General features: G+C 72.7%; 82 protein-coding genes and 1 riboswitch (2 of these 83 cut by a window edge). Of the genes, 51 read left to right on the plus strand and 31 right to left on the minus strand.

The window, feature by feature from the left end:
• Window positions 1–21 carry the 3' portion of a GTPase HflX gene (gene hflX / locus ABT112_RS03230; RefSeq protein ID WP_351504965.1) on the plus strand. Its footprint begins 1,476 nt before the window's first position, so only the last 21 of its 1,497 coding nucleotides appear in the window; the start codon falls outside the window, past its left edge; its stop codon occupies window positions 19–21.
• Between the two features lie 168 nt (window positions 22–189).
• Here hflX and ABT112_RS03235 read toward each other — a convergent pair whose 3' ends face one another.
• Entirely contained in the window at window positions 190–1,368 is a 1,179-nt protein-coding gene (locus ABT112_RS03235) for a trypsin-like serine peptidase (protein WP_351504967.1), read from the minus strand.
• A 319-nt stretch (window positions 1,369–1,687) separates the two neighbouring features.
• Here ABT112_RS03235 and ABT112_RS03240 point away from each other — a divergent pair, with 319 nt between their 5' ends.
• The 3 genes from ABT112_RS03240 (at window position 1,688) to ABT112_RS03250 (ending at window position 6,563) form a co-directional block, all read left to right on the plus strand.
• Entirely contained in the window at window positions 1,688–3,517 is a 1,830-nt protein-coding gene (locus tag ABT112_RS03240) for a diaminobutyrate--2-oxoglutarate transaminase family protein (protein ID WP_351505161.1), read from the plus strand.
• Window positions 3,518–3,766: 249 nt separating this feature from the next.
• Window positions 3,767–5,764: an IucA/IucC family protein gene (locus ABT112_RS03245; protein WP_351505163.1), complete on the plus strand. Its 1,998-nt coding sequence runs from the start codon at window positions 3,767–3,769 to the stop codon at window positions 5,762–5,764.
• 70 nt (window positions 5,765–5,834) lie between these two features.
• On the plus strand, window positions 5,835–6,563 hold the full coding sequence (locus tag ABT112_RS03250) for a GNAT family N-acetyltransferase (RefSeq protein WP_351504969.1): 729 nt from the start codon (window positions 5,835–5,837) through the stop codon (window positions 6,561–6,563).
• Window positions 6,564–6,680: 117 nt separating this feature from the next.
• Here ABT112_RS03250 and tnpA read toward each other — a convergent pair whose 3' ends face one another.
• Window positions 6,681–7,097, minus strand: a complete 417-nt coding sequence (gene tnpA, locus ABT112_RS03255; RefSeq protein ID WP_351504971.1) for an IS200/IS605 family transposase — start codon at window positions 7,095–7,097, stop codon at window positions 6,681–6,683.
• A gap of 27 nt (window positions 7,098–7,124) precedes the next feature.
• On the opposite strand from tnpA, the gene ABT112_RS03260 reads away from it, so the two are divergent.
• The 3 genes from ABT112_RS03260 to ABT112_RS03270 are packed head-to-tail and all read left to right on the plus strand — an operon-like array spanning window position 7,125 to window position 11,592.
• Complete coding sequence (locus ABT112_RS03260; RefSeq protein ID WP_351504973.1) at window positions 7,125–7,925, plus strand: RNA-guided endonuclease InsQ/TnpB family protein; 801 nt, start codon at window positions 7,125–7,127, stop codon at window positions 7,923–7,925.
• Window positions 7,895–9,592: an IucA/IucC family protein gene (locus ABT112_RS03265; protein ID WP_351504976.1), complete on the plus strand. Its 1,698-nt coding sequence runs from the start codon at window positions 7,895–7,897 to the stop codon at window positions 9,590–9,592. Before ABT112_RS03260 ends, ABT112_RS03265 begins: the two co-directional genes overlap by 31 nt.
• Window positions 9,593–9,633: 41 nt before the next feature.
• On the plus strand, window positions 9,634–11,592 hold the full coding sequence (locus ABT112_RS03270; protein WP_351504978.1) for an ATP-dependent DNA helicase: 1,959 nt from the start codon (window positions 9,634–9,636) through the stop codon (window positions 11,590–11,592).
• Window positions 11,593–11,963: 371 nt separating this feature from the next.
• Here the strand turns inward: ABT112_RS03270 and lexA are convergent, their stop codons facing one another.
• Window positions 11,964–12,746 (minus strand): transcriptional repressor LexA, encoded by a 783-nt coding sequence (gene lexA / locus ABT112_RS03275; protein ID WP_351504980.1) that lies wholly within the window; start codon window positions 12,744–12,746, stop codon window positions 11,964–11,966.
• 490 nt (window positions 12,747–13,236) lie between these two features.
• On the opposite strand from lexA, the gene nrdR reads away from it, so the two are divergent.
• Window positions 13,237–13,749, plus strand: a complete 513-nt coding sequence (gene nrdR / locus ABT112_RS03280) for a transcriptional regulator NrdR (protein WP_351504982.1) — start codon at window positions 13,237–13,239, stop codon at window positions 13,747–13,749.
• Window positions 13,750–13,863: 114 nt separating this feature from the next.
• Window positions 13,864–16,734 carry a vitamin B12-dependent ribonucleotide reductase gene (locus tag ABT112_RS03285; protein WP_351504984.1) on the plus strand — a complete coding sequence of 957 codons (2,871 nt, stop codon included), beginning with the start codon at window positions 13,864–13,866 and terminating at the stop codon, window positions 16,732–16,734.
• 252 nt (window positions 16,735–16,986) lie between these two features.
• On the opposite strand, the gene ABT112_RS03290 is transcribed toward ABT112_RS03285, so the two are convergent.
• From ABT112_RS03290 to ABT112_RS03300, 3 genes are all read right to left on the minus strand, one after another.
• A complete protein-coding gene (locus ABT112_RS03290) occupies window positions 16,987–18,147 on the minus strand; it encodes an FAD-dependent monooxygenase (protein ID WP_351504986.1) in 1,161 nt (386 codons plus the stop codon).
• A gap of 4 nt (window positions 18,148–18,151) precedes the next feature.
• The gene (locus ABT112_RS03295; protein WP_351504988.1) at window positions 18,152–25,345 is read right to left on the minus strand and encodes a non-ribosomal peptide synthetase; all 7,194 of its coding nucleotides are present in this window, start codon (window positions 25,343–25,345) and stop codon (window positions 18,152–18,154) included.
• Window positions 25,346–25,626: 281 nt separating this feature from the next.
• A complete protein-coding gene (locus tag ABT112_RS03300; RefSeq protein ID WP_351504990.1) occupies window positions 25,627–26,157 on the minus strand; it encodes a TerD family protein in 531 nt (176 codons plus the stop codon).
• 353 nt (window positions 26,158–26,510) lie between these two features.
• Here ABT112_RS03300 and ABT112_RS03305 point away from each other — a divergent pair, with 353 nt between their 5' ends.
• From ABT112_RS03305 to ABT112_RS03325, 5 genes are all read left to right on the plus strand, one after another.
• Complete coding sequence (locus ABT112_RS03305) at window positions 26,511–27,116, plus strand: YdbC family protein (protein WP_351504992.1); 606 nt, start codon at window positions 26,511–26,513, stop codon at window positions 27,114–27,116.
• Window positions 27,117–27,494: 378 nt separating this feature from the next.
• Window positions 27,495–28,154, plus strand: coding sequence for a histidine phosphatase family protein (locus ABT112_RS03310; RefSeq protein ID WP_351504994.1), 660 nt, complete (start codon window positions 27,495–27,497; stop codon window positions 28,152–28,154).
• A gap of 12 nt (window positions 28,155–28,166) precedes the next feature.
• A complete protein-coding gene (locus tag ABT112_RS03315) occupies window positions 28,167–29,075 on the plus strand; it encodes an ADP-ribosylglycohydrolase family protein (RefSeq protein ID WP_351504996.1) in 909 nt (302 codons plus the stop codon).
• A gap of 945 nt (window positions 29,076–30,020) precedes the next feature.
• A complete protein-coding gene (gene rnhB, locus ABT112_RS03320; protein WP_351504998.1) occupies window positions 30,021–30,722 on the plus strand; it encodes a ribonuclease HII in 702 nt (233 codons plus the stop codon).
• A gap of 63 nt (window positions 30,723–30,785) precedes the next feature.
• Complete coding sequence (locus tag ABT112_RS03325; protein ID WP_351505000.1) at window positions 30,786–31,400, plus strand: hypothetical protein; 615 nt, start codon at window positions 30,786–30,788, stop codon at window positions 31,398–31,400.
• A 255-nt stretch (window positions 31,401–31,655) separates the two neighbouring features.
• On the opposite strand, the gene ABT112_RS03330 is transcribed toward ABT112_RS03325, so the two are convergent.
• The gene (locus tag ABT112_RS03330) at window positions 31,656–32,315 is read right to left on the minus strand and encodes a hypothetical protein (RefSeq protein ID WP_351505002.1); all 660 of its coding nucleotides are present in this window, start codon (window positions 32,313–32,315) and stop codon (window positions 31,656–31,658) included.
• A gap of 245 nt (window positions 32,316–32,560) precedes the next feature.
• Window positions 32,561–34,726, minus strand: a complete 2,166-nt coding sequence (locus tag ABT112_RS03335) for a RecQ family ATP-dependent DNA helicase (protein WP_351505004.1) — start codon at window positions 34,724–34,726, stop codon at window positions 32,561–32,563.
• 145 nt (window positions 34,727–34,871) lie between these two features.
• On the opposite strand from ABT112_RS03335, the gene ABT112_RS03340 reads away from it, so the two are divergent.
• From ABT112_RS03340 to ABT112_RS03365, 6 genes are all read left to right on the plus strand, one after another.
• A complete protein-coding gene (locus ABT112_RS03340) occupies window positions 34,872–36,173 on the plus strand; it encodes a DUF4192 domain-containing protein (protein WP_351505005.1) in 1,302 nt (433 codons plus the stop codon).
• A gap of 128 nt (window positions 36,174–36,301) precedes the next feature.
• Window positions 36,302–37,066 (plus strand): NUDIX hydrolase, encoded by a 765-nt coding sequence (locus ABT112_RS03345; RefSeq protein WP_351505006.1) that lies wholly within the window; start codon window positions 36,302–36,304, stop codon window positions 37,064–37,066.
• A gap of 156 nt (window positions 37,067–37,222) precedes the next feature.
• Window positions 37,223–38,971, plus strand: a complete 1,749-nt coding sequence (locus ABT112_RS03350; protein ID WP_351505008.1) for an ABC transporter ATP-binding protein — start codon at window positions 37,223–37,225, stop codon at window positions 38,969–38,971.
• 156 nt (window positions 38,972–39,127) lie between these two features.
• Entirely contained in the window at window positions 39,128–40,015 is an 888-nt protein-coding gene (locus ABT112_RS03355) for a FadR/GntR family transcriptional regulator (protein WP_351505010.1), read from the plus strand.
• A 357-nt stretch (window positions 40,016–40,372) separates the two neighbouring features.
• Window positions 40,373–41,935, plus strand: a complete 1,563-nt coding sequence (locus ABT112_RS03360) for an RNA polymerase sigma factor (RefSeq protein WP_351505012.1) — start codon at window positions 40,373–40,375, stop codon at window positions 41,933–41,935.
• 143 nt (window positions 41,936–42,078) lie between these two features.
• Window positions 42,079–42,906: a S1 family peptidase gene (locus ABT112_RS03365; protein WP_351505014.1), complete on the plus strand. Its 828-nt coding sequence runs from the start codon at window positions 42,079–42,081 to the stop codon at window positions 42,904–42,906.
• 147 nt (window positions 42,907–43,053) lie between these two features.
• On the opposite strand, the gene ABT112_RS03370 is transcribed toward ABT112_RS03365, so the two are convergent.
• Window positions 43,054–43,281, minus strand: coding sequence for a DUF7455 domain-containing protein (locus tag ABT112_RS03370; RefSeq protein ID WP_046925631.1), 228 nt, complete (start codon window positions 43,279–43,281; stop codon window positions 43,054–43,056).
• A gap of 433 nt (window positions 43,282–43,714) precedes the next feature.
• On the opposite strand from ABT112_RS03370, the gene ABT112_RS03375 reads away from it, so the two are divergent.
• The 3 genes from ABT112_RS03375 (at window position 43,715) to ABT112_RS03385 (ending at window position 48,448) form a co-directional block, all read left to right on the plus strand.
• A complete protein-coding gene (locus ABT112_RS03375; RefSeq protein WP_351505016.1) occupies window positions 43,715–45,847 on the plus strand; it encodes a DNA gyrase/topoisomerase IV subunit B in 2,133 nt (710 codons plus the stop codon).
• 406 nt (window positions 45,848–46,253) lie between these two features.
• The gene (locus ABT112_RS03380) at window positions 46,254–46,799 is read left to right on the plus strand and encodes a DUF485 domain-containing protein (RefSeq protein WP_351505018.1); all 546 of its coding nucleotides are present in this window, start codon (window positions 46,254–46,256) and stop codon (window positions 46,797–46,799) included.
• Window positions 46,800–46,855: 56 nt separating this feature from the next.
• Complete coding sequence (locus ABT112_RS03385) at window positions 46,856–48,448, plus strand: monocarboxylic acid transporter (protein ID WP_351505164.1); 1,593 nt, start codon at window positions 46,856–46,858, stop codon at window positions 48,446–48,448.
• A gap of 153 nt (window positions 48,449–48,601) precedes the next feature.
• Here the strand turns inward: ABT112_RS03385 and ABT112_RS03390 are convergent, their stop codons facing one another.
• The 3 genes from ABT112_RS03390 to ABT112_RS03400 form a co-directional block, all read right to left on the minus strand.
• Complete coding sequence (locus ABT112_RS03390; RefSeq protein WP_351505020.1) at window positions 48,602–49,285, minus strand: DUF7342 family protein; 684 nt, start codon at window positions 49,283–49,285, stop codon at window positions 48,602–48,604.
• A complete protein-coding gene (locus ABT112_RS03395; RefSeq protein ID WP_351505022.1) occupies window positions 49,282–50,922 on the minus strand; it encodes a sensor histidine kinase in 1,641 nt (546 codons plus the stop codon). The genes ABT112_RS03390 and ABT112_RS03395 overlap by 4 nt, the downstream gene beginning before the upstream one ends.
• Before the next feature lie 202 nt (window positions 50,923–51,124).
• Complete coding sequence (locus ABT112_RS03400; RefSeq protein WP_351505024.1) at window positions 51,125–52,072, minus strand: ferredoxin family protein; 948 nt, start codon at window positions 52,070–52,072, stop codon at window positions 51,125–51,127.
• Between the two features lie 244 nt (window positions 52,073–52,316).
• Here ABT112_RS03400 and ABT112_RS03405 point away from each other — a divergent pair, with 244 nt between their 5' ends.
• Window positions 52,317–53,429, plus strand: coding sequence for a CobW family GTP-binding protein (locus tag ABT112_RS03405; protein WP_351505026.1), 1,113 nt, complete (start codon window positions 52,317–52,319; stop codon window positions 53,427–53,429).
• A 179-nt stretch (window positions 53,430–53,608) separates the two neighbouring features.
• Here the strand turns inward: ABT112_RS03405 and ABT112_RS03410 are convergent, their stop codons facing one another.
• Window positions 53,609–56,059, minus strand: a complete 2,451-nt coding sequence (locus tag ABT112_RS03410; RefSeq protein WP_351505028.1) for a DNA gyrase/topoisomerase IV subunit A — start codon at window positions 56,057–56,059, stop codon at window positions 53,609–53,611.
• Window positions 56,060–56,397: 338 nt separating this feature from the next.
• Between ABT112_RS03410 and ABT112_RS03415 the strand changes: the two genes are divergently transcribed.
• The 4 genes from ABT112_RS03415 to ABT112_RS03430 all read left to right on the plus strand — a co-directional run bounded on the left by ABT112_RS03415 (window position 56,398) and on the right by ABT112_RS03430 (window position 61,320).
• Complete coding sequence (locus ABT112_RS03415) at window positions 56,398–57,768, plus strand: M16 family metallopeptidase (RefSeq protein WP_351505030.1); 1,371 nt, start codon at window positions 56,398–56,400, stop codon at window positions 57,766–57,768.
• Between the two features lie 11 nt (window positions 57,769–57,779).
• The gene (locus ABT112_RS03420) at window positions 57,780–59,147 is read left to right on the plus strand and encodes a M16 family metallopeptidase (protein WP_388856954.1); all 1,368 of its coding nucleotides are present in this window, start codon (window positions 57,780–57,782) and stop codon (window positions 59,145–59,147) included.
• A 320-nt stretch (window positions 59,148–59,467) separates the two neighbouring features.
• A riboswitch (cyclic di-AMP (ydaO/yuaA leader) is annotated at window positions 59,468–59,626 on the plus strand.
• A 13-nt stretch (window positions 59,627–59,639) separates the two neighbouring features.
• The gene (locus ABT112_RS03425; protein WP_351505034.1) at window positions 59,640–60,431 is read left to right on the plus strand and encodes a M23 family metallopeptidase; all 792 of its coding nucleotides are present in this window, start codon (window positions 59,640–59,642) and stop codon (window positions 60,429–60,431) included.
• A 181-nt stretch (window positions 60,432–60,612) separates the two neighbouring features.
• The gene (locus tag ABT112_RS03430; RefSeq protein WP_351505036.1) at window positions 60,613–61,320 is read left to right on the plus strand and encodes a GntR family transcriptional regulator; all 708 of its coding nucleotides are present in this window, start codon (window positions 60,613–60,615) and stop codon (window positions 61,318–61,320) included.
• 329 nt (window positions 61,321–61,649) lie between these two features.
• Here ABT112_RS03430 and ABT112_RS03435 read toward each other — a convergent pair whose 3' ends face one another.
• The gene (locus tag ABT112_RS03435) at window positions 61,650–61,931 is read right to left on the minus strand and encodes an HPr family phosphocarrier protein (RefSeq protein WP_351505038.1); all 282 of its coding nucleotides are present in this window, start codon (window positions 61,929–61,931) and stop codon (window positions 61,650–61,652) included.
• Between the two features lie 118 nt (window positions 61,932–62,049).
• Here ABT112_RS03435 and ABT112_RS03440 point away from each other — a divergent pair, with 118 nt between their 5' ends.
• The 4 genes from ABT112_RS03440 to ABT112_RS03455 all read left to right on the plus strand — a co-directional run bounded on the left by ABT112_RS03440 (window position 62,050) and on the right by ABT112_RS03455 (window position 67,578).
• Complete coding sequence (locus tag ABT112_RS03440) at window positions 62,050–64,857, plus strand: bifunctional acetate--CoA ligase family protein/GNAT family N-acetyltransferase (RefSeq protein ID WP_351505040.1); 2,808 nt, start codon at window positions 62,050–62,052, stop codon at window positions 64,855–64,857.
• Window positions 64,858–65,040: 183 nt separating this feature from the next.
• Entirely contained in the window at window positions 65,041–65,628 is a 588-nt protein-coding gene (locus ABT112_RS03445) for a DUF5998 family protein (RefSeq protein WP_351505042.1), read from the plus strand.
• On the plus strand, window positions 65,628–66,827 hold the full coding sequence (locus ABT112_RS03450; protein WP_351505044.1) for an alkaline phosphatase family protein: 1,200 nt from the start codon (window positions 65,628–65,630) through the stop codon (window positions 66,825–66,827). Before ABT112_RS03445 ends, ABT112_RS03450 begins: the two co-directional genes overlap by 1 nt.
• A 67-nt stretch (window positions 66,828–66,894) precedes the next feature.
• Window positions 66,895–67,578: a thymidine kinase gene (locus ABT112_RS03455; protein ID WP_351505046.1), complete on the plus strand. Its 684-nt coding sequence runs from the start codon at window positions 66,895–66,897 to the stop codon at window positions 67,576–67,578.
• A 117-nt stretch (window positions 67,579–67,695) separates the two neighbouring features.
• On the opposite strand, the gene ABT112_RS03460 is transcribed toward ABT112_RS03455, so the two are convergent.
• Window positions 67,696–68,187: a MarR family winged helix-turn-helix transcriptional regulator gene (locus ABT112_RS03460; RefSeq protein ID WP_351505048.1), complete on the minus strand. Its 492-nt coding sequence runs from the start codon at window positions 68,185–68,187 to the stop codon at window positions 67,696–67,698.
• A 36-nt stretch (window positions 68,188–68,223) separates the two neighbouring features.
• Here ABT112_RS03460 and ABT112_RS03465 point away from each other — a divergent pair, with 36 nt between their 5' ends.
• The gene (locus tag ABT112_RS03465) at window positions 68,224–69,378 is read left to right on the plus strand and encodes a questin oxidase family protein (protein WP_351505050.1); all 1,155 of its coding nucleotides are present in this window, start codon (window positions 68,224–68,226) and stop codon (window positions 69,376–69,378) included.
• Between the two features lie 127 nt (window positions 69,379–69,505).
• On the opposite strand, the gene ABT112_RS03470 is transcribed toward ABT112_RS03465, so the two are convergent.
• A complete protein-coding gene (locus tag ABT112_RS03470; RefSeq protein ID WP_351505052.1) occupies window positions 69,506–70,270 on the minus strand; it encodes a GNAT family N-acetyltransferase in 765 nt (254 codons plus the stop codon).
• 451 nt (window positions 70,271–70,721) lie between these two features.
• Between ABT112_RS03470 and ABT112_RS03475 the strand changes: the two genes are divergently transcribed.
• Window positions 70,722–73,424 (plus strand): type 1 periplasmic-binding domain-containing protein, encoded by a 2,703-nt coding sequence (locus tag ABT112_RS03475; RefSeq protein ID WP_351505054.1) that lies wholly within the window; start codon window positions 70,722–70,724, stop codon window positions 73,422–73,424.
• Window positions 73,425–73,473: 49 nt separating this feature from the next.
• Here the strand turns inward: ABT112_RS03475 and ABT112_RS03480 are convergent, their stop codons facing one another.
• Complete coding sequence (locus tag ABT112_RS03480) at window positions 73,474–74,241, minus strand: VOC family protein (RefSeq protein WP_351505056.1); 768 nt, start codon at window positions 74,239–74,241, stop codon at window positions 73,474–73,476.
• Between the two features lie 260 nt (window positions 74,242–74,501).
• On the opposite strand from ABT112_RS03480, the gene ABT112_RS03485 reads away from it, so the two are divergent.
• Entirely contained in the window at window positions 74,502–75,338 is an 837-nt protein-coding gene (locus ABT112_RS03485) for a sulfurtransferase (protein ID WP_351505058.1), read from the plus strand.
• Between the two features lie 77 nt (window positions 75,339–75,415).
• Here the strand turns inward: ABT112_RS03485 and sepH are convergent, their stop codons facing one another.
• The 3 genes from sepH to ABT112_RS03500 all read right to left on the minus strand — a co-directional run bounded on the left by sepH (window position 75,416) and on the right by ABT112_RS03500 (window position 79,491).
• A complete protein-coding gene (gene sepH / locus ABT112_RS03490) occupies window positions 75,416–76,459 on the minus strand; it encodes a septation protein SepH (protein WP_351505060.1) in 1,044 nt (347 codons plus the stop codon).
• A gap of 487 nt (window positions 76,460–76,946) precedes the next feature.
• Complete coding sequence (locus tag ABT112_RS03495) at window positions 76,947–78,266, minus strand: D-arabinono-1,4-lactone oxidase (protein ID WP_351505062.1); 1,320 nt, start codon at window positions 78,264–78,266, stop codon at window positions 76,947–76,949.
• Window positions 78,226–79,491: an MFS transporter gene (locus ABT112_RS03500; protein WP_351505064.1), complete on the minus strand. Its 1,266-nt coding sequence runs from the start codon at window positions 79,489–79,491 to the stop codon at window positions 78,226–78,228. The genes ABT112_RS03495 and ABT112_RS03500 overlap by 41 nt, the downstream gene beginning before the upstream one ends.
• Window positions 79,492–79,600: 109 nt before the next feature.
• On the opposite strand from ABT112_RS03500, the gene ABT112_RS03505 reads away from it, so the two are divergent.
• Window positions 79,601–80,746, plus strand: coding sequence for a ferrochelatase (locus ABT112_RS03505; protein ID WP_351505066.1), 1,146 nt, complete (start codon window positions 79,601–79,603; stop codon window positions 80,744–80,746).
• Entirely contained in the window at window positions 80,743–81,543 is an 801-nt protein-coding gene (locus tag ABT112_RS03510) for an inositol monophosphatase family protein (RefSeq protein ID WP_351505068.1), read from the plus strand. The genes ABT112_RS03505 and ABT112_RS03510 overlap by 4 nt, the downstream gene beginning before the upstream one ends.
• A 253-nt stretch (window positions 81,544–81,796) precedes the next feature.
• Here the strand turns inward: ABT112_RS03510 and ABT112_RS03515 are convergent, their stop codons facing one another.
• Entirely contained in the window at window positions 81,797–81,970 is a 174-nt protein-coding gene (locus tag ABT112_RS03515) for a hypothetical protein (RefSeq protein ID WP_351505070.1), read from the minus strand.
• Window positions 81,971–82,346: 376 nt separating this feature from the next.
• Between ABT112_RS03515 and ABT112_RS03520 the strand changes: the two genes are divergently transcribed.
• The 4 genes from ABT112_RS03520 to ABT112_RS03535 all read left to right on the plus strand — a co-directional run bounded on the left by ABT112_RS03520 (window position 82,347) and on the right by ABT112_RS03535 (window position 85,773).
• Window positions 82,347–83,000, plus strand: a complete 654-nt coding sequence (locus tag ABT112_RS03520; protein ID WP_351505072.1) for a response regulator transcription factor — start codon at window positions 82,347–82,349, stop codon at window positions 82,998–83,000.
• A gap of 3 nt (window positions 83,001–83,003) precedes the next feature.
• Window positions 83,004–84,248 carry a sensor histidine kinase gene (locus ABT112_RS03525; protein ID WP_351505074.1) on the plus strand — a complete coding sequence of 415 codons (1,245 nt, stop codon included), beginning with the start codon at window positions 83,004–83,006 and terminating at the stop codon, window positions 84,246–84,248.
• Window positions 84,249–84,628: 380 nt separating this feature from the next.
• Entirely contained in the window at window positions 84,629–84,928 is a 300-nt protein-coding gene (locus ABT112_RS03530; RefSeq protein WP_098754027.1) for a DUF4193 domain-containing protein, read from the plus strand.
• Complete coding sequence (locus tag ABT112_RS03535) at window positions 84,850–85,773, plus strand: hypothetical protein (RefSeq protein WP_502975237.1); 924 nt, start codon at window positions 84,850–84,852, stop codon at window positions 85,771–85,773. Before ABT112_RS03530 ends, ABT112_RS03535 begins: the two co-directional genes overlap by 79 nt.
• 104 nt (window positions 85,774–85,877) lie before the next feature.
• Here the strand turns inward: ABT112_RS03535 and ABT112_RS03540 are convergent, their stop codons facing one another.
• Window positions 85,878–86,321 carry a DUF3093 domain-containing protein gene (locus tag ABT112_RS03540; protein ID WP_351505078.1) on the minus strand — a complete coding sequence of 148 codons (444 nt, stop codon included), beginning with the start codon at window positions 86,319–86,321 and terminating at the stop codon, window positions 85,878–85,880.
• A gap of 59 nt (window positions 86,322–86,380) precedes the next feature.
• Here ABT112_RS03540 and ABT112_RS03545 point away from each other — a divergent pair, with 59 nt between their 5' ends.
• The 4 genes from ABT112_RS03545 to hemC all read left to right on the plus strand — a co-directional run bounded on the left by ABT112_RS03545 (window position 86,381) and on the right by hemC (window position 89,735).
• The gene (locus ABT112_RS03545; RefSeq protein ID WP_351505080.1) at window positions 86,381–86,965 is read left to right on the plus strand and encodes a PaaI family thioesterase; all 585 of its coding nucleotides are present in this window, start codon (window positions 86,381–86,383) and stop codon (window positions 86,963–86,965) included.
• Window positions 86,962–87,477: a dUTP diphosphatase gene (gene dut / locus ABT112_RS03550; protein WP_351505082.1), complete on the plus strand. Its 516-nt coding sequence runs from the start codon at window positions 86,962–86,964 to the stop codon at window positions 87,475–87,477. The genes ABT112_RS03545 and dut overlap by 4 nt, the downstream gene beginning before the upstream one ends.
• 1 nt (window position 87,478) lies before the next feature.
• Entirely contained in the window at window positions 87,479–88,267 is a 789-nt protein-coding gene (locus tag ABT112_RS03555) for a DUF3710 domain-containing protein (RefSeq protein ID WP_351505084.1), read from the plus strand.
• A gap of 532 nt (window positions 88,268–88,799) precedes the next feature.
• Entirely contained in the window at window positions 88,800–89,735 is a 936-nt protein-coding gene (gene hemC / locus ABT112_RS03560) for a hydroxymethylbilane synthase (protein WP_351505086.1), read from the plus strand.
• A 145-nt stretch (window positions 89,736–89,880) separates the two neighbouring features.
• Here hemC and ABT112_RS03565 read toward each other — a convergent pair whose 3' ends face one another.
• Entirely contained in the window at window positions 89,881–90,423 is a 543-nt protein-coding gene (locus ABT112_RS03565) for a GNAT family N-acetyltransferase (protein ID WP_502975235.1), read from the minus strand.
• 190 nt (window positions 90,424–90,613) lie between these two features.
• Between ABT112_RS03565 and ABT112_RS03570 the strand changes: the two genes are divergently transcribed.
• The 4 genes from ABT112_RS03570 to ABT112_RS03585 all read left to right on the plus strand — a co-directional run bounded on the left by ABT112_RS03570 (window position 90,614) and on the right by ABT112_RS03585 (window position 92,882).
• A complete protein-coding gene (locus ABT112_RS03570) occupies window positions 90,614–90,883 on the plus strand; it encodes a histidine kinase (RefSeq protein ID WP_351505168.1) in 270 nt (89 codons plus the stop codon).
• Between the two features lie 110 nt (window positions 90,884–90,993).
• Entirely contained in the window at window positions 90,994–91,734 is a 741-nt protein-coding gene (locus tag ABT112_RS03575; RefSeq protein WP_351505090.1) for a response regulator, read from the plus strand.
• A 32-nt stretch (window positions 91,735–91,766) separates the two neighbouring features.
• Window positions 91,767–92,165: an OB-fold nucleic acid binding domain-containing protein gene (locus ABT112_RS03580; protein WP_351505092.1), complete on the plus strand. Its 399-nt coding sequence runs from the start codon at window positions 91,767–91,769 to the stop codon at window positions 92,163–92,165.
• A 3-nt stretch (window positions 92,166–92,168) separates the two neighbouring features.
• Window positions 92,169–92,882, plus strand: coding sequence for a DUF3159 domain-containing protein (locus ABT112_RS03585; protein WP_351505094.1), 714 nt, complete (start codon window positions 92,169–92,171; stop codon window positions 92,880–92,882).
• Between the two features lie 162 nt (window positions 92,883–93,044).
• Here the strand turns inward: ABT112_RS03585 and ABT112_RS03590 are convergent, their stop codons facing one another.
• The 3 genes from ABT112_RS03590 to ABT112_RS03600 form a co-directional block, all read right to left on the minus strand.
• Window positions 93,045–93,722, minus strand: coding sequence for a potassium channel family protein (locus ABT112_RS03590; protein WP_351505096.1), 678 nt, complete (start codon window positions 93,720–93,722; stop codon window positions 93,045–93,047).
• Complete coding sequence (locus tag ABT112_RS03595; protein ID WP_351505098.1) at window positions 93,719–94,387, minus strand: potassium channel family protein; 669 nt, start codon at window positions 94,385–94,387, stop codon at window positions 93,719–93,721. The genes ABT112_RS03590 and ABT112_RS03595 overlap by 4 nt, the downstream gene beginning before the upstream one ends.
• A 113-nt stretch (window positions 94,388–94,500) precedes the next feature.
• The gene (locus ABT112_RS03600; protein ID WP_351505100.1) at window positions 94,501–96,156 is read right to left on the minus strand and encodes an SDR family oxidoreductase; all 1,656 of its coding nucleotides are present in this window, start codon (window positions 96,154–96,156) and stop codon (window positions 94,501–94,503) included.
• 434 nt (window positions 96,157–96,590) lie between these two features.
• Here ABT112_RS03600 and ABT112_RS03605 point away from each other — a divergent pair, with 434 nt between their 5' ends.
• Complete coding sequence (locus ABT112_RS03605) at window positions 96,591–98,642, plus strand: APC family permease (protein WP_351505102.1); 2,052 nt, start codon at window positions 96,591–96,593, stop codon at window positions 98,640–98,642.
• Window positions 98,643–98,909: 267 nt separating this feature from the next.
• Window positions 98,910–100,238 (plus strand): class I SAM-dependent RNA methyltransferase, encoded by a 1,329-nt coding sequence (locus ABT112_RS03610; RefSeq protein ID WP_351505104.1) that lies wholly within the window; start codon window positions 98,910–98,912, stop codon window positions 100,236–100,238.
• Window positions 100,239–100,289: 51 nt separating this feature from the next.
• Here the strand turns inward: ABT112_RS03610 and ABT112_RS03615 are convergent, their stop codons facing one another.
• The 5 genes in view from ABT112_RS03615 to ABT112_RS03635 are tightly spaced (at most 55 nt apart) and all read right to left on the minus strand, a layout consistent with a single transcriptional unit that may run on beyond the window.
• A complete protein-coding gene (locus tag ABT112_RS03615; RefSeq protein WP_351505106.1) occupies window positions 100,290–101,618 on the minus strand; it encodes a cation:proton antiporter in 1,329 nt (442 codons plus the stop codon).
• Complete coding sequence (locus ABT112_RS03620) at window positions 101,615–102,421, minus strand: alpha/beta hydrolase (protein WP_351505108.1); 807 nt, start codon at window positions 102,419–102,421, stop codon at window positions 101,615–101,617. The genes ABT112_RS03615 and ABT112_RS03620 overlap by 4 nt, the downstream gene beginning before the upstream one ends.
• An 11-nt stretch (window positions 102,422–102,432) precedes the next feature.
• Window positions 102,433–103,224, minus strand: coding sequence for an alpha/beta fold hydrolase (locus ABT112_RS03625; protein ID WP_351505110.1), 792 nt, complete (start codon window positions 103,222–103,224; stop codon window positions 102,433–102,435).
• Window positions 103,225–103,279: 55 nt separating this feature from the next.
• Window positions 103,280–104,623 carry a hypothetical protein gene (locus ABT112_RS03630; RefSeq protein WP_351505112.1) on the minus strand — a complete coding sequence of 448 codons (1,344 nt, stop codon included), beginning with the start codon at window positions 104,621–104,623 and terminating at the stop codon, window positions 103,280–103,282.
• Window positions 104,620–115,343, minus strand: partial view of an amino acid adenylation domain-containing protein gene (locus ABT112_RS03635; RefSeq protein WP_351505114.1) — the 3' portion only. The gene runs 1,582 nt beyond the window's last position; only the last 10,724 of its 12,306 coding nucleotides appear in the window; its start codon lies off the right edge, out of view; its stop codon occupies window positions 104,620–104,622. The genes ABT112_RS03630 and ABT112_RS03635 overlap by 4 nt, the downstream gene beginning before the upstream one ends.

A 115,343-nucleotide genomic window follows, 5' to 3' on the forward strand; every position in this document is an offset into this window, starting at 1 on the left:
CCGGCGGCCGGGCGCGCCTGACGCCGTGGTCTGCACGGCGGATCGGGCAGGGCCCGGCTGACGGATGCGTTCGTATGGCGCGTCGGCCAAGGTCAAGTGCACCGCTCACAGCGCATGACGAAGGGCCTGTTCCCACCGGCCGGTGGGAACAGGCCCTTCGTCATGCGTGGCTCAGTGGCCGCGACCGGGTCAGCGGTTCGCGAACTTCCGGCTGACCGCGTCGTACATGCTCTTCGCCTCGGGGCCCAGGTGCGGTCCCGCCAGCCAAGTGGCGGGGGCGGGGCCGATGGAGGTGTTGGACACCAGAGCCGGCTTGCCGTCGGCCCCGTTGGCGAACCATCCGCCGCCGGAGGAACCGCCCGTCATGGTGCAGCCGATCCGGTACATCGTCGGCTGGGACGAGGACGTGGAGAGACGCCCGGGCTTGTCGACACAGGAGAACATCTTGCTGCCGTCGAACGGCGGGGCGGCCGGGTAACCCCAGGCGCCCATGTCGGAGATATCCTTCACCGCGGGGGCGTTGAACTCGACCGGCAGGGCCGCACCGACGGTCTCCTCCAGGGACTTGCCCTCGCTGCCCGCCTCCGGCTTCACATGCAGCACGGCGAAGTCGTACGGCGCGCCGCTGCCGCCCGATTCCTCACCCTCCTTGATCCACTGCTGGGAGGTGGACGCCCAGTCCGCCCACCAGGTGCCGTACGGGGCGACCTGCTCGCGGGGCGAGCTGTTCAGCTGTGCCGCGGGAGCGCCCTTGTCGTTGAAGGAGGGGACGAAGGCGATGTTGCGGTACCAGCCGCCCGTCTTGCCCGCGTGCACACAGTGGCCCGCCGTCCAGACCATGTTGGACTTGCCCGGGTGGGCCGGGTCCTTCACGACCGTGGCGGAGCAGACCATCGAGCCGTCGGGACCGTCGAAGAAGACCTTGCCGACCGGGGCCGCGTTGTCGTGGTACGGCGTCCGGACCTGACTCGCCTCGACGGGCGCCGGCTCGGGGTCGGTGACGCCTTGGTCGTCCGAGAGGTCCGCGGGGACCGTCTTCTGCGGGTCCTCCGCGCCCTTCATCCGCTCCGGCTTCCAGAGGTCCTCGATGATCGGGTTGACGAAGTCACCGGCCTCGCGGAGCCAGTCGTCCTTGTTCCAGTTCTTCTTCCACTCCCCGTTCTTCCACTTGTCCAGGTCGATCCCCAGCTCCTTCAGGCGCTGGTCGATGTCCTTCGGAGGGGTGACGGCGCCCTGCCCCTGCTGCCCCGCGGAGGCCCCCGGCTGGTCGCTCGCGTCGTTGTCCGTCGGGCCGCACGCGGTCGCGGTCACCGCGAGCACAGCGGCGAGCGCGACTGCGGCGAGGGCGGGCCGTCGTATGGAAGGCATGGGTGGAACTCCCCCTGGGTGTGTACGAACCCTGCAGATGAACTTGTCATGCACCCCGACCGAGGCGCAGAGCCCCACTATGCCGGTGCCGTTGGGGACGGCCGCGGCCGGGTCCGTGGTTCCCGGGCCGACGGCGCCGAGGCGCCAAGGATCTTCCGGTTGCCCGTGATCCGCCGCTCGCGGCGTCGTTGGTACGTACGGCGGACAGCCAACCAGCGTTCATCCAGAGGACAGGAGAACCGTGGCCGTGACCGAGTCCCCGCCGACGGCGCCGCACGCTCCCGACTCCGCGGCCGCGCAGGACGCCGCGCAGGATGCCGTGCCGGACAGGGCGGGGACCGCGGACGCGGCCCAGGAGGGGATCCTCCGGCGGCAGTCGCTCCGCGAGTCGGCCGCGCGGACGTACGCGCGCGCACTCCCCATCGTCCCGGTGCGGGCCCGGGGGATGACGATCGAGGGGGCCGACGGCCGGCGGTACCTCGACTGCCTGTCCGGCGCCGGGTCGCTGGCCCTCGGCCACAACCATCCGGTGGTGCTGGAAGCCATCCGCTCCGTCCTCGACTCCGGGGCGCCGCTGCACGCGCTCGACCTCGCGACCCCGGTCAAGGACGCCTTCACCACCGAGCTGTTCCGGACCCTGCCGGGAGACCTGGCCGACCGGGCGCGCGTGCAGTTCTGCGGCCCCGCGGGAAGCGACGCGGTCGAGGCGGCGATCAAACTCGTCCGCACCGCGACCGGACGTTCCGGGCTCCTCGCCTTCTCCGGGGCGTATCACGGGATGACCGCGGGGGCACTCGAAGCATCGGGGGGCGCACAGGACGTCAGGGTGGCGCGACTGCCCTACCCGTACGACTACCGCTGCCCGTTCGGGGTCGGCGGCGCACGGGGTGCGGAACTCTCCGCACGGTGGACCGAGCAGCTGCTGGACGACCCCAAGAGCGGAGTCCCGCTCCCGGCCGCCATGCTCGTCGAACCGGTGCAGGGGGAGGGCGGAGTGATCCCGGCCCCCGGCCCCTGGCTGCGCCGGATGCGGGAACTGACCGCCGCACGCGGCATTCCGCTCATCGCGGACGAGGTGCAGACAGGCGTCGGCCGCACCGGAGCCTTCTGGGCCGTCGAGCACAGCGGGGTGGTGCCGGACGTCATGGTGCTGTCGAAGGCCATCGGCGGCAGCCTGCCGCTCGCCGTCGTGGTCTACCGCGACGGCCTCGACCTCTGGCAGCCCGGCGCGCACGCCGGAACCTTCCGCGGCAACCAGCTCGCGATGGCCGCGGGAGCGGCGACGCTGGCGTATGTGCGGGAGAACGGACTCGCCGAGCGGGCGGCCGTGCTCGGCGGCCGGATGCTGGAGCGGCTGCGCCGCTTCGCCGCGGAGCAGCCGTGCGTCGGTGACGTCCGCGGCAGGGGCCTCATGATCGGCCTGGAGCTGGTGGCCGCCGAGGCAGGCGAGGCACCGTTCAGCCGTGCGGCCGGCCCGGACGGCAACAGCCGGGCGCGCGACGGCCGGGGCCGCGGTGACCGCTCCGGAAGCACCGATCCCCTCGGCTCCGGCGAACCCGGTGGGACCAGCGGTGGCAGCGGCGCCGGAGGCACCGTCCACGCGAGCCGGAACGGCACCGGCGGCGAGTGCGACCACCGGGGCAACGGCCCTGCGGACGGCCGTCGCCACAACAACGGCGGCCAGGAGCAGCAGAGTTGCCGCAAGGCCGGAAGCCCCGGTCGTGACGGCACCCACCGCGGCAACGGCCGGAACCGCGGCCATGGCAGCACCGACGCGTACCTCGACGGCCCCGGCCACAGCGGCGGCGCGGTGGCGGAGAGCGGCGCGGTACCCGGACCCGGGGTGTTCGACGTGCGGGCGGCCGGTGGCACGTCGTTCGGCGGCGGGCCGCCGGCCGCCCCACTGCTGGCAGCCGAGGTCCAGCAGGAGTGTCTGCGGCGTGGACTGATCGTCGAACTCGGCGGCCGGTACTCCAGCGTGGTGCGTCTCCTTCCGCCGCTGACCATCACCGACGAGCAGGCCGAAGCGGTCCTCGACCGGCTGACCGACGCGATCTCCAGCGCCGTCCGGAACGGTGGTGGCGTCCGTGACGCGTACCCGTCCGTACCCCGGCCGCCGCGCCTCGCGCCGCCGGGCACCTCCCGGTGAGGACGGCCCGGCGGGGCACGGCGCCGCCGTTGCCGCCTTCCGCCCCGGCACCTCCGCCCGACAGGGTGGGCCGGATATCCACCGGCGCTCCCCGCCCGCATCCCCGGTCGCCCGGCGCCCTGCCGCGCCGGGCGCCCGGGAGCCGGGAGCGCTCCGGCTCCGGCAGGCATCTCCAGCCCAGCCAACCGACGAAGGAGGGTGGCGCCCCGTTCCCGGCTCCACCGCCGGGGACACCGCGCCGACCAGACCATGGACGTATGCTCCGGCCGCGAGGCCACAGCGACCACCGACCGGCACGCCGTACCCCGCCAGGCCGGCGCCAACGGCGCCCGCCCGGCAGGACAGGACCCGCTGGACCACCCCGACCCGCGCGTCGTGGCCGAGGCGGCGGCACGGGAGAACCTGCTGCGCTGCTGGACGCGGGAGACGGGCACCCGCCCGCCGGGCGGTGACACTCTGCGGATCCCGCTGCCCGCCAGCGGCACCGCGCTCCTGGTCCCCGTCCGCTACTGGTCGGCCACCGGCTGGCACCGTTTCGGCGACCCCGTCCTGGAGACCGCCCCCGACGGCGCACCCGCCGTCGACGCCGTCACCCTCGCCGCCCTGCTCGGCCGGGAGGCGGCCCACGCCGCCCCCGGCGCAGGAGTGCCCGGTGCGGGGGTGCCCGGTGCGGGGGTGCCCGGAGGCCCCGGCCCCGGCGACAGCGCCACCGGCGAGGCCACCACCCGCGAAGCCGGCACTGGCGAAGGCGGCACCCGCGAAGCCGGCACCGGCGAAGGCGGCACCGAACTCGTCGGCCGGGTCGCCGACTCCGTCCGGCGCACCGCGGAGTTCATCGCCGACCGGCGGGCCCACCCCGGCGTACCCCTCGCCGGGGACCAGTTTCTCGACGCCGAGCAGTCGCTCGTCCTCGGTCATCCGCTGCACCCCACTCCCAAGAGCCGCGAAGGGCTCTCCGACGCCGAATCCCGCGCCTACTCACCCGAGCTGCGCGGCTCCTTCCCGCTGCACTGGCTGGCCGTCGACCGGACGGTCCTGGCCACCGACTCCGCATGGACCGAACGGGGCCGCCCCGTCCCCGCCGGGCAGCTCACCACCGAGCTGGCCGGCGACGGACTCGAACTTCCCCCCGGCACCGTGCCGTTGCCGCTCCACCCCTGGCAGGCCCGGGAGATCCGGCACCGCCCGGCCGTCACCGAACTCCTCGACGCCGGGCTGCTGCACGACCTGGGGCCGTTCGGCGCGCCGTGGCACCCCACCTCCTCCGTCCGGACCGTGCACCGCCCCGGTGCGCCCGCCATGCTCAAGCTCTCCCTCGGTCTGCGCATCACCAACTCCCGCCGCGAGAACCTCCGCAAGGAACTCCAGCGCGGCGTCGAGGTGCACCGGCTGATGCGCAGCGGTCTCGCCGAGCAGTGGCAGCGGATCCACCCCCGCTTCGACATCGTGCGCGACCCGGCCTGGATCGCCGTATCGGACACCGACGGCAGGCCCCTCCCCGGCCTCGACGTCGTCATCCGGCACAACCCGTTCGGCCCCAGTGACGACGCCGTCTGCATCGCCGGGCTCACCTCGCCCCGCCCGTTCCCCGCGGACGCCCCGGCCGGCAGTCCGCTCATGCGGTCCCGCCTCGCCGACCTGGTGTCCCGGCTCGCCGGGCGCACCGGCCGGCCCGTCGGAGCCGTGTCCGCCGAGTGGTTCCTGCGCTACCTCCAGGCCGTGGTCCGGCCCGTGCTGTGGCTCGACGGAGAGGCGGGCGTCGCGCTCGAAGCGCACCAGCAGAACACGCTCGTGCTCCTCGACACCCACGGCTGGCCGGCCGGTGGCCGCTACCGGGACAACCAGGGCTACTACTTCCGCGAATCCCACCGCGCCCGCCTGGAGCGACGGCTCCCCGGCATCGGAACCGAGAGCGACACATTCGTCTCCGACGACGTCACCGACGAACGCCTCGCCTACTACCTGGGCATCAACAACGTCCTCGGACTCATCGGGGCGTTCGGCTCACAGGGGCTCGCCGATGAACGCGTCCTCCTGGCCGCGTTCCGCCGCTTCCTCGGCGAAGCCGCGGCAGGCCCGGCAGCGCTCGGTTCCACCCTGCCCGCCCGGCTGCTCGAGTCCGCCACGCTGCGCTGCAAGGCGAACCTGTTCACCCGGCTGCACGGTCTCGACGAGCTGGTCGGCCCGGTCGACACCCAGTCCGTCTACGTCACCGTCCCCAACCCCCTCTCCGTATCGCGGACATGACCCACCACGGCAGGCCCCGGGGTGCCCCACGGCTGAGGCACCCCGAGACATCCGAGAGGAGAGCGGCACCGTGCCGTCCGACCCGCCGGGACCCGGCACCGACTCCAGCACCGAGGACACGCTGGACCTCCGCCTGGCGGAGGTTCTCGCCCCACTGACGACCGGGGCGGGCGCCGGGCCCGGGCGAGCGGACGGCCCCGCCGAGCCCCCGCCCGACCCCGACCGCTGCGATCTGCTGGACGGCGTCGGCTCCTGGGGGCCGGTGAGCACCGCCCAGGGCACCTTCCTGCTCGCCCCCGTGCACACCGCCCGCGATCTGCCGCTCGTCACCCGCTGGATGAACGACCCCGCGGTGGCCGCCTTCTGGGACCTCGCCGGGCCCGATGAGAGGGTGGCCGCCCATGTGCGGGCCCAACTCGACGGAGACGGGCGCAGCGTGCCCTGTCTCGGGGTGCTGAACGGCGTACCGATGAGTTACTGGGAGGTGTACCGTGCCGATCTCGACCCCCTGGCCCGCCATTACCCCGCTCGCCCCCATGACACCGGTATCCATCTGCTCATCGGCGCCGTCGGCGACCGCGGCCGAGGGGTCGGCACATCGCTGCTGCGCGCCGTCGCCGATCTCGTCCTCGACCACCGGCCCTCCTGCGGACGGGTCGTGGCCGAGCCGGATCTGCGCAACACCCCGTCCGTAGCCGCCTTCCTCGGCGCGGGCTTCCGCTTCGCCGCCGAACTCGACCTCCCCGACAAGCGAGCAGCCCTGATGATCCGCGACCGTCCTCATCGCCACCTCCTGTGATCAGGCCATCCGGCATCGCTGATCCGTGCACTGCTTTCCTTACCGGGGCTCTTCCAGAAGGCCCTGGCGGTGACGCCGGGGATGAGTGCATCTCAAGGCTGTGCTGTGACGTGCAGGTCAGAGCGGCTGTTGCTGCTGCTCGATGTACTGGCGGATGGTGGCCAGTGGTGCTCCGCCGCAGGATGCGGCGAAGTACGAGGGCGACCACAGGTGCCCGTGGCTGGTGGCGTGGTTGATCCGGTCGGTGAACTCTTGCCGGATCCGGCGGGCGGAGACGCCCTTGAGGCTGTTGACCAGTTTGGAGACGGCGACTTTGGGCGGGTAGTTGATCAGGAGGTGGACGTGATCGCGTTCGCCGTTGAACTCCGTCAGCTCCGCCTCGAAGTCCTCACACACCTTCCGCATGATCTCTTCGCAGCGCGTCAGCATCTCATCGTCGAACACTCCGCGACGGGACCTGGTCACAAAGACCAAGTGAACGTGCATCGCCGAAACCACATGCCTGCCACGCCTGTAGTCATTCTCCTGATCCATGAGGCCAATCGTAGTAGGGTCGTGGGTGTGCTGCTCCGCTACAGCTACTGGGCCTACCCGGATGCCTCCCAGTGCCGCGCTTTGGCGAAGGCGTTCGGGTGCGCGCGGGTGGTGTGGAACGACTGCCTGCGCGACCGCAGGGAAGCGCATGCGGCGGGGCTGCCGTATGTGACGTCGGGCGAGCTGTCCCGGCGTCGTATCACCCAGGCCAAACGCACCGAGGAGCGTGCCTGGCTCGCGGAGATGTCGGCGGTCGTTCTGCAGCAGTCCCTTCGGGACCTGGATGCCGCTTACAAGAGCTTTTTCGACTCGATCAAGGGCAAGCGGCGGGGCCGGAAGGTCGGGCCGCCTCGGTACAAGTCGAAAAAGGACCGTCGGCAGTCGATCCGTCTGAACACCAACGCCTTCTCCCTCCGGGGCGACGGCACGGTGTATGTGGCCAAGGTCGGCAGCCTGAAGGTCAGGTGGTCGCGGCGGCTTCCGGCCGCGCCTGATCACAACGCAGCATGCAACGTCCTGGCCGAAGGACGCCGTATCGTCGCCGCCGGGCGGGTGGAGACGTCAAATGCCTGTGGAGCGCGGGTAAGACGGGTACATGTGCCCGCGCAGCGCGGTGAAGCAGGAAGCCCCCGGAAGGGTCAACCGACCCAGACCGGAATCCCCGGACTTCAGGCCAGGGAGCACGTCAAACCTCTCGGCTCGTCCCCGTTCCCATCCGAGGAGCACGTCTTTTGCGCCCGTCACCCCAGCAGCGTCAAGCCGCTTGGCACCGAGCCAGCCGCCACCTGCTCGCCAAGATGCTCGCCGAATTCGCCTACGAGGGGGTGATCTCGCCCGAGCCCGAGCCCGAGGACGGCGCCCCGACGGCCCACCGGCTCCCCGTGGACGACGGCACGGTCTACCGCTTCCACGCCCGGCGCGGCGCCTACGGCCACTGGCGGGTGGACCCGGACTCGATCACTCCGTCCGCGGATCCGCTGCAGTTCATCGCCCGCACCCACGCCGGGGTCCTCGGCCTGAGCGGGGACACCACCGGGCACCTCGTCCGCGAGATCACCGCCACGCTCGCCGCCGACACCCGCCTGGCGGCCACGTCCCTCAGCGCCGCGGAGCTCGCCGACCTCGACTACGCCGAGCTCGAAGGGCACCAGACGGGGCACCCCTGGATCGTCGTCAACAAGGGCCGGCTCGGGTTCTCCGCCACCGACACCGAACGGTGGGCACCCGAGGCCCGCACGCCGCACCGCCTTCCCTGGCTCGCGGTCCACCGCGACCTGGCCCGGTACCGGGGCGTTCCCGCGCTCGCCACCCCCGACCGGCTCTACGCCGACGAGCTCACACCCCGCACCCGGGAGGCGTTCGACGCCGCGGTCACCGACCAGGGCCGCGACCCCGCCGACTACCTCTGGCTTCCGGTGCACCCCTGGCAGTGGGACGAGAGCGTCGCGCAGCTCTTCGCCCCGCAGGTCGCCGACGGAACGATAATTCCGCTCCCCGCCGACGAGGACCTGCGGCTGCCGCAGCAGTCGATCCGCACGTTCCTCAACACCAGCCGCCCGGCCGCCCGGACGGTCAAGCTGCCCCTGTCCATCCTCAACACCCTGGTGTGGCGGGGCCTGCCCACCGAGCGCACCCTCGCCGCGCCCGCGGTCACCGGCTGGGTCCACGCCCTGCGCGACGCCGACCCCTTCCTGCGCGACGAGACCCGGGTCGTGCTGCTCGGCGAGACCGCCTCCGTCGCGGTGGAGCACCCGCTCTACGACCGGCTCCCCGGCATCCCCTACCAGTACCGGGAACTCCTCGGCTGCATCTGGCGCGAGCCCATCGCCCCGCAGCTGGACCCCGGTGAGCGGGCCCGCACCCTGGCCGCGCTGCTCCTCACCGACCCGCAGGGCCGTTCGTTCACCGCCGAGCTCGTGCACCGCTCGGGCCTCGATCCGGCCGTCTGGCTCAGCCGTCTCTTCGCCGCGCTGCTGCCGCCGCTGCTGCACTTCCTCTACCGGTACGGCACGGTCTTCTCCCCGCACGGCGAGAACGCCATCGTCGTCTTCGACGAGCAGGACGTCCCGGTCCGTCTGGCGATCAAGGACTTCGTCGACGACGTCAACGTCAGCGCCGAGCCCCTGCCCGAGCACGACACGATGCCCGCCGAGGTGCGCGAGGTGCTGCTCACCGAGCCGCCGTCGTTCCTCACCCAGTTCATCCACTCCGGGCTCTTCGTCGGGGTGTTCCGCTATCTCGCACCGATCTGCGAGGAGCAGCTCGGGGTGGCGGAGAGCCGGTTCTGGTCGCTCGTCCGCGCCGAGATCCTCCGGCACCAGGCGCGCTTCCCGGAGCTCAAGGACCGGTTCGAGACCTTCGACCTGCTCACGCCCCGGATCGAACGGCTCTGTCTCAACCGCAACCGGCTGCATCTGGACGGCTACCGCGACCGCCCGGACCGGCCGCACGCCGCCGTGCACGGCACCGTCCCGAACCCGCTCCATCAGCTGTGAGGGCCACCGATGTCAGTGGCGCCCCGTAGGGTGGTCACGCTATGACGAAGCCCTCCCTCCCCGACCTGCTGCACGCCGCCGTCACCGCCGTCGGCGGTACGGAACGCGCTGGTCAGGTCACCATGGCCGAGACCGTTGCCGAGGTCGTCGACGACGGTTCCCACTTGTTGGTCCAAGCGGGAACCGGCACCGGTAAGTCGCTCGGCTACCTGGTGCCGGCCCTGGCGCACGGCGAGCGGGTGGTCGTGGCCACCGCGACCCTCGCGCTGCAGCGGCAGCTCGTGCAGCGGGACCTGCCGCGCACGGTCGAGGCGCTGCACCCGCTGCTGCGGCGCAGGCCGGAGTTCGCCATGCTCAAGGGGCGCTCCAACTACCTGTGCCTGCACCGGCTCCACGAGGGGGTGCCGCAGGAGGAGGAAGAGGGACTGTTCGACCCCTTCGAGGCCGCGACGCCGACCAGCAGGCTCGGCAAGGACCTGCTGCGGATGCGGGACTGGGCGGACGAGACGGAGACCGGGGACCGCGACGATCTCACCCCCGGCGTCTCGGACCGCGCCTGGTCCCAGGTGTCGGTGTCCTCCCGGGAGTGCCTGGGCGCGTCGAAGTGCGCCTACGGAGCGGAGTGCTTCGCGGAGGCCGCGCGGGAGCGGGCCAAGCTGGCCGATGTCGTGGTCACCAACCACGCCCTGCTCGCCATCGACGCGATCGAGGGCGCCCCGGTGCTGCCCAGCCACGAGGTCCTCGTCATCGACGAGGCCCACGAACTGGTCTCCCGCGTCACCGGCGCCGCCACCGGGGAGCTCACCCCGGGGTCGGTGAACCGCGCCGTGCGCCGGGCCGCCAAGCTGGTCGACGAGAAGGTCGCGGACGCCCTCCAGACCGCGGCCGAGTCCTTCGAGCGCCTGATGGAGCTGGCCCTTCCGGGGCGCCTGGAGAAGATCCCCGAGGACCTCGGCTACGCCCTGATGGCGCTGCGGGACGCGGCCCGCACCGTCATCACGGCGCTGGGGAACACCCGGGACAAGTCCGTGCAGGACGAGGACGCGGTGCGCAAGCAGGCCCTGGCAGCCGTGGAGAACGTGCACGCCGTCGCCGAGCGCATCGCGAACGGCTCGGAGTACGACGTCGTCTGGTACGAGCGCCACGACCGGTTCGGGGCCTCGCTGCGCGTCGCACCGCTGTCGGTGTCCGGACTCCTCCGCGAGAAGCTGTTCACCGAGCGGTCCGTGGTGCTGACCTCCGCGACCCTCAAGCTCGGCGGCGACTTCAACGGGGTGGCGGCCTCGCTCGGCCTCTCTCCGGAGGGCGTGGAGGGCGAGGACGTCCCGCAGTGGAGGGGCCTGGATGTCGGCTCGCCCTTCGACTACCCGAAGCAGGGCATCCTCTATGTCGCCAGGCATCTGGCGCAGCCGGGCCGGGAGGGCAGCCGCACCGACATGCTGGACGAGCTGGCGGAGCTCGTGGAGGCGGCGGGCGGTCGCACACTCGGTCTCTTCTCCTCGATGCGGGCGGCCCAGGGCGCGGCGGAGGCGCTGCGGGAGCGCCTGGACCATCCGATCCTGCTGCAGGGGGAGGAGACGCTCGGCGAGCTGATCCGGGCCTTCGCCGAGGACCCCCGGACCTGTCTCTTCGGCACCTTGTCGCTGTGGCAGGGCGTCGACGTCCCGGGGCCGAGCTGCCAGCTCGTCGTCATGGACCGGATTCCGTTCCCCCGGCCCGACGATCCGCTGATGAGCGCACGGCAGACGGCCGTGCAGGAGGGCGGCGGCAACGGTTTCATGGCCGTCGCCGCCACCCATGCCGCGCTGCTCATGGCGCAGGGCGCCGGCCGGCTGGTGCGGGCGTCCGGGGACCGCGGCGTGGTCGCCGTTCTCGACCCCCGGCTGGCCACCGCGCGCTACGGCAGTTTCCTCCGGGACTCGATGCCGGACTTCTGGTACACGGTGGACCGCAATCAGGTGCGCCGTTCCCTGGCGGCGATCGACGCGGCCGCGGGCTGAGTGCCTTGATCACGAGCGTCGGCAACGCTCGTGATCAATCCACCCGGGTACCGCAACGAGCGGCGCCTTCCCGCACGAGGCCGACGTGGTGCGGTGCGCGGTCCCGCGCGCTCCCCGTACGCCGACGAACAGGATCCGCACGCCGGACGGACAGCCGCTGGGCCGGCACGCCGCCCCCCGGCGCAGCCGACTGCAGCGCACCGGCGCGGCCGGTACAGAGCACAGCGAATGCAGCACAGCGAATGCAGCACAGCGAATACAGCGGAGCGAATACAGCGCAGCAGAAACAGCGCAGCCCATTCAGAGCAGCGGATACAGCAGGGCCCCGGAACCGGCGCAGTGGTTCCGGGGCCCGGTCGTGAGGGGGTGTGTCAGACCCGCCGCAGCACCGCGACCACCTTGCCGAGGATGGTCGCCTCGTCGCCCGGGATGGGCTGGTACGCGGAGTTGTGCGGGAGCAGCCACACATGGCCGTCCTCCCGCTTGAAGCGCTTCACGGTGGCCTCGCCGTCGAGCATGGCGGCCACGATGTCGCCGTTCTCCGCCACGGGCTGGCGGCGTACGGTCACCCAGTCGCCGTCGCAGATGGCGGCTTCCACCATGGAGTCGCCGACGACCTTCAGGACGAACAGCTCGCCGTCACCGACCAGTTGGCGGGGGAGGGGGAACACGTCCTCGACCGACTCCTCGGCGAGGATCGGACCGCCGGCGGCGATGCGGCCGACGAGCGGCACATAGGACGCCGCGGGCTTCCCGGTCGTGTCCGTCGGCTGGCTGGTCGGTCCGTCCGAGCCGCGGACCTCGTACGCGCGCGGGCGGTGCGGGTCGCGGCGCAGGAAGCCCTTGCGCTCCAGGGCCATCAGCTGGTGGGCGACGGACGACGTGCTCGACAGCCCCACCGCCTGTCCGATCTCCCGCATGGACGGTGGGTAGCCGCGCCGCTGCACCGAGTCCCGGATGACCTCGATGACGCGCCGCTGCCGGTCGGTGAGGCCGGAACTGTCCGCCCTGATCCCGGGAGGTCGGCCTGGCAGTGATCGGGCTTTCTGCCCCTCCGGGGTCATGGCGGCCTCATTCATCGCGTGCCCCTGGTCGGCCCGGTGCTGGGAGCGGTCCTGGGCGGTGATGGTGGCGCTGTCTGCGGTGGTGGTCACGTCGGCCCCTCTCGAGATGTTCTCCCTAGTGGGACAACGGTAGTTGGTTTCGAAAGGTTGCGCCAAACACACGTTCGAGTGAAATTTCGCAGTTCGCCCGCCGTGGTCAAGCAGTCGGGTGTATGAGCGGAACCGGCTCCGCTGCGGGGCCTTCCGTCCGGAATGTAGCGGCCGGGCGCGCGCGGGGTGCGTCGCCGCGCCGTCACCCAGTGTGTCACTCGCGCCCCGCCGGGCGGCGGTCGGTCCCCGTCCCGTACTCTCATGGGCGCTGCGCCGTGCGACACGCGGTCCGCGCGCTTGACGTCCGACCACCAGATCTAGTGGTTTGATGGGCGTCGGCCACCCACAAGTTGTGGTCCCGGGGGACTCAGCACTCACGGATATCGCCTATGCTTGGGGTGCTCCGCGAGGCCCCTTCGGGGCCGGCGCAGCCGTGCAGCCGTGCTGCTGTTTCGTACCACGTTCACAGGGTTCTAGGAGGGTAGGGAAGATGCACTGCCCCTTCTGCCGACACCCGGACAGCCGTGTGGTGGACAGCCGCACCACCGACGACGGGACCGCGATCCGCAGGCGTCGCCAGTGTCCCGACTGCTCCCGCCGCTTCACCACGGTGGAGACGGCGTCACTCATGGTGATCAAGCGGAGCGGAGTCACCGAACCGTTCAGCCGTGACAAGGTCATCTCCGGCGTGCGCAAGGCATGCCAGGGCCGGCCGGTCACCGAGGACGCACTCGCCAAGCTCGGCCAGCAGGTCGAGGAGGCGGTGCGCGCCACCGGAAGCGCCGAGCTGTCGACCCACGACGTCGGGCTGGCCATACTCGGCCCGCTCCAGGAGCTCGACCTCGTCGCCTATCTGCGGTTCGCGTCGGTCTACCGGGCGTTCGACACGCTCGAGGACTTCGAGGCGGCGGTCGCGGAGCTGCGCGAGGGGCGGCCCACGGCCGACACCGGCGGGCCCGCGGGGGACACCGAGGCCCCCGCGCCCGTCATCGCCGCCGACTAGCGGCGCACATCAGACCTGCCCGGAGCGCCGTGTGCGCTCGGGTGCACGACAGAAATCGTGCCTACGGGAAGAAAAAGGCACATCAGGGCGTTTTCGCCCGCACAGGGAGGCGGCATGACAGAGACGGCGAGCGGCCCGGCACGAGGCTCCCGCGCCAAGGGCAGCAAGGCGAGCAAGGGGCTGCGTATCGAGCGCATCCACACGACCCCCGGCGTGCATCCGTACGACGAGGTGGTCTGGGAGCGCCGTGACGTCGTCATGACCAACTGGCGCGACGGCTCGATCAACTTCGAGCAGCGAGGCGTCGAGTTCCCCGACTTCTGGTCGGTGAACGCGGTCAACATCGTCACGAGCAAGTACTTCCGGGGCGCGGTCGGCTCTCCCAGCCGTGAGTCCAGCCTGCGGCAGCTCATCGACCGCGTGGTCAAGACCTACCGGAAGGCCGGCGAGGACCACGGCTACTTCGCCTCCCCGGCGGACGCCGAGATCTTCGACCACGAGCTGACCTACGCCCTGCTGCACCAGGTGTTCAGCTTCAACTCGCCCGTCTGGTTCAACGTCGGCACCCAGCAGACGCAGCAGGTCTCGGCCTGCTTCATCCTCTCGGTCGACGACTCCATGGAGTCGATCCTCGACTGGTACAAGGAAGAGGGGATGATCTTCAAGGGCGGCTCCGGTGCCGGCCTGAACCTCTCCCGGATCCGCTCCTCCAAGGAGCTCCTCTCCTCCGGCGGCAACGCCTCCGGCCCCGTCTCCTTCATGCGCGGCGCGGACGCGTCCGCAGGAACGATCAAGTCGGGCGGCGCCACCCGCCGCGCCGCCAAGATGGTCGTCCTGGACGTGGACCACCCGGACGTCGAGGCCTTCATCGAGACCAAGGTGAAGGAGGAGGAGAAGGTCCGCGCGCTGCGCGACGCGGGCTTCGACATGGACCTCGGCGGTGACGACATCACCTCCGTGCAGTACCAGAACGCCAACAACTCGGTCCGGGTCAACGACGAGTTCATGAAGGCCGTCGAGACCGGCTCGAAGTTCGGGCTGCGCGGCCGGATGAACGGTGAGGTCATCGAGGAGGTCGACGCCAAGGGCCTCTTCCGGAAGATGGCCGAGGCCGCCTGGGCCTGCGCCGACCCCGGCATCCAGTACGACGACACCATCAACCACTGGCACACCTCGCCGGAGACGGGCCGGATCACCGCCTCGAACCCGTGCAGCGAGTACATGCACCTGGACAACTCCTCGTGCAACCTGGCCTCGCTGAACCTGATGAAGTTCCTCAGCGACGACGACCGGGGCAACCAGTCGTTCGACGCCGAGCGCTTCGCCAAGGTCGTCGAGCTGGTCATCACCGCGATGGACATCTCCATCTGCTTCGCGGACTTCCCGACCGAGAAGATCGGTGAGACCACCCGGGCCTTCCGCCAGCTGGGCATCGGCTACGCCAACCTCGGCGCGCTGCTGATGGCCACCGGCCACGCCTACGACTCCGACGGCGGCCGTGCGCTCGCCGGTGCCATCACCTCGCTGATGACCGGCACCTCCTACAAGCGCTCCGCGGAGCTGGCCGCGGCCGTCGGCCCGTACGACGGCTACGCCCGCAACGCCGACGCCCACAAGCGCGTCATGCGGCAGCACTCCGACGCCAACGGTGCCGCCAAGCGGATGGACGACCTGGACAACCCGGTCTGGGCCGCCGCCACGGAGGCCTGGCAGGACGTGATCCGGCTCGGCGAGAAGAACGGATTCCGCAACGCCCAGGCCTCGGTGCTGGCCCCCACCGGCACCATCGGCCTGATGATGGACTGCGACACCACGGGCGTCGAGCCGGACCTGGCCCTGGTCAAGTTCAAGAAGCTCGTCGGCGGCGGCTCGATGCAGATCGTCAACAACACCGTCCCGAAGGCCCTGAAGCGGCTCGGCTACCAGCCGGAGCAGGTCGAGGCGATCGTGGCCCACATCGCCGACCACGGCAATGTGATCGACGCGCCCGGCCTCCGCCAGGAGCACTACGAGGTCTTCGACTGCGCCATGGGCGAGCGCTCCATCTCGCCGATGGGCCATGTCCGGATGATGGCGGCCGCCCAGCCGTTCCTGTCCGGCGCGATCTCCAAGACCGTCAACGTCCCGGAGTCGGCCACCGTCGAGGAGATCGAGGAGGTCTACTTCGAGGGCTGGAAGCTCGGTCTGAAGGCGCTCGCGATCTACCGCGACAACTGCAAGGTCGGCCAGCCCCTCTCGGTCAAGAAGAAGGACGAGAAGGAAGCAAAGGCCGTCGAGCCCGCGCCGGAGAAGGTCGTCGAGTACCGGCCGGTCCGCAACCGGCTGCCGAAGGGCCGCCCCGGCATCACCACCTCCTTCACGGTGGGCGGCGCCGAGGGCTACATGACCGCCAACTCCTACCCGGACGACGGTCTCGGCGAGGTCTTCCTCAAGATGTCCAAGCAGGGCTCGACCCTCGCGGGCATGATGGACGCCTTCTCCATCGCCGTCTCGGTGGGCCTGCAGTACGGGGTTCCGCTGGAGACCTACGTCTCGAAGTTCACCAACATGCGCTTCGAGCCGGCCGGCATGACGGACGACCCGGACGTGCGGATGGCGCAGTCGATCGTCGACTACATCTTCCGCCGCCTGGCGCTGGACTTCCTGCCGTTCGAGACCCGCTCGGCGCTCGGCATCCACTCGGCCGAGGAGCGTCAGCGGCACCTGGAGACCGGTTCGTACGAGTCGAACGACGACGAGGTCGACGTCGAGGGCCTCGCCCAGTCGGCCCCGCGGCACGTCGAGTCCCCGCAGACGTCGGCACCCACGTCCACGGCGGGGGCCCCGCAGACCCCGCAGCAGGCGCACAACTCCACCGAACTGGTGGAGATGCAGCTGGGCCTGAACGCCGACGCTCCGCTGTGCTTCTCGTGCGGCACCAAGATGCGCCGGGCGGGCAGCTGCTACCTGTGCGAGGGGTGCGGGTCGACGAGCGGCTGCAGCTGAGCGAGTGAACCGTGTCCTGAGCAGTTGATGTTGAGGATGCGCGCATGAGAGGGCGCCGGCCATCGGTCGGCGCCCTCTCTGCCGTTGCGCGGACCAGGTGATGTCGCTACCGGGGACCCTGCGTTCCCGACGGTCCCTGCCGTCCGGAACGTCCCGGCGGGCTGGGGCCGTCAGGCCCCCGCCCCACCACCCCCACCAGCCAGGAACGGCCCGTCCCCCCACCAGGACGACGGGCCGCTCCCCGCTGCCGGGTCAGTCCGGGATGCCCGGGAAGGTGAGTGCCGCGCGCTGCTGGTGGAGCAGCGTGCGGTTCGGGACCAGCCGCAGATAGCTGTCGCGGGCCAGCCGGCGCAGCGGGTTCTCCAGCTGCTCCATGGTGCTCGTCGCGATGGAGGCGTTCACGACGGCCCGGGTCCGCTCCCGGCGCCGGTCCTCGTACGTCCGCAGGGCGGCGGGGAGGTCGGTCGCTCCGGCGAGGGTCCTGGCCAGGACCACGGCGTCCTCCATCGCCATCGCCGCGCCCTGCCCGAGGCTGGTGGGCATGGGGTGGGCCGCGTCACCGAGCAGCGTCACCGGGCCCTCCCCCCAGCGGTCCTGGAACGTGCGGTAGCGGGAGCCCACGGCCAGGATGTCCTCCCGCGGGGTGGCCCGGACCGCTGCCTGCGTCTCCTCGGCCCAGCCGGAGTAGGCGCTCAGGATCTCGTCCTTGTCCCCCTGCCAGTTCAGGGACCGGGACGGGGGCATGTTCTTCGTGCCCCACCAGTAGACGCGGCCGTGCCCGATGTCGACCAGACCGAACCGCTGTCCGCTGCCCCAGTAGTGGATGACGCCCCCGGCGGACAGCCGCGGATGGCTGAAGGGCGCGATCCCCAGCCAGCAGACGTAGCCGCCGTCCAGGTCCTCCTCGGGGCCGACGATCCCGCGACGCACGACGGAGTGGAAACCGTCGGCGCCGACCACGACGTCGCCCCGGGCCGTGGTGCCGTCCTCGAAATGGACGGTGCCGTCCGGTTCGACGCGGGTGGCGGCCGAACCGAGGACGATCGGGGTGTCGCCCGCCGCCTCCAGCAGCGCCTGCTGCAGATCCGTGCGGCTGATGCACACGGTGGGCACGCCCAGTTCGGCGCCGATCTCGGGCAGCGGCAGCCGCCGGATCAGCCGGCCGCGGGTGGTGCGGACGGCGAACGACGTCACCGCATGGCCCCATTTGGCCAGGTGGAGATCGATGCCGAGGGTGTCCAGCGCGGCCATGGCATTGCTCGTCACCGACAGCCCGGAGCCCGCGGCGCGCAGCTCCGTCGCCCGCTCGTGGACCACGGCCTCCATGCCGAGTCTGCGGAGCGCGACGGCGAGCGTCAGTCCGCCGATCCCGGCACCGATGATCAGGACCTTGGTGGGTCGGTTCTCCGGCATGGTGTCAGTTCTCCTTCGAAGCACCGGCCGGAGCCGTGCGGACGATGCGGGCGACGGTCCGGGACACGTGCCCGACATGGGGTTCTTCCATGATCGTGAGGTGATCGCCGGGTACGCCGATGACGTCGAGGCCGCCGCCCGCCAGGGCTCCCCAGCCGTTCGCCGGGTCCCGGTGCCGGCTGCCCGCGGCGCCGTGCATCGCGGCGAGGACCTCGGGCAGCGGCTCGGTCGCGCGGATCAGGGTGAGCTCGTGGGCGGAGGGCTCCGGGCGGTAGGCGAGCGTGGCGTTCCAGTTCGCCTCGTACACGCGGAACAGCCGGCCGATCACGGCTCCCGAGCTGCCCGCCGGCAGCACTCCGGCCTCCGTGGCGCGCCGGGCGATGTAGGCGAACCTGCCGTCCAGGGAGGTGATGTCGTCCGGGATCTCCTCGACGGGCGAGGCGCCGCCGCGCTCCAGCCAGAGCAGCTCCCAGAAGAACCAGCCCAGCAGGGCGTCCTCGGTGTACCGGGTCCGCTGTTCGGGGTCGACCGCGGTGGTGTCGAGCAGGATCAGCCGGGAGACCTCCTCGCCGGCCTCCCGCAGCTGCCGGGCCATCTCGAAGGCGGCGAAGCCGCCGAAGGACCAGCCACTGATCGTGTACGGGCCGTGCGGCTGCACCCGGCGCAGCGCGGAGACGTAGGAGGCGGCGATCTCCTCCATGCTCCGCAGCGGTTCGGTGCCCGGGTCCGCCCCCGCGGCCTGCAGCGCGTACAGCGGCTGGTCGTCCGGCAGGTGCTGGGCGAAGGGCAGGTAGCAGAGCACATTGCCGCCCATCGGATGCACCATGAACAGCGGCGGGCGGTCTCCCTGGGGGCGAATCGCCACCAGGGGGTCGAACGGCGCGGGGGCGGCGCCGGAGACCGCGGAGCGTACCTCGGCGGCCAGTTCGGCGACGGTGGGCGCGGCGATCAGCCGGCCCAGCGGGATGCCGACGCCGTAGCGCTGCTCCACCGAGACGACCAGGCGCATCGCGGTGAGCGAGGTTCCCCCGAGGTCGAAGAAGTTGTCGTGCACGCCGAGTCCGGTCACCTGCAGGAGGTCGCCGAGCATCTCGGCGAGCACCCGCTCGTGCTCGTCGCGCGGTGCGGTCGTGGTGCCGGAGCCGGCCGTCGCGGTGAGCGGAATCCGCCCCAGTGCAGCGTCGTCGCGCTTGCCACTGGGCGTCAGCGGCAGGCGTTCCAGCCACTGGAAGTGCGACGGAACCATGTACTCCGGCAGCACGCTCCGCAGGTGCCGGGCGAGGCCGTCGAGGTCCACTGACGCCGGGTCCCCGACGAGGAACGTGCTGAGGAAGGCGTCGTCCGTGCCGCGCCGCCGGGCGACGACGGCCGCCTCCCGCAGCCCCGGGCAGCCGTCGGCGAACGCGGTGACGGCCAGTTCCACCTCGGCCGGTTCGACCCGGAAGCCGCGGACCTTCACCTGGGTGTCGGCGCGGCCCACGCACACGATGTCGCCACCGGGCAGCACCATGCCGAGGTCCCCCGTCCGGTAGACGCGGGCGGGGCGGCCGAAGGGATGGTCGAGGAACCGTTCCTTCGTCAGATCGGGCCGGCCCGCGTAGCCGTGGGCCAGACAGCGGCCGCCGAGGTACACCTCCCCGCGGACCCCGGGCGGCACCGGGCGCAGCCGGGCGTCGAGCACATACGCCTCGACACCGTCGATGGGGGTACCGATCGGGGGCAGCGCCGGGAACGCGGACGGATCGCCGGCCATGGTGAAGCGGGTGGCGACATGGGTCTCGGTCGGGCCGTACTGGTTCTCCAGCACCACCCCCGGCAGCCGGCCGCACAGCCGGCGGATCTCCTCGGTGACGCGTAACTGCTCGCCCGAGGAGATCAGCACCCGCAGCCGGGACGGGACGAGGCCGAGGCCGTCCGCCGCCTCGGCGAGCTGCTGGAGCGCGACATAGGGCATGAACACCCGTTCCACGCCCTGCTCGTCGAGGAGGCGCAGCAGCGCGGGCATGTCCCGGCGGACGTCCTCCGGCACCAGGTGCAGGGTGCCGCCCGAGCAGAGCGTGGAGAAGATCTCCTGGAAGGAGACGTCGAAGCTCAGCGGGGCGTACTGCAGGGTGCCGCCGCCGACGGCGCCGCCGGCGGTCCGGGTCTGCCACGCCACGAGGTTCGCCAGTGCCCGGTGAGGCATCGACACGCCCTTGGGCTCCCCGGTGGAGCCGGAGGTGAACAGCAGATACGCGGGGTCCTCCGGGTCGATTACGGGCGGTTCCGCCTCGTCGGCGCCGGGTCCCGGTTCGGTCACGGACTCCGCGGGGAGCAGTAGTGCCGGGTCGCCGACCAGGCCGGCGTACCGGGCATGGGCGATGACGCGGAACGGCCCGGCCTGCTCGATCATGCTCCTCAGACGCTTCTCGGGGTACCCGGTGTCCAGGGGAACCACCGTTGTCCCGGCGCGCAGCGCCCCGAGGATCGCCGCGATCGTTCCGGGGGAGCGGTCCATGGCGATGCCGGTCCGGGCACCGTACGGGGCGCCGAGCGCTCGCAGCTTTCCGGCCACGGCCGTCGCCGCGGCGGACAGCTGCGCGTAGCTCCAGCGCTCCTCGCCCATGACCAGGGCGGTCGCCTCGGGGGTACGGGCGGCCTGCCGGTCGAACCGGGTCACCACGGTGTCCCGGGGGTCGTCCAGCGGGGCCGGGGCGGGGCGTGCCTCCTCGGCGAGGAAGGACTGGTCGGGCGCCTCGTCGGGCCGGTCCACCAGCCGCTGCAGGGTCCGGACGTAGAGGTCGGCGTAGAGGTCGGCCTGCTCGGGGGTGAAGATCGATCCGTCGCAGTCGATGCGCAGCCGCACCCGGTGGTCCACCGGGTCGGTGACGGCATTGACCAGCAGCGTGAAGTTGGTCTCCTCCCAGGTGCGGAAGTCGGTCAGCTCGATGCCGTCCAGCCCCAGGACCGGGGCGAGCTGCTGGAAGTGCACGTAGTTGAAGGCGGTCTCGATCACCGGGCCGCCGCCGAGGTCCTCCTGGACGGCGCTCAGCGGGTAGTGCCGGTAGGGGTGGCTCTCCCGCTCCTGCCGCAGGGCCTCGCGCGCGATGTCGAGCCGGCTCTCCCCGGCGGTACCGAGCCTGATGGGCAGGGTGTTCAGGAACAGTCCGGCGATGCGCTCCGCCCCGGCCCGCTCGGGACGGCCGTGGGAGACCAGACCGGTGGTCACCTCCGCGGTGCCGGTGAGCGTCCCCAGGGTCAGCCCGTGCGCGGCGAACAGCACCGACTTCACCGACAGTGCCCGCTCCTGTGCCAGCGCCCGCAGCCGGGTGCCGGTCTCCTCCGGCAGCTCGACCAGCCGCACGATCGTTTCTTCTCCGCCGTCCGCGGGCTGGTGCGGCCGGAAGGCGTCGATCTGGACGGGGGTGCGTCCGTCCAGCTTCGCCCGCCAGTACTGCCGGCTCTCCTCGTGCTCCAGGGCCCGCCGTTCGGCGAGGACGTGGTGCGCGGCCGAGGGGAGCGGGGTGTCCGGGACGGGGCCGGTGGGCAGCCCGAGGCCGTGGGCGTAGTCCTGGAGCAGTTCCCCGAGGAGGTTGGCCACGCTGCCGCCGTCCAGCAGCGCATGGTGGAAACTGAGGACCAGGTCGACGGCGGACGGCCGGACATGGGCCCGGAGCAGGTACAACGGCGCCCGGTCGAAGGCGTAGTCGTGGAAGCGGCGGTGCCGGATGTGGTCCGCGATCCGGGACTCCGCCTCCGCGGCGCCGTGTGCCCGCAGGTCGGCGATCTCCAGGCCGCCCCGCACCGTGGGCCGGACGATCTGCAGCGGTTCACCGGTCAGGTCGAAGTGGGCGCGCAGCACCGGGTGGCGGGCCACCAGCCGGTCGAACGCCCGGCGGAACACGGCTTCGTCCCAGGCCATGCGGAGGGTGTACCGGAAGACGTCCTTGTAGACGGCCGAACTCTCCTGGCGCCGGCTGTGATAGATCAGGCCCAGCTGGAGCCGGGTGAGGGGGTAGGCGTCCTCCGCGTCCCCGAGCCGGGCCCGGTCCACACCGGAGACCAGGGCGAACGGGGCGAGACCGGGTTCGCGTTCCGGCTCCGCGGCGCCGGCCGAGGCGGCCAGACCGGCGACGGTGGGGCTGCGCACCAGGTCGCCCAGGGCGAATGTCACCCCTCGCCGCTCGGCCAGGGCGCGGATCCGGAGCATCAGGATCGAGTCGCCGCCCAGCGCGTAGTAGTCGTCGTGCACCCCGACGCGCTCCACGCCCAGCACCTCGGCCCAGACCTCGGCGAGCACCGTCTCCACCGGGGTGCGCGGCTCCTGGTGCCCGGCCGTTCCGCCGGAGGTGCCGGGGTCGGGCAGTGCCCGGCGGTCGGCCTTGCCGTTGGGGGTGAGCGGGATCCGGCCGATCCGCAGGAAGTGCGACGGGATCATGAACGGTGGCAGGGACCGGGCGAGATGGGAGCGGAGCCCGGCCACGGGGAGGTCGGAGCCGGCGGTGTAATAGCCCACCAGCTGGGTTCCGGACGCCGCCGTGGCGCGGTCCACCACCAGGGCTTCGTGCACCCCGGGGGCGGTCAGGAGCGCGTTGCTGACCTCGCCGAGCTCCACCCGGTTGCCCCGGATCTTGACCTGCCCGTCCAGTCGGCCCAGGTACTCCAGCTCGCCGTCGGCCAGCAGCCGCACCAGGTCACCGGTGCGGTACAGCCGGCCGCCGGGGGTGAACGGGTCGTCGACGAACTTCTCGCGGGTGAGGTCCGGGCGGTCCAGATAGCCGCGGGCCACGCCGACGCCGCCGATGCACAACTCGCCCGGTACGCCGGCCGGCTGGAGGTGGTCGTCCGGGCCCAGGACGTACAGCTGGATGTTGTCGATGGGCCGGCCGATCGGAACGCGGCCGACCGGCCGGTCCGGGTCGGTGGGACAGCTGTGGAACGACACGTCCACGGTGGCCTCGGTCGGGCCGTAGAGGTTCACCAGTGCCGGGCGCGGCGAACCGCCCCGGGTGAACACCCGGTTGAAGCGGTCGACCTGCACCGTCGCCAGCGCCTCGCCGCTGCAGAAGACGAATCGCAGCGAGCGGGCCGCCTCCTCGGCCCGCTCCGGCGACTCCTGGAGCAGGTCGAGGAACGGGCCGAGCATGGAGGGGACGAAGTGCAGGGCAGTGACCCGGTGATCACGAACGGCCCGCAGCATCTGCTCGGGGTCCTTCTCGCCACCGGGCGGCAGCAGCACCAGTCCGGCGCCCTCGGCGGCCCACCAGAACAGCTCCCACACCGAGACGTCGAACGAGACCGGGGTCTTCTGCAGCAGCATGTCCCCCGCGCCGAGGGGATGCTGCCGCTGCATCCAGGCGAGGCGGTTGACCACCGACCGGTGCTCGACCATGACGCCCTTGGGCCTGCCGGTCGAACCGGAGGTGTAGATGACATAGGCGAGGTCGCGCGAGGTGGCGACCGGTTCGAGCGGGCCGGCCGGCCCGTGCAGCAGGTCGGCCGGCCGGCGGACCGCCGTCCCCGCAATGTCCGGTGCCAGGTCCACGTCGTCGGCCAGCACGATCAGGGCCCCGCTGTCCTCCAGCAGGAAGCGGATGCGGTCCGCCGGATAGCCGGGGTCCACCGGTACGTACGCGCCACCGGATTTGAGGATGCCGAACAGCGCCACCAGCAGCTGCGGTCCGCGCTCCATGAGCAGGGCGACCCGGTCGCCCGGCCGCACCCCGTCCGCCCGCAGGGCCCGCGCCACCTGATTGGCCCGGGCGTCGAGTTCGCCGTAGGTCAGCGACGCGCCGCTGCCGGCGGCGACGACGGCGACCCGGTCCGGGTGCCGGGCCGCCTGCGCCTCGAACAGGGAGGACAGGGTGGCCTCGTCGGCGAACGGGACGACGGGCCCCTGGCTGTGCCCCGCCAGCAGGTCCCGGCGCTCCGCGGGCCTCAGCATCGGCACCGCCGACACCGGCTCGTCCAGCCGGCCGACCCCCTCGGTGAGCAGGACCTTCAGATGCCCTGCCACGGCCTCCATGGGGAAGTCGGCGTCGAAGACGTCGCAGGCGTAGTCCAGATCGACCTGGACATGGTCGACATCGTCGAACGCGAAGGCAAAGACGGCCAGGGCGTCCTGATCGTGCGACGGAGCCTGAATGGTCAGTGCACGGGTGATTCCGGGGAGCCGGGAGGCCCGCGGATACCGCATATAGGAGAACGTGACATCGGACAACTGCCGTGTTCCGGCGGGAAGTCCGGGAACGTCCCGCAGCGCGTCCCCGAGAGCCAGGCGCTCGTGCCGACGGATGGCCGATGTGGCCTGCCGGACGTCGGCGACGAGCTTACGCACCGACTGCCCGCCGTCCGTTCGGATCCGCAGCGGAAGGGTATTCGCGAAGTGGCCCAGCACGTCCTGGTGGTGCTCTTCGGTGCGGTTCAGGAAGGGGACACCGATCGTCACTTCCTCGGCGCGGTGGATCCGGGAGAGACAGGTTCCGAGCATGGCGGCGATATAGGCGAACGGTGACAGGCCGGCCGCCCGGATCCGTGCGATCAGGGGCCCTTCCAGCACGAACGAGTGGCGTGCCCGCTGCGCGGAACCCGCGACGGCCCGGTGGGCGAACAGCGCCGGAGCCGCCTCGGCCAGATTGCCGTGATGGAATTCCCGGTCGCGGGTGAAGTCCGCGGAGGCGCGGTAGGCGCGTTCCTCCTGTGCGAATTCCAGATAAGAGGAGGAAGCGCCGGAGCATTCCTCGCCGCGCCCTATCCTCGCGTAGTCCGCGAAGATCTGGTGGGACAACTGGTTGAGAGTCCATCCATCGGCGACGATATGATGTGCCTTGAGGTGCAGGTGCGTCACCGAAGGGCTTTCCAGCAGCAGTGACACTTCCACCATGGGGCTGCGCCGGAGCGGAAGAGGCCGCTGGAGAGCGTGTTCCACCCATGCGGCGCAGGAAGCGCCCGGGTCGGATTCTCCCGAGAGATCGAGGACGCGGACCTTCGGGCCCTCGGATACGGCCCATTGGCAGGGTGTTCCGTCATGTTCGTCGAAGCGTAAACGAAATGTGTCGTGGCGTTGCAGTACCTGTTCCACGGCTGCGACGAGGGCCGCACGATCGAGGTCGCCTTCGATGCGCTCATGGAGAACGCAGTTGAACTGGGGCGAGTCCTCGTGCCGGGAACCGGCCGTCCACACATCTCTCTGGTAAGCCGTCAGGGATGCCGTCGACATCAGGGGGGAGCCTTCCGGTCAGGAATCGGGGTCCTACCATCGTCAGCGACTCATCGAGACCGGCTTATTGCCCAGATCACAGGGTGATCTAGATCATGCTGCGGTGAAGTGGTGGAACGGAGACACCGTCACATCGCGGCTATGGCTGGAATTGCCCATGCCGGCACACCAGGCCGGGCGGTGCCTGGTGTCCGGTGCGTGGTGCGACCACGCCGCGCCCGGGGGCGGCGGGTGTACGCACCACCGCTCCCGGGCGGGCCGGACAGGAGCGTCCGGTGCGGTCAGGTGGGAAGACCGCCCATCAGTGCGGTGAAGGAGGCGGGGTCGGCGTCGAAACCCCGCACCGACCGACGGAGTGCCCAGGCGCCGGATTCGTCACGGCTGAATTCGGCCACGGTCGCCGCTGTGGCGCCGGAAACCCCGGCGAAGTCGTCCGTCAGCAACTCGTGGTGGTCCTCGACGATCCGCACGCCGGTGTTCTCGATGTCGCCGAAGGTCTTCCGGCCCTCGCTCTGCTGAATGGCCACCCCCACGACGACCCGGGTGTACACGGGGGCCAGCCGGTCGAGTTCGAGCGTCATCACCTCGTCGAACCCGAATCCCTGGCCGGTCCGGCTGTCCCGGTTGAGCGTGATGGTGCCGTCGGGCGAACGGCTGTCGAAATGCACCAGGTACGCGGGCTCGCCGGGCGGGTTCTCCGTGGAGTAGGTCGCGGCGACGATGTCGAGGTCATGGTCCGGCGCACCCGCGGGGCTGGGGTCCCATTTGAGCGTGACCTCGACCTTCCTGAGCCCCTTGTTGAGACTGTTCACCAGACTTCCCTTCCTCGGAACCGTGCCGATGTGGAATGTGTCCGCGGGGTGCCGCAGTGCCGCAGTGCCGCAGTGCCGCAGCGTCGCGGACCGGTGGCCGTACCCGACCGCCGGCGGAGCTCGAGCCCGCTGGGGAACGGCTCCCCCCACGGGATCCCCTCCGTAACTGCCGGGATTTTCAACCCGGTTACCCATGGTGCCACGCGGCGGGCCGCCTGCCGGGGTGCTCGCGCGGTACCGGCTCCGCGGCCGGTGCCCGGGGCGGAAGACGCCTGGGACCGCCGGGGCCGTACCGGCCACCGGACCCGGCCGGGGAGTGATGCAGGGCACGTTCCGGGCCGTACGATGGCGCGGTGCTGGTCAAGTGGATTCGCTGCACCGTGGTGGACCGCCGCGGTTTCGAGCGGGGGCAGCGGAAGTGGGCGGGGCTGCTCGGCGAGCCGGGCTTCCGGGGGCAGGGCGGCGGGTGGAGCCGGGCGCGCCCCGGTGTGGCGCACCTCTTCGCCTTCTGGGAGAGCCGGGCGTTCTACGACTCCTTCATGGCGCGGTCGCACGACCGTCTCGCGGCAGCCCAGTCGGGGACGTTCAAGGACGCCCATATACGCCTCTTCGAGCACCGGTTCGATGTGAAGGTCGGTTTTCGGCCGGTCTTCTCCGACGCGGATGTGGCGCGGGTGGCGCACTGCCGCGTCCGTCCCGAACGGGTGGAGCACTTCACGCTCATGCAGGAGAAGGTGTGGAACCCGGCGATGGCCGGATCCCCCGGGATGCTGCGCGGCCTCTTCGGCGAGGCGCCGGGGAGCGAGTTCCTGGTGTTGTCCCTGTGGGACTCCGCCGCCGAGCACGGGAAGTACCGCACGGAGCGCGTGGAGCGGCTGGCCCTGCGGACGCAGATCGAGGCCGATGTCTCCGCGCTCGCCGGCGACGTCGTGGCGCTGGAGCCCTCCTGGTCGGTGTGACGGGACCGTGCCGTGGCCCGGGCGGGGACCACCCCTCCGGGCATCGGAACCACCCTCCGGGCACCGGATCCACCCTCCGGCACCGGAACCACCTCCGGGTGCGGCCCAGGCGACTCCCGGCCGGGGGTCCGCCTGCGGCCGGATGACGCCCGAGGCTCCCGGGGCCGGTAGTGGGGGCGACGACGGACGCGTGGGGGCGTGCGCCGGGCCACGCCGGTCCGACGGGCTCGGGGACCGGACCGGCCCGGCGCGGGTGCGGCCCGGTGCGGACCGCCCGCGGTGCCCCGGCGTCGATGCCGACGGCGCGGAACGACCGGCTCCCCGCCGCCCCACCGGGCGTGAGGGGCGGCCCCCGGAGGACGGATCTATGGTGGCCGCATGGCACGCCCCCGGCGCATCGTCCTCCTCCGGCACGGAGAGTCGGAGGGCAATACCGACGACACGGTCTACGAGCGGGAGCCCGATCATGCGCTCCACCTGACGGAAGCCGGATGGCGGCAGGCCACGGAGGCCGGCGGGCGGCTGCGGGAGGTCTTCGGGGAGGAGTGGGTCAGCGCCTATGTGTCGCCGTACCGGCGGACGCACCAGACCTTCCGCGCGCTCGGTCTCGACCCCCGGAGGGTGCGGATCCGGGAGGAGCCGCGGCTGCGGGAGCAGGACTGGGGCAATTGGCAGGACGCCGAGGACGTACGGCTCCAGAAGATCTACCGGGACGCGTACGGGCACTTCTTCTACCGCTTCGCCCAGGGCGAGTCGGGGGCGGACGTCTACGACCGGGTCGGGGCCTTCCTGGAGAGCCTGCACCGCAGCTTCGAGGACCCCGACCATCCGCCGAATGTGCTGCTCGTCACCCATGGACTGACCATGCGGCTGTTCTGCATGCGCTGGTTCCACTGGACGGTGGCCGAATTCGAGTCACTGTCGAATCCGGGGAACGCCGAGAGCCGGACGCTGCTCCTCGGCACAGGCGGCCGCTACCACCTGGACCGGCCGTTCGAGCGCTGGTGCACACCCGAGTCGTACGGCGCCACCGGCTAGAGTGTCGGAGCGATGAGCGCTGATCCTTCTCCGTTGCGACGCTGTGAGCGTGCCCTGGCCGGCCTGCGTGGGCTGGCTGTCGGTGATGCACTGGGCTCCCAGTTCTTCGTGCCGTCGAACTACCCCGCACTGAAGCGGCGCGCGCTGCCGCCGGGTGTCTGGCAGTGGACGGACGACACCGAGATGGCCTGCTCGGTGGTGGCGGTCCTCGCCGAACACGGCCGCATCGATCAGGACGCGCTCGCCCGCTCCTTCGCCGAGCACCACGACTTCGACCGCGGCTACGGGCCCGCGGTGAACCGGATGCTCCGGCTCATCCGGGAGGGCGGCGACTGGCGCGAACTCGCGTCCGCCCTGTTCAACGGCCAGGGGTCGTGGGGCAACGGTGCCGCGATGCGGATCGCCCCGCTGGGCGCCTGGTACGCGGGCGACGCGGAGCAGGCCACGCACCAGGCGGAGATCTCCGCGTACACCACCCACCAGCACCGTGAGGCCGTCGCCGGGGCGATGGCGGTCGCGGCCGCCGCGGCCCTGGTGGCTGCCCCCGAGGGCTGCGGCAGCCCCGAATCCCTGCTCAGCGGGGTGATCGAACTCGTTCCGCGCAGCGCCGTGCAGGCGGGACTGCGCCGCGCTCTGGACATGCTGGACTACGGCGACGCCGGGACGGTCGCCGCGGTGCTCGGTTCCGGCCGCCGCACCAGCGCCCACGACACCGTGCCGTTCTCGCTCTGGGCGGCCGCCCGCCACCTCGGGGACTTCGAGGCGGCGTTCTGGACGACGGCGCAGGTGGGCGGGGATGTGGACACCACCTGCGCGATCGTGGGCGGCGTGGTCGCCGCCGCGGCGGACGGCGCGCCACCGACCGAGTGGTGGGACCGCACCGAGCCGTTGCCCCCCTGGGCTCCGGACGCCACCGGCTGACGGCCGAGCGGCCCCTCGGGGTGCCTCCGCTCGCTTCTCTCCGCCGACCGGAGGCCGTGGCCTTGATCACGTGTCCCGCGTCCCGACCCGCATCACGGCACGGGCACCCGTCTCCCGGCCGTGCCGACGCGTCCCGGCCGGCGCCTCGGATCCCTGCCGTGCCGCGACCGTATCTCGGCGCTGCCGTCCGGATCCGGCCAAGCTGTCGTGGGGACTGCGTCCCCGGCCAAGCGGCCGCGGTCTCTCCGCAGCCGTGGGCTCTACGCCCCGTGCCGACCGTGCCGACGGGGGCGGGAACGGGACCGCTGCCGTCCGACGGCCCGTGACCGCTGCCGCTCGACGGCCCTGTGGCCGCTGCCGTCCGCGGCCCGTGGCCGGGGCCGGGGCCGGGGTGCCGTGATCGGACACCGGCGCGTACGACACGAAGAGCGAGCCGCTTCACCGATGACGCCTGACCGTCATCTCCGGGTCGGTCCACGGCCCTTGGGTACCGCACGCCGCAGCTGCACGCCGCACGCCGCGCAGTGCGCACCGCACGCCGCGCCTCCCGCCTCGGGCCGTGCTTGCCCTCACCGTGATCCCCGTGGCGGATGCTCCCCGACCGAACCTCGCTCCGCATTCGCGAAAGCGACTGCCGTCCCGCCGCTCGACGCGCCGAGCCGGACCGTCCGCGGGGGCTGCGCGTATCCGCCCGACGAGGAGAATGATCCCCAGGAGTGGTCGATGGGTGCGGAATTGCGGGGTGGACGCCGAAGTTCCGGAAATCCTCGCGGAGGGATCGCCGGTATCGACGGGTGATCGTTCCACCCGAGAGGTAGGAGTGTGCGCAAGTGAATGCACCGGTGCGGGGAAGTCGCCCCCGGGACGGCCGCCCGGGAGCCGGTCCCGAGGTGACCGATCCCCGCCTGCCGCAAGCCCGGCCGGGCGGCGTAATCTGACTGCGCCATGCCGTACGAACCGCCTACCCACAGCGTCGAGCGCTCACTCCGCGCGACGACCGGTGCCAAAGTCGTCGCGGGCGTCGACGAGGTCGGGCGCGGCGCCTGGGCCGGTCCGGTCACGGTGTGCGCCGCGGTCACCGGTCTCCGTCGGCCGCCCGAGGGGCTGACCGATTCCAAGCTGCTCACCCCCAAGCGCCGCACCGAACTGGCCGGGGTCCTGGAGGGGTGGGTCACGTCCTACGCCCTGGGGCACGCCACGCCGCAGGAGATCGACCGCACGGGAATGACCGCCGCACTGCGGCTCGCCGCCGTGCGGGCCCTGGAACTGCTGCCGGTCCGTCCCGACGCGGTCATCCTCGACGGCAAGCACAATTACCTGGGCGCGCCCTGGACGGTCCGTACGGTCATCAAGGGCGACCAGTCCTGCATCGCCGTGTCCGCGGCCTCGGTGATCGCCAAGGTGCGCCGGGATGCGATGATGGCCGAACTGGGCCTGGGCTGTCCCGACTTCGAGTTCGTCGACAACGCGGGCTACCCGTCGCCCGTGCACCGTGCCGCGCTGCAGGAGCTGGGCCCCACGGAACATCACCGCATGTCCTGGGCCTACCTGGATGGGCTGCCGCGCTGGCGGCATCTCAAACAGGAGCGGATCGGGACGGAAGCGGCGGCCCTGGAATCCGGGGGGCAGCTCGGCTTCGACTTCTGAGCGGCCATTCCGCGACCACCCCCGCTGATGCGTTTCGCACCGGCGTTTGATAGACATCAGCCCATGCCTCTCATCCCCGAGGAGCCTCAGATTCACGAGAGTGTCCCGGGTCCCCGCGCAACTCCGGCCCCCGGCCGTGCCGCGTCGACCCCCCGTCCCGTCCCTGGCCCCGGCCCCCGGCCCGCAACGTCGCGGCCCGGCCGTCCCGGTCCCCAGCGAGGCCCGTCCGCCACGCCGTCGCAGCGCGGCCCGCGTGACGCGGCCAAGTCCAAGGCGCCCGCCGCCTCGACCCCCCAGATCCAGCTGATCCCCGCTTCCGCGGAGGGCGCGCTGGACGCGGCCGAGGAAGCGGTGGACCTGCTGCTGGACTCCGGACGTGCGCCGCACGACATCCTCGTGCTGACCACCGGTGACCAGCACCCGTGGGCCGCGCACGAACTGTCCTTCGGCGAAGCGTCCTACTGGGCGCAGCACGACGCCGGCGACGACGTCTTCTACCTGGACGCCGCCGCCACCGAGCGCGCCGCCGGCCGCCCCGTCGTGGTGGTCGCGGTCAACGGTGGCCCGGACGACGCCGCCGCCCGTGCCCTGCCCGCCGCCATGACCAGAGCCGGAGTGCTGCTGATCGTCTGCGGGGATCCCCAGCGGATCAACGCGCTCGTCGGCGTCGGCGCCTGAGCGTCGGAACGCAACTCCGACCGTCGGAACGCGCACCGCGCCCGATGGTCGGAGCCGTGCCCCGAACGACCGGATGCGCTGTGCCCGGCCGACCCGCCGGGCTCCGCGCAGCGGGTCGCCCGGACACCACCGGCCGCCGGTGCGTTCCTCCGGTGGATCTGCTCCGGTGGGTCCTCCGGCCGGGGCGGCAGCTGTACGACGGCTCCCGCCGGCGTCCGTCAGCGGACGGCGGGCGGGAGATGTCCGCCCCGTTCGTCAGCGGACAGCGCTGGGACGTGCCCATCCCACACCGGGGTGGGCCCATTCCGCTGCCGTGTCCGCGATGTGCTGCGGGCCGTCGGACGCGCCGTTCCGGTGAGCCGGTCCGCCGCGGTTCTCCTCCGAAGGGGAGGCCGCGTGCGGTCGTCGGCCGCCGCGCCCCTCGCCGAACACCTGCCAGCCGCCGCCCGTCAGGGTGATGTACGACCCGCAGCGCAGACCGTGCAGCGTGCACGCGTCGCGCAGCCCCCACATCCACGCGCCGTCCTCCTCCGTCCAGCCGGGATCTCCGTCCCGGCAGTAGAGGAGCACGGCCGTGCGCACGGGGACCCGGCGCCTGAGGTCGTGCGGGACGATCCGGCGCAGTTGCGCCAGCAGGGCGTTGCGGAGCACCCACCCGTCGGCCGCGGCCGACGGGTGGGTGAACGACGCGCTGGCACCGATCCGTTCGTCCGTGCCGAGCACCGCCACCACGGCGGTCGAAGGAGCCGGGTCGTGGCGGGAGTGCAGTCCGGTGACGACCTCGCGGGGGTTGCGCAGCAACGGGATTCCCGCCGCGGCCCACTCCGCGGGCTCGAGTATCCGCCCCGATCCGGACGGGGAGGCCGTCGCGCCGCCGAAGGGCGCGGCAGGAGGAGGAGCGAAGCCGGAGGTCACGGTCCTCCCTCGGTCTGCGCCGCCCGCAGCTCGGGCAGGGTCTGTCGCGGAGCGAACCGCGGCACGGCAGGCCGGGGCACGACGAACCCGGGTACGGCCGGTGCGCGGATCGCCGCCAATTCTTCCGGGCGGACTGGCCTGCGGCAATGAGCAATCCGCCCGGCCGACCGTTAACTGCCGTTCTGCCGCGTATATTTCGGCCACCGCGCCCGCGGTCACCCCGGTACGGCGAGGACCACCCGCGGTCACCCCTGCACGGCGAGCACCAGCGGAAACACCTCCTCTGCTCCGGCCCTGCGCAACAGCCGCGCGGCGACCGCGAGCGTCCACCCGGTGTCGGCGAGATCGTCCACCAGCAGCACCGGTCCCGCGGCCCGCGCCAACTCCTCGGACAACGCCGGGGGTACGGTCAGCGCACCGTGCAGTGCCCGGAGCCGCTGAGCGCTGTTGGACCGCGGAACCCGGGGGTCCGACTCCTCGTCCGTGTACGCCACGGACCCCAGCAGCGGCATCCGGCCGACGGCGGCGATGCGTTCCCCGAGCGTCCGGATCAGCTGGGGGCGCGACCGGGAGGCGAGCGTGACCACCCCGACCGGCCTGGCCGGGGCACCGGCCGCCCCGGAGGCCCATCCGCCGGGTCCCTTCGCCCAGTCGGCCAGCACGGTGACCACCGCGTCGGCCACATCGTCGGGCACCGGCCCGTCCTGCCCCTGAGCGGCGAGCAACGGCCGCAACCGGTTGCCCCAGCCGATGTCGGAGAGCCGCCCGAGGGCCCGCCCGGGGGCGGCCTGTTCCGCGGCGGGGATCCGGCCCTTGAGCTCCACGCCGATGGCGGGGAGGCCGGTGGGCCACATCCGGCGCGGCTCCACCTCGACACCCGGCCTGCCGAGCTCACCCCGCGCCGCCTCCAGGGAGGCGGCCGACACCTCGGGGCGCAGGCGCGCTCCCGAGCAGTTGTCGCAGCGCCCGCAGGCCGCCGCCGATTCGTCGTCCAGCTGCCGTCGCAGGAATTCCATCCGGCAGTCGCCGGTGCCGGCGTAGTCCCGCATCGCCTGCTGTTCGGCCTCACGCTGCCGGGCCACCCAGGCGTAGCGTTCCGCGTCGTAGGTCCACGGCCGGCCGGTCGCCGTCCAGCCACCGCGCACCCGCTGCACCGCGCCGTCCACGTCCAGCACCTTGAGCATCGTCTCCAGCCGCGACCTCCGCAGCTCCACCTGCGGTTCGAGCGCGGGAAGCGAGAGCGGCCGCCCGGCCTGGGCCAGCACGTCGAGCGTGCGCCGCACCTGCTCCTCGCTCGGGAAGGCGAGCGAGGCGAAGTACCGCCAGATCGCCTCGTCCTCACGGCCGGGCAGGAGCAGCACCTCGGCGTGCTCCACCCCGCGGCCGGCGCGCCCCACCTGCTGGTAGTAGGCGATGGGGGAGGAGGGGGACCCGAGGTGCACGACGAATCCCAGGTCCGGCTTGTCGAAGCCCATGCCGAGGGCGGAGGTGGCGACCAGGGCCTTGACCCGGTTGGCGAGCAGGTCGGCCTCGGCCGCCCGCCGGTCGGCGTCCTCGGTCTTCCCGGAGTACGACGCGACGGCGTGGCCCCGCTGCCGCAGGAACGCCGTCACTTCCTCGGCTGCCGCGACCGTCAGGGTGTAGATGATCCCGGACCCGGGGAGCTCGTGGAGGTGGTCGGCCAGCCAGGCCAGCCGGTGAGCGGCGTCCGGCAGCCGCAGAACGCCGAGGCTGAGACTCTCCCGCTCGAGCGGCCCGCGCAGCACGAGGGCCTCCGGGGCTCCTTCGCCGGTGCCGAGCTGCTCGGCGACGTCCGCCGTGACGCGGGCGTTGGCGGTCGCGGTCGTGGCGAGCACGGGGACGCCGGGCGGCAGATCGGCCAGCATGGTCCGCAGCCGGCGGTAGTCGGGCCGGAAGTCGTGCCCCCAGTCGGAGATGCAGTGCGCCTCGTCGACCACGAGCAGTCCGGTGCCCGCCGCGAGCTTGGGGAGGACCTGGTCGCGGAAGTCGGGATTGTTCAACCGCTCGGGACTGACCAGCAGCACGTCCACCTCGCCGGCGGCCACTTCCGCCTGGACGGCGTCCCACTCCTCGGTGTTCGCCGAATTGATGGTGCGCGCCCGGATGCCAGCCCGCTCGGCCGCTTCCATCTGGTTCCGCATGAGGGCGAGCAACGGTGAAACGATCACTGTGGGACCGCTTCCCCGGGCCCGCAGCAGAGCGGTGGCCACGAAGTACACGGCCGACTTGCCCCACCCCGTGCGCTGCACGACCAGCGCGCGGCGGCGGTCCGCGACCAGCGCTTCGATCGCCTTCCACTGGTCTTCGCGCAGGGTGGCCGCGCCGGAGGGATCCGCGACGAGGCGGGCGAGTACGGCGTCGGCGGCCGACCGGAGGTCTTCGTTGGTCATGCCCCCATGCAACCCGATACCGCCGACATCGCGCGAACGGGGCGGACGGCCTGTGGACAACCCTGTCCACAGCATGCGTACGACAAGATGCCCGGAGTTATCCACAGGGGTGGTGGGTGCGACGTCCCCACGGCACGGTCGTGGCATGACTGAGCACACCGAAGCGCCCCAGCCGTCCCCCGAAGACCGGATCACCCTCCGCAGCCCCGCCGAACTCGCCGACGCCCTGCCGTACTTGCTGGGTTTCCATCCCGACGACAGCATCGTGATGGTCGCGCTGCACGGCGCCCATGGCCGGTTCGGCGGCCGTCTGCGGCTCGGTATCCCCGGCGGTCCCGACGAGTGGCCGGAGGTCGCGCGACAGCTCGCGGAGTGCCTGGTGAGCGGCAGTGCCAAGCGCGGCTCCCGGCCCGAGGGGATCCTCGTCTTCCTCTGTCAGGACCCCTCGGGGGAGGAGGCGGCGCAGGAGGTGATGGAGCGGCTGCGGCCGCTGGCCCAGAGCCTGCGTACGGCCTGCGGAGAGCTGGATGTTCCCGTGCCGGAGGCGCTGTGCATCTCCGGTGGCCGCTTCTGGTCCTACTGCTGCCCCGATGTCCGGTGCTGTCCGGTGGAGGGCAGTCCGCTGACCTTGCCCGGCACGTCGGTCATGGCGGCGGCGGCCACCTTCGCCGGGATCCAGGTGCGCGGCTCGCTGCGCGAGATGGAGGCCAGGCTGGCTCCTCGTGCGGGGCGGGCCGCGGCGGCGCAGGAGGAGGTTCTGGACACGGTCGCGACGGAGCTGGTCCCCAGGATCCTCGGGGGTGTCGCCCGGGAGGCGGTCTGCGAGGAGACGCTGGCGCTCATCCGCCGGCTCCTGGGCCGGTTCGCCGGTGTGTCACCGGTCGGCACGCACCACGACGCAGACCTCCGTGACGACGCCCTGGTCACGGACGAGGAGGCCGCGGCGATCATCGTGGGGCTGCAGGACCGGACGACTCGCGACCGGGCCGCGGAGTGGATGGAAGCCCCGGACGTGGACTCCGCCCTGCGCCTCTGGCGGGCGGTCGCCCGGCGGTGCGTCGGCTCCTATCGCGATCATGCGGCGGCCCCGCTGACGCTCGCGGGGTGGGTGGCCTGGGCCGCCGGGGACGAGCCCACCGCCCGGGTGGCGCTGGGCATGGCCCTGCGGGCCGACCCCGACTACGTGTTCGCCAAGCTGCTGCACCAGGGAGCGAACGAAGGGCTCGACCCGGAGCTGCTCCGCCGCTGCCTCCGCAAGGAGCGGGCCGCCCGCACCGGCAGCGGACCCGGCCCCGCGGCCGGTGGCGTCCCGGACCGTGCGCCCGACCGGGGACCGGGCCGGCGGGACGGCCGGGGGTCGCGGGGCGGCACCCGGCCGCTCGCGCAGGCGAACCGCTGCCGCACCCGCCGCCGTACCGGCCGCCGCGGCGCCCGGAGCAGCGGATGAGCCCACTCGTCGGTACCGCCGGCGGCGGGGAAGGGGGGTGATGAACGACCGGACTCCGGTCCGACGTGTGGCCTGAAGTGCCTGTCGAAGGGCCTGTTTATCGTCAGGCAGACGACTATGATCGCCGCATGTCGCCCTACGACCCGTCGGCCTTTCCGCCCTTCGCAGTCACTGTCGACCTGGTCGTGCTCACGGTGCGACGGCATGCGCTCTGTGCGCTGGCCGTCCGCCGCGGGGAGCCTCCGTACCAGGGGCGTTGGGCGCTGCCGGGCGGCTTCGTGCGGGGCGACGAGGATCTCGCGGCGGCCGCGGCCCGCGAGCTCTCCGAGGAGACCGGTCTGTTGGCGCACGACCCCTCCGGGCCCACGGCGGTGAACGGAGCCCACCTCGAGCAGCTCGCCACCTACGGCGAGCCGAAGCGGGACCCCCGGATGCGGGTGGTCAGTGTGGCGCACCTGGTGCTGGCACCCGACCTGCCCGCCCCGCGTCCGGGCGGTGACGCGCACAGTGTGCGGTGGGCTCCCGTGGAGGATCTCCTCGGGCCGGAGGGCGGCTTCACCCGGGACGGGGAGGAGGCGGCCCCGCTCGCCTTCGATCACGCCCGGATCCTGGCGGACGGCGTGGAGCGCGCCCGGTCGAAGATCGAGTACTCGTCCCTGGCCACCGCGTTCTGCCCCCAGGAGTTCACCGTCGGGGAGCTGCGCCGGGTCTACGAGGCCGTGTGGGGAGTGGCCCTAGATCCGCGCAACTTCCACCGCAAGGTGACCGGCACCCCCGGCTTCCTCGTGCCCACGGGCGGCACGACGACCCGTCAGGGCGGACGCCCCGCCCAGCTGTTCCGGGCGGGCGGTGCGACGCTCCTCAACCCGCCCATGCTCCGGCCCGAGGTCTGAGCGCGCGTCAGCTCCGTTGGGCCGCCCGGGGAGAGGAGGTACCCGGTCGGCGGTCACCGGCAGCGTGCCGCATGGAAAATAGGACATGTCGCGTTATCTTGCTCCGGTACCTGCCGCACTTGCCGAGGAGCGGTCTCCCGTCCCGCGAGAGAAGCGATGATCCAGGCCATCGGACTGACCAGCGCCCCCCGACGCAGTGAACCGCCCGCCGTCGAGGAACTGACCTTCGAAGCCCGCCCCGGACACGTCACCGTGCTGCTCGGTGCCGACGGTGCGGGCAAGACCACTGCCCTGCGGCTCATGCTGCAACTCCGCCCCGGCCGCGGGGTCGCCCTCTTCGAGGGGCGTCCGCTGGACCACATGGCGCACCCGTCCCGCGAGGTCGGGGTGCTGCTGGGGGATGTCCCCGGTCACCCCGCGCGGACGGTCGGAAACCATCTGCGCATGCTGGCGGCCGCGGCCGGAGTCCCCACCGAGCGGGCCGATGAGGTGCTCGGCGCCGTCGGCCTCGGCGGCCTCACCGAACAGCGCCTCGGCTCGCTCTCCCGCGGCATGGACCGCCGGCTCGGCCTGGCGGCCGCACTGATCGGCGACCCCCACACGCTCGTCCTCGACGAGCCCACCAAGGGGCTGTCGTCCCGCGAGACGGCCTGGGTGCACGGACTGATCCGCGACCACGCGGCCGGGAGCGGCACCGTCCTGGTGGCACTGGACGACCCCAAGGAGGCCGCGCGCCTGGCGGACCGCGTGGTCACCCTGGACGGCGGCCGCGTGGTCGCCGACCAGCCCGTGGCCGAGTTCGCCCGGACCCGTCTGCGTCCACGGGTCGCGGTCCGCTCCCCGCACGCCGCCCGGCTCTCCGCCCTGCTGACCGACGAGATCCACTCCGGGAATCCGGCGGTCGAGGTCGTCCGCGAGGGCGGAAGCCGGATCTCCGTCTACGGCAGCACCTGTGCGGACGTGGGGGAGGTCGCCTTCCGGCACGGCATCCTCGTGCACCAGCTGGCGGACGAGGTCGGGGACATGGGCCCGTCCGCGGTCCCCCACGAGCCGGACGGCGGCCCTGCCTCCGCCGCTGCCGGGCATCTGCTCGACGACGCCACCATCCCGATCCCGCGGCTGTCGCCGCCCGGCCCGGTCTGGCCCGTGCGCTACGAACTGCGGCGCGCGGGCGGTGTGCGGACCGGCTGGCTGGCCGCCGCCGCCGCGCTCGTCACGGCGCTGCTCGTGGCCCTGCCCCTGGCCCGCGCCGGGGACACCTCGGCGGCACGGCTGCTCACCGGCTGGCCCGAGGAACTGCCGCTGCCGCCCGCCGCGTTCGGTGCCGGACTGCTCGGAGCTCTCGCCTTCGGCCAGGAGTTCCGCTATCCGGCGCTCGCCCACGGCCACAGCCCGGTGCCCAGGCGGCTCGGTCTGCTGGCGGCCAAGCTCCTGGTCTGCACTGCCGTCGCCACCGTGCTCGGGGCGGTGTCGGTGGCCGTCAACGGCCTGGTGCTGCGGCTGGTCTTCGGGCCCGGCGCGGTGGGACTCCCCCCCGACTGGCCGGTGGCGGCGCTGGGCTGGACCGGGCTCGTCATGGGCTGCGCCTGGGCGGGGCTGCTGGCCGCCGGACTGTTCCGGTCGACGCTGATGGGACTGGTCGCCGTCCTGTCGGTGCCCATGCTCGTCGTGCCCGCGGTGCAGCACCTGCTGGAACGTCCGGCGGCCCACGCCTTCCAGGGGCTGTCCGGGCTGTTCCGCGCCGGTTCCCTGGTGCAGTGGCCCTCCGGGGTGGACCCGTGGGTCTCCGGCGCCGTGCGGCTCGGTTCCCAACCGGTCGGACAGGCGCTGGCGTTGTCCCTCGGTGCGCTGCTCTGCGCCTACCTGGTCGTGGTGTTGCGGGGGAGAACCCGCTGGTGGCCGTGATCTCGCGGGCGCCGGGCGCGAACTGCTCGGACCCCGGCGGAGCGAGCCCGTTTGCTTCCGATTAGGCGTCAATTATGAGGTGATGGGCGATCACCCTTTCGTGTGCTTTTCACCAAAGACCTCAAGGGTGCCTGGAGCGTCGCCGACAAAGGATGCGTGAGTACCCTTGCGCACACCATGATGACCGCGGCTCGCCCCGTCGACTCCGGCCTCCCCGGTCCGGGCGAGCTTGACCGCTACCCCTACGGCGACGCTCCCGGCGCCGAGCGCCCCGCCGCCCCGTCCTGGGAGGGCACCGACCCGGAGATGGGGAGAGTCGGCCGCCGCGCCGCCGGCAGCCGGGGCCGAGGGCTGCACGGACAACTCGTCCAGCAGCTCGGCCAAATGATCGTTTCGGGCGACCTGGGCGCCGACCGCCCGCTCGTCCCCGAGGAGATCGGCCAGCGCTTCGAGGTCTCCCGGACCGTCGTCCGCGAGTCGCTCCGCGTCCTCGAGGCCAAGGGCCTCGTCAGCGCCCGCCCGAACGTCGGGACCCGGGTCCGCCCGGTGAGCGACTGGAACCTGCTCGACCCGGACATCATCGAGTGGCGGGCGTTCGGCCCGCAGCGCGACGATCAGCGCCGGGAGCTGTGCGAGCTGCGCTGGACCATCGAGCCGCTCGCCGCCCGGCTCGCCGCCGGCCACGGCCGTGAGGACGTCCAGCAGCGGCTCGCCGACATGGTCGAGATCATGGGCCACTCCCTGGCCCAGGGCGACTCCCTCACGTTCTCCCGCGCCGACACCGAGTTCCACGCGCTGCTGCTGCAGCTCGCGGGCAACCGCATGCTCGAGCACCTGTCGGGCATCGTCGGGTCCGCCCTCCACGTCTCCGGCGGCCCCGCCACCGGCTGCGAACGGCCCAGCGAGACCTCGGTCGGGAACCACGCGCGCATCGTCGAGGCCCTCGGCGCCGGCGACGCCGCCGGAGCGGAGGCGGCGATGCGCCAGCTGCTCACCGTGCACCTCGAGGTGGAGCGCGTGGTGCCCGCACCGCGTGAGCACTGACCGCGGGAGCGGCGGGCGGCCTGCCGCCGGATCCCGCCCGGGGATCCGGCGGCCTCGACCGGGGCGGCCGCAGGTCAGCCGCCCCATCCGTGCCCGTCGCGGGCATGTGCCGGGTATGACCGGTTCGAAACCGGTGCACGATGTGACTCGGGCCACGCGGATTGGGCGTAACACTCTTCGGAGCAGTGCGATGACCTAAGAGGTGACAGTCGCTGAGGGAATACGGATGTCGTTCGCGACGCTGTGTTGCTCGGCGGTTCCGCCCGCGTCGTCGGTCCATCCCCCGCCGACGGTCGTCGGCTCCGGTCCGTTGTGGACCGAGCCGGAAGCCGTTTCCATCGTTCCGAGAGGTTGTTCGTGTCGGCCAGCACATCCCGTACGCTCCCGCCGGAGATCGCCGAGTCCGAGTCTGTCATGGCGCTCATCGAGCGGGGAAAGGCTGATGGGCAGATCGCCGGCGACGACGTGCGTCGGGCCTTCGAGGCTGACCAGATTCCGCCAACCCAGTGGAAGAACGTTCTGCGCAGCCTCAACCAGATCCTCGACGAGGAGGGTGTGACGCTGATGGTCAGTGCCGCGGAGGCGCCCAAGCGCACCCGTAAGAGCGTCGCAGCGAAGAGCCCGGCCAAGCGCACCGCCACCAAGACCGTCGCCTCCAAGACGGCCGCGGCCAAGAAGGCCGCCGCCCCCGCCGAGTCCGCCGTCTCGCGCTCCACGGCCTCCGCCGAGGACGAGTCGACGGCCGCGCCCGCCAAGAAGGCGGCCGCGAAGAAGACCGTCGCCAAGAAGACGGTCGCGAAGAAGGCCGCCGCCAAGAAGACGGTGGCCAAGAAGACCGCCGCCAAGAAGGAAGCCGACGAGCTGCTCGACGTCGACGACGTGGTGGAGGAGCCGGCGGCCCCCGGCAAGCCCGCCGCCGAGGGCGCCGAGGGCGAGCCGGAGAACGCGGGCTTCGTCCTGTCCGACGAGGACGAGGACGACGCCCCCGCCCAGCAGGTCGCCGCCGCCGGTGCCACCGCGGACCCGGTCAAGGACTACCTCAAGCAGATCGGCAAGGTCCCGCTGCTCAACGCGGAGCAGGAGGTCGAGCTCGCCAAGCGCATCGAGGCCGGTCTCTTCGCCGAGGACAAGCTGTCGAACTCCGACAAGCTCGCCCCGAAGCTCAAGCGCGAGCTGGAGATCATCGCTGAGGACGGCCGCCGAGCCAAGAACCACCTGCTCGAGGCGAACCTCCGCCTCGTGGTGTCCCTGGCCAAGCGCTACACGGGTCGCGGCATGCTCTTCCTGGACCTCATCCAGGAGGGCAACCTCGGTCTGATCCGTGCCGTCGAGAAGTTCGACTACACCAAGGGCTACAAGTTCTCCACGTATGCCACCTGGTGGATCCGGCAGGCGATCACCCGCGCGATGGCCGACCAGGCCCGCACCATCCGTATCCCGGTGCACATGGTCGAGGTCATCAACAAGCTCGCGCGCGTCCAGCGCCAGATGCTCCAGGACCTCGGCCGCGAGCCGACCCCGGAGGAGCTGGCCAAGGAGCTCGACATGACCCCGGAGAAGGTCATCGAGGTCCAGAAGTACGGCCGCGAGCCCATCTCCCTGCACACCCCGCTGGGCGAGGACGGCGACAGCGAGTTCGGTGACCTCATCGAGGACTCCGAGGCCGTCGTCCCGGCCGACGCGGTGAGCTTCACGCTCCTCCAGGAGCAGCTGCACTCGGTCCTCGACACGCTCAGCGAGCGCGAGGCCGGAGTCGTGTCCATGCGGTTCGGGCTCACCGACGGGCAGCCGAAGACGCTGGACGAGATCGGCAAGGTCTACGGCGTGACGCGTGAGCGCATCCGGCAGATCGAGTCCAAGACCATGTCGAAGCTGCGCCACCCGTCCCGTTCGCAGGTGCTGCGCGACTACCTCGACTGATCGGTACGCCGTAGCGCGTCGGCCCGGAACCCCTAGCGGGGTTCCGGGCCTTCGTGCTTCCTGAATGCGTCCGTCCGGGTGCGGACCGTGTCCGTTTGGGTCACCCTGGGTGTGCACATGGCGCCATAGAGTCAGGAGTGAGTATGCCTTCCATCCCCCGCGCGCTGATGGGTGCGCTGGCACTGACGTCCGTCGCCGTCGGTCCCTCCCTGGTGGCGCCCACTCCCGCCGCCGCGGACAGCGTGATCATAGGAGGCCGGCAGGTCCCGGTGAACCAGAGTCCCTGGGCGGTGGCGCTCGCCAGCCGGGACCGCTTCGGCAGTAGCAGGTCGGGGCAGTTCTGCGGCGCCGTCGTGGTCGGCCGGTCGACGGTGCTCACCGCGGCGCACTGCATGAGCCGCGAGGTGCTCGGGACCGACCGGAGCGCCGTGCGCGACCTCCAGGTGATCGCCGGGCGGGACGATCTGCGGGGTCGGGCGGGCCAGGAGGTCGCGGTGCGCGACGTCTGGGTCAACCCCGCCTACAACCCCACGACCAACGCCGGCGACGTCGCGGTGCTCACTCTCGCGTCGGCGCTGCCGCAGAGCTACGTAGCGCCCATGGCGCCCGCCGGGGACGGCGCGTACCGGCCCGGTACTCAGGCCATGGTGTACGGCTGGGGCGACACCACCGGGCGCGGCACCTACTCCTCGATCCTGCACGCCGCCGGTGTGGCGGTGCTGGACGACGCGGTGTGCCGGAACGCCTATCCAGGGACCCAGGACGGCCGCTACGAGGCCGACTCCATGGTGTGCGCCGGAGAGCCCGGGGGTGGGCGCGACGCCTGTCAGGGGGACAGCGGAGGGCCGCTCATGGCCCATGGGCGGCTGATCGGCCTGGTCTCGTGGGGGAGCGGGTGCGGGGAGGCCGGTCAGCCCGGCGTCTACACCAGGATCTCGGCCGTCGCCGGCCTGGTCGCGGCGCGGTCCTGACGGAGGAGCGGCGCGGTCCTGACGGCGGACCGGATGGCCCGTGCCGGACGCGGCCGGACAGAGAAACGGGCGGTTACCCCCTGGTGTCAGGGGTAACCGCCCGCCGACCGGCCCTGGGCCGGCACTGGCTCGTCGTGGTGCGAAGCGTCAGCGTTCCTCGTCGGGGGCCGAAGCCGGAGCGGTGAGACGCTCCGTCTCGTCCTGTATTTCCGCGGCGATCTTCTTGAGTTCCGGCTCGAACTTGCGTCCGTGGTGGGCGCAGAAGAGCAGTTCACCGCCGCTCATCAGGACGACGCGCAGGTAGGCCTGGGCGCCGCAGCGGTCGCAGCGGTCAGCGGCCGTCAGCGGGCTCGCGGGGGTCAGAACAGTAGTCACGTCGCCTCTTCTCTAGCTCGACGAGCTGTCGTACCAGGGTCAACATCCAACCAGGCCGAAAACGTTCCCGCTCGTGCCTTTCCTTCGAAAGTTCCTTCCGGGGTGATCGGATGCTGCCGGTTGGCGGCGAATGAGCCGTAGTGCTCGGGGCTTACGTATTCATCGCGCTTGTCGTGGTTTGTCCGTCCGGCTGGATTGCCGGTTGTTCATGAGGACGTGCCCGGAGCCTAAATGGTTCATGCCTGGAAGGGAACGTGATGTACGCGTCACCCGAATGAGGTATCGAACGTACGAACGAAATGGGGCTAGCATGGACTTTCTCACGGGTGGCGGCGCAAAGGCTCTATCAGGCCTCGGTACCCTCTGACGGGCGACCAAGCCACCACCGGGTCCCCCAGTGGACCCACCAGAAATTCAGCGAGGAGCGAACCGCGTGACCGCCGAGACGTCCGTGCCGTCCACTGCGCTGCTGACGGGAGCAGACCGAGACGGTTCCAACTACACAGCGCGGCACCTGCTCGTCCTGGAGGGCCTGGAGGCGGTGCGCAAGCGGCCCGGCATGTACATCGGCTCGACCGACAGCCGGGGCCTCATGCACTGCCTCTGGGAGATCATCGACAACTCCGTCGACGAAGCCCTCGGCGGTCACTGCGACCGCATCGATGTGATCCTCCACGACGACGGGTCGGTCGAGGTCCGGGACAACGGCCGCGGCATCCCGGTCGACGTCGAGCCGAAGACCGGCCTCTCCGGCGTCGAGGTGGTGATGACCAAGCTGCACGCGGGCGGCAAGTTCGGCGGCGGCTCGTACGCGGCCTCCGGCGGCCTGCACGGCGTCGGCGCCTCGGTCGTCAACGCGCTCTCCTCGCGCCTGGACGTCGAGGTCGACCGCGCGGGCCACACCCACGCCATCAGCTTCCGGCGCGGCGTCCCGGGGATCTTCACCGAGTCCGGCACCGACGCCCCCTTCGACCCCTCCAGCGGCCTCCTCAAGGCCAAGAAGGTGCCGAAGAACCGGCGGGGGACCCGTGTCCGCTACTGGGCGGACCGCCAGATCTTCCTCAAGGACGCCAAGCTCTCGCTGGACACCCTGTACGCCCGGGCCCGGCAGACGGCGTTCCTGGTGCCCGGCCTGACCATCCTCGTCCGCGACGAGCGGACGGCCGGCGGGCCGGAGGGCTCCGGGGCGCCGACCGAGGAGACCTTCCGCTACGACGGCGGCATCAGCGAGTTCTGCGAATACCTCGCCCAGGACAAGGCCGTCTGCGACGTCCTCCGGCTGAGCGGCCAGGGCACCTTCAAGGAGACCGTGCCGGTTCTGGACGACCGGGGCCACATGACGCCCACCGAGGTCACCCGGGAGCTCGGGGTCGACATCGCGCTGCGCTGGGGCACCGGCTACGACACGACGGTCAAGTCGTTCGTGAACATCATCGCGACCCCCAAGGGCGGCACCCACGTCTCGGGCTTCGAGCGCTCCATCACCAAGACGGTCAACGAGGCGCTGCGCTCCAACAAGATCCTCCGCGTCGCCGAGGACGACGTCGTCAAGGACGACGCCATGGAGGGGCTCACCGCGGTCGTCACCGTCCGGCTGGCCGAGCCGCAGTTCGAGGGGCAGACCAAGGAGGTGCTCGGCACCTCGGCCGCGTCCCGGATCGTCGCGCAGGTCGTGGCCAAGGAGCTCAAGGCCTTCCTGACCTCGACCAAGCGGGACCACAAGGCGCAGGCCCGGTCGGTGCTGGAGAAGGTGGTCGCCGCCGCCCGCACGCGGATCGCGGCCCGTCAGCACAAGGAGGCGCAGCGCCGGAAGACGGCGCTGGAGTCCTCCTCGCTCCCGGCGAAGCTCGCCGACTGCCGCAGCGACGACGTCGAGCGCAGCGAGCTGTTCATCGTGGAGGGCGACTCGGCCCTCGGCACCGCCAAGCTGGCCCGGAACTCCGAGTTCCAGGCGCTGCTGCCGATCCGCGGGAAGATCCTCAACGTTCAGAAGTCGTCCGTCTCGGACATGCTGAAAAACGCCGAGTGCGGAGCGATCATCCAGGTCATAGGAGCCGGGTCCGGCCGGACCTTCGACATCGACCAGGCCCGCTACGGCAAGATCGTGCTCCTGGTCGACGCCGATGTGGACGGGGCCCACATCCGCTGTCTGCTGCTGACCCTGTTCCAGCGCTACATGCGGCCGATGGTCGAGGCGGGGCGGGTGTTCGCCGCGGTGCCGCCGCTGCACCGGGTCGAGCTGACGCACCCCAAGAAGGGGCAGGACAAGTACGTCTACACGTACTCGGACAACGAACTGCGCTCCACGCTGCTGGAGTTCCAGCGCAAGGGGATCAAGTTCAAGGAGTCCATCCAGCGGTACAAGGGCCTCGGCGAGATGGACGCGGACCAGCTGGCGGAGACCACCATGGACCCGCGGCACCGGACGCTGCGCCGGATCAACATCGGCGACCTGGAGTCGGCCGAGCAGATCTTCGACCTGCTCATGGGCAACGAGGTGGCGCCGCGCAAGGAGTTCATCTCGAGCTCGGCGGCCACGCTGGACCGCTCGCGCATCGACACCTGAGCACCCTGCCCGCAGTTCACGGCCGTCGCCCGGTGGGAGTCCCGGGCGGCGGCCGTCCGCGTGCGAGCGCCCCGCCGTCCGGCGCTTCCTCCGACCGGGTGCCGGGTGGGGTGCCGGGTGCGGGGCGTACGTCCGTGGGCCGGGGCGCGGGTGTGGGACACGCACGCCCGGGGTCGGGCGCGGACGGTCTCGGACGGGGCTCCGGCTGTGCCCGGCCGGGGCGTCGTCGCAGGGCGGCGCTCCTCGGCCGGCCGGTGTGACCTGGGACGTCGTGGACCGGTGAGGCCGCCGGGGACATCCGTCACCTGATGGGGTGAAGGTCCGGGATTGTGCAGGCCCGGATGTTCCCGCTCTGTCCATCCTTGGGAGGCGTGGCCAACGAGGCCGCGGATCAAGGAGAGTTCGGGTGGAGAAGCACGACGGGCGTGAAGCCGGGACGATCCGGCTGGACGACCCCTGGTACGACGTGATCGCCTCGGGCTGGGGCGAGTCCGCCGACGAGAGCGCGCCGCCGGAAGCACCGGTTCCAGCCCCTGCCCCGCCGCCGGAGTCGCCACCGGCCGCGTCCGGTGAAGCGGCCCCGCAGCAGGCGGCGGCCGGGCCGGAGTCCACCGCCGACATCTATCTCGAAGTACAGCGGAGCGCGGCCTTCCAGGAGGTGCGCAGCCGGTACCGCCGGTTCGTCCTGCCCGCCTGTGTCGCCTTCCTCGCCTGGTACTTCGCCTATGTGATCGCCGCCACCACCGCCCCCGGCCTGATGGCGCGGCCGGTGGTGGGCGCGCTGAACGTCGCCATGGTGGCCGGGCTCGCCCAGTTCGCCACCACGTTCCTGCTGACCTTTGCCTACGCCCGCCATGCCCGGCTGCGGCGGGACAAGCCGGCGCTGGACCTGCGGTGGATCGTCTTCGAGCAGAACAGGCAGCAGGACATGGCGCGGGAGCAGGACCGTTGACCGGACAGGGCACGACGACCCCGGTGCTGACCGCGAGCGATGTGACCACCCAGACCCTGACGGTGGAACAGCAGACGCTCGCGTTGGTGCTGTTCAGCGCGTTCGTCGCGCTGACCCTGGCGATCACCACCTGGGTGAGCCGCAAGCGCCAGGGCTCGGCGGAGGAGTTCTACACCGGAGGGCGCCTCTTCACACCCATGGAGAACGGGTTCGCGATCGCCGGTGACTACATGTCGGCCGCCTCGTTCCTGGGGATCTCCGGGCTGATCGCCCTCTTCGGCTACGACGGCATGCTCTACTCCGTCGGCTTCTTCGTGGCGTGGCTGGTGGTCCTGCTCCTGATCGCCGAACTCGTCCGCAACTGCGGCCGGTTCACCCTGGCCGACGTCGTGGCGGCGCGGATGCGGGAGCGCCCCGTCCGGATCGCCGTGGGAACCTCCTCGATCACGGTCTCCGTGCTGTACCTCGTCGCGCAGATGGTGGGTGCGGGCAGTCTGGTGGCGCTGCTGCTGGGCGGCTCCGGGCCGCACGCCCGCGCCTGGACGGTGGTCGGCGTCGGGGCGCTGATGGTCGTCTACGTGGCCTTCGGCGGCATGCGGGCCACCACCTGGATCCAGATCGTCAAGGCCGTGCTGCTGATGGGCGGGACGATCGGGCTCACCGTCTTCGTGCTGGTGCGCTTCGACTTCGATCTCGGTGCCCTGCTGACCACCGCCGCGGACCGCAGTGGGCACGGCAGCGACTTCCTCGCCCCGGGGCTGAAGTACGGGGGCGACTGGACCGCCCGGCTGGACTTCATCAGCCTCGGCCTCGCGCTCGTCCTGGGCACCGCCGGGCTGCCGCACATCCTCTCCCGCTTCTACACGGTGCCGACCGCGCGGGCCGCGCGCCGGTCGGCCGTCTGGTCCATCGTGCTGATCGGCGGCTTCTACCTGATGACGATCGTGCTCGGCTTCGGCGCCGCGGCCGTCGTCGGGCCCGATGTCGTCCACGCCTCCAACCCGGCCGGGAACACCGCCCTTCCGCTGCTCGCCCTCGACCTGGGCGGCGGTCAGGGGTCCACCGGGGGCACGGTGCTGTTCGCGGTCGTCGCCGCGGTCGCCTTCGCCACCATCCTCGCGGTGGTCGCGGGCATCACCCTCGCCTCCTCCGCCTCGGTGGCCCACGACCTGTACGCGTCGCTGCGCCGCAAGGTCACCCAGCAGCGCAGTGAGGTCGCCGTGGCCCGGGTCGCCACGGTCGGCATCGGTGCGGTGGCGATCGCGCTGGGGCTGCTCGCACAGGATCTCAATGTGGCCTTCCTGGTCGGCCTGGCCTTCGCCGTCGCGGCCTCGGCCAACCTTCCGGCGCTGCTCTACTCGCTGTTCTGGAGCCGGTTCACCACCCGTGGGGCGGTCTGGTCCGTGTACGGCGGACTGGCCCCGGCCGTGGTGCTGGTGGTGCTCTCGCCGGTGGTCTCCGGCAGCCCCGAGTCGATCTTCCCGGGCATGGACTTCCACCTCTTCCCGCTGCAGAACCCGGGGCTGGTCTCGGTGCCGTTGGGCTTCCTCGCGGGCTGGCTCGGGACGGTCACCTCGGCCGAGGCCGCCGAGCCCGCCAAGCACGCGGAGACCGAGGTCCGGGCCCTCACCGGTGCGGGGGCCGCGTAGCGCCTGTGGTCCGGAGCCGGTCCGCCCGGTGTGCCCTCGGGGCCCGTCCTGCCGGATCGTGCCGTGCTCGTCGCGCGGCACGGTCCCCGGGGCGGGCCCCGTTTCACGAACCACGGCGGCCCGCCTGGCCGCTCGCGCGGTGGGGCGGTCGCCTCAGCCGGGCCGGCGCCAGGTGTAGCGGTGCTCCGGGCGGCCCGTCTCGCCGTACTTGAGGTTCATCCGCACCCGGCCGGCGCGTTCCAGCAGCTTCAGATACCGCTGGGCGGTCTGCCGGCTGAGGCCGCACCGGTCGGCGACCTCCTGGGCCGACAGCGGGCCCGACGCGCCGCGCAGCACCTCCCGTACGCGGTCGGCGGTCAGCGCGGAGTGGCCCTTGGGCAGTTCGGCGGGGGCGGCGGAGGCCGCGCCGAACGCGCCGAAGATCCGGTCCACTTGTTCCTGCTCGGCGTCACCGCCGTCGGCGAGAGCGCGCCGCAGATCCGCGTAGGCGTCGAGTCTGGTGCGCAGCCCGGCGAAGGTGAACGGCTTCACCAGGTACTGCAGCGCGCCGAGGCGCATCGCGTCCTGGACCGTGGCGATGTCCCGGGCGGCCGTCACCATGATCACGTCGGTGTGGCGGCCGAGGTCGCGCAGCCGGCGCACCAGCGCCAGCCCGGTCTCGTCCGGGAGGTAGTGGTCGAGCAGCACCAGATCGACCTCGTGCTGCTGGAGGAAGGCGAGGGCCTCGGCGGCCGTGTGGGCCGTACCGGCGACGCGGAAGCCGGCCACCTTCCGCACATAGGCCGCGTTGATCTCCGCGACCCGCAGGTCGTCGTCCACCACCAGCACGTCGATCATCGTGTCTCCCCCGTCGCCGTCAGCCCGGCCTCGTCCGGGCCGGGCCGGGCCGTCGCCGTGGCCAGGGCCTCCGGCAGGACCACGGTGAACTCTGCCCCGCCGCCCTCCCGGTCGGCCACCGTGGCGCTGCCTCCCTGCCGCTCGGCCAGCCGGCGCACCAGGGCCAGCCCGATGCCGCGCCCGCCGTGCGGCGGGCGCTCCTTGGTGGACCAGCCCTCGGTGAAGATCAGCTCGCGGTGTTCCGGCGGGACGCCGGGGCCGCGGTCGCCGACGCGCAGGACCGCGGTGCGGCCCTCCGCCCGCAGTTCCACCTCGACCTCGGGCCGCGGCGTCCCGGCCGTTGCGTCCAGCGCGTTGTCCACGAGGTTCCCCAGCACGGTCACCAGGCCCCGCGGATCCACCACGCGGTCCGGGAAGCTGGTGCGCGGGCCGATCCGGAGCGCGGCGCCGCGCTCGGCCGCCACCGTGGCCTTGCCGACCAGCAGGGCGGCCAGCAGCGGGTCGCGCACCTGCTCGGCGACCTGTTCCGCGGTGGCCCGGTGCACGCCGACGGCCTCGGTCACGAACTCCACGGCCTCGTCGTGCAGACCGAGCTCCAGCAGCCCCAGCAGGGTGTGCAGGCGGTTGGCGTGCTCATGGTCCTGAGCCCGCAGCGCGTCGATCAGCCCGTGGGTGCCGTCCAGCTCCCGCCCGAGCCGCTCCAGTTCGGTGCGGTCCCGCAGGGTGGCCACGGCTCCGCCGTCGTCGGTGGGCATCCGGTTGGCGACGAGGACCCGGTTGGCACTGACGGTGAGCAGATCCTCGCCGGTCACCCGTCCGGCCAGCACATCGGTCGTCCGCCCCGGGCCGAGTGCCTCGTCCAGCGGGCGCCCGGTGTCCCGCGCGTCCAGCCCCAGCAGGCGCTGGGCCTCGTCGTTCAGCAGCCGGATCCTGCCCCGGGCATCGAGGGCGACGACGCCCTCGCGGATGCCGTGGAGCATCGCCTCGCGCTCGGCGAGCAGCGCGGAGATGTCGGAGAAGGCCAGGTCGTGGGTGCGGCGCTGGAGTCTGCGGGACACCACGTAGGAGGCGAGGGCGGCGACGGCGAGGGCTCCGCCGGCGTACACCAGGAGGCCGGGGACGACGGCCAGCAGCCGGTCGCGCACGCTCTCGTAGGCGATGCCGACCGAGACGGCGCCGACGATCCCGCCCTCGCCGTCGCGCAGCGGCACCTTGCCGCGGGCCGAGCGGCCGAGGGTGCCGTTGTCGATCTGCATGACCTCGTGGCCCGCGAGTGCCCGGCTGGGGTCGGTGGAGACGTGCCGGCCGATCCGGTCCGGCGACGGGTGCGACCAGCGGACACCGTGGTCGTCCATGATCACGACGTACTCGGCGCCGGTGGAGCGGCGGACGCGCTCGGCCTCGCCCTGCACCGGACCGTGCGGGGTGGGCCGGGTCGTCCCGACCGCGTCCGCCAGCCCGGGGCGGGCCGCCGTGGTCTGGGCTATCGCCAGGGCGCGGCGCATCGCCTGGTCGTCGAGCTGGGCGCTGAGCGGGGCGAGGAAGAGCCCGGTGGCGAGGGCGGTGACGCCGGCGGCGATGACGAGCTGGGTGAGCAGCACCTGGGAGAAGACACGACGGGGCCATCCGATCCGCATCCGTCCGCCTCCGCTCCGTCGCTCGTGCACCGCTCGCCACCCGGCTGCGGAAGGCTCCCCTCCGCTTCGGTCGTGTGAACGAAGGGTAGGCGGCCGACGCGGCAGCCGGGGCCCGTCGCGCCGCTCCCGCGGGGAGGGGGCGGTGCCTGAGCTGTTCTAGCGCGAGCAAAAGGCGCAGAACAGGGGCCGGAGGGGAGGAGCGTCAGCCGGTTCCGCCGGGCAGGGCGCGGACGGACAGGACGTCCATGCGCGCGGGGGAGCCCGGCGCGGCCCCGCAGCTCTCCGGACGCGGCGGTTCCGCGGCCGACCGGGCCACCTCCACCTGCCAGCTCCGGCCGTCGGTGTGGGCCACGGTCACGGTCCAGTGGGGAGGCGGCCCCTCGGGCAGGGCCTCCGTCCGGACGATGTCCAGCGCGTCCTCCCGGTCCTCGCCGGTGAGCCTCCGGACGGCGAGGTCCGCGGCCTGGCCGGGCCGGTCCCAGGCCGAGCGGCCGCGCGAGCCCGCGGTGACGATCCGGCCCAGCCGCGCGGCCTCCAGCGCGCCCTTGGCGGTGTGCGCGGTGGCCCGCCCGTAGGCGTAGCCGTACGGGAGCAGCATGAAGGTGGGGGCGAAGCGGTGCCCGCCGATGTGGGTGACCTCCCAGACGCTCTCGTCCCCGTCCGCCGCAAGCTCGGCGGCGAGCGGGCGGCCGAGCAGCGCGCAGCACCGGTCGCGCTTGCCGTTGGTGCAGACCAGGGCGAGCGGCCCGCCCTCGTATGCCTCCCAGAGGCCCTGGTGCCGGCCGGCGCCGAGGGCGGCGAAGTCGAGGTCCAGGAGCTGTTCGGGGCCGTCGGCGCCCGTCCCGGAGCCGAGCTCGGCGGTCCGGATCCAGGACCGGCCGGGCAGCGTGTGCGCGACGTGGACCCGGCGCGGGGCGGGGCCGTGGGGGTCGGCGTGCGGGCCGGGGCGCCGGATCAGCGCGACCCGTACGCCGGTGCCCTGGGCGGCCCGCTCCAGGGCGCGCCCGAGCTCCGGATCGAGGTGGCTGGAGGTGGCGGCCTTGGCGCCCCAGGGGCCCGGCTGTTCGATGAGCAGCCAGGTCGGGGCGGTGGCCGCGGTGGCCTCCACGGGCTCGGCCAGATCCCACGAGGCGGTCGTACAGGCATTCACAGCAGGTGAGCCTAATCCCGGGCCGGTCCGAGGCCGTTCTCCGGCGCTTCCGGAGGGCGCCGAGGGCCCGAACGGTGAGCTCCGGCGGGAACGGGGCGGCGGCCGGCGCACCGGGCGGCAGGCGGGCGTACAGGAGCGGCGACGGGGGCGCGGGGAGGGGCCGTGCGCGGTCCCCGGGCGGATGCCCGTCCCGGACCGCCCGATACGATCGGCTGCCGTCCCGTGCCCTGCTCCCGCCCGCATCATGGAGGCCGAGTCCGTGGCCAAGAAGCAGATCCCGGTCATCGTGCTCGCCGGGTTCCTGGGGTCCGGCAAGACGACGATGCTCAACCATCTGCTGCGCAACAGCAGGGGGAACCGGATCGGCGCCGTCGTCAACGACTTCGGCAGCGTCGGGATCGACGCCATGACGGTGGCCGGACAGGTCGACGCGATGGTCTCGCTGGGCAACGGCTGCCTCTGCTGCGCGGTCGACACCAGCGATCTGGACGGCATCCTGGACCGTCTCGCGCGCCCCGCGGCCCGGCTCGACGCCATCGTCATCGAGGCGAGCGGTCTGGCCGAGCCGGAGACCATGGTCAGGATGATCCTCTCCAGCACGAACCGGCACATCGTCTACGGCGGGCTGATCGAGGTGGTGGACGCCGCCGAGTTCGCGGACACCCGGGCCCGGCACCCGGAGATCGACCGGCATCTGGGCGTCGCCGATCTGGTGGTGCTGAACAAGACCGACCGGATCGACGCGGAGGAGCAGCAGCGGCTCCTCGGGCTGCTCGCGGAACTCGGCCCCGGGCGGCCGGTCGTCGCGGCCTCCCACGGCCGGCTGGATCCGGAACTCCTCTTCGAGCGCCGGGCGGAGCGGGAGGAGGCGGTGCGGCAGCTCTCCTTCGACGAGCTGTGCAGCGCCGACGACGAGCACGGGGAGCATCTGCACGCCGCCTACGACAGCGTCGCGTTCAGTTCACCCGGCCCCCTGGACCCGCGGCGGTTCATGGAATTCCTGGACAGCCGGCCGAAGGGGCTCTACCGCATCAAGGGGTTCGTCCACTTCGGGGTGGACGGGCACCGGCAGAAGTTCTCCCTGCACGCCGTCGGCGACTTCCTGCGCTTCCACCCTTCGCCCTGGGCGCGCGGGGAGCGCCGGACGACGCATCTGGTGCTGATCGGCTCCGGCATCGACGCCGAGGCGCTGCGCCGGGATCTCGCGGCGTGCGTACGGACCGAGCGGGACGAGGCCGGGCCGGACGCGACGGGTGCGGACGCGACGGGTGCGGACGACACGGCTCCGGACGACACGGGTGCGGACGACACGGGGCCGCGCAGCATGTGGGGCGTGCTCCGCTACGTGCAGGAGTAGCGCGGGACTTCCGCTTCTGTGCGCCGGGTGCCCTGGGCCGGGCAGGCCTGTCACCGGGGGCGCCCGCCCGGCCGGGCGGGGCTGTCCCACCGCGGACGGCGGGCCCGGGCGTGGCCCGGACCGCGCCGCGTCGCCCCGGACCGTGCCGCGTCGGCCCCGGTCCGGGGGAGTGGGAGCGGCTACACCGGTCCCGCCACCACGGCCACCGCCTTGGGCAGCGGCAGCCCCGAGCCGTCGCGCCGCGGATCCGGCTCGGGCAGGTCCGCCGGTGTGCCGGTGGCGGTGGCCGCGCGGGCCGGAGTCGTCCCCACCCAGGCCAGCACGAGGCCGTCCTCGCCCTTCAGGAAGCGGTGACAGCGCACCCCGCCGGTGGCCCGGCCCTTGCGCGGGTACTGGTCGAACGGCGTCAGCTTGGCCGAGCTCTGCGCCGGGCCGCCGAGGGTGCCCCGGGCACCCGCGACCGTGAACACCGCGGCGTCCGCCGCCGGGTCCACCGCGGCGAACGAGATCACCTTGACGTCCGCCCCGAGCTTGATGCCCGCCATGCCGCCCGCCGCGCGGCCCTGCGGCCGCACCTGGGCGGCCGGGTAGCGCAGCAACTGGGCCTCGTCGGTGACGAAGACCAGATCCTCCTCGCCGGTGCGCAGCTCGACGGCGCCGACGATCCGGTCGCCCTCGCGGAGCGAGACGACCTCCAACTCGTCCTTGTGGGCCGGGTAGTCCGGCACCACGCGCTTCACCACACCCTGTTGGGTGCCGAGCGCGAGGCCGGGCGAGGACTCGTCCAGCGTGGTCAGGCAGACCAGCGTCTCGTCCGCCTCCAGCGTCAGGAACTCCGCGATCGGAGCGCCGCCCGCGAGGTTCGGGGCGCCGGCGGTCTCCGGAAGCATCGGCAGGTCGATCACCGGGAGCCGCAGCAGGCGGCCCGTCGAGGTCACCGCGCCCACGTCCGCACGGGCCGTGGCCGGGACCGCGGAGACGATCACATCGTGCTTGACGCGCTTGCCGCCCGTGTCCCCGAGCGGCTCGGAGCCGGCCGTGCGCGCCAGCAGCCCGGTGGAGGACAGCAGCACCCGGCACGGGTCGTCGGCGACCTCCAGCGGTACCGCCGTGACCGGCGCGCCCGCCGACTCCAGCAGCACCGTCCGCCGGTCGGTGTCGAACTTCTTCGCCACCTGGCCCAGTTCGGCCGAGACCAGCTTGCGCAGCTCCGCGTCCGACTCCAGGATCCGGGTGAGCTTCTCGATCTCCTCGCCCAGCCGGTCGCGCTCGGACTCCAGCTCCAGCCGGTCGAACTTGGTCAGCCGGCGCAGCGGGGTGTCCAGGATGTACTGGGTCTGGATGTCGCTGAGCGAGAAGCGGGCGATCAGGCTCTGCTTGGCCTCCGCGGAGTTCTCACTCGACCGGATGATCCTGATGACCTCGTCGATGTCGATCAGCGCGATCAGCAGGCCCTCGACCAGGTGCAGCCGGTCGCGGCGCTTGGTGCGCCGGAACTCGCTGCGCCGCCGGACCACCTCGAAGCGGTGGTCCAGATAGACCTCCAGCAGCTCCTTGAGGCCCAGCGTCAGCGGCTGGCCGTCCACCAGCGCCACGTTGTTGATGCCGAAGGACTCCTCCATCGGCGTCAGCTTGTAGAGCTGCTCCAGTACGGCCTCGGGGTTGAAGCCGTTCTTGATCTCGATCACCAGGCGCAGCCCGTGCGCCCGGTCGGTGAGGTCCTTGACGTCCGCGATGCCCTGGAGCTTCTTCGAGCCGACCAGGTCCTTGATCTTGGAGATCACCTTCTCCGGGCCCACCGTGAAGGGGAGTTCCGTGACGACCAGGCCCTTGCGCCGGGCGGTGACGTCCTCCACCGCGACCGTCGCGCGGATCTTGAAGCTGCCGCGGCCCGTCTCGTAGGCGTCGCGGATGCCGTTCAGCCCCACGATCCGGCCGCCGGTCGGCAGGTCCGGCCCCGGGACGTGCTTCATCAGCGTCTCGAGGTCCGCGCCCGGGTGCTTGATCAGGTGGCGGGCGGCGGCGATCACTTCACCCAGGTTGTGCGGCGGCATGTTGGTCGCCATGCCGACCGCGATCCCGGACGCGCCGTTGACCAGCAGGTTCGGATAGGCGGCCGGCAGGGTGACCGGTTCCTGCTCCTGGCCGTCGTAGTTCGGCGTGAAGTCGACGGTGTCCTCGTCGATCGACTCGGTCATCAGGGAGGTCGCCGAGGCCATCCGGCACTCGGTGTAACGCATGGCGGCCGGTGGGTCGTCGTTCCCCAGCGAACCGAAGTTGCCGTGCCCGTCGACCAGCGGCAGCCGCATCGAGAACGGCTGCGCCATGCGGACCAGGGCGTCGTAGATCGACGCGTCGCCGTGCGGGTGGAGCTTACCCATCACCTCGCCGACGACGCGCGCGCACTTCACGTACCCGCGCTCCGGGCGCAGGCCCATCTCGTTCATCTGGTAGACGATGCGCCGGTGCACGGGCTTCATCCCGTCGCGGGCGTCGGGGAGCGCGCGCGAGTAGATGACCGAGTAGGCGTACTCCAGGAAGGAGCCCTGCATCTCGTCCACGACGTCGATGTCGAGGATGCGCTCCTCGAAGTCGTCGGGCGGCGGGGTCTTCGTACTGCGGCGGGCCATCTCGGCTGCTGCTCCTTAGAACTGCCTGAGCGGGTGCTGACGCGGACCATTGTGGACCCCGCGACCGACAGCGCGTTCCACGACCCGGCCGGGGCGCGGCGGTACCCGGCCCGCTGCGGGGGCGTGCGCCCCGGCGGGCCGGCCGGGGAACCCAGCGCGTCACGGCGCCGGCCGGTGCACCGTACGTTGGACACCAGGAATGGAACATCAGCGTCCGGTTACCCGACACGCGCCGATCGCGGAAGCGTAGCGGCCCGGTCGTGCGGGAACTTCGCCAGGCGTCACCGCGCTTGCATACAGTGGCAGCATTTCTCCCCCCAGCGATCGAAGGGACGTACATGCCGATGGGTCACACGGCCACGCAACAGGCCGGCTCCGGCGGCCTGACAGCGACCGAGCACCGCCTGGCCAACGGCCTGCGGGTGGTGCTCTCCGAGGACCACCTCACCCCGGTCGCCGCGGTGTGCCTCTGGTACGACGTCGGGTCGCGCCACGAGGTCAAGGGCCGTACGGGTCTGGCTCACCTCTTCGAGCACCTGATGTTCCAGGGCTCGTCGAGCGTCCCGGGCAACGGCCACTTCGAGCTGGTGCAGGGCGCCGGCGGCTCCCTGAACGGCACCACCAGCTTCGAGCGGACCAACTACTTCGAGACCATGCCCGCCCACCAGCTGGAGCTCGCGCTCTGGCTGGAGGCCGACCGCATGGGCAGCCTCCTCACCGCGCTGGACGAGGAGAGCATGGAGAACCAGCGCGACGTCGTCAAGAACGAGCGGCGCCAGCGCTACGACAACGTCCCGTACGGCACCGCCTTCGAGAAGCTGACCGCGATGGTCTACCCCGAGGGCCACCCGTACCACCACACCCCGATCGGCTCGATGGCCGACCTGGACGCCGCCTCGCTGGAGGACGCGCGGAACTTCTTCCGCACCTACTACGCGCCGAACAACGCGGTGCTCTCCGTCGTCGGCGACATCGACCCGGAGCAGACGCTCGCCTGGATCGAGAAGTACTTCGGCACCATCCCCGGGCACGACGGCAAGCAGCCGCCGCGTGACGGCTCGCTGCCCGACGTGCTCGGCGGGCAGCTGCGCGAGGTTGTCGAGGAGGAGGTGCCCGCCCGCGCCCTGATGGCCGCCTACCGGCTGCCGCACGACGGGACCCGGGAGGCCGACGCCGCCGACCTGGCGCTGACCGTGCTCGGCGGCGGCGAGTCCTCGCGGCTGCACAACCGGCTGGTCCGCCGCGACCGCACGGCCGTCGCCGCGGGCTTCGGCCTGCTCCGGCTGGCCGGAGCGCCGTCGCTGGGCTGGCTGGACGTGAAGACCTCCGGCGGCGTCGAGGTGCCGGCCATCGAGGCCGCCGTCGACGAGGAGCTCGCCCGCTTCGCCGCGGAGGGGCCGACGCCCGAGGAGATGGAGCGCGCCCAGGCCCAGCTGGAGCGCGAGTGGCTGGACCAGCTCGCCACCGTCGGCGGCCGCGCCGACCAGCTGTGCCGCTACGCCGTGCTGTTCGGCGACCCGCAGCTGGCGCTGACCGCCGTCCAGCGGGTCCTGGACATCACCGCCGAGGAGGTGCAGGCCGTGGCCGCCGCCCGGCTGCGCCCGGACAACCGCGCGGTCCTCGTCTACGAGCCGACCGCCCCCGCCGCCGACGACACCGCCGACGGCACCCCCGCCGACGACACTGCAGACGAGGAGGCGGACCGGTGACCGACGCCACCATGACCTTCCACCCCCAGCCGCAGGGCGGCATCGCCAAGCCGTGGGCCTTCCCGGCCCCCGAGCGCGCCACCCTGCCCAACGGCCTCACGGTGCTGCACTGCCACCGGCCCGGCCAGCAGGTGGTGGCCGTCGACATCAACCTCGACGCCCCGCTGGACGCCGAGCCCGAGGGGCTGGACGGGGTCGCCACGATCATGGCCCGGGCGCTGTCCGAGGGCACCGACAAGCACACGGCCGAGGAGTTCGCCGCCGAGCTGGAGCGCTGCGGCGCGACGCTCGACGCGCACGCCGACCACCCCGGCGTCCGGGTCTCCCTGGAGGTCCCCGCCTCCCGGCTGGCCAAGGCGCTCGGGCTGCTCGCCGACGCACTGCGCGCCCCGGCGTTCCCCGACGGCGAGGTCGAGCGGCTCGTCGCCAACCGGCTGGACGAGATCCCGCACGAGCAGGCCAACCCGGCCCGCCGCGCGGCCAAGGAGCTCTCCAAGGAGCTCTTCCCGGCCTCGTCCCGGATGTCCCGCCCCCGGCAGGGCACCGAGGAGACCGTCGCACGCATCGACGCCGCGGCCGTCCGGGCCTTCTACGAGGCGCACGTCCGGCCTGCCACCGCCACCGCGGTGGTCGTCGGCGACCTGGCCGGCACCGACCTCGCCGCGGTGCTCGGCGACACCCTGGGCGCCTGGACCGGCGGCCCCGCCGAGCTGCGCCCGGTCCCGCCGGTGACCGCCGACGACACCGGCCGCGTGGTGATCGTGGACCGGCCCGGCGCCGTCCAGACCCAGCTGCTGATCGGCCGGATCGGCCCGGACCGGCACGACCGGGTGTGGTCGGCCCAGGTGCTCGGGATCTACTGCCTCGGCGGCACCCTCACCTCCCGGCTCGACCGGGTGCTGCGCGAGGAGAAGGGCTACACCTACGGCGTGCGGGCCTTCGGCCAGGTGCTGCGTTCCGGTCCCGACGGCACCGGCGCCTCACTGCTGGCCATCAGCGGCTCGGTGGACACCGCCTCCACCGGCCCGGCCCTGGACGACGCCTGGAAGGTGCTGCGCACCCTCGCCGCCGAGGGCCTGACCGACGCCGAGCGGGACGTCGCCGTGCAGAACCTCGTCGGGGTCGCGCCGCTGAAGTACGAGACGGCCGCGGCCGTCGCCGGCACCCTCGCCGACCAGGTGGAGCAGCACCTGCCGGACGACTACCAGGCGCAGCTCTACGCCCGGCTCGCCGAGACCGGCACCGTGGAGGCGACGGCGGCGGCCGTCAGCGCCTTCCCGGTGGACCGGCTGGTCACCGTGCTCGTGGGCGACGCCTCGCAGATCGAGGAGCCGGTGCGCGCGCTCGGCATCGGCGAGGTGAAGGTGGTCGGCGGCTGAGCCGTCCCGGGCCCGGAGGCGGGGAAGGCGGGTCCCAACCCGCCGGTCCGCCGGGCCCGTTGTGGCGCGGCTGCCCCAAGGGGCTTGTCCCCGGGGGCGGCTGACGCCGCGTCGGTCCGTTCCCGCGGGCCGTGACACGACAGCGAACCCCGGTGCCGGGTACGGCGCCGGGGTTCGGTCGTATGCCCGTTTTGTAGGTGAGGGCGAGTGTTCTCCTGTGGTGTGCGCAACAAAGATCGGCATTTCTTTGGCGATTGAAAGATGTCCCGTTTAGCGTCGGTCCGGCTGTTCGGTCGGACACCGGCCGCACCCGCGGCACCGGACAGTCATCGCCGAGTCCCCGTACGGCGCGAGCCAGGGGAGCCGGGGACCCGTGCGCAGTCCCTGGGGTGAATCGGACGCCTCTTACGAGGGGTCCGTAGGAGACCTTCCTGCTCCGAACCCGTCAGCTAACCCGGTAGGCGAGAAGGAAGGAAAGGAGTACGCCGCCCCATGGCGTTCACCCGTGCCACCGGGAAACACCGCCGTCCGAGCCGCATGGCCCGTTCCGGCGCGAACATCGCAGGCATAGCCACCCTCGCCACCGCCGGCGCCGTCGCCTCGGTCGCCACGCCCGCGCTCGCCGCGCCCGGGGAGACCCCGGCGCCCGAGGAGACCGGGCTGCGCCAGGCGATCGTCGCCGGGGACAGCCTCGCCGACACCATCGATGCCCAGGCGAAGGCCCAGCAGGAGGCCGCCGACGCGGCCGCCGCCAAGGCCAAGGCCGAGGCCGAGGCCAAGAAGCGGGCCGCCGAGGCGCGGCGCGAGGCCGCCGCCAAGGCCGAGAAGGCGCGCGAGGCCAAGGAGCGGGCCGCCCGCGAGGCCGAGCGCAAGCGTCTGAACACCTTCGTCCTCCCCGTCGAGGGCGGCGTCTCCACCGGCTATCAGGCCTCCGGCGGCGCCTGGTCCTCCGGCAGCCACACCGGCATCGACTTCCACGCCTCCACCGGCACCTCCGTCCACGCCGTCGGCGCGGGCGAGGTCGTCGAGGCCGGCTGGGGCGGCGCCTACGGCAACAACGTGGTGATCAAGATGAAGGACGGCACGTACACCCAGTACGGCCACCTGTCCTCCGTCGGCGTCTCCGTGGGCGAGACGGTCACCCCGGGGAAGCAGATCGGCCTGTCCGGCAACACCGGCAACACCACTGGCCCGCACCTGCACTTCGAGGCCCGTACCTCGCCCGACTACGGCTCGGACATGGACCCCATCGCCTACCTCCGGTCGCACGGCCTCAGCCTCTGAAGCCTCCGGCTGCCGCCGGGCCGCAGAGCAACGCCGGTCCGGTCTGTCCAAAAGTCAGCGCCGGTCCGGCCGTACGCGTCGGAAACGCCTCCGCATTGCCATAGAGTTCCTGAACGGGGCGGCGCCGAATTGTGCTTCGCCCTTCACCTTTCACAGGAGGTCGGGCCATGCGGGGGCGACGGTGAACGGCAATACGCTGCCGACGGCCGGTAAGGGAATTCCGGCGCACGCGGTGTGCCAGGCGATCCGGGACGACATCGTCTCCGGTGCGCACCCGCCCGGCAGCCGGCTCACCGAGGAGGTGCTCGCCCGCCGGTACGGCGTCTCCCGGGTGCCGGTCCGGGAGGCCCTGCGCACGCTGGAGTCCGAGGGGTTCGTGACCACGCGCCGGCACGCCGGTGCCTGTGTCGCCGAGCCCACCGCGCAGGAGGCGGCCGACCTCCTCGACATGCGGGTGCTGCTGGAACCGCTGGGCGCCGCCCGCGCCGCCCAGCGCCGCACCGAGGCCCATCTCAAGGTGCTGCGCGGACTGGTCCGGCTGGGCCAGGAGCGGGCCCGCCGGGGGCACACCGCGGATCTGCGGCCGCTCGGCGACTGGTTCCACGAGACCCTCGCCCAGGCGTCCGGCAGCCCCAGCCTGGCCTCGCTGCTGACTCAGGTCCGCCGCAAGGTCACCTGGGTGTACGCGGCCCATCCGCCGGTCCGCAGGGCCGAGTCCTGGCAGGAGTACGGGGCGGTCACCGACGCGGTGGCGCGGCGTGACGCGGACCGGGCCCGCGCGCTGATGGCCGCGCACGCCGAACGGTCCCTGGCGGCCTACCGGCTGCGCCGGCCCTTTCCGGTGAGAAATCCGAAACAACCCGTCAACACGCTGAGCGCGGGGAATTAACAGAATTCCGGTAACGGCGGGCGGGAATTCGGTCCGCGCATTCCCTGTCGAACGGGAAACGGGAAACGGGAAACGGGGAACGGGGAACGGGAACGAGAGCGGGAACGGGAACGAGAGCGGGAACGAGAGCGGGAACGGAAAAAGGACCGGGCCGCGGCGCCCCTCCGAGAGGTTCACCACGGCCCGGCCGTGCACGGCATTTCCCGGCGGTCAGCACGGCCCGGCGGTCCGCACGGTGGCGGCCCGCACGTCGGCGGTCTGCTCGGTGTCCCTTCCCGCGGCGGCCGCGCGCCGGACACCCGCAGGGCCGCCCACCGGGGCGGCCGGGGTCAGACGGTCTCCGGGAGCTCCTCCAGCCCCTCGGCGACCAGCTTCGCCAGCCGGTCCAGAGCGGCCTCGGCACCGTCGGCCTCGGAGGAGAGGACGATCTCCTCGCCGCCCTGGGCACCCAGTCCCAGCACGGCCAGCATCGAAGCGGCGTTGACCGGGGTGCCGTCGGGCTTGGCGATCGTCACGGGGACGCCGGAGGCGTTCGCCGCGCGAACGAAGATCGAAGCGGGCCGGGCATGCAGGCCCTCGGCCCAGCCGACAGTGACGCGGCGCTCAACCATGGTGTTGCCCTTCGGGTCGTGGCGGTCTTCAGATGGGACAGTTGTCTAGACCAGACGCGGCCAGTCTCTCACGGCACTTCCGGTGCTCCCCGCGGCCCTGCGCCCGTAGGCTTGGGCCATGGAACTGCCGTCGGAGCACGCCTACCCGACCCACTGGGAAGCCGACGTCGTGCTGCGTGACGGCGGCACCGCACAGATCCGGCCCATCACTCCGGATGACGCCCAGCGCCTGGTGAGTTTCTACGAGCAGGTCTCGGACGAGTCGAAGTACTACCGCTTCTTCGCACCGTACCCCCGGCTCTCCGATCGCGATGTGCGCCGGTTCACCCACCACGACTACGTGGACCGGGTCGGCCTGGCGGCGACGGTGGGCGGGGAATTCATCGCCACCGTCCGGTACGACCGGATCGACGAGCGGGGCATGGCGGCGTCCGCCCCCGCCGACGAGGCCGAGGTGGCCTTCCTCGTGCAGGACGCCCACCAGGGCCGGGGCGTGGCCTCCGCGCTGCTGGAGCACATCGCCGCGGTCGCCCGCGAGCGCGCCATCCGCCGCTTCGCCGCCGAGGTGCTGCCCGCCAACACCAAGATGATCAAGGTGTTCACCGACGCCGGGTACACGCAGAAGCGCAGCTTCGAGGACGGGGTGGTCCGGCTCGAGTTCGGTCTCGAACCCACCGACCGGTCGCTCGCCGTGCAGCGCGGCCGGGAGCAGCGGGCCGAGGCCCGCTCCGTGCAGCGGCTGCTCGGCCCGGGCTCGGTCGCCGTCATCGGAACCGGCCGGCGCCCCGGCGGTGTCGGCCGCTCGGTGCTGCGCAACCTCCTCGACGGGGGCTTCACCGGCCGCGCCTACGCCGTCAACCGCGCCTTCCCGGACGGCACCACGGAGCTGGAGGGCGTCCCCGCCCGCCGCTCGGTGAAGGACATCGACGAGCCGGTGGACCTCGCCGTCGTCGCCGTACCCGCCGAGCACGTGCCTGCGGTGGTCGCCGACTGCGGCGAGCACGGGGTGCAGGGGCTGGTGGTCGTCTCCTCCGGTTACGCGGAGAGCGGGCCGGAGGGCCGCGACCGGCAGCGCGAACTCGTGCGGCAGGCACGCTCGTACGGCATGCGGATCATCGGGCCCAACGCCTTCGGCGTGCTCAACACCGACCCCGGGGTACGCCTCAACGCCTCCCTCTCGCCCGAGCTGCCCCCCGCGGGGCGGCTCGGCCTCTTCACGCAGTCCGGCGCGATCGGCATCGCCCTCCTCTCCGGACTGCACCGGCGCGGCGGCGGCCACGTCGGGATCTCCACCTTCGTCTCCTCCGGCAACCGGGCCGACGTCTCCGGCAACGACTTCCTCCAGTACTGGCACGACGACCCGAACACCGATGTGGCGCTGATGTACCTGGAGTCCATCGGCAACCCGCGGAAGTTCACCCGGCTCGCCCGGCGCACGGCCATGGTCAAGCCCGTGGTCGTCGTCAAGGGCGCCCGGCACAGCGGCAGCGCGCCCACCGGCCACGCCGTACCCACCACCCGGATCCCGGACGGCACCGTCTCCGCGCTGCTCCGGCAGGCCGGGGTGATCCGGGTCGACACCGTCACCGAACTGGCCGACGCCGGGCTGCTGCTCGCCGGGCAGCCGCTGCCCGACGGCCCCCGGGTCGCGATCCTGGGCAACTCCGAATCGCTGGGCCTGCTCACCTACGACGCCTGTCTGACCGAGCGGCTCCGCCCGCTCCCGCCGCGCGACCTCACCACGGGCGCCACCCCGGACGACTTCCGCGCCGCGCTCTCCGCCGCACTGGCCGACGACCTCTGCGACGCGGTCGTGGTCACCGCCATCCCCTGGGTCGGCGACGACGGCCCTCCGGACGGCGGATACGGCGGCCGGGCGCTGGCCGCGGCGCTGCGCGAGGCGGTCGCCGCGAGCCCCGTCCGCAAGCCGGTGACCGTGGTCCACCTGGAGATCGACGAACTCGTCGGCGCGCTGGGGGCGCCGCTGGACGGCCCGCCCGACGGCGAGCCGGACGGCGCCCGCATCCCCGCCTACCCCGCCGCGGAGCGGGCCGTCCGGGCCCTCGCCGAGGCCGTCCGGTACGCCCAGTGGCGGCGGCAGGCCGCCGAGACCGGCCGGGTGCCGGAGTACGACGACATCCAGGAGGCCGAGGCCGGGTCCGACATCGATCTGCTCCTCGGCGCCGGGGCGGACGGCCCGGCCGCCGCCGAGCGGTCCGGCGGCACGGCGATGCCCCGCAGCACGCCGCTCGGCCCCGCCGACGCGGAACGGCTGCTCGCCCGGTACGGCATCGCCGTGCGGCGCACCCTGCCCGCCCCCGACCCGGACACCGCCGCCGCTGCCGCCGCCCGCCTCGGCTACCCGGTGGCCCTGAAGACCACCGCCCCGCACCTGCGGCACCGCGCCGACCTCGGGGGAGTCCGGCTGGACCTCACCAGCGAGAAGGAGCTGCGCCGCGCCCATCAGGAGCTGACCGACTCCCTCGGCAAGGCCGACGAGCTGTGGCCCGTCGTGCAGGCCATGGCCCCGCGCGGGGTGGACACGGTCGTCCGGGCCGCCATCGACCCGTCCGCCGGTGCCGTGCTCTCCTTCGGCCTCGCCGGAGCCCCCTCGGAGCTGCTCGGCGACACCGCCCACCGGCTCGTCCCGGTCACCGACCGGGACGCCGCCGAGCTCATCCGGTCCATCCGGACCGCCCCTCTCCTCTTCGGCTGGCGGGGCTCGCAGCCGGTGGACACCGACGCGCTGGAGGAGCTGCTGCTGCGGGTCTCCCGGCTGGTGGACGACCACCCCGAGGTCGTGGCCGTCGACCTGGAGCCGGTGGTGGTCGCCCCGCACGGGCTCACCGTGCTCGGCGCCTCGGTGCGGCTCGCCCCGCGCCCGGCCACGCCGGACCTCGGCCCGCGCCGCCTCCCCGCGTACTAGGGCGGAGCCCTGGCGCGTACCGCAGCCCGCCCGCCCCCGCTCCGTACCGCCGGGGACCACCGGCCCCCGCGCCCGCGGGGTGTCCTCCCGTGGGGAGCGAGCGGGCACCGGCCCGGTGCCGGGCCGTCCGCCGCCGGGCAGGGGGAGGGTCCGGGGCCCCGTTCGCCCCTTAGGATGGGGGTCATGGCGAAGACCGGTACGACGACCCAGGGGCTGCGCGCGGCGATCGAGCGCAGCGGCTACTACCCGGCCCTCGTGGCCGAGGCGGTGGAGGCCGCCGTGGGCGGTGAGCCGGTCACGTCGTACCTGGTCCACCAGGAGACCACCTTCGACGCGAACGAGGTCCGCCGCCATGTGACGGTGCTCGTCCTCACGGGCACCCGCTTCATCGTCAGCCACACCGACGAGCAGGCCGCCGACGGCACGTCCCCGTCGCCGTACGCCACCACCTCCACCGAGTCCGTCCGGATCGACCGGATCTCCTCGGTCGTGCTGAGCCGGGTCGTGGCCAACCCGGAGTCCTACACTCCGGGAGCCCTGCCCCGCGAGGTGGTGCTCACCATCGGCTGGGGCGCCGTCAGCCGGCTCGACCTCGAGCCCGCGGCCTGCGGCGACCCCAACTGCGAGGCGGACCACGGCTACACCGGCTCGTCCACCGCGGACGACCTCAGCCTCCGGGTCAGCGAGGCCGGCGACGGCCCCGACTCGGTGCGGCAGACCCTGGCGTTCGCCCAGGCCCTGTCCGAGGCCACCGTGGCGTCCGGCCGCTGATGGTCCAGCCCGCCACCGCCGGCTCCGCCTGGCCGGAGCCCGCGCCCCTCGACCCGCGCACCGCCCCCGTCCCCGACTACGGCAGCGGCACGCTCGCGGAACTGCTGCCCACCCTCGCCGCCGGTCAGGGCGTTCCGGGGCTGGCCGCCGGGCTGGCACTGGAGCCCGCCGACCGGGTCTGTGTCTTCCTCGTCGACGGCCTCGGCTGGGAGCTGCTGAAGGCGCACCCCGACGAGGCGCCCTTCCTGACCAGCCTGCTGGCGAGCTCGCGCGGCGGCACCGGAGCCCCGATAGCCGCCGGCTTCCCGTCCACCACGGCGACCTCGCTGGCCTCCGTCGGCACCGGACTGCCGCCCGGCGAGCACGGACTGCCCGGGTACACCGTGCTCGATCCGGACACCGGCGCCCTGATGAACCAGCTGCGCTGGCGGCCCTGGACCGACCCGCACCTCTGGCAGCCGTACCCGACGGTCTTCCAGCTCGCCGACGCCGCCGGGGTGCACACCTGCCAGGTCTCCGCGCCGGACTTCCAGCACACCCCGCTGACGAAGATCGCGCTCAGCGGCGGCACCTTCCACGGGCGGCTCACCGGCGAGGACCGGATGGACTTCGCCGCGGCCCAGCTCGGGGCCGCGGACCGCTCGCTGGTCTACACGTACTACAGCGAAGTCGACGGCAAGGGGCACCGCTTCGGGGTGGACTCCGACGCCTGGCGCGGCCAGCTCATGTACGTGGACCGGCTCGCGCAGCGGCTCGCCGAACAGCTGCCGCCGCGTTCCGTCCTCTACGTCACCGCCGACCACGGCATGATCGACCTCCCGTTCGACCCGGACTCCCGGATCGACTTCGACGAGGACTGGGAACTGCGCGCCGGAGTCGCCGTGCTGGGCGGTGAGGGCCGCGCCCGGCACCTCTACGCCGTGCCCGGCGCGGCCGGCGACGTCGCAGCCGTCTGGCGCGAGGTGGTGGGGGACCGGATGTGGGTGGCGACCCGCGAAGAGGCCATCGACGCCGGGTGGTTCGGCCCGCACGTGGACGACCGGGTCCGCGGCCGGATCGGCGATGTGGTCGCCGCGGCCTGCGACGACGTCGCCATCGTGGCCTCCGAGACCGAGCCGAACGAATCGGCCATGGTCGGCCTGCACGGTTCGATGACGGCCGTGGAACAGCTCGTGCCGCTCCTCGAAGTCCGTACCTGACCCCTCCCGCAGGCCCCGCCCGCCGCCCGCCCGCTCCCGCGCACCACCGAAAGGCCCTGCCACTCCCATGCCCGAGCTGGTGTTCTTCTCCGGAACCATGGACTGCGGAAAGAGCACCCTCGCTCTGCAGATCGAGCACAACCGCTCGGCCCGGGGCCTGAAGGGCATGATCTTCACGCGGGACGACCGGGCCGGCGAGGGCAAGCTCTCCTCCCGCCTCGGCCTGGTCACGGACGCGGTCGAGGCCGGCACCGGGTTCGACTTCTACACCCATCTCGTCGGCCATCTCTCGGCCGGCGGCCGGGCGGACTATGTCATCGCGGACGAGGCGCAGTTCCTGGAGCCCGAGCAGATAGACCAGCTCGCCCGGGTCGTCGACGACCTCGAACTCGACGTGTTCGCCTTCGGGATCACCACCGACTTCCGCAGCAAGCTCTTCCCCGGCTCGCAGCGGCTGGTGGAGCTCGCCGACCGCATCGAGGTCCTCCAGGTCGAGTCGCTGTGCTGGTGCGGTGCCCGCGCCACGCACAACGCCCGTACCGTGGGCGGCCGGATGGTCGTGGAGGGCGCCCAGGTGGTGATCGGCGACGTCAACCACGGGGAGGACGAGGTGGGGTACGAGGTGCTGTGCCGCCGTCACCACCGGCGCCGGATGACCTCGGCCGGGGCGCGGGCGGCCGCGCTCTCCCCGGATGTGCTGCCGGTGGATGCGGCCGATGCGGTGGACGCGGTGGACGCCGGCCGGCGGTAGGACACGCCCCGTCCGGCGCCTGCCCGTTCCAGCCGCCTGCCCGTTCCAGCCCTTGGGCGGCCCCATGGTGGGCGTGCTGCGGTTCCGTGGCCGTCGGGCCGGGAGGAGCCCCAGGATCTAGCTCTGCACCTCGCGGACCCAGGCCGTCAGCCCCGCGAGGAATCCCGCCCGCTCCACGGGCGACAGCCCCTCCAGGGCCCGCAACAGCGGCTCGACCCGCCGGACGATGAAGGTCTCCAGCGCCGGTCGGTACTCCTCGGCCAGGGACACCAGCACCCGGCGGCGGTTCGCCGGGTCCTCGCCCCGGACCACGATCCCGGCCCGGCTCAGCCCGCCGACCAGCTCGCTGGCGGTGGGCAGCGACACATGGAGCCGGCGGGCGATGTCGCCGACGGTCAGCGGCGGGCCGGCCAGCAGATGGGGCAGCACGGCGCCGTGACGCGGCGTCAGCCCGTGCGTCTCCATCGCGTCGCGGAGCGCCTCCGGCATGAGGTCCCGGACGACGGCGCCGCGGTAGAAGGGCTCCAACAGCGGTACGAGACCCACGACTTCGATCTCCTCGGCGGTCGGCCTCCGGCCGGCCTTCCGCTCCCTGGGCTCCTGACGCATACTGCACAGTGTAGATGGTTTGGATATCCAAACTGTTTGAATCTTCGAAGGGTGCTGCGCATGCCGTCGATCAGCTACAGCGATGCCGTCAACGATGCCCTGGAACGGATGAACGACCTCGGCTACGAGCGGGGGCAGGGGGTCGACCTCGCCAACCACGGCCCGATGGGGGCCGAGGCGCTCGCCCTGCTCGGGCAGGAGGACGAGGTCGCGCGCTGGGTGGGGCGCTACCGCCGCGCCATGGAGCACCACGAACCCCCGGCCGCCCGCTTCGCCCTGGATCCCGCGGACGAGTCCTCCTGGCGTCCGGCGCTCGGGGACTTCCGCCGGGCCGGTGACTGGGAGCTGCTCTTCGCCCGTGAACTGGCCGAAGCGCACTGGCGCGACGTCCTCGTCCGCTGGTGGCCCCGGCTGCTTCCGGGGCTGTTCGCCGGGCTGACCCATGGCCTCATCCGCACCGCCCACGCGGTCCGCGCCCTCTCCGCCGCCGGCCGGCCGACCCGGCTGCAGCGGGACGAGCTGGCGCGCGGGCTGGCGTACTGGGCCGCCCGCCACACGGTGCTGCCCGGCAGCCCCCGGCTCACCGGCCACCGCGAGCTGTCCGCCGCCGTGGCGGAACTGCCCCGGGTGCCGCAGGAGGGCGGGCTGGGGCCGGGCACCGCCCGAGCCCGGCTGGACGGTCTCTCCGGCCTTCCGGGGTACCACGAGGCGCTGGAGTGGCCGGCCGCGGAGCACGCCCCACGGCTGCTCGGCGAGATGACGCTGCAGTTCGCCGACGTCTATCTCGGCCATCCCGAGGTCTACCCGGTGCCGCTGGTCCACGGCGTCACCGCGCCGGCCGCGGCGCGCATCGTGCTGCCGCACCTGCCGTACGAACTGCACGGGCCCACCCTGGCCCGGCTGTGGCAGGTGCAGGCCGCCTTCCTGTTCGCCTTCACCACCGACCGGCGCGGGGAGGGCACGGCCGACTGGCGCTCGGAGGTGCCGGAGCCGCCCCCGATCGCCGAGCTGGGGGCGCGGGCGGCCGAGCACGGTGACGAGCACGTCATCAAGTTCACCGAGGCGTGCCTGCGCGAGTACGCCCTGCGGCCCGACCCGCGCTACCCGGCCGCCGCCTTCGCCGCACAGCGGCGCATCACCCCGCTGGACGCCGGCGGTGGGGTCGGCGGAGTACGGCCCGATACGCCGTAGCCCCGGCGGGCACCGGAGCTACGGGACGTTCCCGCGCCGGGCCGCCGCCGCACCACGGGGCCGCGGCCCGGCGGCGGATCCACTCCGCCTGCACCCCGGTCGTGACGGGGTGACCAGGCGTGCGCCGTCAGTACGGCGTGACCAGGAGCGCGGCCACGCAGGGGTCCTCGTTGCGGTAGCCGAGGCGGGTGTAGAGGCGGTCGGCGGGAGCGTTGTCGGCGAGCTGCCACAGGGTGCAGAAGCCGTCCCGGCGCACGGCGTAGCGGGTCAGCCACGAGGTCAGCGCCGCGCCGAGGCCCTGGCCGCGCACCCGGGCGTCGGTCGCGACGGACGCCATGAGCGGGGCGCCGCTGTCCCGCAGGCTGCTCATGGCGCCGCAGGCCACCAGCCGTCCGTCGGCCTCGCGGATACCGGCCCACAGCCGGACGTCCGAGGAGCCGGGGCCGGTCGAGTGCGCGGGGCTGTGCTCGTTGAGGAAGGCGAGCAGCTCGTCGTGGTGGCTCTCGTCGAGCTCGACCACCCGGTGCTCGGCCGGGTGGACGGCGGGTTCCTCCACGGTCCAGCGGAAGATCCACTCGATGACGTCGGTCACCGCGAGATGGCGGCCGACCAGTCGGTCGGTGCCCCGGGGCCCGGTGAACTCCCGCACCCGGTCGGGCAGCTCATGGGCGGCGCGCAGCACCAGCCCGGCGGCGGCGTCCGGTTCGCCGACGCTCCACACGTGCCCCCGGGCATCGTCGAGCCAGGCGGCCGCGCCGCTGCCGGACCAGCTGATCCGCCCGTCGGAACGCTGCCGGGCGGCACCGAACCGCAACAGGGCGGAACCGGCCTGGAGCTCCAGGCCCTGACCGAACAGATCCGTGGACCGGGGAACAAGAGTCGTTGCCTGCATCGCTCCTGACCAAGGACGTAGGGGCATGACGGAGCCGGGCGCGCGCGGGCGCGGCTGGATCCGCTGTTCTGGGTATGGGGGAGCCCCGGCGGCGGCGCGCGGGCGCGCCCGGCCGAGCGGGACGGCCTACTGTGGCACACCGCCCCTGGCCCGGAGCAAATCCGGAGGAGGGGCCTCCGGCCCGTTACCGGGAGTTGTCCCCCAGGCGGTCGCGGGGACACCGGGGGAGCCGCCGCGACGGCGGCCCGGACGATTCCGGTGCCCCGCCACGGCCGGGCTCCGCGCCGCCGCGCGCCCCGGTCGCGACCACTGGGCGTGCCGCCCTCGGACCACCGAGGGCTGTCCCGGAAACCCCGAAGTTCCGGTGATTCACGTGATGTATGTCTCTATAGTGCTCCCCAGGTTCGGCGCCGGACCGGGGCGGGCGCCGTTGGGGGACGGGGAGTCGCGTATGGACGAGCAACTGGACGCCGCGCTGGCACAACTGGTGATCCGGGACCGGCTGCGGCGACGGGGGCTCCGGTTCTCCCGGCGGTCCGGCGGCGCCCTGGTCCTCCAGCTCGAAGGCCCGGAGAGCGCCGTGCGGCCCTGGCCCGAGCAGTACCACTCCCGCTACCGGGGCGTGCTGCCGGTCAACAGCCCCGGCGGCGTTCCCGCCGCGAACGCGGGGGAGAAGGAGCTGGTCGCGGCGCTGCTCGCGGTGGCCCAGGGGTGCGGCTACGACGGCCGTCCGGCCTACCGGCTGCCCCTGGTGTTCCCCCGCTTCGCCGCCGCCTTCGCCGCGCTCTACGTCTGGGAGCCGGTGCCCGGCCACACCGAGGCCGAGCAGGTCGACGAGCTGGCGCACATGGTCCGGCAGGCCATCGCCAAGGAGCGCCGGCACGTCCTGACGGAGTTGCGCCGGCGCTTCCAGGGGCTGCCCCGGCCGGAGAATGCCCCGCAGCAGGTGAACTGGCTGGTGTCGCTCGGCGGCTGGGCCGTCGACGCCCTGCGGTTCCCGCACTACCGGACCGTCCGCTGGTACCGGCGGAAGCGCTTCGGCGCCCTGGAACTGCGCACCTCGCGCGAGGTGTTCCGGGAACTGCACAAGCGGCGCGGCACCTCGCCGGCCGACAAGCGGCTGCTGCTGGTCGAGGCGCTGCTCGCGGACATCGACGCGCACTACGGCCTCTTCCGCCGGCTCAACCGGGCCCGCCGCCCGGTGATCCTGCTGCCGGACGTCGACACCGCCCCCGACCGGCGGGCCATCCGGGACACCCTGCTCGCCGCGTACGACGGCCGCTCCCGCGAGCTGCGGGTGCACCCCGTGGTGGTGGCCACCTCGGCGCCGGGCGCCGCCCCCTCCCCGCAGGTGCCGAACGAGCCGGTCCCCACGAGCGGGCTGCGGCACGCCGTACCGGCCCTGTTCCACGCCCGGGCGACGGCCGCCGAGGAGCGGCGGCTGGGCCGGGACGTACCGCTGCCCGGACGGCTCCTCCAGGTCACCACGGGCCCCGGCCGGGCCGCCGGACACCCGGGGGCGCCGACGGCCGCACGGCGCCACGGCCGGCTGGGGCCGGTCACCGTCGCCGGCCTCGTGCTGGCCGTGCTCGCGGGGCTGGGCCGGGGCGGCTCCCTCCTCCTCGGGCCGGACGGCCCCCGGAGCTGCGGCGAGGGGCTGCAGGTGCACGGCAAGGACTGCGTGGGCGTCTCGGACGGCACCGGGGTCTTCATGCCGGACGCCGAGGGGATGGCCGAGGTCTCCGCCCGGATCGAGGCCGAGAACCGGCGGATCGCCGGCACGAAGCACGCGACGGTGGCCCTGCTGATCCCCCTGGAGTCGGGCAACGCGGCCGTCCGGAAGCAGATCCTGAGCGAGGTGCAGGGCGCCCACCTGGCCCAGCTGAGGGCGAACGCCGCCGACGGAGCCAAGCCGCCGGTCCGGCTGGTCCTGGCCAACCCGGGCCGCAACTACCGGCTGTGGCGGCACACCGTGGACCGACTGGTGGCGAGCGAGCCCGGCCTGCGGGTGATCGCGGGCTTCAACCTCAGCCTGCGGGCCACCCGGGACGCCATGTCCCATGTGACGAACCGGCTGGGGATCCCCGTCGTCGCGAGCGTCGTCACCGCGGGCGACTTCGCCAACCCCGAGGGCCGGGGGCGGGACGAGGACCCCTACCCCGGACTGGTCCGGGCCGTGCCCACCAGCCGTGACCAGGCCCGCGCCCTGCTCGACTTCGACCCGGAACTGGCCGGGGCCCACACCGCGCTGGTCGCCGACACCCGGCCGAACGACAGCTACAACGCGTCGCTCTGGCAGACCTTCACCGAGGCCCGGGGCGGCAGCGGGCAGGCCGGCGGGGCCGGTGTGCAGGACATGACGTTCGCCTCGCCCGGGCGGGAGAAGGCGGGCGTCACACCCAACGAGTTCGAGGACTTCGCCCGCAACATCTGCCAGTCCAACGCCCGCGTGGTGTACTTCGCCGGACGCGCCTTCCACCTGGAGCTGTTCGTCAAGAAGCTGGCCGGCACCTACTGCACCGGCAAGAAGTCCTACACCGTGATCACCGGCTCCGACGCGACGACCCTGGGGCAGCGGCTGGACCGGGACGAGCGCGCACTGCTCCGCGGGGACGCCGGTGTGGGCAAGCCCTCGGTGTCCGTCCGGTACACGGCGCCCGCCCACCCCGACGCCTGGGACGTCGAGGCCCGGCGCTGGCGGGAGAAGGCCGCGCGGCACGGCTCGAAGCCGCGCCGCGAGGACCTGCCCCGCTACCTCGCCGAGCCCCAGGACGCCATGAACTCCCTGCGCGCGGACATCGCCGCCGCCGGCAACATCGGCCCGGTGCGGCTCGACGACGGCCGCACGATCACCACCCACGACGTGGTCCTCACCGCCGCCGAGGCGCTCGCCAAGGCGGCCGCGATCAGCAAGACGGAGGTCCCGCCCCGGGAGCGGATCAAGCAGGACTTCGCCCATCTGAACCTTGCCTCCCGGGTGCAGGGGGCCAGCGGCTGGATCTGCCTGACCAACGCGGGCAACCCGTACGACAAGGCCACGTTCGTGGTCCGGCTGGACCCGGCCTCCCCCCGGCTCACCTTCGAGGGTGTGGGCTGGCCCGAGGGCCGGGTGCCGCCGCGGAACTGCGCGGTGCCGCAGACGCCGGGTGACTGACGGCCGGAGCGCGGGTCGCGTGCTCCGGCCGCCTCGCCCCACCGGTGAGCTACGAACGCGCCGCCAGCACGGTGAAGACGGCGCCCTCCGGGTCGGCGACCTCCGCCGACCTCCCGGCCGCGCCGTCGCCCGGCGGCCGGATCACCCGGCCGCCGAGCTCGGTCACCCGCCGGGCCGTCGCGTCGGCGTCCGCGACAGCGAACGACGTCATCCAGTACGGGCCGCGTTCGCGCGGCAGCGCCGCCCCCAGGCCGTGCACCGCGGCCACGGGCCGGCCGTCGTCCAGCAGCAGCGCGCGGTGGTCCGGCCCGTCCGCCGCCGACTCGACCCCGAAGACCGCCGCGTAGAACTTGGCCGCCGTCCCGGACTCCCGGGTGAACAGCTCGCTCCGGACCGGGGTGCCGGGATCGCCGGCCGCCTCCGTCCCCCGGTGCTCCCTGCTCTGCCAGGCGCCGAACACCGCGCCCGTCGGGTCCGAGGCGATCACCAGCCGGCCCGCCGCGCCCGCGTCCAGCGGGCCGACGCCCACGGTGCCGCCGCAGCACCGGATCCGGTCGGCGGTCGCATGGGCGTCCTCGGTGGCCAGATACGTCGTCCAGGCGACGGGCAACTGCCGGTCCGGGGGCAGCACCCCGATCCCGGCGACCACCCGGCCGCCGAGCAGGGCCTGTGCGTACGGCCCGAGTTGCGGGGGCCCCGGGCTGAACGTCCAGCCGAACAGGGCGCTGTAGAACTCCTGGGTGGCGGTCAGGCTGTGCACCATCAGGCTCACCCAGCAAGGCGTACCCGGTCTGTGGTGGGTCTCGGCCTCGGTCATGGGCATTCTCTCCTCGGACCATCGTGGTGGTCGTGCGGGAACCGGGCGTGCGCCGTCCGGGCGGACGCCCCATCAGATGCTGGCACCGCTTCCGACGCGGCACGCCGGGGCCGCGCCGCGGCGGCCGGGCCGACCCGGACCGGTGACCGTTTTGCCACGCGGCATCCGGTTCCCCGGGATCACGTTCCGGTGACCCTCCGCCGCGTGCCGGTTCTCCCGGCAGCATCCGGCGCAGCCGCCGCTACGCAAGGATGGGAACCATGAATGCCATCATCACCGCATCCGCCCTGGAGCGGGAGACCGCCGGCCCGCGCCCGCCCGTGCTGCTCGACGTCCGCTACGAGATGGGCGGCCCGCCCGGACGTCCCGTCTACGAGGCCGGGCACCTGCCCGGCGCCGTCTACATCGACCTGGAGACCGAACTCGCCGGCCCGCCGGGGAAGAACGGCCGGCACCCGCTGCCCGAACTCGCGGTCTTCACCGGCGCGATGCGCCGTGCCGGGGTCGGTGCGGACCGCCCGGTCGTGGTCTACGACGGCGGCAAGGGCTGGGCCGCGGCCCGGACATGGTGGATGCTGCGCTGGTCCGGCCACCCCGACGTCCGGGTGCTGGACGGCGGCTTCGCCCACTGGAGCGCCGAGGGGCGGCCGCTCTCCACGGACGTACCGGTGCCCGCGGAGGGGACGTTCACCCCGGAGCCGGGCGCGCTGCCGCTGCTCGACGCCGACGACGCGGCGGCCCTCGCCCGGTCGGGCGTGCTGCTCGACGCCCGCGCCGCCGAGCGCTACCGCGGCGAGGTGGAGCCGATCGACCCGGTCGCCGGGCACATCCCCGGGGCGGTGTCGGCCCCCACGATGGAGAACGTCGCGGCGGACGGCCGGTTCCTGCCCGCGGCCGAACTGCGCAAGCGCTTCGACGCGTTGGGCGCGGACGGCGGCGCACGGATCGGCGTCTACTGCGGCTCCGGGGTCTCGGCCGCCCACCAGGTGCTCGCCCTGGCGGTGGCGGGCCTCCCGGCCGCGCTGTACGTGGGCTCGTGGAGCGAGTGGACCGCGGACGCACAGCGTCCGGTGGCCACCGGCCACGAACCCGGCTGACGGGCGCCGGCGCGCCGAAGGGGCCGTGGCCACGGGGACTTCCGTGGCCACGGCCCCTTCGGGCAGGTGTGTTCCCGCTACTCCTGCTTCTTGCGGCGGGTGCCGAAGACGATCTCGTCCCAGCTGGGCACCGCGGCCCGGCGGCCCGGCCGCACGCCGTCCGCCTCGGCCTGCCGGTCCGTCGTGCCGGTCAGCCGGTCGCGGTGGCCCCCCACCGCACGCGGCATCAGCACGTCCGCGTAGGCCGACCCGGCACCGGCCGCGGCGGGCGTGGCCGGTTCGGCCGTGGTCTCCGGCTCCTCCTCGTCCTCCTCGTCGGCCAGCGGGGACGCCACCGGCTCCGGCACGACCATGTCGCCCCGGAAGCTCGGCACCGCCTCCAGCAGACTGGTCAGCGAGTCCCGCTCATCGCTCTCCTCCGGCTCCGCGGAGGGAGCGGGCTGCGTGCGGTCCAACGGCCGGTCCCGCGGCAGACGGGCGATCCGCGGAATGAACGGGAAGCTGGGCTCCGGGGTGTCGTCGGTCTCCCCGATCAGCGCCCGGGCCTCGTCGTCCACGGCCTGCACCAGCCGGCGCGGCGGGTCGTAGGTCCAGCTCGCCGAGTGCGGCTCGCCCGCGACCTCGTAGGCGAGCAGCACCTCCCAGGTGCCGTCGTCCCGCCGCCAGGAGTCCCACTGCGCCGTGTCGCGGTCGGCGCCGCGCAGCAGCAGTCGCTCCGCCACCGCCTCGCCGAGCTGCGGTCCGGTGTTCTCGCCGGGCCGCCGGACGGGCGTCTTGCGGGCCCGCTCGGCCATGAACGCACGCTCGGCCAGGACCGGGCCCTCGAAGCGCCGGACCCGGTCGACGGAGATGCCGGCGAGCTGCGCGACCTCCTCGGCGGAGGCACCGGCCCGTATCCGGGCCTGGATGTCGCGGGGACGGAGGTGGCTCTCGACCTCGATCTCGATCTGGCCCAGCCGGGCCCGGTCGTTGCGCACGGCCGCGCGCAGACGTTCGTCGATCGGAAGGGTGTACTCCGTGCTGTCCGCAGCCTTCAGCACCAGCCGTGTGCCGTCGTTGCTGACGGCCACGACACGCAGTTCGGGCATGGGGACCTCCCGGGTGGTGCCTGCCGACGTCACGTGCGTCGCTGCTTCCGCTGGACGAGTGTGGCCTGCCCGGGTGCAGCCTGCCACAACATTGCCGTGTTACCCGGCGTGTCGGGCATGCGCCCGAATCCGCCGTTATGACACGGTTACCGATTCGCCACTCTCCGTGACCGTGTCGTTCCGTGGTCCGCCGCTACCCGTGTCCTTCCGCGGCTCCGCCGGGTCGAGTGCCGCCTCCGGCCCCCTCCGGTAGGTCCGGGCGGCCGGACGAGGAACCGGAGCCAGGGCTGGCCACAGTACTCCATTCGGACCATGCAGGTGGACCCGCCGCGCGGCCGAACTTCTGGCCGGGTGGGGGAGTTGGCTGCCACGGCGTCGAATCGGGGGCGGGGATGTTCACGGCATCCATTCAATCGGAGCCCCTCGATCCGCTTGGTGGCGGGGCGGCTCGGCGCCGGCGAGGGCGGGAGCGGAGGCGGCGGGCGGACCGGGTGCCGACCGCCCTGCCGCCCCGCGGCCGTCACTCTCCGAGCACGCGCCGCAGGTACGCGTTGCCGAAGACCCGCCCGGGGTCCAGCCGGTCGCGCAGCGCGGTGAATTCACCGAACCGGGGGTAGGCGCCGGCCAGGTACCCGGCGTCGCGGCTGTGCAGCTTGCCCCAGTGCGGCCGGCCGCCGTGGGCGGTCATGATCCGCTCCACGGCGGTGAAGTACGCCTGGTGCGGGGTGCCCCGGTACAGATGGACGGCGATGTAGGCGGTGTCCCGGCCCGAGGCGGTGGACAGCGTGATGTCGTCGGCCGGGGCGGTGCGGACCTCCACCGGGAAGCCGATCCGCAGCGGGGAGCGCTCGGTCATCGCCTTCACCTCGCGCAGCGCCGGCATCGCGGCCTCCCGCGGCAGGGCGTACTCCATCTCGACGAACCGCACCCGGCGGGGAGTGGTGAACACCTTGTACGGGATGTCGGTGTAGGTGCGGGCCGACAGCGCGCGGCTGGCCACCCGGGCGATGCCGGGGATGAGCGCGGGCACCGCCCGGCCCACCGAACAGGCCGCCTGGAACACCCCGTTGGAGAGCAGCTCGTCCTCGACCCAGCCGCTGACCCGGCCCGGCGGGCGGGCGGGACCGGCGCTGCGGTTGTTCCGCTTGGTGTTGCAGTTCGCGGTGTGGGGGAACCAGTAGAACTCGAAGTGCTCGTTCTCGGCCACGTGTTGATCGAACTCCGCCATGACCTGCTCGAAACCCATGGGTTCCTCACGGGCGGTGATCAGGAACAGCGGCTCCACCGCGAAGGTGACGGCGGTGACGACGCCGAGGGCGCCCAGCCCGATCCGGGCCGCCGCGAAGATCTCGGGATGCTCCTCGGCGGAGCAGGTGAGCACCGAACCGTCCGCGGTGACCAGTTCGAGCGCCGTGATCTGCGCGGCGATCGAGGCGGAGTCCCGGCCGGTGCCATGGGTGCCGGTGCTGACGGCACCCGCCACGGTCTGCGCCATGATGTCACCCATATTGGTGAGCGAGAGGCCGTGCGCGGTGAGTGTTTCGTTGAGCTGCCGCAGCGAGGTGCCAGCGGCGGCCGTCACCGTCCCGGCCGCGCGGTCGATCCGCCGGATGCCGGTGAGCCGGTCCGGGCGTATGAGCACGCCGTCGGTCGCGGCGGCGGCGGTGAAGGAGTGGCCGGTGCCGACCGGTTTCACCGTCAGGCCGTCTTCGGCGGCGGCCGTCACGATCCGCGCCACCTCGTCGGCGGAGGCCGGTGCCAGGGTCCGGACCGGCCGGGCGGTGACGTTCCCCGCCCAGTTACGCCAGGCTGTGCCGTTCTCGATCGTCGTCGTTCGCACTGGACCCTCCCCTTCCCTGCGGACGGGGCGTCCCCGTCCGCTCGGCGGCCGGCCGGAGCCGGCGGTATCCCAGGAGCGCGATGGCGGCCGCGGACGCTCCGGCCGCCGCCGGTACCACGTATCCGGCGTCGGCACCGGCGCTGTCGACCACCCATCCCGCGGCCGACGAGCCGAGCGCCACCCCGACCGTGATCCCGGTGGTCGTCCAGGTGATGCCCTCGGTCAGCTTGGCGCGCGGTACGTGCTGCTCGACGAGGCCCATGGTGGTCACCATCGTGGGGGCGACCGACAGGCCCGCGACGAAGAGCGCCCCGGCCAGCAACACCAGGTTCCCGGCCAGTAGCAGAGGGATCATACTCACGGCCATCGCGAGGAAGCCCAGCAGCCACCGGCGGGCGGCCGGGCCCGTCGGGTGCAGCAGCCCGAAGACCGCGCCCGCCAGACAGGACCCCAGGGCGAAGACCGCGAGCACCACGCTCGCCGCCGCCTTGTGCCCCTCCTCCTCGGCGAAGGCCACCGTCACCACGTCCACCGCGCCGAAGACGACGCCGGTCGCGACCAGGGCGGCCACCAGCACCCGCAGGCCGGGCGAGCGGAGCGCGGAGCCCGGGGTGTGCTCCTCGCGGGGCGCGGGCACCGGCTCGGTGGCCCGCTGGGCGGTGAACCAGAGGATGCCGGTGACCAGGAACACCAGCGCCAGCAGCGGACCCGCCGCCGGGAACCACGCGGTGGACAGGCCGATCGAGACGATCGGGCCGAGGATGAAGCAGACCTCGTCGACGATCGACTCCCAGGCGTACGCCGTGTGCAGGGCGCGCGGCGCGTCCCGGTGCAGGGCCGCCCAGCGGGCGCGGACCATCGACCCGAGGCCGGGCACGCACCCGGCGCCCGCGGCGAACACGAACAGCAGCCAGTCCGGCGCGCCCCGCTGGGCGCAGACCAGGAGTCCGGCGACGGCGGCGGCCGAGACCAGGGCGGTCGGGCGCAGCACCCGGCGCTGACCGTGCCGGTCGACCAGCCGGGACATCTGCGGGCCGAGCACGGCCATGGAGAGCGCGAGGGTGGCCGAGAGCGCGCCCGCCAGCCCGTAGCGGCCGGTCAGCTGGGAGATCATCGTGACGACGCCGACGCCCATCATCGACATCGGCATCCGCCCCAGGAACCCGGCGGCCGAGAACCCCTTCGCACCGGGTGCGGCGAAGATCGCGCGGTAGGGGCTGGGCAAGGGGTCACTCCGCGGTAAGGAATGTCGGGGGCCCGAACAGATTACGGGCGGACGGCCCCGGCCGCCGCCCGTTTTCCGGCCGCCGCCGCCGGGTGGCAGGATCGGGAGCATGCCCGCACATCCGGCCCATGCCCCCTATGACGCCCTGCTGCTCCTGTCCTTCGGCGGCCCGGAGGGGCCGGACGACGTCGTGCCGTTTCTGGAGAACGTCACCCGCGGCCGCGGCATCCCCCGCGAGCGGCTGAAGGAGGTGGGCCGGCACTACTTCCTCTTCGGCGGGGTCAGCCCGATCAACGCGCAGAACCGGGAGCTGCTGGACGCCCTGCGCAAGGACTTCGCGGAGCACGGGCTCGGCCTGCCCGTCCACTGGGGCAACCGCAACTGGGCGCCCTATCTGACGGACACCCTGCGGGAGATGGTGACCGAGGGCCGGCGCCGCATCCTCGTCCTCGCCACCAGCGCGTACGCCTCGTACTCCGGCTGCCGGCAGTACCGGGAGAACCTGGCCGACGCGCTGGCCGCGCTGGAGGCCGAGGGCCTGCCGCTGCCGCAGGTGGACAAACTGCGGGTGTACTTCAACCACCCCGGCTTCGTCCGGCCCATGGTGGACCGGACCCTCGCCGCCCTCGCCGAACTGCCGGAGGAGGTGCGCGCGGGGGCCCACCTCGCCTTCACCACGCATTCCATCCCGACCTCCGCCGCGGACACCTCGGGCCCGGCGTCCGGGCACGGCGAGGGCGGGGCGTACGTCGCCCAGCACCTGGACGTGGCCCGTCAGATCGCGGGGGAGGTGGCCCGGGAGACGGGCACCGAGCACCCGTGGCGGCTCGTCTACCAGTCGCGCAGCGGTGCCCCGCACACCCCCTGGCTGGAACCGGACATCTGCGACCACCTGGAGGAGCTGCACGGCGCGGGGGCGCCGGCGGCGGTGATGGTCCCGATCGGCTTCGTCTCCGACCACATGGAGGTGAAGTACGACCTCGACACCGAGGCGACGGCGAAGGCCGCCGAACTGGGGCTGCCGGTCTCCCGCGCCGGAACCGTGGGGGCCGACCCGCGGTTCGTCGAGGCGGTCCGCGAACTGGTCCTGGAGCGCGCGGCGACGGAGCAGGGGCGCTCGGTGGAGCGCTGCGCGCTGGGCGCCCTCGGACCGAGCCACGATCTGTGCCCCGTGGGCTGCTGCCCCGGCCGCACCCCCCGCCCGGCCGCCGCCGGCGCGGACAGCCCGTACCAGCCACTGCAGGGGGCCCGGTGAACCACCAGCTCACGGACGAACTTCTCGCACTCGCCCTGGAGGCCGCCCGGCGCGCGGGCACGCTGCTCCGCGACGGCCGCCCCGAGGACCTCGGTGTCGCCGCCACCAAGTCCAGCGCGATCGACGTGGTCACCGAGATGGACATCGCCTCCGAGAAGCTGATCACCGGCTTCCTGGCGGAGGCCCGGCCGGACGACGGCTTCCTGGGCGAGGAGGGATCCAGCACCGAGGGCACCAGCGGCGTCCGCTGGGTGATCGACCCCATCGACGGCACGGTCAACTACCTGTACGGGCTGCCCTCGTGGGCGGTGAGCATCGCCGCGGAGATCGACGGCGAGACGGCCGTCGGCGTGGTGGCGGTCCCGATGCGTGGCGAAACGTTCCGGGCGGTCCGTGGCGGCGGCGCGTACCTAGGCGACCGGCCCCTGGAGTGCCGCACCGCACCCCGGCTGGCGGAGGCCCTGATCGCCACCGGCTTCGGCTACCGCACGGAGCGCAAGGCGGGCCAGGCGGAGGTGGTGCACCGCCTGCTCACCCGGGTCCGGGACATCCGCCGCGGCGGCGCCGCCGCGATCGACCTCTGCGATGTGGCCGCCGGCCGCCTCAACGGCTACTACGAGCGCGGGATCAACCCGTGGGACTACGCGGCGGGCGAGCTGATCGCCCGGGAGGCGGGCGCGCTCACCGGCGGACGCCCCGGGGAGAAGCTGACCGGGGAACTCGCGGTCGCCGCCGCTCCCGGGGTCTTCGAGCCCCTGCAGGCGCTGCTGGAGGAGCTCGGCGCCTGGCACGACTGACGGGGGCGGCCGGGGCCGCTGAACGGGCCGCACGGCGCCGTCCCGGGGTCGTGCGGCTGCCTTTGCGCGGGCCCGCAGTACACGGCAGGGCGCTCAGCACAGGGCAGAGCCACAGCACGCGGCAGAGCCGCAGCACGCGGCAGCGCACGAGCACACGGCAGGGCACGAGCACACGGCAGGGCACGAGCACACGGCAGGGCCCCGGAACCCAAGGAGCGGTTCCGGGGCCCTGCCGCATAGAGACGGTTCGGTGTCAGGCGCTGAGAGCGTTGATCTCCACACCATGATCGGCGGCCAGGCGGTGCAGATCGTCCAGCTCGGACTGCTCCACCTCGGCGAGGAAGTCGTCGCCCGATTCGCGAGCGCGCGTCAGATCGGACTCGGTGGTTCGTATACGCTGCAGAATTCCTGCGGTGAACGCGTCCATTGCGCCCCCTCGTCGTGGGTCGATGGCACGGGGGTGTGCCGACGGCGGGTGATCACACATCGTGGGTCCTGCGGGGACAGCAGACCGCGGCGTACCGCTCGACACGGCGTGATCTCGGGTGTGCAATCGTCCTCCCCTTCCCTCGGCGCGGAGAAACCTCAACACCCCGAGATTCCTGAATTTTCCCTTCCCGCCGTGCTCGTCCGGGCTTTGTGCCCCCGGCCGCGGTCCGGACCCTCAGGACCCGCGCGACCTCATGGGGCGCTCGTCGCGCAAGGACCTCTTACAGCCGGTTTACGAGACTTCGGGGCAGGATGGAGGAGCTCATCCGAGGACATCAGGCCTGCCCACAGGCCCGTAGGGAAGGAATTGCACCGTGCGTGTACTCGTCGTCGAGGACGAGCAACTGCTCGCCGATGCGGTGGCCACCGGACTGCGCCGGGAGGCCATGGCCGTCGACGTCGTGTACGACGGGGCCGCCGCGCTGGAGCGGATCGAGGTCAACGACTACGACGTCCTGGTCCTCGACCGCGACCTGCCGCAGGTCCACGGCGACGACGTGTGCCGCAAGGTCGTCGAGCTCGGGCTGCCCACCCGGGTGCTGATGCTGACCGCCTCCGGCGACGTCAGCGACCGCGTGGAGGGCCTGGAGATCGGCGCGGACGACTACCTCCCCAAGCCCTTCGCGTTCAGCGAGCTCATCGCCCGGGTGCGGGCCCTGGGCCGCCGCACGACCGTCGCGCTGCCCCCGGTCCTGGAACGCGCCGGGATCAAGCTGGACCCCAACCGGCGCGAGGTGTTCCGCGACGGCAAGGAGGTGCAGCTGGCACCCAAGGAGTTCGCGGTGCTCGAGGTGCTCATGCGCAGCGAGGGAACCGTGGTGTCGGCCGAGCAGCTCCTGGAGAAGGCCTGGGACGAGAACACCGACCCGTTCACCAACGTCGTCCGGGTCACCGTGATGACGCTCCGCCGCAAGCTCGGCGAGCCCGCGGTGATCGTCACGGTGCCCGGCTCCGGATACCGGATCTGACCGATGGCACAGACACCCGCGCCCCCGGCCGCCCCGCCGCGGCCCACCTGGGACCCCCCGCACCAGCCGCCCCGCCCCTTCCCCTGGCTGCGCCCGACCATCCGGATACGGCTCACCCTGCTCTACGGCGGCATGTTCCTGATCGCGGGCATCCTGCTGCTCTCGATCATCTATCTGCTGGCCGCGCAGGCGCTGAACGTGGGCACCGAGCCGCTGTTCAAGCTCCTCCCGGAGAGCAAGGTGGCGCTGACCAGCAATGCCTGTCCCGGTCTCCGGGCGGGGATGTCGGCGAGCGAGGCCAATGTCGTCCTCGACGCCTGCATGGACCAGCAGCGGCACGCGGCGCTCGACGACCTGCTGTCCCGCTCGCTGCTCGCCCTGCTGGGGCTGAGCGTCCTCGCCTTCGCCTTCGGCTACGCCATGGCCGGCCGGGTCCTCTCGCCGCTGGGCCGGATCACCCGCACCGCCCAGCTGGTCGTCGGCTCCGAGCTCTCCCGCCGGATCGAACTGGAGGGTCCGGACGACGAGTTGAAGGAGCTGGCCGACACCTTCGACGAGATGCTGGACCGGCTCGCCCGTGCCTTCGACGCCCAGCGACGGTTCGTGGCCAACGCCTCGCACGAGCTGCGCACCCCGCTGGCGATCAACCGCACCCTGCTGGAGGTGCAGCTCTCCGACCCGGAGGCGCCCCCGGAGCTGACCCAGCTGGGCAAGACGCTGCTGGCCACCAACGAGCGCAGCGAGCAGCTGGTGGAGGGGCTCCTGCTGCTCGCGCGCAGCGAGAACGAGCTCGTCGACCGCAAGCCCGTGGACCTCGCCGAGGTCGCCCTGCGGGCCATCGAGCAGATCCGCGCCGAGGCCGAGGCCAAGGGGCTCCTGCTGCGCGGCGAGCGGGCGCCGGTGATCGTCCAGGGCAACGGCGTCCTGCTGGAGCGGATCGCGCTGAACCTGGTGCAGAATGCCGCGCGGTACAACACGGCGGACGGCTGGATCGAGGTGACCACCGAGGCCCTGCCGGGGCAGGCGGTGCTGACCGTCTCCAACACCGGTCCGGTGGTCCCGGCCTACGAGGTGGACAGCATCTTCGAGCCGTTCCGCAGGCTGCGGACCGAGCGGACCGGGAGCGACAAGGGCGTCGGGCTCGGACTGTCGATCGTCCGGTCGGTGGCCCGGGCGCACGGTGGCCGGATCACGGCGGAGCCCCGCGAGGGAGGGGGCCTGGTGATGCGTGTCACGCTGCCGGTCTGAGGCGCGGCATTCCGTTCGCTGTGAGCGGAATTCCGGGGTCCCGCCGCTGGTGGATTCGTGTGTGATCGATCACATGCGCGAATTTCGGGCCATCTACGCTCCGTGGTCGCAAAGGTCGCCGGAAAGCCGGGAAAATCCTGGTTTCCCGGGCCCCTGATCACGGGAAGTACACGGGGTGGCGCCCGTGAGTGCGACATTCGGACCGTGTACGGTCCCGATCGCCATCCAACCCGATCACCTCTTCAGGGGTGCGGTTGGGTGTCGATTGAGTAACAGACCTTGATGTGAGGCAAAATCTCCGCCTCGGGTCGGGCACAAGTCCGGCCTCTCACGCGTTACGTGCGCTGAGACACCGCAGACACCCAGAGGGGGAGAGCGACATGGCAACGGACTACGACACTCCACGCAAGACCGATGACGAACTCAACGAGGACAGCATCGAGGAGCTGAAGGCCCGGCGGAACGACAAGTCGACGTCCAGCGTCGACGTCGACGAGTTCGAGCAGGCCGAGGGCCTCGAGCTGCCGGGCGCGGACCTCTCCAACGAGGAGCTGTCCGTGCGGGTCCTGCCCCGCCAGGCCGACGAGTTCACCTGCATGAGCTGCTTCCTCGTGCACCACCGGAGCCAGCTGGCCGCCGAGAAGAACGGCCAGCCGATCTGCCGCGACTGCGCGGCCTGAGACCGGGACGGGCCGTGACAGGCTCCACCCCGCCCCGGACGGGCCCCGACGGGCCCGCGGACGCACGCGACGAGCGAGGCCGGGTGGCCTCGCTCGCAGCAGCGGCGGGCCGCGGTGTGCGGCTGGGCGGTCGCGGGGTCCGTATGGGCCTCTCGGCGGTCGCCGACCGGATCATCGAGATCGCGCCACGGATCCCCGTCCGCGATCTGGCCACGCTCCGCCGCCAGTACCCGGGAATGGGCCCGGAGCAGATCGCCGACCGGCTGGTGACGTCCGCCACCCGCGGCTCGGCGGCCGTCGGTGCCGGCGTGGGCGCGGCCGCGATGCTGCCGGTGCCGCCCGCCATGCCGGCCGAGCTCGCGACCGAGGTGGTCGGCGTCGCCTCGGTGGAGATCAAACTCATCGCCGAGCTGCACGAGGTGTACGGCCTGCCGGTCCCCGGAAGCCGCACCCAGCGGGCCACCGCCTACCTCACCGCCTGGGCCGAGGAGCGCGGCGTCGACGTGTCCAAGCCGTCGAGCCTCAACGCCGCCCTCGGCGGTCAGATGCGGCGGGAGCTGCGGCAGCAGATCCTCAAGCGCACCGTGCGCAACATGCCCAACCTGATTCCGTTCATGGTCGGGGCCACGGTCGGCGCGATGATGAACCGGCGCAGCACCAAGCGGCTCGCCGAGAAGATCCGCAAGGACCTCCGCACCCGGCAGGTGCCCTGGAGCCGGCTGCCCGCACCGGGCCCCTCCTGGGAGGCCGAGGGGGTCGACGAGCTCGGCAGCCCCAAGGCACTCCAGCACCCGCACCCCGACCAGGAACCGGGCGCCCCGCGGCGGCCGGACGGGGACGCCTGAGGCGTCGGAGCTCGATGCCCGGGCCGCAGAAGCTCGGGGATTCCCCTCGGGCGTGCCCGGCACAGTGCGCCGGCCCGGGCATCCGGCCCGCCGGAGCGCGGGCGTCAGGCGCGGACGGCCGAGAGCGCCGCGGCGAGCCCCTCCGGGTCCCGGGTCGACAGGTAGACGTACGGCGTGGGGTCCGCCGGATCCGTGATCTCCACCCGCAGCGCGGTGGGAATGTAGCTGCGGAGCAGCATGAAGGCCCGCGGATCGGCCTTGTAGCTGCGCCAGGCGACCGCCTCGTCGGCGTTCAGCACCTCGGCGGCTCCCAGGGCCTCGACCGGAATGCGGGCGTCCCCGGCGACCAGTGAGCCCGCCACGACCCGGATCCGGGCCGAGCCGTACGAGCTCACCGCGACCATGGCGAGCGCCGTACCGCCGAGCACGCCGCCCAGCATCGGCAGGACGCCGAAGGGGAGCAGGATGAGCCCCATCGAGACCCCCGCCAGCGTGGCGACGAGCCACCACGATCGGGGGGCGGTGAGGCGTTCGTCGAAGGACTGCATGGGCACAAGCTTGGCACGGCACCGCTGTCCGCAGGCGCGCGCGGGTAGGGTCAGCACTCGTGAGTGGACCAACTGCATCGCTGCGGCCGCCGGCCGACGCCCAACCGCCGGTACGGCACCCCGACGCCCCCGCCCCCGGAGAGCTCCTCGGAGCCCACTACGACCAGTGTTTCGGCTGCGGCGGGAGCCAGCCGCACGGCCTGCACCTGGCGGCGCGTGCCGGGCAGGGGGTGAGCGTCACCGCCGAGTTCACGGTGAAGCCCGCCCATCAGGGCGCCCCGGGGCTGGCGCACGGCGGCGTGCTGGCGACGGCCCTGGACGAGACCCTGGGCTCGCTGAACTGGCTGCTGCGGGTGATCGCGGTGACCGGGCGGCTGGAGACCGACTTCGTCCGGCCGGTGCCGGTGGACACGGTGCTCCACCTCGACGCGCACGTCACCGCGGTGGCGGGCCGGAAGATCTACTCGTCGGCGGTCGGCCGGATCGGCGGCCCCGAGGGGCCCGTCGCGGTGCGGGCCGACGCCCTCTTCATCGAGGTGAAGGTGGACCACTTCATCGAGCACGGCCGGCCCGCCGAGATCAAGGCCGCGCTCGAGGATCCCGACCAGACCAAGGTCGCACGTGCGTTCGAGGTGAATCCGTGAGCCGTCTCCCTGTCGATGTCCTGATCCGGCGCCTGGACGCCGAGGTCCCGCTCCCCGCGTACGGCCACCCCGGGGACGCCGGCGCCGACCTCGTCACCACCGAGGCGGCCGAGCTGGCCCCCGGTGAGCGGGCCGTCCTGCCGACCGGGGTGTCGATCGCCCTCCCGGACGGGTACGCCGCCTTCGTCCATCCGCGTTCCGGCCTGGCCGCCCGCTGCGGCGTCGCCCTGGTGAATGCGCCCGGGACGGTCGATGCCGGGTACCGTGGAGAGATCAAGGTGATCGTGGTCAATCTGGACCCGCGCGAGAGCGTGCGGTTCGAGCGTTTCGACCGCATCGCCCAACTGGTTGTCCAGCAGGTCGAGAAGGTGCGCTTCCATGAGGTCGCGGAACTTCCCGGCTCCGCGCGGGCCGGAGGGGGCTTCGGCTCCACCGGCGGCCACGCCGCGGTGGGCGGCCCTGTCGGGGGACATGATTTCGCAGCGGTCGTAACCGACCGGGAAGGACAGTGACGTGTTCGGACGTCGTCGCAAGGAAAGCGCAGACGCCAGGAATGCTGCGGGCACAGCCGGCGGCCCGGCCGACGGCGTGGGCTCGGACGAGTTCGAGCCGGACGACGCCGCGGAGGACACCGGGCAGCGCCGGGTGAGCCTGCCGCCGGCACCGCGCCCGGACGGCCCCTGGGACATCTCGGAGGTGCGGGACCCCGCCGAGGGGCGAGTGGATCTCGGCGGCATCCTGGTGCCCGGGGTCGAGGGCATGGAGCTGCGGGTCGAGGTCGCCGGTGACGCGATCGTCGCCGCGACCGTGGTGGTGCGCGACAGCGCGGTGCAGCTGCAGGCGTTCGCCGCACCCAAGAAGGAAGGCATCTGGGGCGAGGTGCGCGAGGAGATCGCCACCGGCATCACCCAGCAGGGCGGTGTGGTCGACGAGGTCGAGGGCCCGCTCGGCTGGGAGCTGCGCGCCCAGGTCCCGGTCCAGCTGCCGGACGGCGCCAACGGCGTGCAGATGGTGCGCTTCATCGGGGTCGACGGACCGCGCTGGTTCCTGCGCGGTGTGATCTCCGGCCAGGGCGCGGTGCAGCCGGAGGCGGCCGGTCTGCTGGAGCAGGTCTTCAAGGACTCCGTCGTGGTGCGCGGTGACGCGCCGATGGCGCCCCGCGACCCGATCGTGCTCAAGCTGCCGAACGACGCGCAGATGGTGCCCGAGGGCGTGCAGCAGGAGCAGGCCGACGAGAGCTCGCGGTTCGCGGGCGGCGTCGACCGGCTCACCCGCGGCCCCGAGATCACCGAGGTGCGCTGACACGGCATTCCCACGTGTGCGGGCCGGTTCCGGGAGTCCCCGGGGCCGGCCCGTCTGCGTGTGCGGCCTGTGTCCCCGCCCGTCGCGTCCTCGCTCGTCGCGCCGGCTGCCGACGGTCGGCGGGCGCCCCGGAGTGCGCGGGAGGGCTGCGTGCCGGTGCGGGCGCCCCTGCTCCGTCCTGCGTCGGGGATCGCCGGGCCGGCCGCCGGACCCCGCCGTCCCGCTCGGTGACGGGCGCCGCCGGTGACCTGCCGGACGGCACGCTTACCAGGTGCCGGACCGGTTCCGGGATCACCCGGTCGGGTAACGCTCCGTCCGGTCCGGACGACCGCTCCCCGGCCGCCCCGCCGTTCGCCTCTGCCGTTCGTCCCCGCCGGAGCCGTACCGGCCGACCGCGGGCGGAACCACGGAGCCGGCCGGGCCCCGGGCGGGCCGGCCGCGGTTCCCGTGCCGGGGCCGCCGGGGACGCGTACCCGCCCCGGACCCCCCGGCCGGTGCCGGGAGAGCCGAGCTGACGCTCTATCGTGTCCGCATGCCGTCCGCCGAACTGATCCGTATCGTCTCGCGTTCCTCACCGATGGCCCTGGCCCAGGTGGAGCGCGTCCGCGCCGAACTGGCCCTGCTGCACCCCGGTATGCGCACCGAGGTCGTCCCCGTCACCACCTCCGGGGACCGGTGGATGGGCGATCTGTCGAAGCTCGGCGGCAAGGGGGCCTTCACCAAGGAGGTCGACGCCGCGCTGCTCGCCGGTGAGGCGGACCTCGCGGTGCACTGCATGAAGGACGTGCCCGCGGACCGGCCGCTGCCGGCCGGAACGGTCTTCGCGGCCTACCTCGAGCGCGACGACATCCGCGACGCGCTGGTGCACCCCGGCGGACTGACGCTGGATCAGCTTCCGGCGGGGACCCGGATCGGTACCTCGTCGGTGCGCCGGGTCGCCCAGCTCGCCATCTCCCACCCGCACCTGGAGTGCGTGCCGATGCGCGGCAACGCCAACCGGCGGCTGGAGAAGATGGAGGCGGGCGAGGCCGACGCGCTGCTGCTCGCCGTCTCCGGGCTGGAGCGGATCGGGCTGACCTCCCGGATCACCGAGACCCTGTCGGTCGAGGCGATGTGCCCGCCGATCGGCGCCGGGGTCCTCGGGCTGCAGTGCCGGGAGGAGGACACCACGACCATCGACGCGGTCTCCGGGCTCGGGCACCACGGCACCTGGCGCGAGACCACCGCGGAGCGGATGTTCCTCCACGTCCTCCAGGGCCACTGCAACTCGCCGATCGCCGGGTACGCGCGGGCCGAGCGGGACGGGCGGCTCTCCCTGCGCGCCCGGGCGTTCTCCCCGGACGGCAAGACCGTGCTGGACGCGCACGAGTGGGCCGGTCCGCTCGACCCCGCCACGCTGGGCACCTCGGTGGCCGTGGCGCTGCTGCGGCAGGGGGCCCGGGAGCTGATCGACACCATTCCGCACTGAGCACTGAGCGCTGAGCACTGAGCGCTGAGCGCTGAGCGCTGAGTGCTGAGCACTGGGCACTGGGCGGCCGCCATGCCGCTCCGGGGCCGGTGAGCGGGGACCGGGCGGCGCCCGCCCGGCCCGCCGGGCCGCTGCGTGACGCGGGCTACCAGACGTCGCCGTCCCGCCAGTCGCACACCAGCACCCCGGTGAGGTCGGGGGCCGGTCCCACCGGGAGCACATAGGTGCTGCCGTCGTCCTCCGGGGTGCGCTCCATGCCGGACGGCGACAGCACACAGGTCCGGCCCTGCCAGGCCTGCCAGCCGCGGGCCGCGTAGAACCCGGCGGCGTCGTCCGCGGCGGACAGCGCGCCCAGGACGTACCCGCCGCGGATCACCCGCTCCAGCTCCGCCATCACCCGCGCGCCGTGGCCCTGCCCGCGCTGGTCGGCACGGACCGCGACGCCTTCCACGTAACCGGTGCGCAGGGCCCGGCCCGCGTGCAGCAGCCGCCGCTGCACCACGGCGCCGTGCGCGATCAGCTCGCCGTCCTCCCGCACCAGGACGTGCACGCCGCCCAGCGCGTGGTCCCAGTCCGTATCGGCGAAATCGCCCTCGAACGCGGCATCCAGCAGCATCCGTATCGCCTTGCGTGCGTCCGCGTCCAGGTCGGCGCTGTGCGCCGTCCGTACCTCTGTCATGGCGATCATCCTTGCAGCCGGCGGCCTCCGGTACTACTGATCTTGGGGAGCGGATCGGGGCTGGTCGGGGTGCCGGGCGGCCCGCGTCAGGGTTGCGTCAATACCGGGTGCCATCGTGGCATCCGGTCCGATTCGTCCCCCGCTGCCGCTCTACAGTCGAGAGCACGGACCGATCGTCGCCGACGCAGACAGTGGAGCCATGGGACGCGCCAAGCTCAGGATCCATCTCGGCGCGGCGCCGGGCGTCGGGAAGACGTACGCCATGCCCGCCACCGTCGGTAACCTCCTCGACATGTCCCGCCTGCAGACCGGCACCGTCAGCCCGCTGATCCGCGAGGCCGATCTCGACGAGGTCGTGCCCATGGCTGTCGGCGGGGTGCCGGAGGGCAGCGTCGTCCCCGACACCCCCGAGGGCCTGTCCATGGTCCGGGTGGACCCCGCGGATCTGCCGGCCGGGGGCACCCTGTGACGGTGCGGGAGGCCTGGCGGGTGTCCGGACCCGGAACACCGGCGCAGGAGGGGCGGCAGCCCGGGAGACGGGACCGTCCGGGGACGGTCCGCATGAGAGAGGCGACGGCCATGGCACAGCACGGGGGCGACCCGACCACCGCGACGCACGACGGGCCGCCCCGCGCCCCGCGGCGGGTGCTCGTGGTCGAGGACGACCCGCAGATCGTCCGCGCGCTCGTGATCAACCTCCGGGCCCGCGCGTACGAGGTGGACGCGGCGCCGGACGGGGCGACCGCGCTCCGGCTCGCCGCCTCCCGCCGGCCCGACGTGGTCGTCCTCGACCTCGGCCTGCCCGACATCGACGGCATCGAGGTGCTCCGGGGCCTGCGCGGCTGGACCCGGGTACCGGTGCTGGTGCTCTCCGCGCGGCAGACCTCCGACGAGAAGGTGGCGGCCCTGGACGCCGGGGCCGACGACTACGTCACCAAGCCCTTCGGCATGGACGAGCTGCTGGCCCGGCTGCGGGCCGCGGTGCGCCGCGCCGAGCCCACCGGGCCCGCCGCGGACACCGCCCTGGTCGAGACGGACACCTTCACCGTCGACCTGGCCGCCAAGCGGGTCCGCCGGGACGGCCGGGACGTCCGGCTGACGCCCACCGAGTGGCACCTGCTGGAGGCGCTGGTCCGGCAGCCCGGCCGGCTCGTCGGCCAGAAGCAGCTCCTCCAGGAGGTCTGGGGACCCGCGTACGGCACCGAGACCAACTACCTCCGGGTCTACATGGCACAGCTGCGCCGCAAACTGGAGGCCGACCCCTCACATCCGAAGCACTTCGTCACCGAACCCGGCATGGGATACCGCTTCGAGCAGTGATCCGCGGGCCCCGGCCCCGGTACGCTTCCCGTATGAGTGCTGTTCCCCGATCCGAGAGGCCACCCGGCCGATTCCGCCGGATGCTCGACCGGCTGTCCTCCACCCAGGAGGAGCTGCACGCCGACGAGCTGCGGCAGGACGCCCGCGCCGAGGGCTGCACCCGGATCTCCGACTGCGACGACCGGCAGATCGTGAAGGTCGCCGGGACGCTGCGGACCGTCACCCTGCGCCCCCGGGCCGGTGTGCCCGCCTTGGAGGCCGAGCTCTTCGACGGCTCCGACGCTCTCGACGTCGTCTGGCTCGGCCGCCGGTCCATCGTCGGCATAGAGCCGGGGCGCAAGCTCATCGCCTCGGGCCGGGTCTCGATGAGCCACGGCCGCCGGGTGCTGTTCAATCCGAAGTACGAACTCCGACCGCTCGGACAGGAGTAGCCGGTGACCACTCCGGACAAGCAGACCGATCAGGACCCCGAGTCCAAGGCCGTCACCGAGGCGGCCCTTTTCGAGGCGTTCGGCGGGGTACGCGGCATGGTGGAGACCACCGTGCCGGGCCTGGTGTTCGTGGCGATCTACACCGTCAACCGGGACATCCACATCTCGGCCATTGCCGCGCTCGGGCTCTCGCTGCTGCTCGGCATCGCGCGGCTGGCCCGGCGGGACACCCTCAAGCACGCCTTCAGCGGGGTCTTCGGGGTCGCCTTCGGCGCCGTCTTCGCGATGATGTCGGGCGACGCCAAGAACTTCTACCTGCCGGGCATGCTCTACACCCTGGGCCTCGCGGTGGCCTACCTGGTCACCGCGATGATCGGCTACCCGCTGCTGGGGCTGATCCTCGGACCGGTGTTCAAGGAGAACCTCTCCTGGCGCAAACGCAACCCGGGCCGTAAGCGGGCCTACACCAAGGCCAGCTACGCCTGGGGCCTGATCCTGCTCGCCAAGTCGGCGATCCTCTTCCCGCTCTACTGGTGGGGGGACGCCACCCAGCTCGGCTGGGTCAAGGTCGCCCTCGGTATCCCGCCGTTCCTGCTGGCGGTCTACCTCACCTGGATCCTCCTGGCCAAGGCGCCGCCGCCGATCGACGTGTTCGCCGAGATGGAGGCCGAGGAGGCCGCGGAGAAGGAGCGGGCCCGGGCCGCCGCGGCGGACTGATCCCCGGCTGCCGGACGAACGGACGGCGGGGCCCGGAACACCTTCGCACTGAGGTGTTCCGGGCCCCGCCGCTGTCGTACCGGGCCGCTGCCGTACCGGTCCGCCGGTGTCGCCGGCCCCCGAGGCCCGGGGACGCCGGGCCTCGGGCCCCGGCCGGCCGCCTCAGCCGTCGGCCGGCTGCCGCCGTGCCGAGAGCAGGTCCTCCAGCTGTTCCTCACGGGCCTGCGCCGCGACGAACAGCAGCTCGTCACCGGCCTCCAGGGCATCCTCGGGGTTCGGCGTGAGCACCCGGTTCCCGCGGATGATCGTGACCAGCGAGGTGTCCTCGGGCCAGTCCACGTCGCCCACCCGGGTCCCGGCCAGCGCGGACTCCGGCGGCAGCGTCAGCTCCACCAGGTTGGCGTCGCCGTGGCTGAACCGCAGCAGCCGGACCAGGTCGCCGACGCTCACCGCCTCCTCGACCAGCGCCGACATCAGGCGCGGCGTGGAGACCGCGACGTCGACGCCCCAGGACTCGTTGAACAGCCATTCGTTCTTCGGGTTGTTGACCCGGGCCACCACCCGCGGCACCCCGTACTCCGTCTTCGCGAGCAGCGAGACGACCAGGTTCACCTTGTCGTCGCCGGTCGCCGCGATGACCACGTTGCAGCGCTGCAGCGCTGCCTCGTCCAGCGAGGTGATCTCGCAGGCGTCGGCGAGCAGCCACTCGGCCTGCGGCACCCGCTCCACCGAGATGGCGGTCGGCGCCTTGTCGATCAGGAGCACCTCGTGCCCGTTCTCCAGCAGCTCACCGGCGATCGAGCGGCCCACGGCGCCCGCGCCCGCAATGGCGACCCTCATCGGTGCTCCTCCTCGGGCCCCTCGGCGAACGCCGCCTCGACCTTCTCGACCTCGTCACTGCGCAGCATGGCGTGCACGAGGTCGCCCTCCTGCAGCACCGTCTGCGAGGTCGGCAGCATGGCCTCACCCAGCCGGGTGAGGAAGGCGACCCGGACCCCGGTCTCCTCCTGCAGCTTGCTCACCTTGTGGCCCACCCAGGCCGGGGAGGCGTGCACCTCGGCGAGCTGCACCGCTCCGCTGGGGTCCCGCCACAGCGGCTCCGAGCCGGACGGCAGCAGCCGGCGCAGCATCTGGTCCGCGGTCCAGCGGACCGTGGCCACCGTCGGGATGCCCAGACGCTGGTAGACCTCGGCCCGGCGCGGGTCGTAGATGCGGGCCGCGACGTTCTCGACGCCGAACATCTCGCGCGCCACCCGGGCAGCGATGATGTTGGAGTTGTCGCCGCTGCTCACCGCGGCGAACGCACCGGCCTCCTCGATACCCGCTTCCCGCAGGGTGTCCTGGTCGAAGCCGACCCCGGTCACCCGGCGTCCGCCGAACCCGGAGCCGAGGCGCCGGAACGCGGTGGGGTCCTGGTCCACGACCGCGACGGTGTGGCCCTGCTGCTCAAGAGTCTGCGCGAGGGCGGAACCCACCCGCCCGCAGCCCATGATCACGATGTGCATGAGGTCTCTACCTTGCACCTTCCCCTAGCGCCGTGACCTGCGCAAACATCGTCCATCATCCTTCCGCGCCCACATCGGGGCCACCTGCTCGTCTGAAACCGTCGCCGGTAACGCTACCCGTCATGACCGGATCCGAGCCCCTCACGGTTGCTCTCCGCGGCCGTCGCGATGTTCCGGGCCATTCCGCCGAACACCACGGCGTGGAACGGCGACACGCTCCACCAGTACGCGTGACCGGCCAGTCCGCGGGGGTGGAAGACGGCCCGCTGCCGGAGCACGCTGCCGCCCGGACCGTCCCGGTCGATCGTCATCTCCAGCCAGGCCATGCCGGGCAGCCGCATCTCCGCCCGCAGCCGCAGCAGCCGGCCCGGCTCCAGCTCCTCCACCCGCCAGAAGTCCAGCGAGTCGCCGACCCGCAGCCGCTGCGCGTCCCGCCGGCCGCGCCGCAGCCCCACGCCGCCGACCAGCCGGTCCAGCCAGCCGCGGACGGCCCAGGCGAGCGGGAAGGAGTACCAGCCGTTCTCCCCGCCGATGCCCTCGACCACCCGCCACAGGGCCTCCGGCGGCGCGGCCACCGCCCGTTCCCGCCGGTCGCTGTAGAGGCTGCCGCCCGCCCAGCCCGGGTCGGTGGGCAGCGGATCGCTCGGCGCCCCCGGCACCGAGGCGGAGGACCAGCGGGTGGCGACGTCCGCCTCCCGGATGCGCTGCAGCGCCAGCCGCAGCGCCCGGCCGGTCCCGGCCAGGCCCTCCGGCGGATCGGGCACCCAGCGGGCGATGTCGTGCTCGGTGCAGAGCACCTCGTGCCGCAGCGACTCGGCCAGCGGCCGGGCGATCGACCCCGGTACCGGCGTCACCAGCCCCACCCACAGCCCGGACAGCCGGGGCGTGAGCACCGGAACGGGCAGGATCAGCCGCCGCGGCAGCCCGGAGACCGCGGCGTACCGCTGCATCATCTCCCGGTACGTCAGCCGGTCCGGCCCGCCGATGTCGAACGTCCGGTTCACCTCCGGCGGCAGCCGCGCACAGCCCACCAGGTAGCGCAGCACGTCCCGGACGGCGATCGGCTGGATCCGGGTGTCCACCCAGCTCGGCGTGACCATCAACGGCAGCCGCTCGGTCAGATAGCGCAGCATCTCGAACGAGGCCGATCCGGAACCGATGATCACCGCGGCCCGGAGCACCGCCGTCGGCACCCCGGAGTCCAGCAGCACCCGCCCCACCTCGGCACGGGACCGCAGATGCGGGGACAGCTCCTCCTCCGGGACCCCTTCCGGGGTGAGTCCGCCGAGGTAGACGATCCGCCGGACGCCCGCGGCCCGGGCCTGTTCGCCGAAGATCCGGGCCGCCTCCCGGTCGGTCCGCTCGAAGCCGCGCCCCGTCCCCAGCGCGTGGACCAGGTAGTAGGCGACATCGACATCCGCCAGGGCGGACCGCACGGACTCGGCGTCCATCACATCGCCGCGCACCACCTCGGCCTGCCCCGACCAGGGGTGGTCGCGCAGCTTGCCGGGCGAGCGGGCCAGGCAGCGGACCGTGTGGCCCGCCTCCAGCAGCTCGGGCACGAGCCGGCCGCCGATGTAGCCCGTCGCCCCGGTCACCAGGCAGCGCAGGGGCCCGTCGGGGGAGGGCGGGCCGTCCGTCTCGGAGGGGCGGTGTCCGGAGCGGCCGTGTTCGGAGGGGCCGTGTCCGGAGCGGCCGTGTTCGGAGGGTCCGTGTCCGGAGGGGCCGTGGGAACGATCGACGGAGCGATCGGCAGGGGAGTCCGCCATGTCATCCATGCTGCGCCCGTTGCCCGGCGGGGGCGAACGATGCCGCGCCCGTTGCCCGGAGGGGGCGGAAGCCATGGGGGCGCGGGTGGTGCGGCGGGGGCGCGGGGCCGCTCCTCGTGGGTGGGGGCGGCTCTCCGTGGCGTGCGGTACCGCTTGCGGCGCGGGGTCCCCTTGCGGTGCGGGGCCACCGGACTTGCGGTGCGGGGCCACCGAAACGGCAGGGGGTCCGCCCGCGGGCCATTGGAGGCGGTCGTTCACCGGTTCGAGGCGGTCGTTCACCGGCCGCCGGGGGCGACGCGTCGGGTCGCGGACCCGCCCTCACCGGACGCGCACCGTCGCCCACCGGACGCGTGCCGTGGTCCATCGGGACCCGGGTGGTGGTTCGCCGGGACGCGGGTGGGCACGCGTCAGACCGAACCCTTACGATCCTCTGCGTGTCCAAACTGACCGACCTACCCAAACGGATCCTGATCGGCCGGGCGCTGCGCAGCGACAAGCTCGGGGAAACCCTGCTTCCCAAGCGCATCGCGCTCCCGGTCTTCGCGTCCGACCCGCTGTCGTCCGTGGCCTATGCACCGGGCGAGGTGCTGCTCGTACTCTCCGTTGCGGGTGTGTCGGCGTACAGCTTCAGTCCCTGGATCGCCGTCGCGGTCGTCGTGCTGATGTTCACGGTCGTCGCCTCGTACCGGCAGAACGTGCACGCCTACCCCAGCGGCGGCGGCGACTACGAGGTCGCCAACACCAACCTCGGCCCCCGCGCCGGGCTGACCGTCGCCAGCGCCCTGCTGGTCGACTACGTCCTCACCGTCGCGGTGTCCATCTCCTCCGGCGTGGAGAACCTCGGCTCCGCGATCCCGTTCTTCGTCGAGCACAAGACCCTCTGCGCCGTCGGCATGATCGTGCTGCTGACGCTGATGAACCTGCGCGGGGTCAAGGAGTCCGGAAAGCTCTTCGCCATCCCCACCTACGTCTTCGTGGCGGGCGTCTTCCTGATGATCGCGTGGGGCGCGTTCCGCGGATTCGTCCTCGGCGACGACATGAACGCCCCCACCGCCGACTTCGAGATCAAGGCCGAGCACGCCGGAATCGGCGGCGTAGCCCTGCTCTTCCTGCTGCTGCGGGCCTTCTCCTCCGGCTGTGCGGCCCTCACCGGCGTCGAGGCGATCAGCAACGGCGTGCCCGCCTTCCGCAAGCCGAAGAGCAAGAACGCGGCCACCACGCTGCTGCTCATGGGCGCCCTGGCCGTCACCATGTTCTGCGGCATCATCGGCCTGGCCATGGCCACCGACGTGAAGATGGCCGAGCACCCGGCCACCGACCTGCTGCGCAACGGCACCCCGGTCGGCTCCGGCTACACCCAGAACCCCGTCATCTCGCAGGTCGCCGCGGCCGTCTTCGGCGACGGCACGTTCATGTTCGTGCTGCTCGCCGCGGCCACCGCGCTCGTGCTGTTCCTGGCCGCCAACACCGCCTACAACGGCTTCCCGCTGCTCGGCTCGATCCTCGCCCAGGACCGCTACCTGCCGCGACAGCTGCACACCCGCGGTGACCGGCTCGCCTTCTCCAACGGCATCGTGCTGCTCGCCGGCGCCGCGGTGCTGCTGGTCTGGCTCTACGGCGCCGACTCGACCCGGCTGATCCAGCTGTACATCGTCGGGGTGTTCGTCTCCTTCACCCTGAGCCAGACCGGCATGGTGCGGCACTGGAACCGGCACCTGGTCACCGAGACCGACCCGGCCAAGCGCCGCCACATGATCCGCTCCCGCGCGATCAACACCTTCGGCGCCTTCTTCACCGGCCTGGTGCTGGTCGTCGTGCTGCTCACCAAGTTCACCCACGGCGCCTGGGTCGCCCTGCTCGGCATGGTGATCTTCTACGTGACGATGACCGCGATCCGCCGCCACTACGACCGGGTCGCCGCGGAGATCGCCGCCCCGGACGAGCCCGGCGACGACGCCGGCCGCCCCTCCCGGGTGCACTCCATGGTGCTCGTCTCCAAGCTGCACAAGCCCACCCTGCGCGCCCTCGCGTACGCCAAGCTGATGCGCTCGGACAAGCTCGAGGCGCTCACCATCAACGTCGACCCCGAGGAGACGAAGGCGCTGCGGGAGGAGTGGGAGCGGCGCGGCATCGACGTCCCGCTGAAGGTCCTCGACTCCCCGTACCGGGAGATCACCCGCCCGGTCGTCGACTACGTCAAGCGGCTCCGCCGGGAGAGCCCGCGCACCGCGGTCAGCATCTTCATCCCGGAGTACGTCGTCGGCCACTGGTACGAGCATCTGCTGCACAACCAGAGCGCGTTGCGGCTCAAGGGGCGGCTGCTCTTCACCCCGGGCGTCATGGTGACCTCGGTGCCGTACCAGCTGGAGTCCTCGGAGGCGGCGAAGCTGCGGGCCCGCAAGCGCGCGGAGTGGAATGCACCGGGCTCGGTACGGCGCGGACCGGTCACCAACGAGCGGGACACGGACAAGGCCGGGCGGAAGTGAGCTCGGGCCGGTGCGGGTGATCTTTTAGTTCCTGGGCTGTCCGGGACCGGGCGCGACCGGCCGGGTCCGGGACCGGGGTGGACCGGTTGCGGATCGAGGGAGATCGCGCCGAGGCGGATCGCACCGAGGGGTTTCGGTCCGGTCCGCATTCCCGACCGGGTGAGGGCGGCGGGCCGCGGGGCCGTAGACTGGACGGCTGCGGTCCACAGCCAACCGTCCCGGCTCTTCCCGGGGCCCGCATCCCACCAGCTCAGGAGCACCTCCCCCGTGACGAACCCAGCCACCGAGTCTCTGATCGGCGAGGAGTACGAGGTCGAGGTCGGCCCCGTCGCCCACGGCGGGCACTGCATCGCCCGGACGCCCGGGGGCCGGGTCCTCTTCGTCCGGCACACGCTGCCGGGTGAGCGGGTCGTGGCCCGCGTCACCGAGGGGCAGGAGGACTCGCGGTTCCTGCGCGCCGACGCGGTGCAGGTGCTGGAGGCGTCCCCGGACCGGGTCGAGGCGCCCTGCCCGTACGCCGGCCCCGGCCGGTGCGGCGGCTGCGACTGGCAGCACGCCGCCCCGGGCGCACAGCGCCGGCTGAAGGTCGCCGTCATCACCGAGCAGTTGAGCCGGCTCGCCGGACTCACCCCCGAGGAGGCGGGCTGGGACGGCACGGTCGAGCCGGCCCCCGGCGACAAGGTGGCCCGCGGCGCGGTGCCCCAGTGGCGGACCCGGGTGCAGTACGCGGTGGACGCCGAGGGCCGGGCGGGGCTGCGCAAGCACCGTTCGCACGAGGTGCAGCCGGTCGACCACTGCATGATCGCGGCGCCCGGCGTCAGCGAGCTGGGGGTGGAGAAGCGGGAGTGGCCGCAGATCGCGGGCGTCGAAGCCATCGCGGCCACCGGCTCGCACGACCGCCAGGTGATTCTCACCCCGGCGCCGGGCGGACGGCTGCCCATCGTCGAGCTGGACAAGCCCGTATCGGTGATGCGGGTGGACGAGAAGGACAAGGGCGTGCACCGCGTGCACGGGCGCCCCTTCGTCCGCGAACGCGCTGCCGACCGCACCTGGCGCGTCGGCGCCGGCGGCTTCTGGCAGGTCCACCCGAAGGCCGCCGACCTGCTGGTCGAAGCGGTGATGCAGGGCCTGATGCCGCGCAAGGGCGAGATGGCGCTCGACCTGTACTGCGGCGTCGGCCTGTTCGCCGGCGCCCTGGCCGAACGGGTCGGCGAGCGCGGCGCGGTGCTGGGCATCGAGTCCGGCAAGCGCGCCGCCGAGGACGCCCGCCACAACCTCGAGGACCTGGACCGCGTCCGCATCGAACACGGCAAGGTCGACCAGATCCTCCCGCGCACCCGCATCACCGAAGCGGACCTGATCGTCCTGGACCCCCCGCGCGCGGGCGCGGGCAAGCAGACGGTCGCCCACCTGGCCGGCCTGGGCGCCCGCCGCATCGCCTACGTGGCGTGCGACCCGGCGGCCCTGGCCCGGGACTTGGGGTACTTCCGCAGCGAGGGGTACGAACCGGTGTCGCTGCGGGCGTTCGATCTGTTCCCGATGACGCACCATGTGGAGTGCGTGGCGATCCTGAAGCCGGCCGCGAAGGACTCCTGACCTCAGGCTTTCTGTTTCAGGGTCGCTCTCGACCTGGATTCCGATGTCCCGTCACGTCGGGTGCGTCACGCTCGTTGAGCCTTCCGAAAAGGGCACCTGACCGGGTCTCTTCTCCGGTGTGGCCGCGGCCTGCCCGCCTTTGTGGGGCGCCGGCGGCGCGTCCGCTCCCTGGTGGCGGTCGATCAGCGACAGGAGCGGGCCGGTCATGGAGGTGGTGACGACCGCCATCACCAGCAGCGCCAGATACAGGCCGGAGGTGAGCACTCCGGCGCTGTACCCGGCCTGGAGCAGGACGATCTCGGTGAGCCCCCGGGTGTTGAGCATGACGCCGACGCGCAGTGCCTCGACGCGCCCCTCCCCGCCCAGGCGGGAGACCGCGTAACCCCCGCCGATCTTGGAGAGCACGGCCAGGACCGTCGCCAGGATCGTCACCGGCCAGAGGATGCCGCCCGAGTCCGTCCATATCGTCAGCCCGGTGGCGATGAAGAAGACCGGCACCAGCCACAGGCCCAGCGTGGACACCCAGCGGACCGGTGCGTCCCAGTGCGGCGAGTCGGGCGGGATCATCAGCCCCACCACGAATGCGCCGAAGATCGCGGTGAGCCCGCGGGCCTCGGCCACGTCCGCCGCCAGGAGCACGCAGACGCCCAGGACGACGGCCACCGGCCAGGGCCACCGGGTGCAGAGGCGCTCGGCCTGAGGGGTCTTCAGCAGGCGGCGGCCCAGAGTGGCCGCGAGCGCTCCGGCCACCAGCACGGTGGCTGCGGTCGCGACGCCGCCCGAGCCGGGTTGGGCGATGCCGATCACAACGGCCAGCAGCAGCCAGGCGACGGCGTCGACGAGGGCCGCCGACGTCAGCGAGAGCCGCCCGGCGCGGGTGGTGGTCAGGCCGCGGTCGGCGAGAATCCTGGCGAGCACGGGCACCGCCGAGACCGCCATGGTGGTCGCCAGCAGCAGCACGAAGGCCAGGGTGGGCGCGGTCCCCCGCAAGGAGGGCCGGTCGTACCAGACGAGCCAGCCGCCGAACGCCGCGCCGGCCACCAGGGAGGGCACGAGGGTGCCCAGCGCCGTCCAGCCGATGGCCCTGTCCCGCAGGCGGGACGCGTCCAGCCGCAGTTCGTGGGCGACGCCCACAAGGAACAGCACCAGTCCGGCGTGCCCGAGGTCGCGCAGCGGCCCCAGCACGCCGTCCGGTAACAGGACGGACTGCGCCTTCGGCCAGGCCAGGCCGAGCACCGCCGGCCCGAGCAGCATGCCGAACGCTATCTCGCCGACGACGCCGGGCTGCCCGATCCGGCGGGCGAGCCGGCGCCCCAGGAATCCGACGACCAGGAAGGCGCCGAGTACGGCGGTCGCGTGCGCGGCCAAGGGGAGCGTCACCGGCCGGCCGCTCCGTCGACCGTCGCACCGTCCGCCGTCAGGAAGCCGACGACACGGCGGACCACGGCGTCGTCGCGCAGCACCTTGGTGTGGCCGAGGTCCCGCACCCGCATCAGCTCGGCCTGGCCCCAGGCCGTCACCAGCGCCTCGCTGTCGGCGATGGGCGATTCCGGGTCGTTCTCGTCGTGGACGACGAGCAACCGGCTGGTGAAGTCCCGTGCCGCGAGAGCCGGTTCGATGGCGTCGAAGGAGATGCCGAGCCACTCCTCCGAACGCGAGCGGACCAGCCCGATGGCCTCCGGCGATACCTGCATCACCTCGCCGGAGCGGCGCCAGAGACTGGTGTAGCTGCTGATGGGGTTGACGAACGCGGCCCGCTTCAGCGTGACCCCGCGCGACATGGCGTAGGTCGTGGCCGCGGCGCCCAGCGAGTGGGCGACGACGGCGTGGAAGGGGCCGAACCGCTCGTCGGCCGCCTCGACCGCCTTGGCGAAGTGGATGACGGAGGACTCCGCGCCCTCCGACTCGCCGTGGCCGGGGAGGTCCGCGACGACCACCTCGCAGCCCGCCCGGACGAGCGCGTCCGCCAGGACGGTCAGGTGCCCGGCGTTGCCGGCCCAGCCGTGGACCAGCAGAATCCGCCGCTCGCCCTCGCCCCAGAGGTAGTGGACCACCTTGTCGCCGTCGACGACCTCGACCTCCTTGGCAGCCAGTTCGAGAATCGGCCGGGTGGCGTTCGGAGGCTGCGTCCGCATCGGTGTGAAGGCCAGCCGGCGCAGCTTTTCGGTGATGTCGGTGCTCAATTGATCGTCCCTTACCTTGTTTCTTCCACACTCCGCAGGTGCGCGGAGATGATCTTCCGGACCTCGGGTGATTCCACGATGTCGAAGTGGCCGGCGCCCTCGACGAGTTCCACGGTGGAGTTCCGCCAGCTCGCGTGCAGTTCCCCGGCGTGCACAGGCGGCACGTAGTCGTCGGCCGTGCCGTGGATGACCAGCCCGGGAACGTCGATTGCCCGGGCGGCCCCAAGCGCCGAATACTCGTCCCACACCGCCTTGCCGAACCTTCTCTCGATCTCCCCGACCACCCCCCGGACCCGGTCGTCGTCGAGAGCGTTCATCTCGGCGAACCTCTCGACCAGAAACATCTTGGCGGGCGGGGAGGCGATCGAGACCACGGTCCGGGCGGCCAGCCCGGCGTGCCACGCGGTGAGGGCCCACAGGCCGCCCATGGAGTGGCAGACCACCGCGTGCAGGCCGGTGAGGTGGTCGTACAGGGCACGCAGCAGGGCGCGGATCTCGGTGGGATCAGCCGTGGAGCCCAGGGCCTCCCCGTGCGGGGGCACGTCGAACAGCACCACCCGGTAACCCTGCGCGAGGAGTTCCTCGGCGATGGCCACCATGCTGCCCAGATTGGTGTTCAGGCCGTGGACGAGGAGGACGGTCGGGCCGCTGCCGCTCCGGAAGTACTTGTAGAAGCGGCCGTTCACCTTGACGGTGTGCGAACGGCACCGATTGAGGAACGCCTTCGCGAACGGATCGTGCGGCAGCTTCACGACCGTGTAGAAGCGCTCCACGAGGTCGTCCACGGATTCGGTTCGGCTCACAGCGCATTCCTCCATCGCTGTCGGTGGCTCACTTCGACCGCGTCCTCCCCGGACCTCAGCTGCCGGGCTGCTCGCTCAGCGCCGCGAGGCACTGCCTGGCTCGCTCCGGCAGGACGTACTCCCCCTCCTTCACGATGCGGTCGTACAGGGCCTCGACCCGCTCGTAGTGGTCGTCGAGGTTCTGGTCCAGCAGGTGGTACTCGGACTTGTTGTAGATGCCGAACTGGAGGTCGGTCATCAGGCCGAACGGATCGATGTCCGCCGCGCTCCGGGTCCCGCCGAACACCAGGCGCAGGAACTCGTCGACGCTCTCGTAGCCGAGCGTGGCGAGGAGGAACTCGATCGACGCCCACTTGCGCCTGGTCTGGTGGGCGCGCTCGTCCGGATCGACGATGAAGTCCAGGCCGCTGGTCATCCCCTTCGGGTAGTGCACCTTGTTGAAGCAGCGCAGGTCGATGGTGAGGCGGTCCTTGGTGGTCCGGGGCAGGGTGCTGTCGGCGTGTGCCCGGTAGTTGTCGAAGACCAGCGCGTCGCCCACCCGGCTGTCGCAGTAGTAGCCGGGAGACGGCTTGTCGGCGTACGTCTTCGCCCAGTACATCGCCATGAGGAAGTCCCGCACCGAGGGCAGGTCGATCTCGGACAGCTTCCCTTCCAGGAAGAGGTGGAGCGCCTTGTCGACAGCGTCCTTCTCCTCGCCCTCCAGCCCGCACTCCAGCATCTTCTCGTAGACGAAATGGAGGTTCGGGGCCTCCAGCTCGGCCTCCTCGAAGATCACGAAGGGCTGCCGGCTCAGCGGCGTAGGGGTCAGCGCGGTGTGGAAGCTGCGGTACTCGGTGGGGAAGCCGAGTTGCTTCTTCACCAGCGACGGGATCTGAAGGGCGATCGAGCTGGCCGCGTGCGTGCCGTACGGCCGCTTCTCGGCCGGCACGATGAAGGCGTTCACCACCGCGGTCTCCACCTCGGGGAAGTGCTCCTGGACGATGTCCTGGTTCAGGTCGTAGAAGCGCTTCGCCGAGGGAACGAACAGCACGCAGTTCTCGAACATGGTGGAGACCGGGAAGTAACTGCCGATCGAGGCGGCGGCGAAGCTCTCCTGGATCACCGCCTGGCACCGCAGCTGGCGTGCCAGGTGGTCCGCCAGGTCGTCGTCCAGGTTCATCCGGACGACCTCGGTGGGGTGCGCCTCGGGGTGGAAGCAGCTCGGGTTCAGCGCCCGGTGCGGAGGCAGCCGGGACTCCATCTCCCCCTTGTCCACCTGGTACTTGTCCAGCAACGGGGACAACTGCTCGGCGTGCACCGCCGCCGTGGAGTGCAGGAAGGTGCCGGTCTTCTGGTAGGTGCCGGTGACCGTGGCTTCGTCGTCCACCGTCACGTCTGCCGCCTGGGTCGCGTCGCTCATGAGGTCGTGTTCTCCGCTCGGTCCGAAGTGCTGATGCGGTCCACATAGGTGCGGACGAAGTCCTCGTCCATGGGCGGGGACGGGTAGTCCTCCGCGCCGAAGACGTCGCCTCCCACGGGGAGCGCGGCGAACATGTCCGCCAGGCCCTCCGCCGTCAGGCCGTCCACCAGGGCGGCGATCCGGGCCAGGGGGCTTGCCGGATGCCCGGCGGCGAACGCCAGCGCCCGCCGGCGCCATTCGTCGAAGGGCACGATCTCCTCCCCGCCGCCGGCGGCACCGGCCATCTCGAAGAAGCGGTCGAAGGAGGGGGCCCCGGAGTTGACGAAGTCGTAGTCCCTGCCGATGCGCGCCAGGTCACTGGTCATCGCCTCGGCGATCGTCCGGCACAGGTAGTCGACCGGCAGCACCGCCGTGAGGTCTGCCGCCAGCGACGGGAAGCTCCCCATCTCGAGGCTGCCGGTGATCAGGTTGTGCAGGAAGTCACCGCGGTCGAGCCGGAAGTGCCCGGTGCGGGTCGAGGCGCCCACGAACGGCAGCCGGTACGTCGACGCCTTCGCGCCGCGCCAGCGGGCGGCGGCCACCATCTGCTCCGCCTGCCACTTGGAGGTCAGGTAGCCGTACTCCCGGTCGTCCTCGGTGACCTCGTACCCCAGGTACTTGGGCAGCGTGGCGAAGGTGGAGACGAAGTGGAACGCCTTGCCGCGGCCGCGCGAGGCCAGGCGCAGCGCCTCGTGCGTACCGACCACGTTGGGGCCGATGTAGTCCTCCAGCGGCCGCATCCAGTCCACCAGGGCACCGGAGTGGCAGATGGCGTCCACCTGGTCGGCCAGTTCGTCGAAGCCCTCCTCGTCCATGCCGAACAGCGGTTGGGCGAGGTCGCCCACCACCGGGTTCAGCAGCGGCGCGAACTCCTCCTTCCACAGGCCGTAGCCGTCGAGGGTGGCGACCAGGCGCTCCATGGCCCGGCGGGCGTCGTCCGCCCGCACCAGGCAGTAGGCGACCACCTCGGACGCGAGCAGCTCGTGCAGCAGGTAGGCGCCGACGAATCCGGTGGCGCCGGTGACGAAGACCGCCTCCGGGCGTACCGGCGCCGCGGTGGCGTTGCCGAAGCGGAGGTCGGGGTGCAGGCAGCCCTTCCGGGCCGTGGACACGTCCACGGCATCGGCCACCTCGGCCGCCTCGCCGGCCGCTGTGCCCGTGGCGGTCCCGGGCGCCGCGTCCAGCCCCGCCTCCAGCAGCTTCGCCAGCAGGAAGTCGCCCAGCGAGATGAGGTTGGGGTGATCGAAGGCGATCTTCGCGGGCAGGGCGAGTCCGGTCAGGTCCGCGAGCTGGTTGCGCATCAGCACCGCGGTCAGCGAGTCGATGCCGATGTCCTGGAGCGACACACCGACGTCCACGGCCTCCGGCGAGGCGAAGCCCAGGGTCTTCGCCACCTCCTCGCGGACCACGCCCAGCACCACGGCCGGGTACTCCTCCGGCGCGGCCTCGCCCAGCAGCTTGCGCAGGTCCGTTCCGCCGCCGGCCCGGGAGCGTCCGCCGGTGTTGCCGCTGAGCAGCGCGCGGAACAGCGGCGGTATGCCGCCGCGGTTCTCGAAGTAGTGCTGCACGCGGTTCAGGTCCAGCGCGGCGGCCATCGTCAGCGCGCGGCCGCTCCCGACGGCGAGCTCGAAGAGCTCCAGGCCCTCGTCCGGTGCCAGCCGGTCCAGGCCGAGCTGGGCGAAGCGGGCCCGGTCGAACTCGCTGAGCCCGGCGGCCATGCCGTCGCCCTCCCATGGGCCGAAGGCCACCGAGGTGGCCGGCAGGCCCTTGGCCCGGCGCAGGTGGGCGAGCGCGTCCAGGAAGGCGTTGGCGGCGGCGTAGTTGCCCTGGCCGGGTGCTCCCATGACGCTCGCGATGGAGGAGAACATCATGAAGAAGTCCAGCTCCATGTCCTGGGTCAGCTCGTGGAGATGCCACAGGCCGTCCACCTTGGGCAGGAAGACCGCGTCGAACCGCTCCGGCGTCAGGGCCGTCAGGGCGCCGTCGTCCAGCACACCTGCCGCGTGGACCACGCCGCGCAGCGGGCGCTTCTCACCGAACAGGGCCATCATCGCGGCGACGTCGTCGCGATCGGCCGTGTCGCAGGCCACCACGGTGGCCGTGGCGCCCAGCTCGGCGAGCTCGTCCACCAGGGACTGCGCGCCGGGGGTCTCCATCCCGCGGCGGGAGGCGAGCACCAGGTCGCGTACGCCGTGGGTACCGGCCAGCCACCTGGCCACGCGCCGGCCGAGGTCGCCGGCGCCACCCGAGACGAGCACCGCGCCGTCCGGCCGGACGAACTGCCGCTGTGTGGCCGGGACCAGCACCACCTTGCCCACGTGCCGCGCCTGGGCGATGAAGCGCAGGCCGTCGGAGGCGTGGGTCATGGGGAAGGCCCGCAGCGGCAGCGGCGCCAGCTTGCCCTGCGTGAACAGCTCGGCGATGGAGACCAGCATCCGCTGGATGAGGTCCGGCCCCGCCTCGGGCAGGTTGTAGACGGTGTACCTCACGCCCGGGTGGCTCTGGTCGATGGCGGCTTGCTCGCGCACATCGATCTTGCCCATCTCGAGGAACCGTCCGCCGCTGCCCAGCATGCCCAGGCCGGCGTCGATGAACTCGGTGGCCAGGGAGTTCAGCACCACGTCGAAGGTTCCGCCGGACTCGCCGCCGGGAGCGCTCTTGCCGAAGTGCTCCACGAAGCCCAGGTCGCGCGAGGAAGCGAGATGGGCATCGTCCAGACCGAGCTCCCGCAGCGCGGGCCACTTGGGCTCGCTGGCGGTGCCGTAGACCTCGGCGCCGTGGAGCCGCGCCAGTTGCACCGCCGCCATGCCCACGCCACCGGCCGCGGCGTGAATCAGCACCCGCTCGCCCGGTTGCAGGGCGCCCAGTTCGTGCAGGCCGTACCAGGCGGTGAGGAAGGTCATCGGGATGGTGGCGGCCTCCTCGAAGCCGAGGTGCTCCGGCATACGCACCACCTGGCGCGCGTCCGTGACGACCTCGGAGGCGAAGGAGCCGCGGGCCAGGCCCAGCACGGCGTCGCCCACCTTCACCTGGTCGACGCTGCCGCCGACCTCGGTGACCACGCCGGCGAACTCCAGGCCGAACGCGGGGATCTCCACCATGCCCAGGGCGTTGAGCACGTCGAGGAAGTTCACCCCGGCGGCCCTCACCTCGGCGCGGATCTCGCCGGGTGCGAGGGCCCGTTCCGGCAGGGACTCGACCGTGAGCGGCTCGTCCAGGCGGCCCTTGGCGGCGATCTCCAGTTGCCAGCGGCCATCGGCCGGGATCTCCAGATCCTGGGCCGAGCCCACCCGCAGCAGCTGCGGCACCAGCACCTCGCCGTGGCGCAGCGCGCACTCCGGTTCGGCCTCCAGCATCAACGCGGCGGGGAGGTCCTTGCGGTCCGCCTCCTCCTCGCCGAGGTCGATCAGGCGCAGGCTCAGTTCAGGGTGCTCGTTGCGGGCGGTCCGCATCAGGCCCCACAGCGGGGCGGCGCCCGGCCCGGAGACCCTGTCGTCGGCGCCGGTGCCAACCGCGTGGCGGGTGACCCAGACCAGCGGGGTGCGGAACTCCGTGCCGACCGCTTCCTGGAGCTGTTCCAGTGCCCCGGCGGCGAACGCGTGGGCCTGGGACGGCACCTCCGCGTCGGAGTCCCACAGGCAGACCAGGCCGTCCAGGTCCTCGGCGTCCTCCAGCGACCGGACCTTGATCACCTGGATACCGGCCCGAGCCAGGAGGGTCCTGACCTCCCGCGCCCACGGCACGTCCCCGGCCGGGGTCATCATGCCCCAGGAGCCGCCCAGTTCGACGTTCTCGGTGTCGACGTGGCGCCATGCGACGTCGAACTGGAAGCGGTCCACCCCGGTCGCGGCCAGGCGGCGCAGCACCGCCCGGTCCACCCGCCGTGCGTGGAGGCGGTGCAGCCGGCCGACATGGGCCCCGTCGCTGTCGTGGATGTCGAGCGAGGCCCAGAACTCGCCGTCACCCGGCTCGAAGTCGGCGACCCGGACCCAGATCTCCGCCAGGCCCTTCACCCGCAGCGACAGGCGCTCGGCCTCGAACGGTACGAAGAGGTCGTCGCCCGTCCGGTTCTGCAGCCGCTGGGTCAGCAGCAGCGAGTGCATGGCCGAGTCCAGCAGGGCCGGGTGCAGGACGTAGCCGCCTGCGGACTGCTCCGCGCTCTCCGGCAGCGCGACCCTGGCCCACACCTCCCCGCCCACGTGCCAAGCCTCCTTGATGCCCTGGAAGGTCGGCCCGTAGCCGTAGCCGAGGGCGTCCAGGTCACGGTAGAGGGCGGACACGTCCAGGGACTCGGCGCCCCGGGGCGGTACCGTCACCGCGGTGCCGGCACCGGTTGCGTCCGTGGGCGTGATCCGGCCCTCGGCGTGCAACTGCCAGGCGCCGTCCTCACCCTCGGGCGCGCTGTAGACCTGGACGGGACGGGTCTCACCGATCGCCGGACCCACGGTGACCTGCATCCGCACCGACACCCCGGAGCCGAGCACCAGCGGCGAGGCGATCACCACGTCCGACAGGTCCCACTCGCCCTGGTGGGCGGCGTCGCCCGCCGCCCGCATGGCCTCGAAGAACGCCGTGCCCGGCATCAGGACGGCGTCCATCACCCGGTGCTCCTGCACCCATACCGGCTGGTCCGCCGCCACCACGTTGGTGAACAGCGACAGCTCGGTGCCGGCGATCTCCGCACCGCCGCCGAGGAGCGCGTGGCCGGTGGGGTCGAGACCGGCGCCGACCTCGCGGGAGAGCGGCGGCTCGAACCAGAACCGCTCCCGCTGGAAGGCGTACGTCGGCAGGGCCACGCGGCCGCCGCCGAAGGGCGCGAAGTAGCCGTCCCAGTCGACCGGGACGCCCCGCACGTGCAGCTCGGTCAGGCCCCGCTGGATGACCGAGGCGCCGTTCCTGCCCGGGGTGCAGGACGGCACCCAGGACACCGGTCCCTCGTCGGCCAGGCAGGACGCCCCCAGGCCGGACAGCACGGGCCGCGGGCCGAGCTCCAGGAAGGTGTTCGCGCCCTCGCGGCGCAGGCTGCGCATGCCGTCGCTGAAGCGGACCGCGTGGCGCACCTGGCGGACCCAGTAGCCGGGCTGCTCCAGTTCGCCCGGCGCGGCGAGCTCGCCGGTGAGGCTGCTGACGAGGGGGATCACCGGCGGGCGGAAGCGTACGGTCTCCGCCACGGCCCGGAACCCGGCGAGCATGCCGTCCATGTGGTGCGAGTGGAAGGCGTGGGACACCGTCAGCCGCTTGGCCTTGCGACCCTGCTCCGCGAAGTGGGCGGCGATCGCCTCGACGGCGTCGGTGTCACCGGACAGCACGGTCTGCGTGGGCGTGTTGAGTCCGGCGACGTCCAGCTTGCCGTGCAGCCCGAGGGCGTCGATGGCGGCTTCCGCCTCCTCGCCGCCGGCTTCCAGCGACACCATGGCGCCGCGGGCGGGCAGATCCTGCATCAGCCGGCCGCGGGCGGCGACCAGCCGGCAGGCGTCGTCCAGGTCGAACATCCCCGCCACATGGGCGGCGGCGAGTTCGCCGATGCTGTGGCCGAGCAGCAGCTCCGGCCGCACACCCCAGCTCTCCCACAGCCGCCACAGCGCCACCTCCAGGGCGAACAGGGCGGGCTGGGTGAAGTCGGTGCGGTGCAGAAGGGCCGCGTCCTCGCTGCCTGAGCCGGCCCACATCACCTTCAGGAGAGGCCTCTCCAGCCCGGTGAAGCGGGCGGCGACCTCGTCCAGTGCCTCGCGGAAGACGGGGTGGACGTCGTAGACGTCCTTGCCCATGCCGGGAAGCTGGCTGCCCTGGCCGGTGAAGAGCAGGGCTGTCCGGGGTTCCTCGGTGTGGTTGCCGGTGCGCACCGACTCCGCGGGCAGTTCCCCGGTGCGGGCGAAGGAGGCCAGCTTGTCGAGGAGTTCGGCCTTGTCCCTGACGGAGAGCGCCAGCCGGCGGCGGAAGTGGCTGCGGGTGGTCGCCAGGGAGCGGGCCACATCACCCAGGCGGTCCTGGATGTTCATGCCCATGTGCAGGTGCAGATTCTCCACCTGCCGGCGCAGGGCGGCGTCGGTGTGGCCGGAAACCACGAACGGCACCGTGGGCGGCAGCGGCGCGGGCGCGCCCTCCTCGGCGTGCTGCGCGGCGGGCCGCGGCGGCTCCTCGACGATCGCGTGGGCGTTGGTGCCGCCGATGCCGAACGAGCTGACTCCCGCGCGGCGCGGCACGTCCTTCGCCGGCCACGGGCGCTGCTCCTGGACCAGCGCCATACCGGCGCCCTTCCAGTCCACGGCGGAGGTGGGCTCGGCGACGTGCAGGGTCTGCGGAAGCGTGTCGTGGCGCATGGCCAGCACGACCTTCATCACGCCGGCCAGACCGGCGGCGGCCTGGGTGTGGCCGAGGTTGGACTTGGCCGAACCGACCCACAGCGGTTCCCCGTCCGAGTGGCTGCCGCCGAAGACCTCCGAGAGCGCGGTGCCCTCGATGGGGTCGCCCAGCTTGGTGCCGGTGCCGTGCGCCTCCAGGTAGTCGATGTCGTCCGGCTGGAGCCCGGACGCGGCCAGGGCGGTGCGGATGACCCGCTGCTGGGCGGGGCCGCTGGGCGTGGTCAGGCTGGCGCTGTGGCCGTCGTGGTTGACGGCGGTGCCGCGCAGCACGGCCAGGATGGGGTCGCCGTCGCGCTGGGCGTCGGAAAGCCGCTTGAGGACGACCGCGGCGGAGCCCTCGCTCCAGCCGGTGCCGTCGGTGTCGGAGGAGAACGACCGGCAGCGGCCGTCCGCCGACATGCCGCGCAGGCGGCTGAACTCGACGTGTAGTTCGGGGGTGAGCATCAGGCTCGCACCGGCCGACACCGCGAGATCGCATTCGCCGTTGCGCAGCGCATTGCAGGCCAGGTGGGTGGTGACCAGGGAGGAGGAGCACGCCGTGTCCAGGGTGAGTGTCGGGCCCTCCAGACCGAACACGTACGACACCCGGCCGGACATGGTGCCGCCCGCGGAACCCGGGCCCACGTAGCCGTCCAGGTCGGTCAGCCCGCCGGCCATGGTGAGGCCGTATTCGTGGTACGCCGAGCTCTTGCCGACGCCGACGAACGCGCCGGTCTGGCTGCCGCGCAGCCGGTCCATGGTGTATCCGGCGCGTTCGAACGCCTCCCAGGTGGTCTCCAGCACCATGCGCTGCATGGGGTCGAGAGAGCGGGCCTCGCGCGGCGAGATGCCGAAGAAGGGGGCGTCGAAGAGGTCGATGGGGGTGACGAACCCGCCCCGGCTGCAGTACGAGGTGCCGGGCACCTCCGGGTCGGGGTTGTACAGGGCCTCGGCGTCCCAGCGGTCCTTCGGGACCTCGACGATCCCGTCTCCGCCGCGCTCCAGCAGCTCCCAGTACTCCTCCGGGGTGTTGGCGTCGCCGGGGAGGCGGCAGGCCATGCCGATGATGGCGATGGGCTCGTCGTGGACGGCGCGGCGGCGTTCGGGCACGGCCTCCCGGCCGGTCGTGGTGCCGCCGGCCAGGTAGGCGGCCAGGGTCTTGACGGTGAAGTGCTCGAAGAGCTTGGCCCCGAAGACGGGGCGTCCCAGCAGCTCCTCCAGCCGCGTCTGGACCCGGACGACCCGCAGCGAGTTGCCGCCGATCTCGAAGAAGTTCTGGTTGACGCCGATCCGGTCGTGGCCGAGCACGTCCGACCAGATGGCCATGATGTCCCGCTCCAGCTCGGTGGCGGGCTTGGCGGAGGCGTCGACCTCCACCACGGGGTCCGGCAGCGCGTTCTCGTCGATCTTGCCGTTCGGGGTCAGCGGGAGCTCGTCCAGCTCCACGATGAACGCCGGCACCATGTACTCCGGCAGCCGCTCGGCCAGCCAGGGGCGCAGCACGCGGTGCAGTGGGGTCCTGGGCGGTTCGCCGACCGCGGGCGTGTTGGCGTACCCGGTGAGGGCGTCGCGGGCCGGCGCCTCGGCGGGGTGCGGGCTGAGGTCGGGGGTCTGGCCGGGCCGCCAGAACAGGGCGTCGCACCGCCAGGTGCCGCCGGAGCGGCTGGGCAGCAGAGCCAGTTCCAGGCCCGCCTCATGGGCGAGGCCGGCGAGGTCGGCAGGGTCGATCCAGGACGTGGGCACCACCGGGGTGCTCGCGCCCGTGCTCTCCAGGGCTGCGGCGACCCGGCCGCACACCTCGCCCAGCCGCCCGTTGGGGATGCCGTTGAGGCGGAACGGGCGGTCGGCGACGGAACCCAGCTCGGCGCGGAGCGCGGCCAGGTCGAGGCCGTCGGCCTGCCAGTCCTTCTCCGCCGCCGGGGTGGTGGGTCGGGCGTCCTCGCCGATGTGCAGGGTGACGTCATAGCGGTAGCGCGTCATCTCGTTGACGCAGCGACCGTCGCGCAGGGTGATGTCGACGCGGGTGATCTGCGGGAACAGGCGCGGCAGGTTGGCGAAGTAGTCGCGGCTGAGCACCAGTTCGCGCTCGGCTCCCATCCCGCGCTCGGTGCGGCGGGCCAGTTCCTCGGCGGAGATCCGGCCGGCCTCCCCGTCGGCGCGGAAGTGCGCCACGTCGGCGTGGAAGACGTCCAGCAGCGACAGGTCGCGTATGTCACCGAGGAACACCCGTCCCCTGGTGACCGCTTTGGTCGCCCACTCCAGCACCGAGGTCAGGTAGTCGGCGCTGGGGAAGTACTGGGCCACCGAGTTGATGACCACAGTGTCGAAGGCGCCGTCGGCCACCTGGGGGAGTGCGTGGGCGGCGCGCTGCTCGCAGGTCACGTGCGGCAGGGAGGCCAGGTGCCGCCGGGTCATCTCGACGGCTGCGGCGGAAGCGTCCACGGCGTGGTAGGTGCGGCAGTGCGGTGCCAGGCCGAACAGCATCAGGCCGCTGCCGGAGCCGATCTCGAAGACGTTCTCCGGTGCGTGGGAGAGGATCCGCCGGACGGAACTCCGCTGCCAGTCGCGCATCTCTCCGTTGGAGAAGGGGAGGCCGTCGTAGCTGTTGCGCCAGCCCGCGAGGTTGAACGTGGCGTCGGCGGTGGCGGGATCGGTGCCGATATCGGAGGGAGCGGTGTCGGTACCGGCTTCGTAGGCGCGGTCCCATGCGGCGGCCCACTCGGCCAGGGCGGCGCTCTGGTCCGCAGGGGTACGGACCGGATCGCCGTCCGGAGCGTCGCGGACGCAGTAGGCGACCAGTTGCTCGTCCCGGCCGACCACCACGGCGCGGCGGACCGACTCATGGCGGCCGACGGCCGCCTCGACATCGGCCAACTCGATGCGGTGGCCGCGCAGTTTGACCTGGCGGTCGTTGCGTCCGAGCAGCTCCAGCCTGCCGGGTTCGGCGAAGCGGGCAAGGTCGCCGGTGCGGTAGAGGGTGCCGGGGTGGAAGGGGTTGTCCGCGAAGCGGAGCCGGGTCTGCCCGGGGTCGTTGCGGTATCCGCGGGCCACTCCGGCGCCGCCGATGCACAGTTCTCCGGGGAAGCCGAGCGGTACCGGCGACAGGTGCTCGTCGAGCACGTAGACCTGGGTACGGTCGATGGGGCTGCCGAGGAGGATGCCGTCCTCCTCGGCCCGGGCAGCCACCTCCCAGACCGTGGACCACACGGTGGTCTCGGTGGGGCCGTACATGTTCCACACCGAGCCCGGGGCACCGGCGGCGAGCAGCCGGTCCGCCAGGTCGCGGGGCAGCGCCTCACCGCCGCAGAGGATCTTCCTCAGGGTGGGGGTGCCCTGCCAGCCTCCGTCCAGCAGCAGCTGCCAGGTGGCGGGGGTGCCCTGCATCACCGTGATCGCATGCCGCTCCATCAGCCCGCTCAGGGCCCTGGCGTCCAGGGTTTCCCGGGCCTGGGCGATGACCGTGGTCGCGCCGCAGAGCAGTGGCAGGAACAGTTCCAGCACGGAGATGTCGAAGGACACGGTGGTGACCGCCAGCAACCGGTCGGTGGCGGCGCACCCCGGTCGTTCGCGCATGGCGGCCAGGAAGTTGCTCAGTGCCCCGTGGGTGATCTCGACTCCCTTGGGGCGGCCGGTCGAGCCCGAGGTGTAGATGACGTAGGCAAGGTCGTCGGCGCCCACCTCGACCTCGGGGTCCCCGTCAGCGCTCAGCTCGGCTCCCAGGTGGACGCTCACGCAGCGGGTGTCCCACACGGCGAGGCCGGCGGGCACGGCGGCGGGGGTGACGATGAGCTTGGGATCGGCGTCGTCGATCATCTGGCGGATGCGTTCCGCAGGGAATCCGGGGTCGACGGGCACATAGGCCGCGCCCGTCTTCATGACCGCCAGCAGGGCCACGACCAGGTCGATCGAGCGGTCCAGGGCCACGCCGACCAGGTCGCCACGCCCCACGCCCCGGTCGGTCAGCGCGTGGGCGAGCCGATTGGCGCGGCCGTTGAGCGCGGCGTAGGTCAGGCCGGTGTCCGCGCAGACCAGAGCGGTGTCCTCGGCATGGTCGCGCGCGGCCTGCTCGAAGAGCCGGTGCAGGCCCTGCTCGGGGAGGTCCGCGCCGGCGTCGGCCGTGTCGTTGAACTCCTCGATGAGGAGTACGCGTTCGTCGGCGGTGAGGAGGTCGGCGGCGGCCGGAAGCTGCTGCGTGGCGGCGGGGAGACGGCGGCACCAGGCGGTGAACTGGCCGGCCAGCCGGGCGACGTACCGGGCCGGCAGGCGCGTGGCGTCGTAGTGGAAGGTGACGAGCGCACCGTCCTCGGCGCCGTCCTGCTGGATGTGGAGTTCCAGTTTCG

Source organism: Streptomyces sp. NPDC002055 (assembly GCF_040296705.1).
GTDB lineage: Bacteria > Actinomycetota > Actinomycetes > Streptomycetales > Streptomycetaceae > Streptomyces.

Excerpts from the sequence above, each read along its gene's own strand:
- rnhB (WP_351504998.1), top strand. The coding sequence starts at position 30,021 with ATGCCGTACGAACCGCCTACCCACAGCGTCGAGCGCTCACTCCGCGCG.
- ABT112_RS03575 (WP_351505090.1), top strand. The coding sequence starts at position 90,994 with ATGGCACAGCACGGGGGCGACCCGACCACCGCGACGCACGACGGGCCG.
- ABT112_RS03350 (WP_351505008.1), top strand. The coding sequence starts at position 37,223 with ATGATCCAGGCCATCGGACTGACCAGCGCCCCCCGACGCAGTGAACCG.
- ABT112_RS03595 (WP_351505098.1), bottom strand. The coding sequence starts at position 94,387 with ATGCACATCGTGATCATGGGCTGCGGGCGGGTGGGTTCCGCCCTCGCG.
- ABT112_RS03580 (WP_351505092.1), top strand. The coding sequence starts at position 91,767 with ATGAGTGCTGTTCCCCGATCCGAGAGGCCACCCGGCCGATTCCGCCGG.
- ABT112_RS03245 (WP_351505163.1), top strand. The coding sequence starts at position 3,767 with ATGGACGTATGCTCCGGCCGCGAGGCCACAGCGACCACCGACCGGCAC.
- ABT112_RS03440 (WP_351505040.1), top strand. The coding sequence starts at position 62,050 with ATGGAACTGCCGTCGGAGCACGCCTACCCGACCCACTGGGAAGCCGAC.
- ABT112_RS03480 (WP_351505056.1), bottom strand. The coding sequence starts at position 74,241 with ATGACCGAGGCCGAGACCCACCACAGACCGGGTACGCCTTGCTGGGTG.
- ABT112_RS03570 (WP_351505168.1), top strand. The coding sequence starts at position 90,614 with ATGGGACGCGCCAAGCTCAGGATCCATCTCGGCGCGGCGCCGGGCGTC.
- ABT112_RS03450 (WP_351505044.1), top strand. The coding sequence starts at position 65,628 with ATGGTCCAGCCCGCCACCGCCGGCTCCGCCTGGCCGGAGCCCGCGCCC.
- ABT112_RS03475 (WP_351505054.1), top strand. The coding sequence starts at position 70,722 with ATGGACGAGCAACTGGACGCCGCGCTGGCACAACTGGTGATCCGGGAC.
- tnpA (WP_351504971.1), bottom strand. The coding sequence starts at position 7,097 with ATGGATCAGGAGAATGACTACAGGCGTGGCAGGCATGTGGTTTCGGCG.
- ABT112_RS03565 (WP_502975235.1), bottom strand. The coding sequence starts at position 90,423 with ATGATCGCCATGACAGAGGTACGGACGGCGCACAGCGCCGACCTGGAC.
- nrdR (WP_351504982.1), top strand. The coding sequence starts at position 13,237 with ATGCACTGCCCCTTCTGCCGACACCCGGACAGCCGTGTGGTGGACAGC.
- ABT112_RS03285 (WP_351504984.1), top strand. The coding sequence starts at position 13,864 with ATGACAGAGACGGCGAGCGGCCCGGCACGAGGCTCCCGCGCCAAGGGC.
- ABT112_RS03410 (WP_351505028.1), bottom strand. The coding sequence starts at position 56,059 with ATGGCCCGCCGCAGTACGAAGACCCCGCCGCCCGACGACTTCGAGGAG.
- ABT112_RS03600 (WP_351505100.1), bottom strand. The coding sequence starts at position 96,156 with ATGGCGGACTCCCCTGCCGATCGCTCCGTCGATCGTTCCCACGGCCCC.
- ABT112_RS03455 (WP_351505046.1), top strand. The coding sequence starts at position 66,895 with ATGCCCGAGCTGGTGTTCTTCTCCGGAACCATGGACTGCGGAAAGAGC.
- hemC (WP_351505086.1), top strand. The coding sequence starts at position 88,800 with ATGCCGTCCGCCGAACTGATCCGTATCGTCTCGCGTTCCTCACCGATG.
- ABT112_RS03335 (WP_351505004.1), bottom strand. The coding sequence starts at position 34,726 with ATGACCAACGAAGACCTCCGGTCGGCCGCCGACGCCGTACTCGCCCGC.
- ABT112_RS03485 (WP_351505058.1), top strand. The coding sequence starts at position 74,502 with ATGAATGCCATCATCACCGCATCCGCCCTGGAGCGGGAGACCGCCGGC.
- ABT112_RS03265 (WP_351504976.1), top strand. The coding sequence starts at position 7,895 with ATGCTCGCCGAATTCGCCTACGAGGGGGTGATCTCGCCCGAGCCCGAG.
- ABT112_RS03395 (WP_351505022.1), bottom strand. The coding sequence starts at position 50,922 with ATGCGGATCGGATGGCCCCGTCGTGTCTTCTCCCAGGTGCTGCTCACC.
- ABT112_RS03290 (WP_351504986.1), bottom strand. The coding sequence starts at position 18,147 with ATGCCGGAGAACCGACCCACCAAGGTCCTGATCATCGGTGCCGGGATC.
- ABT112_RS03325 (WP_351505000.1), top strand. The coding sequence starts at position 30,786 with ATGCCTCTCATCCCCGAGGAGCCTCAGATTCACGAGAGTGTCCCGGGT.
- ABT112_RS03435 (WP_351505038.1), bottom strand. The coding sequence starts at position 61,931 with ATGGTTGAGCGCCGCGTCACTGTCGGCTGGGCCGAGGGCCTGCATGCC.
- ABT112_RS03515 (WP_351505070.1), bottom strand. The coding sequence starts at position 81,970 with ATGGACGCGTTCACCGCAGGAATTCTGCAGCGTATACGAACCACCGAG.
- ABT112_RS03345 (WP_351505006.1), top strand. The coding sequence starts at position 36,302 with ATGTCGCCCTACGACCCGTCGGCCTTTCCGCCCTTCGCAGTCACTGTC.
- ABT112_RS03525 (WP_351505074.1), top strand. The coding sequence starts at position 83,004 with ATGGCACAGACACCCGCGCCCCCGGCCGCCCCGCCGCGGCCCACCTGG.
- ABT112_RS03310 (WP_351504994.1), top strand. The coding sequence starts at position 27,495 with ATGGCACGCCCCCGGCGCATCGTCCTCCTCCGGCACGGAGAGTCGGAG.
- ABT112_RS03420 (WP_388856954.1), top strand. The coding sequence starts at position 57,780 with ATGACCTTCCACCCCCAGCCGCAGGGCGGCATCGCCAAGCCGTGGGCC.
- ABT112_RS03295 (WP_351504988.1), bottom strand. The coding sequence starts at position 25,345 with ATGTCGACGGCATCCCTGACGGCTTACCAGAGAGATGTGTGGACGGCC.
- ABT112_RS03315 (WP_351504996.1), top strand. The coding sequence starts at position 28,167 with ATGAGCGCTGATCCTTCTCCGTTGCGACGCTGTGAGCGTGCCCTGGCC.
- ABT112_RS03415 (WP_351505030.1), top strand. The coding sequence starts at position 56,398 with ATGCCGATGGGTCACACGGCCACGCAACAGGCCGGCTCCGGCGGCCTG.
- ABT112_RS03270 (WP_351504978.1), top strand. The coding sequence starts at position 9,634 with ATGACGAAGCCCTCCCTCCCCGACCTGCTGCACGCCGCCGTCACCGCC.
- ABT112_RS03460 (WP_351505048.1), bottom strand. The coding sequence starts at position 68,187 with ATGCGTCAGGAGCCCAGGGAGCGGAAGGCCGGCCGGAGGCCGACCGCC.
- ABT112_RS03470 (WP_351505052.1), bottom strand. The coding sequence starts at position 70,270 with ATGCAGGCAACGACTCTTGTTCCCCGGTCCACGGATCTGTTCGGTCAG.
- ABT112_RS03540 (WP_351505078.1), bottom strand. The coding sequence starts at position 86,321 with ATGCAGTCCTTCGACGAACGCCTCACCGCCCCCCGATCGTGGTGGCTC.
- ABT112_RS03235 (WP_351504967.1), bottom strand. The coding sequence starts at position 1,368 with ATGCCTTCCATACGACGGCCCGCCCTCGCCGCAGTCGCGCTCGCCGCT.
- ABT112_RS03405 (WP_351505026.1), top strand. The coding sequence starts at position 52,317 with ATGGAGGCCGAGTCCGTGGCCAAGAAGCAGATCCCGGTCATCGTGCTC.
- ABT112_RS03630 (WP_351505112.1), bottom strand. The coding sequence starts at position 104,623 with ATGAGCGACGCGACCCAGGCGGCAGACGTGACGGTGGACGACGAAGCC.
- ABT112_RS03340 (WP_351505005.1), top strand. The coding sequence starts at position 34,872 with ATGACTGAGCACACCGAAGCGCCCCAGCCGTCCCCCGAAGACCGGATC.
- ABT112_RS03505 (WP_351505066.1), top strand. The coding sequence starts at position 79,601 with ATGCCCGCACATCCGGCCCATGCCCCCTATGACGCCCTGCTGCTCCTG.
- ABT112_RS03390 (WP_351505020.1), bottom strand. The coding sequence starts at position 49,285 with ATGATCGACGTGCTGGTGGTGGACGACGACCTGCGGGTCGCGGAGATC.
- ABT112_RS03590 (WP_351505096.1), bottom strand. The coding sequence starts at position 93,722 with ATGAGGGTCGCCATTGCGGGCGCGGGCGCCGTGGGCCGCTCGATCGCC.
- ABT112_RS03445 (WP_351505042.1), top strand. The coding sequence starts at position 65,041 with ATGGCGAAGACCGGTACGACGACCCAGGGGCTGCGCGCGGCGATCGAG.
- ABT112_RS03365 (WP_351505014.1), top strand. The coding sequence starts at position 42,079 with ATGCCTTCCATCCCCCGCGCGCTGATGGGTGCGCTGGCACTGACGTCC.
- ABT112_RS03530 (WP_098754027.1), top strand. The coding sequence starts at position 84,629 with ATGGCAACGGACTACGACACTCCACGCAAGACCGATGACGAACTCAAC.
- ABT112_RS03425 (WP_351505034.1), top strand. The coding sequence starts at position 59,640 with ATGGCGTTCACCCGTGCCACCGGGAAACACCGCCGTCCGAGCCGCATG.